Source organism: Specibacter sp. NPDC078709 (genome assembly GCF_040686795.1).
Classification (GTDB): Bacteria; Actinomycetota; Actinomycetes; order Actinomycetales; family Micrococcaceae; genus Specibacter.
On sequence record NZ_JBFBLU010000004.1, the window covers coordinates 286,477 to 394,150 of the forward strand.

90 protein-coding genes, 7 tRNA genes, 2 pseudogenes and 1 riboswitch (1 of these 100 cut by a window edge) are annotated in these 107,674 nt (G+C 61.5%); of the genes and pseudogenes, 39 read left to right on the forward strand and 60 right to left on the reverse strand.

Annotated features, from left to right (window positions below):
* The 3 genes from AB0P14_RS09990 to hisI all read right to left on the reverse strand — a co-directional run.
* Window positions 1-242, reverse strand: partial view of a Trp biosynthesis-associated membrane protein gene (locus tag AB0P14_RS09990; RefSeq protein WP_363841179.1) — the 5' portion only. It extends 385 nt beyond the left edge of the window; only the first 242 of its 627 coding nucleotides appear in the window; its start codon is at window positions 240-242; the stop codon falls past the left edge of the window.
* Window positions 239-1,852 carry an anthranilate synthase component I gene (locus tag AB0P14_RS09995; protein WP_363841182.1) on the reverse strand — a complete coding sequence of 538 codons (1,614 nt, stop codon included), beginning with the start codon at window positions 1,850-1,852 and terminating at the stop codon, window positions 239-241. The genes AB0P14_RS09990 and AB0P14_RS09995 overlap by 4 nt, the downstream gene beginning before the upstream one ends.
* 136 nt (window positions 1,853-1,988) lie before the next feature.
* Window positions 1,989-2,360, reverse strand: coding sequence for a phosphoribosyl-AMP cyclohydrolase (gene hisI / locus AB0P14_RS10000; protein ID WP_363841437.1), 372 nt, complete (start codon window positions 2,358-2,360; stop codon window positions 1,989-1,991).
* Between the two features lie 300 nt (window positions 2,361-2,660).
* Between hisI and AB0P14_RS10005 the strand changes: the two genes are divergently transcribed.
* Complete coding sequence (locus AB0P14_RS10005; RefSeq protein WP_363841440.1) at window positions 2,661-3,305, forward strand: TIGR03085 family metal-binding protein; 645 nt, start codon at window positions 2,661-2,663, stop codon at window positions 3,303-3,305.
* A 125-nt stretch (window positions 3,306-3,430) separates the two neighbouring features.
* Here the strand turns inward: AB0P14_RS10005 and AB0P14_RS10010 are convergent, their stop codons facing one another.
* The 21 genes from AB0P14_RS10010 to AB0P14_RS10110 all read right to left on the reverse strand — a co-directional run bounded on the left by AB0P14_RS10010 (window position 3,431) and on the right by AB0P14_RS10110 (window position 18,334).
* Window positions 3,431-5,212, reverse strand: a complete 1,782-nt coding sequence (locus AB0P14_RS10010) for an ABC transporter ATP-binding protein (protein ID WP_363841185.1) — start codon at window positions 5,210-5,212, stop codon at window positions 3,431-3,433.
* A 172-nt stretch (window positions 5,213-5,384) separates the two neighbouring features.
* A complete protein-coding gene (gene hisF, locus AB0P14_RS10015; RefSeq protein ID WP_363841188.1) occupies window positions 5,385-6,155 on the reverse strand; it encodes an imidazole glycerol phosphate synthase subunit HisF in 771 nt (256 codons plus the stop codon).
* A 48-nt stretch (window positions 6,156-6,203) separates the two neighbouring features.
* Window positions 6,204-7,049 carry an ATP phosphoribosyltransferase gene (gene hisG / locus AB0P14_RS10020; protein WP_363841191.1) on the reverse strand — a complete coding sequence of 282 codons (846 nt, stop codon included), beginning with the start codon at window positions 7,047-7,049 and terminating at the stop codon, window positions 6,204-6,206.
* 98 nt (window positions 7,050-7,147) lie between these two features.
* Entirely contained in the window at window positions 7,148-7,411 is a 264-nt protein-coding gene (locus AB0P14_RS10025) for a phosphoribosyl-ATP diphosphatase (protein WP_315915692.1), read from the reverse strand.
* A gap of 392 nt (window positions 7,412-7,803) precedes the next feature.
* On the reverse strand, window positions 7,804-8,292 hold the full coding sequence (ribH, locus tag AB0P14_RS10030; RefSeq protein WP_363841194.1) for a 6,7-dimethyl-8-ribityllumazine synthase: 489 nt from the start codon (window positions 8,290-8,292) through the stop codon (window positions 7,804-7,806).
* A complete protein-coding gene (locus AB0P14_RS10035; RefSeq protein ID WP_363841197.1) occupies window positions 8,289-9,056 on the reverse strand; it encodes a GTP cyclohydrolase II in 768 nt (255 codons plus the stop codon). The genes ribH and AB0P14_RS10035 overlap by 4 nt, the downstream gene beginning before the upstream one ends.
* Window positions 9,049-9,747, reverse strand: coding sequence for a 3,4-dihydroxy-2-butanone-4-phosphate synthase (gene ribB / locus AB0P14_RS10040; RefSeq protein ID WP_363841199.1), 699 nt, complete (start codon window positions 9,745-9,747; stop codon window positions 9,049-9,051). The genes AB0P14_RS10035 and ribB overlap by 8 nt, the downstream gene beginning before the upstream one ends.
* The gene (locus tag AB0P14_RS10045; protein WP_363841202.1) at window positions 9,744-10,412 is read right to left on the reverse strand and encodes a riboflavin synthase; all 669 of its coding nucleotides are present in this window, start codon (window positions 10,410-10,412) and stop codon (window positions 9,744-9,746) included. The genes ribB and AB0P14_RS10045 overlap by 4 nt, the downstream gene beginning before the upstream one ends.
* A 1-nt stretch (window position 10,413) precedes the next feature.
* Window positions 10,414-11,559: a bifunctional diaminohydroxyphosphoribosylaminopyrimidine deaminase/5-amino-6-(5-phosphoribosylamino)uracil reductase RibD gene (ribD, locus tag AB0P14_RS10050; RefSeq protein ID WP_363841205.1), complete on the reverse strand. Its 1,146-nt coding sequence runs from the start codon at window positions 11,557-11,559 to the stop codon at window positions 10,414-10,416.
* On the reverse strand, window positions 11,556-12,320 hold the full coding sequence (pnuC, locus tag AB0P14_RS10055; RefSeq protein WP_363841208.1) for a nicotinamide riboside transporter PnuC: 765 nt from the start codon (window positions 12,318-12,320) through the stop codon (window positions 11,556-11,558). Before pnuC ends, ribD begins: the two co-directional genes overlap by 4 nt.
* Before the next feature lie 127 nt (window positions 12,321-12,447).
* Window positions 12,448-12,593, reverse strand: a riboswitch (FMN riboswitch).
* Between the two features lie 138 nt (window positions 12,594-12,731).
* Window positions 12,732-13,406, reverse strand: a complete 675-nt coding sequence (gene rpe, locus AB0P14_RS10060; protein ID WP_363841211.1) for a ribulose-phosphate 3-epimerase — start codon at window positions 13,404-13,406, stop codon at window positions 12,732-12,734.
* Window positions 13,407-13,477: 71 nt separating this feature from the next.
* Window positions 13,478-15,040: a transcription antitermination factor NusB gene (locus AB0P14_RS10065; RefSeq protein ID WP_363841214.1), complete on the reverse strand. Its 1,563-nt coding sequence runs from the start codon at window positions 15,038-15,040 to the stop codon at window positions 13,478-13,480.
* Complete coding sequence (locus tag AB0P14_RS10070; RefSeq protein ID WP_363841217.1) at window positions 15,037-15,957, reverse strand: methionyl-tRNA formyltransferase; 921 nt, start codon at window positions 15,955-15,957, stop codon at window positions 15,037-15,039. Before AB0P14_RS10070 ends, AB0P14_RS10065 begins: the two co-directional genes overlap by 4 nt.
* On the reverse strand, window positions 15,954-16,565 hold the full coding sequence (gene def / locus AB0P14_RS10075) for a peptide deformylase (RefSeq protein WP_363841220.1): 612 nt from the start codon (window positions 16,563-16,565) through the stop codon (window positions 15,954-15,956). The genes AB0P14_RS10070 and def overlap by 4 nt, the downstream gene beginning before the upstream one ends.
* Before the next feature lie 78 nt (window positions 16,566-16,643).
* A complete protein-coding gene (locus AB0P14_RS10080) occupies window positions 16,644-17,486 on the reverse strand; it encodes a cytochrome (RefSeq protein ID WP_363841222.1) in 843 nt (280 codons plus the stop codon).
* A 142-nt stretch (window positions 17,487-17,628) separates the two neighbouring features.
* Window positions 17,629-17,704, reverse strand: a tRNA-Gly gene (locus tag AB0P14_RS10085).
* Window positions 17,705-17,751: 47 nt separating this feature from the next.
* Window positions 17,752-17,823, reverse strand: a tRNA-Val gene (locus AB0P14_RS10090).
* Between the two features lie 98 nt (window positions 17,824-17,921).
* A tRNA-Gly gene (locus AB0P14_RS10095) sits at window positions 17,922-17,994 on the reverse strand.
* Between the two features lie 47 nt (window positions 17,995-18,041).
* Window positions 18,042-18,113: transfer RNA gene (locus tag AB0P14_RS10100), tRNA-Val, on the reverse strand.
* 49 nt (window positions 18,114-18,162) lie between these two features.
* Window positions 18,163-18,236 (reverse strand) — tRNA-Cys (locus AB0P14_RS10105).
* Window positions 18,237-18,261: 25 nt separating this feature from the next.
* Window positions 18,262-18,334 (reverse strand) — tRNA-Gly (locus tag AB0P14_RS10110).
* 414 nt (window positions 18,335-18,748) lie between these two features.
* On the opposite strand from AB0P14_RS10110, the gene AB0P14_RS10115 reads away from it, so the two are divergent.
* The 3 genes from AB0P14_RS10115 (at window position 18,749) to AB0P14_RS10125 (ending at window position 19,820) form a co-directional block, all read left to right on the forward strand.
* Window positions 18,749-18,820: transfer RNA gene (locus AB0P14_RS10115), tRNA-Val, on the forward strand.
* A 370-nt stretch (window positions 18,821-19,190) separates the two neighbouring features.
* Window positions 19,191-19,484 (forward strand): hypothetical protein, encoded by a 294-nt coding sequence (locus tag AB0P14_RS10120; protein WP_363841225.1) that lies wholly within the window; start codon window positions 19,191-19,193, stop codon window positions 19,482-19,484.
* Window positions 19,485-19,634: 150 nt separating this feature from the next.
* Window positions 19,635-19,820, forward strand: coding sequence for an antitoxin (locus AB0P14_RS10125; RefSeq protein ID WP_363841228.1), 186 nt, complete (start codon window positions 19,635-19,637; stop codon window positions 19,818-19,820).
* Window positions 19,821-19,957: 137 nt separating this feature from the next.
* Here AB0P14_RS10125 and zapE read toward each other — a convergent pair whose 3' ends face one another.
* The gene (gene zapE / locus AB0P14_RS10130) at window positions 19,958-21,028 is read right to left on the reverse strand and encodes a cell division protein ZapE (protein WP_363841231.1); all 1,071 of its coding nucleotides are present in this window, start codon (window positions 21,026-21,028) and stop codon (window positions 19,958-19,960) included.
* Window positions 21,029-21,232: 204 nt separating this feature from the next.
* On the opposite strand from zapE, the gene AB0P14_RS10135 reads away from it, so the two are divergent.
* The 3 genes from AB0P14_RS10135 (at window position 21,233) to ybaK (ending at window position 23,279) form a co-directional block, all read left to right on the forward strand.
* Window positions 21,233-22,156, forward strand: coding sequence for a sulfurtransferase (locus AB0P14_RS10135; RefSeq protein WP_363841234.1), 924 nt, complete (start codon window positions 21,233-21,235; stop codon window positions 22,154-22,156).
* A gap of 46 nt (window positions 22,157-22,202) precedes the next feature.
* Window positions 22,203-22,661: a SufE family protein gene (locus tag AB0P14_RS10140; protein ID WP_363841237.1), complete on the forward strand. Its 459-nt coding sequence runs from the start codon at window positions 22,203-22,205 to the stop codon at window positions 22,659-22,661.
* 93 nt (window positions 22,662-22,754) lie between these two features.
* On the forward strand, window positions 22,755-23,279 hold the full coding sequence (gene ybaK, locus AB0P14_RS10145) for a Cys-tRNA(Pro) deacylase (RefSeq protein WP_363841240.1): 525 nt from the start codon (window positions 22,755-22,757) through the stop codon (window positions 23,277-23,279).
* On the opposite strand, the gene AB0P14_RS10150 is transcribed toward ybaK, so the two are convergent.
* Complete coding sequence (locus AB0P14_RS10150) at window positions 23,276-24,493, reverse strand: alpha/beta fold hydrolase (protein WP_363841243.1); 1,218 nt, start codon at window positions 24,491-24,493, stop codon at window positions 23,276-23,278. The genes ybaK and AB0P14_RS10150 overlap by 4 nt on opposite strands.
* Before the next feature lie 121 nt (window positions 24,494-24,614).
* Between AB0P14_RS10150 and AB0P14_RS10155 the strand changes: the two genes are divergently transcribed.
* The 9 genes from AB0P14_RS10155 (at window position 24,615) to AB0P14_RS10195 (ending at window position 34,939) form a co-directional block, all read left to right on the forward strand.
* Window positions 24,615-25,106 carry a hypothetical protein gene (locus AB0P14_RS10155; RefSeq protein WP_363841246.1) on the forward strand — a complete coding sequence of 164 codons (492 nt, stop codon included), beginning with the start codon at window positions 24,615-24,617 and terminating at the stop codon, window positions 25,104-25,106.
* A gap of 14 nt (window positions 25,107-25,120) precedes the next feature.
* Entirely contained in the window at window positions 25,121-25,567 is a 447-nt protein-coding gene (gene msrB / locus AB0P14_RS10160) for a peptide-methionine (R)-S-oxide reductase MsrB (RefSeq protein WP_363841443.1), read from the forward strand.
* A 190-nt stretch (window positions 25,568-25,757) separates the two neighbouring features.
* Entirely contained in the window at window positions 25,758-27,143 is a 1,386-nt protein-coding gene (locus AB0P14_RS10165; protein ID WP_363841249.1) for a DUF6421 family protein, read from the forward strand.
* Between the two features lie 18 nt (window positions 27,144-27,161).
* Window positions 27,162-27,911, forward strand: a complete 750-nt coding sequence (locus AB0P14_RS10170; RefSeq protein ID WP_363841252.1) for an SDR family oxidoreductase — start codon at window positions 27,162-27,164, stop codon at window positions 27,909-27,911.
* The gene (locus AB0P14_RS10175; RefSeq protein ID WP_363841255.1) at window positions 27,895-28,983 is read left to right on the forward strand and encodes a low specificity L-threonine aldolase; all 1,089 of its coding nucleotides are present in this window, start codon (window positions 27,895-27,897) and stop codon (window positions 28,981-28,983) included. The genes AB0P14_RS10170 and AB0P14_RS10175 overlap by 17 nt, the downstream gene beginning before the upstream one ends.
* A 219-nt stretch (window positions 28,984-29,202) precedes the next feature.
* Window positions 29,203-29,781, forward strand: a complete 579-nt coding sequence (locus AB0P14_RS10180; RefSeq protein ID WP_363841257.1) for a DUF3000 domain-containing protein — start codon at window positions 29,203-29,205, stop codon at window positions 29,779-29,781.
* An 80-nt stretch (window positions 29,782-29,861) separates the two neighbouring features.
* Window positions 29,862-31,298: an HRDC domain-containing protein gene (locus AB0P14_RS10185; protein ID WP_363841260.1), complete on the forward strand. Its 1,437-nt coding sequence runs from the start codon at window positions 29,862-29,864 to the stop codon at window positions 31,296-31,298.
* A gap of 234 nt (window positions 31,299-31,532) precedes the next feature.
* Complete coding sequence (locus AB0P14_RS10190) at window positions 31,533-32,798, forward strand: acetyl-CoA C-acyltransferase (protein ID WP_363841263.1); 1,266 nt, start codon at window positions 31,533-31,535, stop codon at window positions 32,796-32,798.
* The gene (locus tag AB0P14_RS10195) at window positions 32,795-34,939 is read left to right on the forward strand and encodes a 3-hydroxyacyl-CoA dehydrogenase NAD-binding domain-containing protein (protein ID WP_363841266.1); all 2,145 of its coding nucleotides are present in this window, start codon (window positions 32,795-32,797) and stop codon (window positions 34,937-34,939) included. Before AB0P14_RS10190 ends, AB0P14_RS10195 begins: the two co-directional genes overlap by 4 nt.
* Window positions 34,940-35,241: 302 nt before the next feature.
* Here AB0P14_RS10195 and AB0P14_RS10200 read toward each other — a convergent pair.
* Together AB0P14_RS10200 and AB0P14_RS10205 are read right to left on the reverse strand one after the other, a co-directional pair.
* Window positions 35,242-36,565 (reverse strand): annotated as a pseudogene (locus AB0P14_RS10200) (ISL3-like element ISPfr2 family transposase).
* Between the two features lie 629 nt (window positions 36,566-37,194).
* The gene (locus tag AB0P14_RS10205) at window positions 37,195-37,506 is read right to left on the reverse strand and encodes an antibiotic biosynthesis monooxygenase (protein WP_003941073.1); all 312 of its coding nucleotides are present in this window, start codon (window positions 37,504-37,506) and stop codon (window positions 37,195-37,197) included.
* A gap of 108 nt (window positions 37,507-37,614) precedes the next feature.
* On the opposite strand from AB0P14_RS10205, the gene AB0P14_RS10210 reads away from it, so the two are divergent.
* Complete coding sequence (locus AB0P14_RS10210) at window positions 37,615-38,556, forward strand: helix-turn-helix domain-containing protein (protein WP_363841269.1); 942 nt, start codon at window positions 37,615-37,617, stop codon at window positions 38,554-38,556.
* 647 nt (window positions 38,557-39,203) lie between these two features.
* Here the strand turns inward: AB0P14_RS10210 and AB0P14_RS10215 are convergent.
* Window positions 39,204-40,151, reverse strand: a complete 948-nt coding sequence (locus AB0P14_RS10215; protein WP_363841272.1) for a hypothetical protein — start codon at window positions 40,149-40,151, stop codon at window positions 39,204-39,206.
* Window positions 40,152-40,358: 207 nt separating this feature from the next.
* Between AB0P14_RS10215 and AB0P14_RS10220 the strand changes: the two genes are divergently transcribed.
* The gene (locus tag AB0P14_RS10220; protein WP_363841275.1) at window positions 40,359-42,044 is read left to right on the forward strand and encodes a serine hydrolase domain-containing protein; all 1,686 of its coding nucleotides are present in this window, start codon (window positions 40,359-40,361) and stop codon (window positions 42,042-42,044) included.
* Between the two features lie 284 nt (window positions 42,045-42,328).
* Here AB0P14_RS10220 and AB0P14_RS10225 read toward each other — a convergent pair whose 3' ends face one another.
* Window positions 42,329-44,068 (reverse strand): FAD-binding protein, encoded by a 1,740-nt coding sequence (locus tag AB0P14_RS10225; protein ID WP_363841278.1) that lies wholly within the window; start codon window positions 44,066-44,068, stop codon window positions 42,329-42,331.
* A 77-nt stretch (window positions 44,069-44,145) separates the two neighbouring features.
* Here AB0P14_RS10225 and AB0P14_RS10230 point away from each other — a divergent pair, with 77 nt between their 5' ends.
* Window positions 44,146-45,108 (forward strand): LysR family transcriptional regulator, encoded by a 963-nt coding sequence (locus AB0P14_RS10230; protein WP_363841281.1) that lies wholly within the window; start codon window positions 44,146-44,148, stop codon window positions 45,106-45,108.
* A 12-nt stretch (window positions 45,109-45,120) separates the two neighbouring features.
* Window positions 45,121-46,350, forward strand: a complete 1,230-nt coding sequence (locus AB0P14_RS10235; protein ID WP_363841284.1) for a heparan-alpha-glucosaminide N-acetyltransferase domain-containing protein — start codon at window positions 45,121-45,123, stop codon at window positions 46,348-46,350.
* A 238-nt stretch (window positions 46,351-46,588) separates the two neighbouring features.
* On the opposite strand, the gene AB0P14_RS10240 is transcribed toward AB0P14_RS10235, so the two are convergent.
* The 4 genes from AB0P14_RS10240 to AB0P14_RS10255 all read right to left on the reverse strand — a co-directional run bounded on the left by AB0P14_RS10240 (window position 46,589) and on the right by AB0P14_RS10255 (window position 49,998).
* Window positions 46,589-47,158, reverse strand: coding sequence for a dihydrofolate reductase family protein (locus tag AB0P14_RS10240; RefSeq protein ID WP_363841287.1), 570 nt, complete (start codon window positions 47,156-47,158; stop codon window positions 46,589-46,591).
* A 511-nt stretch (window positions 47,159-47,669) separates the two neighbouring features.
* A complete protein-coding gene (locus AB0P14_RS10245) occupies window positions 47,670-48,578 on the reverse strand; it encodes an MSMEG_6728 family protein (protein ID WP_363841290.1) in 909 nt (302 codons plus the stop codon).
* A 157-nt stretch (window positions 48,579-48,735) separates the two neighbouring features.
* A complete protein-coding gene (locus AB0P14_RS10250; protein WP_363841292.1) occupies window positions 48,736-48,957 on the reverse strand; it encodes a hypothetical protein in 222 nt (73 codons plus the stop codon).
* 780 nt (window positions 48,958-49,737) lie between these two features.
* The gene (locus AB0P14_RS10255) at window positions 49,738-49,998 is read right to left on the reverse strand and encodes a hypothetical protein (protein WP_363841295.1); all 261 of its coding nucleotides are present in this window, start codon (window positions 49,996-49,998) and stop codon (window positions 49,738-49,740) included.
* 198 nt (window positions 49,999-50,196) lie between these two features.
* On the opposite strand from AB0P14_RS10255, the gene AB0P14_RS10260 reads away from it, so the two are divergent.
* Together AB0P14_RS10260 and AB0P14_RS10265 are read left to right on the forward strand one after the other, a co-directional pair.
* Window positions 50,197-50,694 carry a GNAT family protein gene (locus tag AB0P14_RS10260; RefSeq protein WP_363841298.1) on the forward strand — a complete coding sequence of 166 codons (498 nt, stop codon included), beginning with the start codon at window positions 50,197-50,199 and terminating at the stop codon, window positions 50,692-50,694.
* 77 nt (window positions 50,695-50,771) lie between these two features.
* Complete coding sequence (locus AB0P14_RS10265; protein ID WP_363841301.1) at window positions 50,772-51,224, forward strand: Rieske (2Fe-2S) protein; 453 nt, start codon at window positions 50,772-50,774, stop codon at window positions 51,222-51,224.
* Between the two features lie 155 nt (window positions 51,225-51,379).
* On the opposite strand, the gene AB0P14_RS10270 is transcribed toward AB0P14_RS10265, so the two are convergent.
* The 8 genes from AB0P14_RS10270 to AB0P14_RS10305 all read right to left on the reverse strand — a co-directional run bounded on the left by AB0P14_RS10270 (window position 51,380) and on the right by AB0P14_RS10305 (window position 65,268).
* Window positions 51,380-52,378, reverse strand: coding sequence for an aldo/keto reductase (locus tag AB0P14_RS10270; protein ID WP_363841304.1), 999 nt, complete (start codon window positions 52,376-52,378; stop codon window positions 51,380-51,382).
* 478 nt (window positions 52,379-52,856) lie between these two features.
* Window positions 52,857-53,546, reverse strand: coding sequence for a hypothetical protein (locus tag AB0P14_RS10275; protein WP_363841307.1), 690 nt, complete (start codon window positions 53,544-53,546; stop codon window positions 52,857-52,859).
* Complete coding sequence (locus AB0P14_RS10280; RefSeq protein ID WP_363841310.1) at window positions 53,543-54,133, reverse strand: DUF402 domain-containing protein; 591 nt, start codon at window positions 54,131-54,133, stop codon at window positions 53,543-53,545. Before AB0P14_RS10280 ends, AB0P14_RS10275 begins: the two co-directional genes overlap by 4 nt.
* Window positions 54,130-56,121 carry a 1-deoxy-D-xylulose-5-phosphate synthase gene (dxs, locus tag AB0P14_RS10285; RefSeq protein WP_363841313.1) on the reverse strand — a complete coding sequence of 664 codons (1,992 nt, stop codon included), beginning with the start codon at window positions 56,119-56,121 and terminating at the stop codon, window positions 54,130-54,132. Before dxs ends, AB0P14_RS10280 begins: the two co-directional genes overlap by 4 nt.
* Window positions 56,122-56,331: 210 nt before the next feature.
* Entirely contained in the window at window positions 56,332-59,160 is a 2,829-nt protein-coding gene (locus AB0P14_RS10290; protein ID WP_363841316.1) for an aconitate hydratase, read from the reverse strand.
* Window positions 59,161-59,228: 68 nt separating this feature from the next.
* Window positions 59,229-61,811, reverse strand: a complete 2,583-nt coding sequence (locus tag AB0P14_RS10295; protein ID WP_363841319.1) for an HAD-IC family P-type ATPase — start codon at window positions 61,809-61,811, stop codon at window positions 59,229-59,231.
* A gap of 47 nt (window positions 61,812-61,858) precedes the next feature.
* Entirely contained in the window at window positions 61,859-63,292 is a 1,434-nt protein-coding gene (locus AB0P14_RS10300) for a TRAM domain-containing protein (RefSeq protein WP_363841321.1), read from the reverse strand.
* A 5-nt stretch (window positions 63,293-63,297) separates the two neighbouring features.
* A complete protein-coding gene (locus AB0P14_RS10305; protein WP_363841324.1) occupies window positions 63,298-65,268 on the reverse strand; it encodes an APC family permease in 1,971 nt (656 codons plus the stop codon).
* 244 nt (window positions 65,269-65,512) lie between these two features.
* Between AB0P14_RS10305 and AB0P14_RS10310 the strand changes: the two genes are divergently transcribed.
* Together AB0P14_RS10310 and AB0P14_RS10315 are read left to right on the forward strand one after the other, a co-directional pair.
* Window positions 65,513-66,184, forward strand: a complete 672-nt coding sequence (locus tag AB0P14_RS10310; protein WP_363841326.1) for a TrkA family potassium uptake protein — start codon at window positions 65,513-65,515, stop codon at window positions 66,182-66,184.
* 1 nt (window position 66,185) lies between these two features.
* Entirely contained in the window at window positions 66,186-66,842 is a 657-nt protein-coding gene (locus AB0P14_RS10315; RefSeq protein WP_363841329.1) for a TrkA family potassium uptake protein, read from the forward strand.
* A 3-nt stretch (window positions 66,843-66,845) separates the two neighbouring features.
* Here the strand turns inward: AB0P14_RS10315 and AB0P14_RS10320 are convergent, their stop codons facing one another.
* The 4 genes from AB0P14_RS10320 to dut form a co-directional block, all read right to left on the reverse strand.
* Window positions 66,846-67,577: a DUF3159 domain-containing protein gene (locus tag AB0P14_RS10320; protein ID WP_363841331.1), complete on the reverse strand. Its 732-nt coding sequence runs from the start codon at window positions 67,575-67,577 to the stop codon at window positions 66,846-66,848.
* Window positions 67,578-67,862 (reverse strand): hypothetical protein, encoded by a 285-nt coding sequence (locus AB0P14_RS10325; RefSeq protein WP_363841334.1) that lies wholly within the window; start codon window positions 67,860-67,862, stop codon window positions 67,578-67,580.
* Window positions 67,863-67,948: 86 nt separating this feature from the next.
* Window positions 67,949-68,620 carry a DUF3710 domain-containing protein gene (locus tag AB0P14_RS10330; protein ID WP_363841446.1) on the reverse strand — a complete coding sequence of 224 codons (672 nt, stop codon included), beginning with the start codon at window positions 68,618-68,620 and terminating at the stop codon, window positions 67,949-67,951.
* A gap of 172 nt (window positions 68,621-68,792) precedes the next feature.
* On the reverse strand, window positions 68,793-69,311 hold the full coding sequence (gene dut, locus AB0P14_RS10335) for a dUTP diphosphatase (protein WP_363841337.1): 519 nt from the start codon (window positions 69,309-69,311) through the stop codon (window positions 68,793-68,795).
* Between the two features lie 121 nt (window positions 69,312-69,432).
* Between dut and AB0P14_RS10340 the strand changes: the two genes are divergently transcribed.
* Window positions 69,433-69,918, forward strand: a complete 486-nt coding sequence (locus tag AB0P14_RS10340; RefSeq protein ID WP_363841340.1) for a DUF3093 domain-containing protein — start codon at window positions 69,433-69,435, stop codon at window positions 69,916-69,918.
* Window positions 69,919-69,937: 19 nt separating this feature from the next.
* Here AB0P14_RS10340 and AB0P14_RS10345 read toward each other — a convergent pair whose 3' ends face one another.
* On the reverse strand, window positions 69,938-70,207 hold the full coding sequence (locus AB0P14_RS10345) for a DUF4193 family protein (RefSeq protein WP_363841343.1): 270 nt from the start codon (window positions 70,205-70,207) through the stop codon (window positions 69,938-69,940).
* Between the two features lie 327 nt (window positions 70,208-70,534).
* On the opposite strand from AB0P14_RS10345, the gene sepH reads away from it, so the two are divergent.
* Window positions 70,535-71,926 carry a septation protein SepH gene (gene sepH / locus AB0P14_RS10350; protein ID WP_363841346.1) on the forward strand — a complete coding sequence of 464 codons (1,392 nt, stop codon included), beginning with the start codon at window positions 70,535-70,537 and terminating at the stop codon, window positions 71,924-71,926.
* A 99-nt stretch (window positions 71,927-72,025) separates the two neighbouring features.
* On the opposite strand, the gene AB0P14_RS10355 is transcribed toward sepH, so the two are convergent.
* The 3 genes from AB0P14_RS10355 to AB0P14_RS10365 all read right to left on the reverse strand — a co-directional run bounded on the left by AB0P14_RS10355 (window position 72,026) and on the right by AB0P14_RS10365 (window position 76,748).
* Complete coding sequence (locus AB0P14_RS10355) at window positions 72,026-73,225, reverse strand: nucleotide pyrophosphatase/phosphodiesterase family protein (protein ID WP_363841449.1); 1,200 nt, start codon at window positions 73,223-73,225, stop codon at window positions 72,026-72,028.
* Window positions 73,226-73,301: 76 nt separating this feature from the next.
* Window positions 73,302-73,991 (reverse strand): DUF5998 family protein, encoded by a 690-nt coding sequence (locus AB0P14_RS10360; protein WP_363841349.1) that lies wholly within the window; start codon window positions 73,989-73,991, stop codon window positions 73,302-73,304.
* Window positions 73,992-74,072: 81 nt separating this feature from the next.
* Window positions 74,073-76,748, reverse strand: coding sequence for a GNAT family N-acetyltransferase (locus AB0P14_RS10365; protein ID WP_363841351.1), 2,676 nt, complete (start codon window positions 76,746-76,748; stop codon window positions 74,073-74,075).
* Between the two features lie 81 nt (window positions 76,749-76,829).
* On the opposite strand from AB0P14_RS10365, the gene AB0P14_RS10370 reads away from it, so the two are divergent.
* The 3 genes from AB0P14_RS10370 (at window position 76,830) to AB0P14_RS10380 (ending at window position 81,062) form a co-directional block, all read left to right on the forward strand.
* Window positions 76,830-79,496, forward strand: a complete 2,667-nt coding sequence (locus tag AB0P14_RS10370; RefSeq protein WP_363841353.1) for a DNA topoisomerase (ATP-hydrolyzing) — start codon at window positions 76,830-76,832, stop codon at window positions 79,494-79,496.
* A gap of 101 nt (window positions 79,497-79,597) precedes the next feature.
* Entirely contained in the window at window positions 79,598-80,116 is a 519-nt protein-coding gene (locus AB0P14_RS10375) for a DinB family protein (protein ID WP_363841355.1), read from the forward strand.
* A gap of 133 nt (window positions 80,117-80,249) precedes the next feature.
* Entirely contained in the window at window positions 80,250-81,062 is an 813-nt protein-coding gene (locus tag AB0P14_RS10380; RefSeq protein WP_363841357.1) for a hypothetical protein, read from the forward strand.
* Here AB0P14_RS10380 and AB0P14_RS10385 read toward each other — a convergent pair.
* The 4 genes from AB0P14_RS10385 to AB0P14_RS10400 all read right to left on the reverse strand — a co-directional run bounded on the left by AB0P14_RS10385 (window position 81,059) and on the right by AB0P14_RS10400 (window position 88,230).
* Window positions 81,059-82,075: a GNAT family N-acetyltransferase gene (locus AB0P14_RS10385; RefSeq protein WP_363841359.1), complete on the reverse strand. Its 1,017-nt coding sequence runs from the start codon at window positions 82,073-82,075 to the stop codon at window positions 81,059-81,061. The two genes, AB0P14_RS10380 and AB0P14_RS10385, sit on opposite strands and share 4 nt — an antisense overlap.
* Window positions 82,076-82,084: 9 nt before the next feature.
* Window positions 82,085-85,462, reverse strand: coding sequence for a thiol reductant ABC exporter subunit CydC (cydC, locus tag AB0P14_RS10390; protein WP_363841361.1), 3,378 nt, complete (start codon window positions 85,460-85,462; stop codon window positions 82,085-82,087).
* Between the two features lies 1 nt (window position 85,463).
* Window positions 85,464-86,552 carry a cytochrome d ubiquinol oxidase subunit II gene (cydB, locus tag AB0P14_RS10395; protein WP_363841363.1) on the reverse strand — a complete coding sequence of 363 codons (1,089 nt, stop codon included), beginning with the start codon at window positions 86,550-86,552 and terminating at the stop codon, window positions 85,464-85,466.
* 85 nt (window positions 86,553-86,637) lie between these two features.
* Complete coding sequence (locus AB0P14_RS10400; protein ID WP_363841366.1) at window positions 86,638-88,230, reverse strand: cytochrome ubiquinol oxidase subunit I; 1,593 nt, start codon at window positions 88,228-88,230, stop codon at window positions 86,638-86,640.
* 188 nt (window positions 88,231-88,418) lie between these two features.
* Between AB0P14_RS10400 and AB0P14_RS10405 the strand changes: the two genes are divergently transcribed.
* Window positions 88,419-88,793 carry a BlaI/MecI/CopY family transcriptional regulator gene (locus tag AB0P14_RS10405; RefSeq protein WP_363841369.1) on the forward strand — a complete coding sequence of 125 codons (375 nt, stop codon included), beginning with the start codon at window positions 88,419-88,421 and terminating at the stop codon, window positions 88,791-88,793.
* Window positions 88,794-88,846: 53 nt separating this feature from the next.
* Window positions 88,847-89,797 (forward strand): M56 family metallopeptidase, encoded by a 951-nt coding sequence (locus AB0P14_RS10410; RefSeq protein ID WP_363841372.1) that lies wholly within the window; start codon window positions 88,847-88,849, stop codon window positions 89,795-89,797.
* Here the strand turns inward: AB0P14_RS10410 and AB0P14_RS10415 are convergent.
* Window positions 89,794-91,914, reverse strand: a complete 2,121-nt coding sequence (locus AB0P14_RS10415; RefSeq protein WP_363841375.1) for a DNA topoisomerase IV subunit B — start codon at window positions 91,912-91,914, stop codon at window positions 89,794-89,796. The genes AB0P14_RS10410 and AB0P14_RS10415 overlap by 4 nt on opposite strands.
* A 189-nt stretch (window positions 91,915-92,103) precedes the next feature.
* Here AB0P14_RS10415 and AB0P14_RS10420 point away from each other — a divergent pair, with 189 nt between their 5' ends.
* Window positions 92,104-92,328, forward strand: a complete 225-nt coding sequence (locus AB0P14_RS10420; RefSeq protein WP_363841378.1) for a hypothetical protein — start codon at window positions 92,104-92,106, stop codon at window positions 92,326-92,328.
* Between the two features lie 484 nt (window positions 92,329-92,812).
* Here AB0P14_RS10420 and AB0P14_RS10425 read toward each other — a convergent pair whose 3' ends face one another.
* The 4 genes from AB0P14_RS10425 to AB0P14_RS10440 all read right to left on the reverse strand — a co-directional run bounded on the left by AB0P14_RS10425 (window position 92,813) and on the right by AB0P14_RS10440 (window position 98,242).
* Window positions 92,813-94,081 (reverse strand): RNA polymerase sigma factor, encoded by a 1,269-nt coding sequence (locus tag AB0P14_RS10425; protein WP_363841381.1) that lies wholly within the window; start codon window positions 94,079-94,081, stop codon window positions 92,813-92,815.
* 302 nt (window positions 94,082-94,383) lie between these two features.
* Complete coding sequence (locus AB0P14_RS10430; RefSeq protein WP_363841384.1) at window positions 94,384-95,727, reverse strand: DUF4192 domain-containing protein; 1,344 nt, start codon at window positions 95,725-95,727, stop codon at window positions 94,384-94,386.
* Window positions 95,728-95,907: 180 nt separating this feature from the next.
* The gene (locus AB0P14_RS10435) at window positions 95,908-97,266 is read right to left on the reverse strand and encodes an MFS transporter (RefSeq protein ID WP_363841387.1); all 1,359 of its coding nucleotides are present in this window, start codon (window positions 97,264-97,266) and stop codon (window positions 95,908-95,910) included.
* 4 nt (window positions 97,267-97,270) lie between these two features.
* Complete coding sequence (locus tag AB0P14_RS10440) at window positions 97,271-98,242, reverse strand: PAC2 family protein (protein WP_363841390.1); 972 nt, start codon at window positions 98,240-98,242, stop codon at window positions 97,271-97,273.
* Between the two features lie 303 nt (window positions 98,243-98,545).
* Between AB0P14_RS10440 and AB0P14_RS10445 the strand changes: the two genes are divergently transcribed.
* From AB0P14_RS10445 to AB0P14_RS10465, 5 genes are all read left to right on the forward strand, one after another.
* On the forward strand, window positions 98,546-100,069 hold the full coding sequence (locus AB0P14_RS10445; RefSeq protein ID WP_363841393.1) for a leucyl aminopeptidase: 1,524 nt from the start codon (window positions 98,546-98,548) through the stop codon (window positions 100,067-100,069).
* 251 nt (window positions 100,070-100,320) lie between these two features.
* On the forward strand, window positions 100,321-101,703 hold the full coding sequence (lpdA, locus tag AB0P14_RS10450) for a dihydrolipoyl dehydrogenase (RefSeq protein ID WP_363841396.1): 1,383 nt from the start codon (window positions 100,321-100,323) through the stop codon (window positions 101,701-101,703).
* Between the two features lie 138 nt (window positions 101,704-101,841).
* Window positions 101,842-103,575, forward strand: a complete 1,734-nt coding sequence (sucB, locus tag AB0P14_RS10455; RefSeq protein ID WP_363841399.1) for a 2-oxoglutarate dehydrogenase, E2 component, dihydrolipoamide succinyltransferase — start codon at window positions 101,842-101,844, stop codon at window positions 103,573-103,575.
* A gap of 183 nt (window positions 103,576-103,758) precedes the next feature.
* Window positions 103,759-104,085: a hypothetical protein gene (locus tag AB0P14_RS10460; RefSeq protein ID WP_363841402.1), complete on the forward strand. Its 327-nt coding sequence runs from the start codon at window positions 103,759-103,761 to the stop codon at window positions 104,083-104,085.
* A 159-nt stretch (window positions 104,086-104,244) separates the two neighbouring features.
* Window positions 104,245-104,673 (forward strand): OsmC family peroxiredoxin, encoded by a 429-nt coding sequence (locus AB0P14_RS10465; protein ID WP_363841405.1) that lies wholly within the window; start codon window positions 104,245-104,247, stop codon window positions 104,671-104,673.
* Window positions 104,674-104,835: 162 nt separating this feature from the next.
* Here the strand turns inward: AB0P14_RS10465 and AB0P14_RS10470 are convergent, their stop codons facing one another.
* The gene (locus AB0P14_RS10470) at window positions 104,836-106,731 is read right to left on the reverse strand and encodes a serine/threonine-protein kinase (RefSeq protein ID WP_363841408.1); all 1,896 of its coding nucleotides are present in this window, start codon (window positions 106,729-106,731) and stop codon (window positions 104,836-104,838) included.
* Between the two features lie 60 nt (window positions 106,732-106,791).
* Here AB0P14_RS10470 and lipB point away from each other — a divergent pair, with 60 nt between their 5' ends.
* Complete coding sequence (gene lipB, locus AB0P14_RS10475) at window positions 106,792-107,559, forward strand: lipoyl(octanoyl) transferase LipB (protein ID WP_363841411.1); 768 nt, start codon at window positions 106,792-106,794, stop codon at window positions 107,557-107,559.
* Window positions 107,556-107,674: pseudogene (locus tag AB0P14_RS10480) on the forward strand (lipoyl synthase); the annotation flags it as partial. The gene lipB and the pseudogene AB0P14_RS10480, both read left to right, overlap by 4 nt.

Below are 107,674 nucleotides of genomic sequence, written 5' to 3' on the forward strand. Positions count from 1 at the left end.
GCCAGTGCCACCAGAGCCAGCGCGGAGACAGCCACAGCCGCCTTGTTACCAGGAATGTCCAGATCTGTTGTGGCTACTTCGCCCGGGGCGATGGCCACATGGATCCAGGTTTGAGTGGTAGTGCCAAAGACGGCCAATGCCGCCACAATCATCAACAACACCAGCGTTGATTTACGCTTCCAGGCAGGCACCGTGACAGCGGTGGTGTGTGCCGTACCGGGCACGGGAAGTGAAGAACTCATAGTGTTTCCCCTGCTGCGTTTGCTGAGTTTGCTGATTTGGCTGAGTTTGCTGAATTGGTCTGCTGATCGCCGGGACGTTCGGCGAGGTCGCGTAAGGACGCTGCGGCATAGACGGCCCGCAGTGGCGCTGCTGCTTTATTGACTGTTTCCATGGCTTCGGTTTCATTCACGGAGTCCGCCACGATGCCACCGCCGGCTTGGACATACGCTTTGCCGCCGCGCAGCAAGGCGGAGCGGATAGCGATGGCCATGTCCATATCGCCAGCGAAGTCCAGGTAGCCGACAACACCACCGTAAACGCCGCGACGGATGGGTTCCAGTTCATCCAACAGGCTCAAAGCCCTCGGCTTCGGGGCACCGGACAGGGTGCCAGCCGGGAAGGTTGCGGCGAGAACATCGTAGGCGATCTTGTCCGGGCTCAAGGTGCCCACCACGGTGGAGACCAGATGCATGATGTGACTGAAACGCTCGATTTCCATGAACTGGGTGACATCCACGGTTCCAGGAACACAGACTTTGGAGAGGTCGTTGCGGGACAGATCCACCAGCATCAGGTGTTCGGAGCGTTCCTTTTCATCGGCCAGCAGATCCTTGGCCAACCACTTATCTTCTTCAGTGGTGGCACCGCGGGGCCGAGAACCGGCGATCGGGTGGGTGATGACTTCAGCACCCAAAACGCTGACGAGTGCTTCGGGGGAAGAACCCACGATGGAGTACGGTTCGCCGTTGGCATCTTCGAAGCTGAACAGGTACATGTACGGGCTGGGGTTGGTGTTGCGCAAAACCCGGTACACATCGAGGGCGCTGGCTTCGCAAACCATTTCAAAGCGGCGTGAGACCACTACTTGGAACACCTCGCCATCCACGATGGCTTCCTTGGCAAGGTCCAGAGCCTTCAGGTATTCGTTGCGATCCCATTGCTCTTCAACACTGTCGGCGAAGCTGGCGGCAGGCACCTCAACCACCGACATGGGCTGGGCAACAGGCTGACGTAGCTGGTCCACCATGGCATGGACCCGGGCTACAGCATCATGCCATGCACCGTCCACGTTTTCATCAGTGCCGTTGGCGTTGATGGCGTTAGCGATCAACAACACGGTGCCCTCATTGTTGTCGTGGACGGCCATGTCGGCAATCAAGTTCAGCGCAAGCTCCGGCAGCTTCAGATCATCCGGCGGCGGCGTGGGCAGCTTCTCCCAGTGCCGCACCGATTCCCAACCCACAAAGCCAACCAAGCCAGAAGTAAACGGCGGCAAGCCATCAAAACGCTCCGTGGCCAAAAGCTTCAGCGTCGCTTCCATGGCTGCCACAGGGTTCCCACTCAAGGGCACGCCTACGGGAGGGGTCCCCTGCCAGAACGCACCGCCGTCGTGCGTGGTCAACGTTGCGCTGGAGCGCACACCAATGAAGGAATAGCGGGACCAGACACCACCCACGGCTGCGGATTCCATCAAGAAGGTGCCGGGGGCCTCGGCGGCCAGTGCGCGGTAGAGGCCGATGGGCGTTTGCGCGTCGGCCAGGACCTTCAAATGGACGGGGATGACTCGGCGGGTGCGGGCCAGTTCACGAAATTCCGTCAGGGAGGGGCTGATGACACCTAGATCTTGCATGAAATGTTTGGCTTTCTTGACTCAGGCGGACGGCTGCAGCAATTTCTTGCTGGCGGTATGGACTAGGTGCGGTGGCTGATAGCTGACACCTGCCGGTTGTGGGCAGGAAGCGCTCAGCCACGGCTGCCGCTAGATACTAGCTGCGGTGACCGACGACGGCTTCGAGTTCACGGCCTTCAAAGCAGGTACGGGTGCCGGTATGGCAGGCTGCGCCGACTTGGTCGACGGTGATCAGGAGGGCGTCGCCGTCGCAGTCCAGGGCCACCGACTTCACGTATTGGAAGTGGCCGGAGGTATCGCCCTTGCGCCAATATTCTTGACGCGAGCGGGAGTAAAAGGTGACCCGGCCTGAGCTTAGGGTCCGGCGCAGGGCCTCGTTATCCATCCAGCCAAGCATCAACACTTCTTGGCTGTCGAATTGCTGAATGATGGCGGCAACCAGGCCAGCCCCATCATGCTTGAGTAAAGCGGCGACTGCTGCCGACAATTCTGCACCCTGCGCAGGCATGGGTGCGGCGGACGTGGACTGGGTATCTGGGCTTTGCTGCATCACAGCTAATTCTAGTGCCACAAACTCTTGACACGGGCCATTGACAGAGTCCGCGACGGCTCGGGCCAGAGCCCATGGCTAGATCGCGGCGACTACGGGTGGCCAGGAGTGACAACGGGCGGCTATCTGTGGGCTAGGGGTGAACCGGCAAACAATCCCGCTGGACCCGGTGGAGTTCACGGGAGTTCTTGGGGTACTTGCGCCTTGTCCTTGTGTCTTGGTGCCATCCGAGGCGAATACATGCTAATTTCACAAGTGATGCGATTTGTAGAACCATCCCGTGAAGTCCTTGCCGAGACCCTGCTGGCCGCCGGTCCGGGAGCACCCACGCTCTGTGAAGGATGGCTGACCCAGGACCTGGCCGCCCACCTTTACCTGCGCGAACATAATCCGCGCGTAGGCCTGGGCCTGATACTGAAGCCGTGGCGGAAGGCTTCAGAGAAGGCCGTTGCAGAGTTGGCTGCCGCGTCCGCCACTCCCGAGACCTTTGCTGCGCTCGTGGAGAAGTTCCGGGCAGGTCCGCCAAAGTTGTCACCCTTTGCCCTGAAATCGGTAGACCAGGCCGCGAACCTCACCGAATTCTTCATCCACACCGAAGATGTCCGCCGCGCCTCTGACCGCTGGGCACCACGGACCCTTGACGCCGCCTACTCCGGAGCACTCTGGGCAGAACTGCTCAAACGCGCAGCCATCATGTACCGCGGGGTGGACTTGGGAATTGTCTTGGTGAACCCGGAAGGCCCACGCCACGTGGCCAAACGCGCACCGGTTTCAGTGGCGATCATTGGCGACCCTGGCGAATTGCTCATGCATGCCAACGGCCGCACCGGCCAGGCCCTGGTCACCTTTGAGGGCCAGCCAGACGCCGTCGCACTGCTGCGCACGGCCGACGTCGGGCTCTAAGCTCCGAGCCCACCACTGACGCACGCTATCGCAGCAATGGCTGGTTTTAAGCCGTCGCTATCGCAGCAAAGGTGACTTTTTCGCGATCGCTATCGCACTGACTAATGTTCGCCGTTTACTGTCGCTCATTCATCGGTACTTCCGGCTTGGACCGCGTGGAGATGAGAGTAGCGTCCGCTGCGTGCGATGAGTTCCTCATGGGTGCCGATCTCAACAATCTGGCCATGTTCTAGGACGACGATGCGATCGGCTTGCCTGATGGTGGACAAGCGATGGGCCACGACCAGCGTGGTCCGTCCCTTCATCAACCGGCCCAGTGCTACCTTGACGAGTTGTTCCGATTCCGGGTCTAGCGCGCTGGTGGCCTCATCTAGGAGCAAGATGCGCGGGTCACGCACGAGCGCCCGCGCGATGGCCAGACGTTGGCGTTGCCCACCCGACAAACGAGCACCACGTTCTCCGACGATCGTGTGCCAGCCTTCTGGCTGCGACTGGACGAAATCCAGCACATTGGCGTCTTGCAGTGCCAAACGGATACGTTCGTCGTCGAGATGCGGGAGGCCGTAAGCAATATTCTCGCGGATGGTGCCCTCGAACAGCACAGAATCCTGCGGGACCACCGAAACGAAGCGACGCACTGTTCGCAGGTCCAGAAGCTGCATATCAACACCATCTAGCAAGATCCGCCCGCTGGTGGGGCGCACAAATCCCAACACCAAATTCAGCAGTGTCGACTTGCCGGAACCGGATGAGCCTACGAACGCGACTGTTTCCCCCGCGCGAATATCCAGATCAAGTTTGTGAACCGCGTCGACCTCGGAGTCCGTATAGCGCTGACTCACCCCATCTAATCGCATGTTCCCAACGACCTTTTCAACGGCCTGTTTGCCCTCGTTCTGCTCAATATCCGGGTCTTGAAGGACCTCGGCGATGGAGCGCACTGACTCCAGCCCGCGCGCACCGACCGGAATCAGCATGAGGAGTTGAGTCAATCCCTGTGTCAGCAAGGCGAAGTAGCTCGAGAGCATCACCACCTCACCCGCAGTGATCGGAAGAAATCCGGTGAGCGAGAATACCGCGGCCAGCATCAGGCAACCCACCCCGAGCAATTGCATGGTTACCCAGGAGATCGAGGCTACGTGCCCGTTGAGCATGTCAAGGTGCAGGCCGGCACGTCGCACACCGGCGGCACTGCTGGAAACACGGGTCACCGCCGTCTTTTCGAGACCGTGGGCCCTTGTCACGGGGATCAGTGAAGCCATCTCGCCAACTCGCGCCGCGAAGCCCTCGATCTCCATGCGGAAATTCTCATTGCGTGAACGTGATCGATTGCGCATGCCAAAGCGGATACCGATGGCGATAGGTACCGTGAGTGCGTAGACAGGTAGGAATTGGGGCACGGCAATGGCCGTCATCGTGATGGCGCCGCCCATGACCATGACCGCCGACAGTAGCGGGTGGGTCACCTGCTGGAGCATCAACTCAACATTTTCGACATCGCGCACCACCTTGGTCTGCACAATCGACGAGTTCACCCGGGTGTGATAACCGATCGACAAACTCTGCAGCCGGGCAGCCAAATCGTTTCGAAGCACAGAACCGGTGTCGCGCACCACCGTCATGAAATTCCGAGTGTAAATAATGTGGTTGGGGTAATTCTGGATCAGCAGTACCGCAGCCAGAAGACTCCACCACAGCACCGATTCAACCGGTCCGCCAACCGTGACAATGTCAATAATCGCCGCCGTGATGACCGGCAAAAACCACAACGGGATTTCCTTCAGCGCAAAGGCAAACACAGCAACGCCCATCCGCTTTGGTCGACGCAGCAGGAGCCGGAGGACAGATCGAATCGGACGGGCTCCGTCAACGACAGAGATCGGCTGGGAAAGCGCTTTCATTGGCATAGGGATAACTGTAGCAAGAGCCTGCCACGTTGCCGCTGTGCACGCACTTTAGGCACGAAACTATGGAGACATAGCCGTCACCCATCCGCAGAAAACTCACCAAAGCACTAAGGGGCTCACGTCGTTTACGACATGAGCCCCTTAGTAGCTGGCGGTGTTAGAGAACTGCGTACTAGCGGACCTCGTACCCGGCGTCGCGGATGGCCTTCTTGACGTCGGCGATAGCGCTGTCGGGTCCGAAGTGGAACACTGAGGCAGCCAGCACGGCGTTGGCACCGGCCGCAACGGCCGGCGGGAAGTGCTCGGGCTTGCCTGCACCACCGGAAGCGATGATGGGGATGTGCACGGCGGCGCGGACCAAACGGATCAGCTCCAAATCGAAGCCGTCCTTGGTGCCATCGGCGTCGATCGAGTTCAGCAGGATCTCCCCCACACCCCGATCGGCAGCCTCCTTGGCCCACTCAATCGCATCCATGCCGGTGCCCTTGCGCCCACCATGGGTGGTCACTTCAAAGCCCGACGGCGTAATCCCACCCTGGGTGCGGCGCGCGTCAACGCTCAGCACCAGAACCTGTGAACCGAAGCGGTGAGTGATCTCATCAATAACGGCCGGACGGGCAATGGCTGCCGTGTTGATGGAGGCCTTGTCCGCACCGTAGCGCAGGAGCTTATCGACGTCGGACACCTCGCGGACACCGCCACCCACCGTCAAGGGGATGAAGATCTGCTCGGCGGCGCGAGAGACCACATCAAAGGTGGTCTCCCTATTGCCGGAGGAGGCGGTGACGTCAAGGAACGTCAGCTCATCTGCCCCAGCGCGGTCGTACCGCTGTGCGAGCTCAACGGGATCTCCGGCGTCGCGCAGGTTCTGGAACTTAACGCCCTTGACCACGCGGCCGGCGTCGACGTCCAGGCAAGGAATGACTCGGATGGCAACACTCATGGCATGTACCTTCTTTGAATGAAGTTGTGGGACGGCTCTGGGATTGGGTTAGATCCGGCAGGCGTGGATGTTGCTGACCAGGATGGCGCGGGCGCCAAGGTCGTAGAGTTCGTCCATGATGCGGTTGGTGTCCTTGGCCAGAACCATGGAGCGCACGGCCACCCAGTCGGTGTCGCGCAAGGGCGATACGGTGGGTGATTCCAGGCCGGGAGTCAGTGCCGTGGCGCGGTCTAGGACCGTCTTGGGGGCATCGTAGTCAAGGAGCACATACTGGCGCGCAACCAGAACGCTGTGCAGGCGACGGATCAAAACTTCTAGGCCGGGAGGCGGGGTTACGCCGCGGCGGCCAATGAGCAGCGCCTCGGAGTTCAGGATGGGCTCGCCAAAGATTTCCATGCCAGCGGCCCGGAGGGTGCTGCCGGTTTCTACGACATCAGCAATGGCATCAGCCACGCCCAAGCGAACCGAGGATTCCACGGCGCCATCGAGGCGGACCACCGAGGCGTTGATGCCTAGTTCTGCCAGGTATTCACGCAGCAAGCCATCGTAACTGGTGGCCAGGCGCTTGCCCTCAAGTTCGGCGGCGCTGGAGAAGTGGCCCACGGGACCGGCAAAGCGGAAGGTGGAGCGGGCGAACCCTAAGGGCAGCAGTTCCTCGGCATCAACCTGTGCGTCCATGAGCAGGTCGCGGCCGGTGATGCCAACATCCAGGGTGCCTGCGCCAACGTAAACGGCAATATCGCGGGGACGGAGGAAGAAGAATTCAACATTGTTCTCGGGGTCAACCATGACCAGTTCGCGGGAATCGCGGCGCTGACGGTAGCCAGCCTCCGCCAACATCGCTGAAGCAGCTTCGGACAGGGCACCCTTGTTGGGGACGGCAACACGCAGCATGGAGATCAATTCTTTCAGGTAGGTAAAAGCGAAAAGGTTGTTGGCACTGATTTCAAGTGCTTCATTCAGGGGTCAGTTCAAGCAGCCACGGGATGTGGCTAGAGATGCTTGTAAACGTCCTGAAGGGTCAACCCTTTAGCGATCATCATGACCTGCAGGTGGTAGAACAGCTGGGAAATCTCCTCGGCGCAGGCTTCTTCCGATTCATACTCGGCAGCCATCCACACCTCGGCGGCTTCCTCAACCACTTTCTTGCCGATACCGTGGACGCCGGAATCAAGTTCGGCGACGGTACGGGAGCCAGCGGGCCGGGCTGCGGCTTTCGCACTGAGCTCATCAAAAAGAGATTCGAAGGTCTTCACGCAGTCCACCTTACTGGGTTTGGCTCATGATCGCGGATTCTGAGACGCCCAGCGTCCAGCATGCGGACAACCTGAAGGCGGTTGCGTCCGTCAACGAGCGGCTGCGGGCGCCTCTTTCATCGCTTATGCGCAAAACTCCCGCTAGGTCCAGCGCATAAACGCTTCGGCGAAGAACCCAGACCCAGTCCAGCGCATAATGGCACGGAGCTGGCCAGCCATGGCAGCCACTCTCACTCATGCGCCGAACTTTTGGCAGGTTCGGCGCATAAACGTTTCTGCGGATTGCCGCACTGAAGCTGCGTACCGTTATGTGACAACGGTGCGTAGCTCCAAGAGTGGCGCACCGTTCGAACGTAACCGGACGCAGCTTCAAAGTGCGCGCGAGTACCTAGTTAAACTCCCAAACCGGCCAGCGTCAGCGCGGTGGCCAGGGCAGCCGTGACGGCTTCGTGGCCCTTGTCCTCCACTGAACCCGGCAACCCTGCACGGGCAAGACCCTGTTCCTCGGTATCGCAGGTCAATACGCCGAAGCCCACCGGCACGCCCGTGCGAACACTGACGTCGGTGAGGCCCATGGTCGCGGCCTGGCACACGTAGTCGAAGTGCGGCGTGCCACCACGGATCACCACGCCCAAGGCCACCACCGCGTCAAACTTCGGCGCCAGCCGCGCCGCCGCAACGGGCAGTTCGAAGGCACCGGGAACCCGCACCACCACAGGGTTGTCAATGCCGGCGTCGGCTGCACCACGCAGGGCACCTGCCAACAAGCCGTCCATGATTTCCGTGTGCCAGCTGGCGGCAACGATGGCTAGCTGCAGCCCCGCCGCCCGTGATTTTTCTGCCGGGTCAAATCCAATAACAGGTGCTCCATGGCCGCTCATACTGTGTGTCCTTCCGTTGTATCACTGACGTTGTGGGTAGCTGCTGTGCCATTCTGCTCGAAGGCGTCATCGAGCGTTAGTGCGTGGTGCATGCGGTCGCGCTTGGTCACCAAGTAGCGGAGGTTTTCGCTGCGGGCGGGGATTATTGCCGGCACCATGGCCACTACCTCGATGCCCCGGCTGGCAAGATCAGCTTCCTTCAGCGGGTTGTTGCTCAGCAGCGCAATGCGGGTGAGCCCTAGCGCCGTCAAGATGCCCGCCGCAGCTGAGTAGTCGCGTGCGTCAACGGGCAGACCCAGCTGTTCGTTGGCTTCCACCGTATCGGCGCCGGATTCTTGCAGACTGTACGCGCGGATCTTGTTTGCGAGCCCGATCCCCCGCCCCTCATGTCCGCGCAGGTACACCAGGGTGCCGCCGCGCCGATGAATTTCTTCTAAAGCGTGGTCCAGCTGTTCTCCGCAATCGCAGCGATAGGAACCAAAGACGTCGCCCGTGAGACATTCCGAGTGCAGCCGCACCAGAGGTACGACGGCGTCTGCCGGACCCGTGTTGTTTGCCTCACCTGACACTGGCTCACCTGAAGCTGGCTCACCTGGCGTCAGGCCACCGACCGAGGCCTCACCTGAATTTAATTCGCACGGGGCACTGAGACTCAGGTGCTCGGCACCCGTGCCCGCATCAATCCAAGCCTGAACGGAGAACGTGCCAAAGCGGGTGGGCAGGGCCACCACTGGCCCACCGGTGACGATGCATTCCTCAGACATGATCGCCCTCGGATGTGTTGAGAGCGGCACTGTTGAGAGCTGCGGTGTTCAGCGCGCCCGCCCCGAGGGCCCCGGCGTCCTGCTCGGCCAAATAGGCCACGAGGTCTGCAATGGAAATCAGCACCAGAGAGTGGTCATATGCAAATTCTCGCAACCCTTCCAAACGAACCATTTCGCCAAGGTCATCCACCACTTCGGCGATAACGCCCACGGGCTCGCACCCTGCTAGTTTGCACAGTTCCACAGCAGCTTCGGTATGCCCGGGACGTTGACGCACTCCCCCAGCTACGGAGCGCAGCGGGAAAATATGCCCAGGACGTGTGATGGATGCGGCCGTTGACGACGGGTCAGCCAAGACGCGCGCAGTCAGTGACCTGTCGGTGGCACTGATACCAGTCGACATGCCCAACGCTGCATCGCAGCTGACGGTGTAAGCAGTGCCTTTGGCGTCCTGATTGACCGCCACCATGGGCGGCAGCGCTAGGCGATCGGCATGGCTGTCGTCCATGGGAATGCAGATGACTCCGGAGGTGTAGCGAATGGTCCAGCCCATGAGGGCCGGGGTGCTGTGCTGGGCGGCGAAAATAATGTCGCCTTCGTTCTCGCGGTCCTCGTCATCAACCACCACCACTGCTTCACCGCGGGCCATCGCAGCAATGGCTAGCGGGATCGGATCCAAGATGGTGCTCATGACGAGCCGTCTGTCACGGTTGGCGCCTGGGTCGGCGTCGGCGCCGGAGAAACGCTCTGGAATTCCAGTAACCGAGCCGTGTACTTGGCCAGCACGTCAACTTCCAGGTTGACAGCGCCACCAGGCACTTTCTCGCCCAAACCGGTATTAGCCAAGGTGACCGGAATCAGCCCCACTTCAAACCACTGTTCGGACTCGGCGGCCGGGCTCACAGCCGTCACAGTCAAAGAAACTCCATCAATAGCAATGGAGCCCTTTTCGGCGACATAACGGGAAAGCTCGGTCGGAATTGAGAAACGCAGACGCTCCCAGTTGCCGAGGTTTTCGCGCTCCAGCAATGCACCGGTGCCATCCACATGGCCCTGGACCACATGGCCGTCCAGCCGTCCGCCAGCAGGCACGCAGCGTTCGAGGTTGACCACATCCCCGCTAACAAGGGAACCGGTTGTGGTGCGTGTGAGCGTTTCGCCCATGACATCCATCTCGATGGTGTCCCCCACCAGCCGGGTGGCGGTCAGGCACACTCCATTGACGGCGAGGGAGCCGCCCAGTTCCAGACCGTCCAGCTGCGCGCCGGCTTCGAGAACCAGTACGGCGCTGCCGGATTCAGGAGCGCCCTGCAAGGCGAGGACTGTGCCTCGGCCAGCAATAATTCCAGTAAACATCTCAGCTTCCTTGCTCGCTGGCGGGCACCTTGGCCGGCATCAGCGTCAATTTCAAGTCCGGACCCAGGAGTTCCACGGGGCCGGTTGTGGTGGCATCCCATTCCCAGCGCTGCGCCTGCTCCAGCGTGCCGACACCCAGATCGGTGAGGGCAGGAATGCCTGAACCCAGGAGGGTTGGTGCCAGATAAACGACCAGTTCATCCACCAGCCCTTGGGCAAGGAACGCGGCGTTGATGAGCGCGCCTCCCTCAATCATGAGGTGGCCCACCCCGCGTCCGTGGAGTTCACGCACGACGGCGGCCGGATCGTGAGTGTGCAGGGCCAGAAAGTCATCATCACCCAGGCGGTCCGGGCTGCTTGGGGTGCCAGAGGCGCCCCTCACCGCGGCGTCGGCCGGGATTTCACGCATACCCATGACCACTCGCAGCGGCTGTTGTGCCGCGTCCGAACCATCAGCTGCGCGTGCCGTGAGGCGCGGGTTATCTGCCATGACGGTTCCGGTGCCCACCACAATGGCGTCAACCCGGGCCCGCAATTCGTGCGAGTCCTGGCGTGATGCCTGCGAGGTGATCCACTGGCTCGTGCCATCAACGGCGGCGATCCGGCCGTCAACTGTCTGGGCCAACCGAGCCGTAATGAACGGTCGGTTTTCGCGGACAGCCACGAACCAGCGGCGATTGAGGTCTTCCGCTTCGGCGGCCATGAGGCCCATGCGCACGTTGATGCCTTCGTTACGGAGGATCTGCGCCCCTCCGGCGGCCGGTATGTGTGGGTCCGCAACGGCGTAAACAACGTTGCCAATCCCGGCATCCAAAATGGCTTGAGTGCAGGGGCCCGTGCGGCCCACATGGCTGCACGGCTCAAGGGTCACAATGAGTGTGGCAGCAGAGAGGTCGCGCTTGACTCCGGTGCCCAACAAACGGTTAATGACATCCGCTTCGGCGTGGGGCGATCCAGCACCCTTGTGATAGCCAATGGCCAGGAATGTTCCGTCGGAGTCAATGATGACAGCACCCACCAACGGGTTTGAGCTGCGCACACCCTGACGGGCTGCAGAGAGAGCAGTTTCCATGCCCAACGTCTCGGCTGAGGTGAAGTACTCGGGCTCGTTCTTGAAGGAATCATCGTCGATGGTGTCAAAGATCATTTTTTGGCCTCTCTGTTGCTCACAGTGTTGCTCGCTGTGTTGCTCACGGTTATGTCAGGGAACGTTGCGTCAACTGACACCTGCCGGGCTTGGGCATCTGCGTTGCGCCGCACCCCCCACCATACGAAGAAACCGGCCAAAGTAAATGCACCATAGAAGACATACATGAAGGCCGAGGCGTAATATCCGGCGCTGAACAGCAGCGGCACACCCACCAAGTCCACCGCGACCCAAATCAGCCAGAACTCGACCCAGCCTTTGGCCATGCCGTAGGTAGCGAGGAGGGAGCCCATGAAGATCCAGGCGTCGGCCCAGACCGGTTCGTAGGATCCCAGCGCAGTGAAGATAGGTGTGAGAATGGCAGTTCCGCCCACCATGGCAGCCACCAAGAGCCACCGTACCCGGGCCCCAGCCCAGCGGGGCTCAACGGCTTCGCCTACGTGAGTGCCGGCGTCTTTCTTCTGGTGGCGGGTCTGATTCCAGCGCTGCCAGCCGTAAATGGAGACGGCGATGAACATGATTTGGCGTCCGGCCTGGCCCAGCAGGTTCACGTGGTCGGGCGATCCGAAGACCGAGCCCATGAAGACGGTGAAGAGCAGCAGGTTGCCGATGATGCCCACCGGCCAGGCCCAGATTTTACGGCGCATACCGCCGAGGGCGCTGGCGAGCCCAAAAAGATTGCCTATGACTTCGCGCCAGAGGAGGAATCCGCCGTCGGCGAATTCTAGTTTGGCGTCAAAGAGCCATCGCAGAAAGTCCATCGTTACCTTGCCCTTTCGAGACCGCGATGGCTCCGGGGGTAACGTACAGAAAAGGCGCAGGGTGCAGGAATAGTGGCGGATTTTTGGCTTACTTCCACCACACCCCTGACCTGACGGTCAAGACTGTATCGTGCTTCTCCCATCCAGACTTTAACTGTCGGTTCCGGAATTTCACCAGATCAACCGTGCGCTGCGTGGCTGTTTCCAGCTGGCTGCGCGCGGGTCGCGGACTATAACCGCCGGTTCGGAATTACACCGACCCCGGAGCACGTGATACTGCATTTGCGCACCCGCGGTTGCGGGCGACTTTTTTCTTATTATGACACCTTTTATGGTGCCAAGCTTCATGTTGTTACAAGTTGGGACGATCCGGGTTTATTCCGGCACGCCCGAACATGTTTTAGCAGAGGGTTAGCCGAAGGCCAGTTGGCCCTTGGCGCGCAGGGATTCAATGGCTTCGGCAGGTGATGCCTTGCCGTAGACGGCGGAGCCGGCCACGAATACGTTGGCGCCGGCTTCGGCCGCACGGGTGATGGTTTCCTCGGTGATGCCGCCGTCAACCTGGATGGCGACGTTGACGCCACTGCCCTCAATGGCCGCACGGGCGCGCCGAATCTTGGGCAGCGTCACGTCCAAAAATGCCTGTCCACCAAAGCCCGGCTCCACCGTCATGATCAGCAACATGTCCAGCTCTTCGAGCATGTCCAGATAAGGTTCGACGGCGGTTGCCGGGCGCAGCGCCATGCCCGCCTTCGCGCCCCTGGCACGCAGTTCCCGAGCCAGTTTGATGGGGGCGTCGGAGGCTTCCACGTGGAAGGTCACCGAGGCTAGACCCGCGTCTGCATAAAGCGGCGCCCAGCGGTCCACGTCGGCGATCATCAGGTGCGCGTCCAAGGGAATGGGGCTGACCTGCTGAATGCGTTCCACAACGGGCAACCCGATGGTCAGGTTAGGCACAAAACGGTTATCCATGACGTCCACGTGGACGGCGTCGGCGTTGGAAATCCGGGCAAGTTCGGCTTGCAGATTCACAAAGTCGGCGGAGAGGATGCTGGGGTTGATGCAGCAGGCAAGGGGTGCGCTCACGAAAGTTACCTCATCTATTGTGCGGGGATTGTTGGGCTGGCGGTTCAGTTCTTAGGCCGAGTTCTTGCGGATCAATTCTTGCGGATCAGAGCCAAGAACATGGCATCGCTCTGGTGGATATGCGGCCACAGCTGGGCCATCATCCGGTGTCCGGGAACGGAGGCTGTGGTGTTGCCGGCGCCCACGGAACCGCTGATGCTGGCCGCATCAAGGGCGGCACCGGCATCGATCAGCTCCAGTTCAGGACGCTTGCGCATGGCGTCTTCAACCACGGCGATGGTTTCGGCAATATGCGGCGAACAGGTCACATAGGCCACCACTCCCCCGGGTTTGACGGCGTCAAGTGCCGAGGTGAGCAGCTCACGCTGCAGCGGGCCCAGCTCGGTGACGTCGGAGAGCTTGCGGCGCCAGCGTGATTCGGGACGGCGGCGCAAGGCACCCAGACCTGTGCAGGGCGCATCGACCAGGATGCGATCGAACGCGCCGGGGTGCTCCTTACCAATGTCGCGGCCGTCTCCGGTCCGTACCGTCCAGGCGTCCTGCGGAACAGGGGCCAATGCCTGCGAAACAAGTTTGGCGCGGTGAGGAGCCGGCTCGTTAGCCAGCAACCAAGCATTCTTTTGTGCGGCCAAGGCAGCCAGCAGGGCTGCTTTACCACCCGGTCCGGCGCACAGATCAAGCCAGCGCTCCTCGCCGTCGTTCTTCTCAGCGGAGATCTCTACGCCAGCCAAGGCACGGGCCACCAGCTGCGAGCCGGCGTCCTGAACGCGGACGGAGCCGTCGCGGACACTGTCAAGGCGACCCAAATCGCCACCGGATGAGAGCGCGGAATCGGCCACGAGCTCGCCCGGGGTGAAGCCAGCTTCGAAGGCTTCAGAGAGATCGCCCAAACCGGGCAGGGCCACAAGGTTGACCACGGGGGCGGCGTTGTCGGCTTCCAGCAGGGCTGTGATTTCGGAGACGTCGCGACCGTGAGCCACCAGCGCCTGGCGCATCGCACGGACGATCCACTCGGGGTGAGCGTGCTCAATGGAGGCGATCTTGACGTCGTCGCTCAGGCCCTCGGTGAGCTGTTCAATCCATTCCGGGAGTTCCTTGGCTGCAACCTTACGCAGCACGGCATTGACCAGACCGGACGGCCCGGCCCCAATCACGGCACGGGCCAGACCAACGGTCTGATCCAGGGCGGCGTGGGTGGGCACGCGCATGGCCATGAGCTGGTGGGCGCCAATGCGCAGCGCGTCCAGAATGGCGGGGTCCAGTTCGCTGAGAGGACGGTCAACGCAGGTGGCCAAAATGGCGTCGTAGGTGCCTTGGGCACGTAGCGCGCCGTAGGTCAGCTCGGTGGCGAAACCGGCGTCGCGGCGATCCAATCCGTGCTTGCGGATACGGGCCGGCAACACCAGGTTGGCGTACGCGTCATCGGCCGAGACAGCGCGGAGCACCTCGAAGGCCACCAACCGCGCGGGGTCGGCCACGCGGGTGCGCTGGCCCGGCGCGGTCTCGGTCCGGTTGCGGCCGGTGCTACGGTTGCGTTCGCGCCCGGAATCATCACGACGCCGGACGCCGCCGCCTTGGCTGTTGCCCTGGTGGCTGCTCTGGTGGCTGGAACGCCCGCCTTGCTCGCTGGTCATTCAAACACCACATCTTCCTTGTTGCCTAGGCCGCGGGCCCAGTCTGTTGCCTTCATAAGTTTTTTACCTGCAGGTTGCACGTCCACGAGCTCCACGGCGTGCGATCCGGTGCCCACCACAACGATTTTCCCACTGATGAGTAGTTGCCCGGGTACCAAATCTGTTACGTCCGGACGCATCAGCACAGGTCCCAGTTTGAAACGCTGTCCAGCCAACATGGTCCACGCGCCGGGTTCGCTGGTGACTCCCCGGATACGGCGGTTGATGGCCAGTGCTGGTTCGCCCCAGGCCACGTGGCCGTCTTCAAGTGTGAGCTTGGGAGCCAGCGAGATCTCGCCTTGCTGGGGAATCCCGGTCAGGGCTCCGGCGCCGATGCCGTCAATGGTCTGTGCCAACAGGATTGCTCCACTGTGTGAGAGCCGTTCAAGTAGGGCGGCGCTGGTGTCGGTGGGCCGAATCGTCTCTGTCATGGTGCCGTAGACCGGGCCGGTGTCGAGTCCCTTTTCGAGCAGGAACGTCGAGGCGCCGGTGATCTCGTCGCCGTTAATGACGGCGTGCTGCACGGGTGCCGCACCGCGCCAGGCTGGCAACAGTGAGAAGTGCAGGTTGATCCAGCCGTGCGTGGGCAGGGTCAGTGCGGAGGCTGGGATCAGGGCACCGTAGGCAACAATGGCGGCCACCTCGGGGGCCGCGGCGGCGATGGCCGCGGCAGCTTCGGCGTCGATCTTGTCTGCCTTGATGACGGGCAGGCCCAGCTCTTGGGCGCGGGCAGCAACGGGCGACGGCGTCATGACCCTTTTGCGGCCCAGCGGCGCGTCGGGACGAGTCAGCACGGCGACGATCTCATGGCCTGCCTCGCGCAGGACTTCCAGGGACGGTAACGCTACGGCGGGGGTTCCGGCAAAGAGGACCCTCATTGGGCGGCTCCTGCGCCGGTGCCAGCACCAGCACTAGCGCCCGCGCCTGCACCGAATGAGCCACCAAAGGCGGAGCCCACAGTCTTGGCGCGCTTGGCTACGGTTTCATTTGTAACATCGTGATAGTTCGCCGTGCGAATGGCCCGGAGCGCGTCCTTGCGGTCCTCACCTTCGAGTCGATCAACATACAGCTTGCCGTTGAGGTGATCTGTTTCGTGCTGGAAGCACTTGGCCAAGGTGCCTGTGGCTTCCATGTCCAGTGGCTTGTCGTGCTGATCAACCCCGGTGATACGCACCCAGCGCTGGCGAGACACGGTGTAGCCAAGTCCGGGCACGGAGAGGCATCCCTCTGGCTCGCCGGGGGCCATATCGTCGCTGGCCACCAACACCGGGTTGATGATGTGCCCTTCGGCACCGTCCACGGAGTAAGTAAAGATGCGCTTGTTGACACCGATCTGGGGTGCGGCCAGCCCGGCTCCACGGACATCGTGCATGGTTTCGGTCATGTCGGAAATCAACTTGGCCAGCTCGGGGCCAAAGTCGCTCACTTCCTCGGCAACGGTTCGCAGGATAGGGTCGCCAATGATGCGAATGCTCAGGATGGCCATGGGAGGGCACCTCACTTTGGAATTGATGCAGGCCGAATCAGGCCTGTGGAACTGCTTTGGGACAAGTCTAGTTGGCGGTTACTGCCCGGGAGGCGCAATATCGAGCAATGGAGTACCCGCTTCTGCCGCTTCCAATGAGGTTTGCCACACTCGCCGCAATGAGGCGAACTTGAACCAGTGCGCTTTCAGGACCTGAGGGTTGGCCTGCAAGGTGCGAACTTCCGTTTCGCCAATGGCTACGCCCAGCAGGATGGGATCTTGACCGTATTTCCAGGCCTCCCAGGTGCCGGCTGCCTCGTCAATGATCGACTCTTCGGCCTTCATCCCGGCCACGAGCTGCATGACCACCTTCGCATCCAGGCTCTTGACCTGACCGTTGCGGTCGGTGCCCTTGGTCTTGTAATCGATGATGCACAAACGTCCACCAATGGTCGCCACTAGGTCCAAGGTTCCGGCATAGCCCAGAGTCTCATTCCACACGGTGATTTCCGGGCGCAGCGGCTGGACGTTATATTCGCTCCACCAGTTGTCAAAGCGGAGCGCAAAGTTCTCTTCGCCGTGTTCGGCCAGCGATTCCTTGGCTTCGGCCAGCTGGTGTGGCATATCCAAGGCGCGCAAAGCCACCTGTTCGCAGTAGTTATGAACCCTGTCTCCACGGGCCGCAGCGGCATCGCGAAACTGTTCGGCGGCGTTGGAGCTGTCGCGTACTACAGTGCGCAACTGACCGGGATTACCCACGGCTGAACTTAGATCGGGGTGTTTCACCACGGCCGTGGCCGCCATGTATCCGATCCATCCATCCAAAGACGTGGATTGTTGCCCAATCACTGTGGTGATGGAGGGGACCTTGGGCGGGTCTTGCAGGGAACGGGCGTACATGCGCCCTAATTCTGTGCTGTGGGCCAAAGCTGGAGCTGTCATGCTTCTACTATTCCACTTCCGTCCGACACTGTGCCGCAGGTGATCCGCAGCCTGTGGACAAGTCAGGACCGGCAGCTATGGCCGGCGCTTCGTTGGACAATAAAAAAACTGCCGAACCCCTGGGGATTCGGCAGTCTTTAGATGGAGCGGTTGACGAGATTCGAACTCGCGACATCCACCTTGGCAAGGTGGTGCTCTACCAGCTGAGCTACAACCGCATTACTACTTCTCAGATTGCTCTGAAGGAATGAACTACATTCATCCGTGGGCGATACTGGGATCGAACCAGTGACCTCTTCCGTGTCAGGGAAGCGCGCTACCGCTGCGCCAATCGCCCAATGATTTCATGTGAATGAAAGCCGTGGTCTTGCATGGAGTTGCCCTGCATGGAACTGCCGGAACCCAAAGATTCCGGCAGTCTCACAACATTTTCCGAGCGGTTGACGAGATTCGAACTCGCGACATCCACCTTGGCAAGGTGGTGCTCTACCAGCTGAGCTACAACCGCATTACTACTTCTCAGATTGCTCTGAAGGAATGAACTACATTCATCCGTGGGCGATACTGGGATCGAACCAGTGACCTCTTCCGTGTCAGGGAAGCGCGCTACCGCTGCGCCAATCGCCCAAATGCATCTCGCTGAACTATACAGCAAAATACTTTTGGATCAGCCAAATGGAGGTGGGAACGGGATTCGAACCCGTGTGCACGGATTTGCAGTCCGTTGCCTCGCCTCTCGGCCACCCCACCATGCGAACTGAAATGGTGTCATGCGAGCGGTTGACGAGATTCGAACTCGCGACATCCACCTTGGCAAGGTGGTGCTCTACCAGCTGAGCTACAACCGCATAAGCGACATTTTCTTCTCTCGGCGTTTCCGCTTCGGTAGTCCGTGTTGCTGCGGTGAAAACATTACATGAGCAGAATCCGAAACACCAAATCGAACATCCTCGCGAACCCTCGAGAGCAGACCCAACCGCCATGCTTCGTTGAGTTGGTGCGGATCTGAGGTTTCCCATTCGAATTACAAAGGTGTCATTTAGACCCACTTTGGGCCCATTTGGGGGCGCCGCGGAGAAAATTTATCGTGAGGCCATCGTCACATCTTGTTCCATCAGGCAAGCGCTGAGAGGCCCCGCCTGGCTCGGCTCACGTTCCTGTCATGTTCCTGCAGGAGCGATTATGAGTAGGGGAAAGTTTGGGCTATTGTTTTCAACGCACCAAGGATCACGCATAGCCCTTCAGGGATGTGCACGTGAATTGGGCGATTGGCGCAGTGGTAGCGCGTTCCGTTCACACCGGAGAGGTCGCTGGTTCGAACCCAGTATCGCCCACATAAAAGAAAGCCCTTCTGCTCAGCACACACGCTGAGGAGAAGGGCTTTTTCGTGCCAGAAATGGGGGATCCCCGGGTTAGCGGGTTAGCGGCCAAAATGTGTGTACAGCCCGGGCGCGTCAGTGGGTTCTGCTTCGAAACAGCAGATGATGCGCTGAACCTGGTCGAAACTGCAGATAACGCGACAAATTCGCGGTTTTCATCGCATTATCTGCGTTTTCAAATCCAGCCCGTAACCACATAGCGGCCGTCCCGTCCAGCGCAGCCACCATTGCCTGACCGGTGGCCTAGCCCGTCGAGACCCCCGAGCACTAACTCCAAACCTAGAGCTCCGAATCTTTGTCAGTGCCTGCCGGTAGCGTGCCCTGCATGGTGAGTGAAGACATGGTGAGTGTAGAAGTGACGATGAGCAGCGGTGGCCCGATTTCTTTTGTCAGGGGCGGCAGGATGTGGCATGTGGGCGTGCAGCCCGTGCGCTGGTTCGAACGGGTGGATTGGTGGCACACTGCCCGGCGCTTACCTCGCCTCATGGACGTGGAAGTGTGGCAGGTGCAGGCAAGGATCGGCCACAACCCAAAGACTCCCCTGGTCACCTTTGAACTAGTGCTTGGTCAAGACCGGGCCACGTGGAGCGTCCGCTCAATGGCTACGATCGCCGCGTAGTGATGAATACACAGGGATGACACATAGGCGTGAAATCAGCCCTTCAGCCTTCGGCACAATTGAAAGAAATGTCGTTGACAACGTGAGGACAGCCACTAGGCTAGAAAAAGTTGGGGCGCCAATAGCCCCAGGAACGAAGGGAGGTGCCTTTTGTCTATTTTTGACGATATCAAGGGCAAGGCCGAAGGACTGATCAACGGTAACGAAGATGCTATCAAGGGTGGCATCGAGAAGGCCGGGGACTTTGTTGACGGGAAGACCGGCGACAAGTTCAAGGATCAGGTGGACGGAGTCCAGAAAGCAGCGTCAGACTTTGTAGATGGCGCAGGCAAGTAGCCTGACCCCTTCGCCCTGTTGAATGGCGTCAAAGAAGGCCCCGGTACTGTCGAGAGACGGCACCGGGGCCTTTCGCATTCCCCGAACTAAGACGAAACTAAGATAAAACTAAGACAAGAAGCTAAAGCAAACCGTCGTCAGCCAACGGGCTGACGGTCTCCAATTTCTTGTGCCTCACGGGCCAAAGCTGTCAGGCGCGAGACGGCACGGAAGTACTTCTTCTGGTATCCACCGGTCATCATTTCAGGGGTGAACAACTGATCCAGTGGGACACCGCTGGCCAGGATCGGCACGTCCTTGTCGTATAGTCGGTCAGCCAGCACCACAAAGCGCAAAGCCACCGATTGTTCGGTGATGGTGTGCACATTGCGCCACACCACGGCGTCGATATCGGAGAGCATCTGCCGGTAGCGGGACGGGTGGACGCCAGCCAAGTGGTCAACCAGAACACTAAAGTCGTCAACAGCAACGGTGCGCCCAGGAAAGTCCTGACGCATGCGCGAGTCTAGATCGCTATTGGCTACCGGTTCGGGGGGTGTGGGCAGGCCACGGTGGCGGAAGTCCTCACCATCAATATGCAGGATCTCAAACTGGTCGGCCAACACCTGGATCTCTCGCTTGAAATCGACGGCGGCAAAGCGCCCATCGCCCAAGGATCCGGGCAGTGTGTTAGAGGTGGCCGCGAGCCGCACTCCGGCGTCGGCCAATTCGCGCATGAGGCGCGACATCAGCACTGTATCGCCCGGATCATCGAGTTCAAACTCGTCAATGCACACCAACTTGTACGTGCTCAATGCCTCGACCGTCTTGCGGAATGACAACGCTCCCACCAAGTTGGTGTACTCCACAAAGGTGCCGATGGCTTTGGGGCCCTCAACCTCATGCCACAGCGATGACAACAGGTGGGTCTTGCCCACGCCGAAGCCGCCATCAAGATAAATCCCGGCACGTCCGCCGGCACCATTGGACTTGGCCTTAGCTTTGCCTCCGAAGAATTTCCGCAGACCACCCGCAGCCGGCTTCTTCGCCGTATCGTTGGCAAAACCCTTCAGCAGAGTCACTGCCTCCGCTTGCGAGGGTTGGGAGGGATCCGGGCGGTAGCTATCGAAAGAAACCTCACCAAAGCGCGGTGATGGGACAAAACCCGCTAGCAGTTCATCCACCGAAACCGCCGGGCGGCGCGTGGAAAGTTGCTCAACCTGTACCAAGAAAGATTTCCGATCATCAAGAAATTTGCGCAGACCACAGCATGGGGTCCACAACTCACGTTTCTAAGAATACCCACGCCATATTGCGTAGCGTTAACGAAAGGAAGCTTTAGGGCTCCCCCATGGTTACGCTCAATGAGAGGTTCAGCTGCTGCCCCGACCATGCGGCACCAGCTATGAACCACCTAGTTTAGAAGGGGCATCATGCCAGTAGCAGTAGAAACAAATGAGAAGTTCGCATCGTACGCCCACCCGGAGCGCCTGGTTTCCACCGAGTGGCTGGCCGCCGCGCTGGCCGACGGCGCCGCAACGGACGGGCGCATTGTGGTGGTTGAATCCGATGAGGACGTATTGCTGTACGAGACCGGCCACATCCCGGGTTCTGTCAAGATTGACTGGCACACAGACCTGAACGACGACGTCACCCGCGACTACATTGACGGCGCGGCTTTTGCACTGCTCGCCCAGGCCAAGGGCATCTCCCGCGATTCCACAGTCATTGTGTACGGCGACAAGTCCAACTGGTGGGCCGCCTACGCGCTCTGGGTCTTCACCCTGTTCGGTCACGAAGACGTTCGCCTGCTTGACGGCGGCCGTGACAAGTGGATTGCCGAAGGCCGCGAGCTGACCACCGACGCCACCGAGGTAACACCCTCCCCCGAGTACCCGGTCGTGGAGCGCAACGACGCCCCCATCCGCGCCTACAAGGAAGATGTCCTGGCGCACTTGGGCAAGCCGCTCATCGATGTCCGTTCCACCGAGGAATACACTGGCGAACGCACCCACATGCCCGCCTACCCCCAGGAAGGCACGCTGCGTGGCGGTCACATCCCCACCGCCGCATCCATCCCGTGGGCCCGCGCCGCTGCCGAAGACGGAACGTACCGCTCACGTGAAGAACTCGAGGCGCTGTACCTCGGCGAAGCCGGTTTGGTTCCGGGCGACGACGTGGTTGCTTACTGCCGCATCGGCGAGCGTTCCAGCCACACCTGGTTCGCCCTGAAATACTTGCTGGGCTTCGAGACCGTCCGCAACTACGACGGTTCCTGGACCGAGTGGGGCAACGCCGTTCGCGTCCCCATCGCCGTGGGCACCGAGCGCGGCGAACTCCCCGTCTCGGCAAACTAACCACCACGTTTTACACCCAACAGAAAAGAAACGTACGCTTTAGTCGATGACTACTTCACAAGCACTGCCAGCTGCATTGGCCGAGATCGTCAAGGATTTTCAGGAACTGGGAGAACGGGACCGGCTGACGCTATTACTGGACTTCTCCAAGTCGCTGCCGCCTTTGCCGGACCGGCTCAAGGATCACCCCGAGCTCTTGGAGCAGGTGGTGGAATGCCAGTCACCACTGTTTTTGACGGTGGAATCGGAAAAGACGGACGACGGCGAGGTGGTGCGTCTGTTCTTCCAGGCACCTCCCGAGGCACCCACCACGCGCGGCTTTGCTTCCGTATTGTTTGAGGGTTTGGACGGGTTGACCGCAGCAGAAATCCTCGCCGTACCGGATGACATGCCCGAACAGTTGGGTCTGACCCGCGCTATTTCGCCTCTTCGCATGCGCGGCATGTCCGCCATGCTGGGTCGCGTCAAGCGCAAGATCAACGGTGGGCTGCGACCGGCCGCCTAGGCTGGCCGGCATTCGCTCGCTGTAGCAAAGCCCCGGTTCTCTGACCTCGACTACGTCGGGGAGCCGGGGCTTTGTGCTGCCATAATTGATGCCATGGCCAAGAAGAACACTGCCTCGAAAAATGGTGCAGCAGGTACCGGCACTCCGGCAACCGTCGCACTCACCCAATCCGGGATCAGTTTTACCGCACACCCCTACGACCACGATCCTGCCAACACCAACTACGGCATGGAAGCGGCAACGGTTTTGGGGATCGAGCCAGCCCGGGTGTTCAAAACCCTGATGACGGATGTGGCCGGAACTCTGGCAGTTGCTATTGTGCCCGTGGATGGAACCCTAGATCTGAAGGCCATGGCTCAGACTTTGGGCCATAAGAAGGCCACTATGGCGGATCCCGCCACTGCCCAACGCCGCACCGGCTATGTATTGGGTGGCATCTCGCCCATTGGCCAGCGCCAACACTCCCCCACCATACTGGACGAATCGGCGCTGAACCACGAGACCATCCTGGTCTCCGGTGGCCGCCGCGGCTTCGATATCGAGCTGGCCCCGAGGGATCTGATCACCATTACCAAGGCCACAACAGCAAAAATCGGCAGCCCAACTCGGCAAGCCTAGTGCCGTGGCAGGCTGTGTCGCCCCAATCGGGGCGATAACCAGGTTTCCACCACGTTCTCCCACCGCTCCCGGTCCACATTCCATTCTTTAGTGTGCCGGGCCTTGGAGAACGGCTCGAACGTCACCATTTCGGGGTTCCGCCTGGCCAATTCTGCGGTGGGTTCATAGGGGACAAAGTCGTCGTCGATGCTGTGCAGAATCAACGACGGCGTCCGCAACTCCACTGCTCGCGTCACCCAGTCCATGCTCTTGAGGTTTACCGGTGCAGCCAACCCAGTGATACGCCGCCCCAGTGGATGAGTCAGCATAACCTCGGCGTACTGGCCGATGAAGTTCGGGATGCGGTTCAGCTGCGCTTGGTGAGCCAGCACATTCACCCAATTGATGACCGGGGCGTCCAGCACCATGGCTAGGACGTGTTTCCGGTTCCGGGCCAGATCAGCTGTTTGCAAACTGATGGCCCCGCCCATGGAATAGCCAAAAAGCACTACGTCCTTGGCGCCGTGGGCGATGGCATAGTCGATGGCCACTTCTACATCGGCCCATTCGGTGACCCCCAGCCCATAGCGGCCGTCGGGCGCGGCGGGGGCATCGCCGTCGTTCCTGTAGGAAATCAGCAAGGCGTTCATGCCGAGGCGGTGCGCGGTGGGAACAGCACGCAGACCTTCGTTGCGGGTGGCGCCACGCCCGTGCACCATGATGGCCCAGGTAGCTCCGGCGGAGGGCGCGGGCAGCAGCCACGCTGGGGCCGGGCCGTCGGGCAGATTCAGCGTCACATCCTCGAACGCCAAGCCCATCTCATCCGGGTGAGCATGCAAATTACCGGACCACCAGCCTGCCGTTGCCGTGCGCAAATCACCGCCGTGGACGGATAGAACCTCGCGGGTGACGCTGCCTTCGCGCGGCACATAGGAGAGGATGCGGCCAATGACGGCGTGGGCGCGGCTGTTGTTGAAGTACAGCCCGTAACTGCCCTCGATGATGGTGTCCGGGGTGGCTTCGAGCACGATTTGCAGCTCTGGACCGTCGGAGATCACGGCCAGTACGGCGACGTCGTCCATCCGTTGTTTCTCCGGCGTGACGATGCGCCGGGCGAAGTAGACGGCCAGAGCGGAGGTTGCCGTCACCACCGCTACCGCTCCGGTGCCTGCCGCGGCGGCCCCGAGGGCACCCCACTTGAGCCATGGACTGGACTGCTGCGAAGAGGAAGCCATGCCACCATTGTGCCCACTGCCCGGCGGCCCGTCGAGCGGCACACCGGGAGGTTCGTAACTTTCTTCGCACAACTTGGGCCGTGGTCATTGTTTATGGTGCATGGGCGCCTAAGCTGGTGCCATGAGCGAGCAGATCATCATTTTGACCGAAGAAGCCCTGACGTCCACTGACGTGGCTAACATCACTAACCTCTACGGGCCAGGGGATGACGTGGAGTTGGTGCTGCTGGTGCCGGCGGACACGCATCGTAATCTCTTCGTGGACGTCGTTGACCAGTTGACCATGCTTGATGTGCCCGGCGCCCTGCGCGAATTCCGTGAAAAACCGGATGCCGCCACAGTGAAGGCCGAGGCTACGGAAATTCTCGCCGCCTCCCTGGCGGTGCTGTCAGCAGGGGACGCCAAGGCTTCCGGCACGGTTGCCGAGGGCGACGCCGTTGCCTCCTTGGTCGCCAAGGTCACCGAGTCCGGTGCCCGGCAGGCGGTGGTGGTCACCCGCCCCCACGCCGTTGCAGACACCTTCCGCCAGGACTGGGCGCACCAGGCGCAACGCAAGTTGGGGCTGCCGGTTTTGCATTTGTATTCCGATTCGGGATTTATTGGCGACTCCTGAACGTTGGCATGAGTATGAACAGCTTTGAGAATTCCACCAACCCCGCCACCCCTGCGCCCACTGCCCCTGCCGTTGTGAAGAGCGATGCCCAGTGGCGTGAAGAACTCTCCCCCGCCGAGTATCAGGTGCTGCGCCAAGCAGGCACCGAACGTCCTTTCACTGGTGAATACTGGGACTCCATGCAGGAGGGGGTGTACGAGTGTCGTGCTTGTGGGGCCGAACTCTTCACCTCGAAGGAGAAGTTCTCTTCACATTGCGGCTGGCCGTCCTTCTTCGCCCCGCTGGCAGAAGGCTCCGTGAGGTACCTGCATGACAACACCTTGGGGATGGAACGCATTGAAGTGCGCTGCACCGCCTGCGATTCGCATCTGGGTCACCTCTTTAAGGGTGAAGGCTATGACACCCCCACCGATGAGCGCTTCTGCATTAACTCCATCTCAATGACCCTGCGCGAAGGCTGAGAAGCAGGCCCGCGGGGAGGTTGACTCGAAGGCTCACGGGAACTGTCGCCACAAGGTCCCTTAAAGCCATCGAGACCAAGAGTCTCTTATGCTTAGGCACTTTTTACATTAGCTTTGCTATTCCATTGCTAGGCTCGGAATTAATCTAGCCGGGACTCCTCCGGCATCCGAGTAGCCAGGGGAAACTGCCATGAGCATCACGATCGAAACCAGCGGCGGCATCAGCACTTTCGACTACGCCGCCTTGGCCCAGGGCCCTGCATGGCTTGCCCTGAAACAGGCCGCCACCGCATTGCAGGACTTGCAGGCCAAGGACGGCTCCGTCCCCGAGGCTGGAGATCATGCCGCCGCCACGAAACTGATCGCGACCATCACAGCTTCGATGGAGACCTTGGCCCCGCATTTCCCCCACGACGCCCGCTACCTTGAGCTGGCCGTGGCTGACTTCAACAAGTGGGTGACAGCTGGCCTGGGCGTACCGGACTTCCTGGATTCGCTGCTGGCTTTCAACCCTCAAGAACACCGTGTTGACGGACTGGGGCACTTGGTGGTGTTCCCCATGTACACCCAAAACGGTTCAACGTCACGCTTCGTTGAGGCCGTTCTGGTGGAAACGCTCTGGCCTGAATTCATTGGCGAGCTGGAAGCCGGGAACTACTCCAACAAGCTCTTCGTGCCGCTGCGTTTCCTCGACTTCACCCCCGGCTACAACAGCAACTCCGCCGTACTGTTCCCGGAAAGCGTCTCCGTGCGGGAAACTCCCACTTTCACGTGGGGGGCCATTTTCCAGGACCGCGAAGCCGCCCGCTTCCGTCGCGTGGTCCGGGAGGCAGCTGCGGTGACCAGGCTGGAATTGCCGGCAGACGCGCTCGAACTCCTGGAGAACCAGTCCCTGACACAGGAAACGTTCATCATGTGGGACCTCATCCATGACCGAACCCACATGCGCGGGGACCTGCCGTTTGACCCATTCATGATCAAACAGCGCATGCCGTACTTCCTGTATTCGCTGGAGGAACTGCGCTGTGATCTCACGGCGTACCGCGAATCGGTGGCTGTGGAGGCTGATGAGAGTGCCTCTCCCGAGGCGCGCAAGCACGCGAAACTGGTCCAGTACGCCGTCATTTTTGACCGTATTTTCCGCTTCGCCATCACCGGCACGCGCGTTCGCAACTACGACGGTCTCGGTGGACAGTTGCTGTTCGCGTGGCTGCACCAGCACCATGTGCTGCACTGGACCGACACCAAGCTGACCATTGATTGGGCCGAAGTACCGGCCGTGGTCATTGCGCTGGGACACGAGATTGAGGAGCTGTATTGGCGCTCGATCGACCGTCCCAAGTTGGCGCATTGGCTGGCCGCCTATGAGCTGGTCTCGGCCACGGTGACCCCGAACCCTGCGTCCACCTGGGCGAAGGGCCCTGACGCCCTGCCGCTGAGCGCCCCGCTGCGCGAGATCACAGATCGGGTCATGGATGACGAATTCCCGCTCTCCATGTTCTACGAAGCGCTGAACAAGAAGATGCGTACCGTCATCGAATCCACCGCGGGCATCACCGGCACCAGCGCCGCGTAGGTGGGTAGTGTTGGAGGCATGACTAGTCCTTTGGTAGTAATCGCCGGCGGCAGCAGTGCCGCCGGCGTTGCCGTGGCCCAAGCCCTGCTTGGCGCTGGTATGCGTGTGTTGACAGTAGGGTCCGACGCCGGACGGATCCAGGCGGCGGCTAGCCTCACCGCCGGTGCCGTCCCCCTGGCGTGTAATCTTGGTGATCCCGAGGACGTGGCCGATCTGGCCGAGGATATCCACGAAGGGTTCGGGCCCGTGGATGGCCTGATCCATTTGGTGGGCGGCTGGCGCGGAGGTGCGGGGATCACGTCTCAGAGCGATGCCGATTGGGATTTCCTCCACACAACAGTGCTGACCACGCTGCGCACCACGAGCCGTGCGTTTTACGACGACCTCGCGGCTTCGCCCGTGGGCCGGCTGGCCATCGTTTCCTCCACCACTGTCACGGCTCCGGGCGCTGGGGACGCCAACTATGCCTCGATCAAGGCGGCCGCGGAAACGTGGGTGCGGTCCGTGGCGGCTGGCTTCGCGGCCGTTTCCCCCGCAGATAGCGAAGCCGGGACAGCGGACGGCGACGGAGCTTCCGAAGGTGGGGCGGCCGGCGTCGTACTTGTGGTGAAGGCGCTACTCGATGATGGCATGCGCGCCCGCTCCCCCGAACGCCGTTTCCCCGGATTCACTGACGTGGCCGTTTTGGGGCAGGCTGTGGCGGAGCTGTTCAGCACGCCCGCGGCCGAGCTCAACGGCGCACGCATTATTCTTGACAGCAACTCATAACCTGAAAGGCATCGTGAACATCGACGCACAACTCCATGACCCCTCTGTGAGCAGTTTCGCCTCAGATAACTACTCCGGCATCCACCCGGAGGTACTCGCCGCCCTGGCCGCAGCCAATGGCGGACACCAGACGGCGTACGGCGAGGACGTGTACACGGCCCGGCTGCGCGAGGAGATGAGCACGCTTTTCGGCAAAGAGGTGGACGTTTTCCCCGTGTTCAACGGCACGGGCGCCAATGTGGTGGGGCTGCAATCGTTACTGCCGCGTTGGGGTGCTGTGGTGTGCGCGGCCACGGCCCACATCCACAACGATGAAAATGGGGCGCCGGAGCGTGTGGGCGGCATGAAGCTGCTGCCCGTTGCTACTGCTGACGGCAAACTCACCCCGGAACTGATCGACAAGGAAGCGTGGGGTTTCGGCGACGAGCACCGTGCGCAGCCGCTGGCCGTTTCCATCACGCAGACCACCGAACTGGGCACCTGCTACACGCCGGAGGAAGTGCGCGCCATCTGCGATCATGCCCATTCCTTGGGTATGAAAGTGCACATGGATGGCGCCCGGTTGGCCAATGCGGCCGCTTACTTGGGTGTTCCTGTACGCGAATTCACCTCCGATGCTGGCGTGGATGTCCTCTCGTTTGGTGGGACCAAGAACGGCATCATGTTTGGCGAGGTTGTTGTGGCGCTGAACCCGAGCGCCGCCGACGGCCTCATTTACCTGCGCAAGATGAACATGCAGTTGGCGTCTAAGATGCGCTTCATCTCGGCTCAGGTGCTGGCGCTGCTGCGCGATGATCTCTGGCTGCGTTCGGCTTCTCATGCCAACGCCATGGCGGCTAAGCTGCGCGCCGCCGTGGAGGATCTGCCCGGCGTGCAGTGCACCCAGGCCACCCAATCGAACGGTATTTTCGCGATTCTGCCCGAGGGTGTGGCTGACCGGCTGCGCCAGAACTTCAAGTTCTACGACTGGGATGCCGCGGCACGGGAAGTTCGCTGGATGTGCTCCTTCGACACCACCGAAGCAGATATCGATGCCTTCGCAGCGGCGGTGCGCAGGGAGCTTCAGGCCTAGCTGCACTCCTGCGTACCGCTTGACGGCGCTCCGGTTTTTGGGGCGCCTTGAGGCAATTTGGGGCGCCTTTGGGGCAATTTTGGGTGCGTGTTTTTTGGGCGCCGGACCGGGCTAGCGATGTCCGATCCGGCGCCTGCGCTGCATCCCATCAGGGGCGGCTCCGTACCTGATTCGGCGCGCCTGTCGCGCTTTGTCCCGCTCACGTCATAACCTGCACATGTGAGCCACGATCTCCAACTGCCTGCCGACTTCCAAGAAGCCTTGGTTGGTTTGCGTGCTGCCCCGCATCGCAGCGAGCTCACGCTAGCTGAAGTACCCGCTCCCTCCCGGCTGGCGCCCTACGGAGTTGCTCTCGGAGCAGAGGTTTTGCTGGAAGGCGAAGAACTCGCCACCGGCCGCTTCATCCTCCTGCATGACCCCAACGGCTCCGATCTTTGGGGCGGGACGTTCAGGATCGTCACTTACATTCGGGCGCAACTCGAAGCCGATATTGGCAACGACTCCCTCCTGGGCAATGTTGCTTGGGCGTGGCTGGTTGAGTCTCTGGATGAGCATGGCGCACGGCACAGCAACGCTGGTGGCACCGCCACACGGATCCTCTCGGAATCGTATGGCTCGCTGGCATCTCGGCCCGACGCCATCGATATTGAGTTGCGTGCCTCGTGGACTCCCGAGGGCCGCGATATGAGGTCTCATCTGGATGCTTGGGTGGACATTGTCTGTACCTTTGCAGGTTTGCCGCCCGTGCCCGACGGCGTGACCTTACTCCCACAGCGGCGGCCTCGACCCAACGGCTGAGCTGTTCACTGTTCGTCAGCCCGGACCCCAGAAGGCAATTTAAGGGCCTTTCCTTCGCCATTCGGTAGACTAAGAGCATCATGACCAATGCAGAAACAAGCACACACAGCCGCGCCAGGGCCAAAATGTCGACAACACATCAAGGCCGCAGTACTACAACCGTAGGGCGCGAGGGTACTTCTGCCTCCGGTTCGGCGGGCCGTGCCAGCACCGATCTGGCCCCCGCACCGCTGACTTCAGTGCTGATCGATGGCGTCCAGATGGAACTGGGCGAACTGCCCGAGCTAGTCGATCTAGACATGCCCCGTGACGGGATTCCCGCCGTCGTTGATTCTGATCCGGCGCTGAGGCGCTGCGCCGCAGCACTCGCCGGAGGGCATGGCCCGGCGGCCGTTGACACCGAACGCGCCTCAGGTTTCCGCTACGGCCAACGCGCCATGCTGGTACAGATCCGCCGCGAAGGTGCCGGTACATGGTTGATTGACCCCGAAGCTTTTGATGATCTGAAGATCATTGATGAGGCGCTGCGCGGCGTCGAATGGATTCTCCATGCTGCCAGCCAAGACCTGCCCTGCCTCGCAGGCGTGGGCATGTGGCCGGAAAAACTTTTTGACACAGAGCTCGCTGCCCGTCTTGCTGGGCTGCCACGTGTGGGACTGGGTGCGGTGGTGGAAACGCTGTTGGGCTTCCATTTGGCCAAGGAACACTCCGCCGCCGACTGGTCCACCCGCCCCTTGCCTGAGCCCTGGCTGCGCTACGCCGCACTGGACGTTGAAGTTCTCGTGGATCTTGAAGAGGAACTCCTTGCTTTGTTGGAGCAGGACGGCAAGCTTGACTATGCAGCCCAGGAATTCCAGCACCTCATTGACGCTGGCGTTCCCGCACCCCGGGTTGATCCGTGGCGCCGCACTTCCGGATCCCACACCATCCGTAACCGCGTCCAACTGGGTGCTGTTCGGGAGCTGTGGCAGACCCGTGAGAAGCTCGCCGAGCACCGCGATATTGCACCGAGCCGCTTGATCCCGGATTCGGCCATCATCGCCGCCGCGAAAGGCATGCCCTCCACGGTACCTGCCCTGTTGGCGCTGGCCGGTTTCCACGGCCGCTCAGCCAAACGTGACGCCCCCAAATGGTTGCACGCAATCCAGAGCGCCAAGAACAGTAGCGATCTGCCGCCCCTGCAGGTCTCCACCAACACTCCCCCGCCGCCGCGAGTCTGGGCCGAGCGTGATCCAGTGGCAGCCGCACGTTTCGCCACGGCCCGCACCAAGATGGCCGAACTCGCCGAGGAATTAAGCATCCCGTCAGAGAACATTCTGACCCCGGATCATCTGCGCCGCGTGTGCTGGCGTCCGCCGTCGAAAATCACGGTGGAGGCCATTTCGGCAGCGCTTGCAGAGTTGGGCGCCCGCGCTTGGCAGATCGAGAAGACCGCACCTCTCTTAGTGGATGCCATGCTCAACCCCGAGCCGCTAGCGCCGAGGGAACCCAAAGAAGCTAAGAACGATCACGCCTAGCGTCAGTTAGCTCACGCGCTCTTCCTTGCACCCGAGCGGTGAGTAGGGAGCAATGTTTTTTATCTAAACATTGCTCACTACTCACCGCTCGAGCTGGTTAAGGGCTGCACTCCGGCCCGATCCACCTCGTTTTGACCTCTAAGTTACCCGCTAGTAACATGAGTTGCGACACACCTTCCCCCGGCTAAGCTGGGCTGGAGAGAACATCCAATGTTTGCAACCAAGGAGTTAGACGTGAGCCAAAATCGGCAGATCAGGGACGTGGTCTTTGTTGACGGCGTCCGCACCCCCTTTGGCCGCGCCGGGGAGAAGGGCATCTATGCCAACACCCGCGCCGATGACCTGGTGGTGAAGTGCATTCGCGAGCTCATGCGCCGCAACCCTTCCCTGCCCGCCGAGCGCATTGACGACGTTGCCATTGCCGCCACCACACAGACCGGCGATCAGGGTCTGACCATTGGGCGCACCGCGGCACTGCTGGCCGGACTGCCGCAGTCGGTGCCCGGATTTGCCATCGACAGGATGTGCGCTGGCGCCATGACCGCGGTGACGACGACGGCGTCGGGCATTGGCTTTGGCGCTTATGACGTTGTCATTGCCGGCGGCGTGGAGCACATGGGCCACCACCCCATGGGCGCCGGAGCCGATCCGAACCCGCGCTTCCTGTCCGAACGCATTGTGGATCCGGCCGCCCTGAACATGGGCAACACGGCTGAGAACCTGCACGATCGCTTCCCGGCCATCACCAAAGACCGCACCGACGCCTACGCCGTGGCCAGCCAGAACAAGCTCGCCGCCGCCTACGCCAAGGATCAGATCCAGCCCGATCTGGTTCCCGTGGCAACCATGAAGCCCGGCGCCGGCTGGACCGTCAACACCGTGGATGAACCGCCCCGCCCCGGCACCACCCTTGAAGATCTTGCCGTGCTGCGCACTCCATTCCGCGCCCATGGCCGCGTCAGCGCCGGTAACGCGGCTGGATTGAACGACGGCGCGACGGCTTCACTTTTGGCTTCTGCCGAAGCTGCCGCCGAGCTGGGTTTGCCCGTCAAGATGCGCCTTGTCACCTACGCTTTCGCCGGCGTGGCCCCCGAGGTCATGGGCATTGGCCCCGTTCCGGCCACCGAAAAGGCACTGCGCCTGGCCGGGCTCACCATCGAGGACATCGGCCTGTTCGAAATCAATGAAGCCTTCGCCGTTCAGGTGCTGTCCTTCCTTGACCACTTTGGCATTGCCGACGACGATCCTCGCGTAAACCGCTATGGTGGCGCCATCGCCGTGGGCCACCCACTGGCCTCCTCCGGCGTGCGCCTCATGAACCAGTTGGCCCGCCAGTTCGAAGAGGACCACTCCGTGCAGTACGGCATCACCACCATGTGCATCGGCCTGGGCATGGGCGCCACCGTGATCTGGGAGAACCCGCACTTCACCGGCGCAAGCACTGACGGTTCAGCCACCGCAGGCATCACCTCCGCAACCACCGAAGGGAGCGCAGCATGAGCGCCCAGGACTTCACCAAACTCGCAGACATGTTCCCCGATGAGGTTGTGACGCACTCCTACGTGCAGGACATCGCCCTTCCCGGCGTGGACGGCGCACCGAGCGCTGGCACCTTTGCCCTGATCACGTTGGACAACGGCCTGGATCATCGCCGTCCCACCACGCTGGGCCCCAACACCCTTGTGGAATTGGGCACCACGCTGGAGGCACAGCGTGAGCGCGCCGCTCGGGGTGAAATTCTCGGCGTGGGCGTCACCGGTAAGCCGTTCTTCCTGGTGGCCGGCGCAGACCTCTCAGCCGTCAAGAGCCTGAAGGATCCCGACGCTGCACTCTGGATGGCACAGTTGGGCCACGACGTCTACTCCACGCTGAATGATCTGGGCGTTCCCAGCTTTGTGTTCATCAACGGCGTTGCCCTGGGTGGTGGCCTTGAGATCGCTCTCAACGCCAACTACCGCACCGTCTCCACAGGTGCTGGCGCCTTGGCTCTGCCCGAGGCATTCCTCGGCTTGGTCCCCGGCTGGGGTGGCGTGTACCTGCTCCCCCGCTTGATCGGCCCGGGCAACGCCGTACAGGTCATGATTGAAAACGCTCTCAGCAATAACCGCACGCTGAGCGGCCCGGCCGCGTACAAGCTCGGCATTGCCGACGCCCTGTTTGAGCCCGCTGATTTTGTGGAACAGTCGCTGAATTGGGCAGCCCGCGTGCTTGCTGGTGCCGAAAGCCCCAGCCGCCCCAACGCGGTGAGCGAACCGCTGAGCGAGGAAAACAGCGCGGCTTGGGATGCCGCCGTCGTGCGTGCCAAGAAGTTTGTGGAGGCCAAGACCTCCAACGCAGCCCCGGCCCCGGCGAAGGTGATCGAGTTGCTGGAGAAGGGCAAGCATTTCACGAAGGCGGAATCGTTTGCGGCTGAGGATGCGGCGCTGGCGGAGCTCATGGGCACGCCGCAGTTCCGCGATACGGTGTACGCGTTCTTGGATTTGGTGCAGAAGCGGGCCAAGCGTCCGGCTGGTGCTCCGGATCCGAAACTTGCCCGGCCTGTGACGAAGGTGGGCGTGGTGGGCGCCGGGCTGATGGCTGGGCAGTTTGCGCTGCTGTTTGCCCGTCAACTCAAGGTGCCGGTGGTGATGACCGACATCGACGCCGCCCGCGTGGACAAGGGCGTGGCGTACGTGCACGGCGAGGTGGAGAAGCTGCTGGCCAAGGGTCGGATCAGCCAGGATGCGGCGAACCGGACCAAGGCGCTGGTGACCGGTTCGGTGTCCAAGGACGTGTTTGCCGATGCCGACTTCGTGATCGAGGCAGTGTTCGAGGAACTGTCTGTGAAGAAGGCCGTGTTTGCTGAGGTGGAGGCGATCGTCTCCCCCGAGTGCATCTTGGCCACGAACACCTCATCGCTGTCGGTCACGGCCATGGCCGAGGACTTGAAACATCCGGAGCGCCTGGTGGGCTTCCACTTCTTCAACCCTGTGGCCGTCATGCCGTTGCTGGAGATTGTGCGCGCGCCCAAGACCGACGACGCCGTCCTGGCCACCGCGTTTGCCACCGCAAAGGCGTTGCGCAAGACCGCTGTGCTGGTCAAGGATGCGGCAGCGTTTGTGGTGAACCGTGTGCTGTTGCGCCTCATGGCCGAGGTCTCCAAGGCCTTCGATGAGGGCACCGACGCGCACACCGCCGATACCGCGTTGCGCCCCATGGGCATGCCGATGACGCCGTTCACGCTGCTGGCGATGGTGGGTATCCCGGTGGCGCAGCATGTCACGGAGTCGCTGCATACTGCGTTTGGCGATCGCTTCCACGTCTCGGCGAACCAGCAGGCACTGATCGACGCCGGCAAGAAGGGGCTGTGGGAGACTGCTGAGGACGGTTCCGTCTCCATCCCGGCCGACACCGTGGCGCTGCTTCGCTTTGGCAGCACGCCGTCCACGGGTGAGGAGCTGTTGCGCAAGACTCAGGACGCACTGGCCGAAGAGATCGGACTGATGCTGGCCGAGGGTGTGGTGGCAGGGCCCGAGGACATCGACCTGTGCATGATCCTTGGTGCCGGCTGGCCCATGCACTTGGGCGGTATCACCCCGTACCTGGATCGCGTGGGCGCCTCCGAGCGGGTCAACGGGAAGTTGTTCCACCCAGCTTCCTAGTCCTCCCGCGTACGACGGCGGGCCCGCACCTTTTCTGCGAAGGTGCGGGCCCGCCCGTCGTATTGGGTGTGTTGTTCGGCTAGTCCACTTTCGGGCCTAGCGGTTCTTGTTAGTGTGGATCAACCTGCTCCATCGCTTGAGCCTCAGACTCTCTTGGTCGTGGGTTCAATTCCCGCCCACGGAACAAAAATACCTCTGGCCTGCGGTTTCATTCCGCAGGTCAGAGTTGCCTAAGGCAAAAATCTGGCGGAAATCCCCTTTTGTTCTCTCGATTCGTCAAGATTCTCCATCGTTTTCGCGGCTCATCCCAATCGGGGGTGTAGGAGTTGGGGTCTGAAGCCGCCGGTCTCGAGCAGGCTTCGGGCGATGTAGTTGGTCAGGTTGCGGAACCCGAGTGCGGAGCCGCGCAGGTGTTCGAGCCGTCCGTTGAGCCTCGGTCGGCCCGTTGCTGGTGCCGGGTCGTTCGAAGTAGGCGAGCACGTCAGCGGCTCGCTTCTTCAGGGTCCGGCCCAGGGTGGTGAGCTCGGTGAGCACCTTGGGGACGCCGGCGCTGAGGTCGGTGATCAGCTTCTCCATGAGCTCGCGGCCACGTTGCCGGTCCTCGTGGCGATAGGCGGCGATCATGCGCTGGTAGACACCCCAGGTCGCCTCGACCTCGACGTGAGCGTCATCAACGAACAGCGCGCGTAGCCTGTCGCTCTGCTTGTCGGTGAGCAGGTCCGCGCCGGTGTGCAGCGTGCGCCGCGACTTGTAGAGCGGGTCGTCCCTGAACCCACGGTGCCCGTGGATCGCGAGTTGGACCCGGCGCCGGCACCTGTCGAGGGCGTCACCGGCCAGGCGCACGACGTGGAAGGGATCCATCACCGTGACCGCGTCCGGGATCTCCTCTGCAGCGGCGGTCTTGAACCCGGTGAAGCCGTCCATCGCGACCACCTCGACCGCGTCACGGAAGGCGTCGTCGCGGTCGGCGAGCCAGGTCTTGAACGCCGCCTTCGACCGGCCCTCGACCATGTCCAGCAGCCTTGCTGGGCCGGCGCCATCGCGGACCGGGGTGAGGTCGATGATCACGGTGACGTACTTGTCGCCACGCCTGGTGTGGCACCAGACGTGCTCATCGACGCCAATGACCTTCACGCCCTCAAACCGCGTGGGGTCGTTGATCAGCAGCCGCTTGCCTTCAGCCAGGACCGCGTTGTTGGCGGTGTCCCACGCGACCCCGAGTCCCTCGGCGACACGGGCGACGGTGAGGTGTGCGACCACGATCCCTTCCAGCGCCCACCGCAGCCCGGTGCGCGAGAGCTTCGCGCGTGGCTCCGCCGCGGCGCTGGTGTCTTGGCGCCACACGTGTCCGCAGTCGGCACAGCGGTAGCGGCGCACTACAACTTCCAGCACGGTCGGTCGCCAGCCCAGCGGCTCGTGGGCCAACCGCCGGATCACGGTGTCACGAGCAGCGCCTTCGCTGCCGCACCGTCGGCACCACTGATCTGGTTCCACCACGCGGCACGCGAGGACCGCACGATCCGGTTCAAGTCGTTGTCCGGTCACGCTCAGACCGAGGCCGTCGAGTCGAGCGAAGGCGGTCAGGTCAGGGCGGCCGAAGCCGGCCGGCGGGGTAGCGTCGGACACGTCGAGGTCTTTCGGATGGATGGCGTAGGAACCTCCATCGTCGGGAGACCTCGACGTCTATCTGCGGACCGACGCGCCCGGCCGACCTACACCGTCATCTGAGAAGACCCCTGAAACGTCTTCGACGACGGGACCGGCGAGGAGGAGGGCGCGGTGAGCTAAAGGAATGGAGCTTACCCGGCTTCGACGCCGCCGCAAGCTCCGGTGAAACGGTCGGTACTGGTCGGTCGTCGTCGGTCACCACCGGATGGCGGCGTCCCCCACGCTCGGCGTTTGCGCAGGTCAGCGGCTCGTTCGCCCAGTGGGCGCATCAAGCGATAGACGCAAAGCCGACGTGATTCGGTCGTCGGTTCGATTCCGACAGGCGGCTCCGGCGAACAGCCCCTGACCTGCGGAAACGCAGGGCAGGGGCTGTTCGGTTCTGGTGGTCGCGCGATGCGCTGGCCTCACGGCTCTGCCCGACACCGACGTCGCTCTCCTCTGCGACGGACCCCTCGCAGGCTGAGCGCTCGCGGCCGGCATCCTGTCCGTGTGCCGATAGGCCTCGCACCGCTCGGCAACGCAGCGTGGCGTTGCGTCGCGACCTGGCGACGGCTCGGCGGGGCGCGATGGTCTCGTGCGTTGGCGGACTACGGGAGCTTGGACGCGAGGACGTCGGCCGCCAGGATCTCGGGTGCTGCGCCGAGGAGGTGCTGGTTGGCCATCAGGGCTGCGACGATGGCGCCGTTGGCGTGGGCGTCGCGAGCGGCCTCGTCGGGGAATGCATCGAAGATCCAGAAGGTGTCGGCGTGGGTCCTGACCGCGAACCAGACAATCGTTCCTACTTCTTCGTTGGCGAGCGCGACAGCGCCGGCGAGCAGATCGGCGAGCGCGTCGTGCTGTCCATCGGCCGCGACGATCTTGGCGACGAAGGCATACGGAAGTGATGCGGGTGTTGACATGAGGGGTTCTCCTAGGTGTCGAGGTTTCTTGGTGAAGCGAGTTCAGTATATGACGAGCAAGGGCATGTGAGAAGTGGCGTATACGGCAGTATTGCTATTGTTTACGTCATGCGTATCGGACTGATCGCGATCGACGGCTGCTTCGGTTCGGCTATCGCGTCGATCATCGACATCGTGCGGGTGGCCGACGGAGCCCGCGGCGATGTCGACCCGCGGATCGACCCGATCGAACTCGCCATCCTCGGACCGAAACGGCGAGTGACCACGACGGCATCGATGACCCTGTCGGTGGACCACCCGCTGTCGGAGTCCGGAGAGTTCGACGTGGTCGTCGTCCCTGCGCTTGGAACCCTTACGGCCGCCGCTACCAACGACACCCTCCAGAGCCGAGATGCTCGTTCGGTCATCGCCTCGCTCGGGCGCCTCGACGAGGCGACCACCCGGATCGCCGCGGCGTGCACCGGCGTGTTCGCCGTCGCCGAGACCGGACGGATGCATCATCGGCGGGCGACGACCAGCTGGTTCCTGGGGCCGGAGTTCCTGAAGCGCTATCCGACCGTCGCCCTCGATCTCGACACCATGGTCGTGGTCGACGGGAACCTCGTCACCGCCGGCGCCGCCTTCGCCCACATCGACCTCGCGCTCTCACTCGTGCGATCGATCAGCCCCGACCTGGCCCAACATGTCGCCAAGCTCCTCATCATCGACGAGCGTCCGTCGCAGGCGGCCTTCGTCGCCTACGAACATCTCCGGCACGAGGACCCGATCGTCGTCGAGTTCGAACGCTTCGTGCGCGCCCGCCTGGACGAACCGTTCAACGTCGCCTTCGTCGCGCAGTCGCTCGGCACCAGCCGGCGCACCCTCGAACGACGAGTCCGTGCGGCGCTCAACCTCACTCCGCTCGGCTTCGTCCAACGGCTTCGCATCGAACGAGCTCGGCACCTCTCAGCAACCACGGACCTCACCTCCGCCGAGATCGCGCTACGGGTCGGCTACGCGAACGCCGAGACTCTGCGCTCCCTCCTGCGCAGGGAGCGACGCCGTTCCTGACCTATCGCCATGCCTTAGAACCACCTCTCAGCACGTCGCGTCGACGCTCCTGCGTCGCCCCTGGACGCCCCACTCGACACGCCCGCAGCACAGACCATGCGACGTGCCCCGGCTTCCCGGACGGTCGGGGTTGGGTGGCTATGATGTCGCTGCGTTCTCGTCGAGAGGATCAGCAGACCCGATCAGGGTCGATTGGGATGAGACGCGAAGGCGGTCAGGTCAGGGCGGCCGAAGCCGGCCGGCGGGGTAGCGTCGGTCACGTCGAGGTCTTTCGGATGGATGGCGTAGGAACCTCCATCGTCGGGAGACCTCGACGTCTATCTGCGGACCGACGCGCCCGGCCGACCTACACCCTCATCTGGGAAGAGCCGTTTTCGCTCCCCTTTTTTCTGCTGGCCGAACTCCCCTATTTAACGCCACAGCTCAGAAATTGACGGTCGCTTCCCAGGTAGTGGCGTAGTTTCCTGGGTTCCGAGCGTCCGATCGTCTACATGGGGAGCCACCGTGGGATGGTCAGTGAGAACCGATCAAAGCTACTCACAAAGGACACAAACCACGGTGACTCAAGACCAGTCTGCCTTGCTCGAACTCTTGACTCAACTGAATTACGATCACTCATAACACGGCGGCTGCGAGGAGGCCGCCGCTCAGCGTGTGGTGGGCTTCCCGTCCGCGGCCCAGGCGACACCCAAGGCGAACAAGGTTGACACGCCGTACTGCTCCATCGCCGCCGCAATGCGACGCCGCCCCGTTCGCGGGTTGATCCCGAGTCGCCGAGATGCCGCGTCGAGAGTGAGGCCCTGCTTCATCAGCGCAAGCAGCGGCGCCCACGGCTGCTGCAGCCCACCGATCGGCTCGCCGCGACGCCAGAGCTCGCGGAACAGGCTTCGGCCAAGCTCGGCCAGGGCCGCGCTCCGGACTCCGACCACACTGGACGGCCATCCCTCGCCCCATTCGATCGGCAATGCGAGCACCTCGCCGTCGATCCAGAACCAGCTTGGAAGATCGTCGAGCAGGCGGAACTCCACCCCGACGGCCTCGTAGCGCTCGGCAATCGCCACGAGCCGGGCGTCCCCTGCCATCGAACGTGGGAGCAGCGCCCGCACCGACCGCTTGCCGGCGAACATCTCCGCAAAACGGCCGGCGCGAGCGGGATCGGTCTGCAGATAGCGTCCGAGATCGGGCAGCACCGACCAGGCGGTGTCGCTCCCCTCCCGCGCGATGTCGTACCAGAGGTCTTCTGCCGCCCGCGGCCCATGCCGCACGAAAACGGGTACGAGATCACCGGATGCCTCGCCCGCAGCCCAGTGACGCAGCAGGGCTGGCAGGTCTGCGACGAGCGCCTCGATTCGCGAGGCGGCCTCGTCCGCCGCCTGCCGCATCTCACGCACTTCGCGTTTGACGACGTCGGCCGTCCACATCGCCGGCATCGCATACGCGATCGTGCCATCACGAACCGAGATCGCACCTGCCCGCGCAAGACGCTCGACGGCGTCGGCAACCTCACCCTCGTCCGTGTGCACTGTGGTGGCGAGCTCCGCCACCGTCACAGGGCGGCTGCTGTAGATCAGTTCGAGCAGTTTGCTATCTTCCATGTCCACCTCCGGAGCGCCCGTAGACACCATTATGGCGCAGGTGACCGGTTCCGGACGTCCTCAAGGGGTCAAGTCCGGAAGCGGCAGTTGTTTTGTCCGCTTCCGTCCATGCACACTTGTCTCTAGGGGGGACCGGGATCCATGGCTTCACATGCGCGTCTGGGAAGCCATGGGTCCGCTCAGAGGTAGTCAACCGGAGGCAGCGGCATGAACAGCATGAGCAGCACAAACAAGGGCGTCGGACGCATTGTCGCCTTCTCTACGGTGGCAGCACTCGCTCTGGCAATGACGGCGTGCACCGCGGGTACAGCGGGTACGGCCGGGAAAAAGCCGTCCTCGAGCGGGCCCGCCGTCACACTCGGCCAATTCCCCGACCAGGACGTCATCGAGCTCTACACGGATCGTGACACGGCAGTGGCCGCAGCCGTCCATGCGCTTCCCAAGTACATCAAAAACGCGCTCAAGCAGACTGGAGTACCCGGAGCGGGCGTCGCCGTCGTCTCGAACGGGAAGGTCGTGTTCGAAAAGGGATACGGTGTGCGGGACCTGACCACGAAGAAGCCCGTCGACGTCAACACGGTGTTTCAGATCGCGTCGTTGTCCAAGCCCCTCTCGTCGAGCATTGTGGCCAAAGCAATCACCGAAGACACCGACCTGTCCTGGGAAGATCCGGTGGTCAAATACCTCCCCGACTTCGCGCTGAAAGATCCGTATGTGACCGAGCATGGAAAGATCGCCGACTTCTTCTCGCACCGCACCGGCATTCCAACCGGTGCCGGCGATGACCTCGAGGACATCGGCTTCGATGTCGATTACATCATGTCCCACATGAACCAGATTCCCCTAGCGTCGTTCCGCGACACGTACCAATACTCCAACTTCGGACTGACGGTGGGCGGCGAGGCGGTCGCGGCGTCGCGCGGGCAAACCTGGGCGCAGACCGCGCACGATCTGCTGTACGAGCCGCTCGGCATGACTTCCACGACCACCGTCCACGACCAATACCTTGCCTCAGATGATCGCGCAGCCATGCACGCGCGCACCGGAGATGGAAAGTACGAGCAGCTGTTCGACCGTGACGCCGATGCCGAGGCGCCTGCCGGAGGCGTCGCATCCACAGCCGGCGACATTGCGAAGTGGATGAACATGGTGCTGGCCAACGGCGAGGTCGACGGCGCTGAATTCATCGACCCGCTCGTACTCGCAAAGACCTATTCCGCGCACTCGATCACCGGCGGCGACGCCCAGAACCTGACAGCGCGCACCTCGCACTACGGCTTCGGCACGAACGTCGGCGCCACCGTGGCAGGCCGCGTCAACATCAGCCACTCCGGCGCCTTCGGATGGGGTTCCGCCACCAACGCCACGATGATCCCCGATCTGAACCTCGGCATCGTCGTGCTCACGAACGGAGCGCCGTCGGGAGTTCCGGAGGCGATCGCTTCAGAGTTCGTCGACCTCGTACAGTTCGGCGCGGAGACGCGCCCCTGGCTGGACCTGATGGCCGGCTTCTTTGAGAACTTCGACGACCCGGCGGGCGACCTCGTCGACCAGGAGCCGCCCGAAGATGCCGCGGCAGCGGGTCCGGCCGGCGACTACGTCGGCACCTACACGAGCCCCTACTTCGGCAACTTCGTGGTGACCGAGAAGAACGGCACCCTCACCGGCGCGCTCGGCCCCCAGGGCGGCTACACGTTCACGATCGATCCGTGGAACGGCGACACGCTGTCGTTCGTGCCGACCGGTGAGAATGCGCTCCCCGGTTCACTCTCCTCTGCGGTCTTCGTACGCGAGGGCGAGCAGATTACGGGGGTCACCCTGACGTACTTCAACAAGTTCCCGGGCGAGGGGCAGGAACCGAACGGGCTCGGCGTCTTCACCCGGGCCGACTGATACTCGATCCGCCGGTAGTTGCGTTGGATGCGCGACGGTTTAAGCGGAGAATGCCCTTCTCCTCGGGAAAATAGTACTTGTCTAAGGAACTATTTTCCCGAGGAGAAGGGCATCTCGTAGAGGCACCTTGTCTCTTGGCCGCCACAACGTGTCAGCCATTCTCGCTGAACCGAATCTCGTGTCGGCCGCGGGTCTGCGTCAGCCGGCGGAAACTGGTGTGTAGTCAATAGTTGGAGGGGTTGAGTACTGCTGTCCGCGGCAGGTGATCGATTCGACGTCGATACTCATTCCACGAGCTTACCTACCGTCGAAACTTCCTGAATGAGCCCGCGAATCTCGTCGGAGATTGCTGGGATTTCCTCACGAACGACCCCCGTAGAAGGGGACCAAACGAGGTTGACCGCAAGCTCCGGATCAATGGCCGGGTAGTCGCTGCGGTTGTGGCAACCACGAGATTCACGCCGTTCGAGGGCAGTCTCCAGGGTGGCCCGTGCGGCCAACGCAGAACCCATCAGATCAAAAGCATGAGCCAAATCCTGGTAGCCCGCAATATCAGGGTGGATCCCCACATGCTCCATTCGTTCCTCGATGTCCGCCAGCCTTGCCAGCCCCGCCTTCAGTCCGTCCTCGTCGCGGACCACGCCTGCGTGTTCGGTCATCATGTCGCGGATTGCCCGCTGCAGCGCACGCACATTCTCCTCCCCATCAGCAGCCAACAGCCCGTCGATTTCTCCGCGGGCCTGCGCCAGGGCCTCGGCGGATCGAGGCTGGTGATCCAAGGATGCTGAGTATGCAGCAGCTGCCTGACCAACGATCCGTCCGAAGACCATCAATTCGATCAGCGAGTTGCCGCCCAAACGGTTAGCGCCGTGCAGTCCGCTCGATGCCTCGCCGATTGCATACAATCCGGCCACATCGGTGCTGTGATCCTCAGGCTTCACCCATACCCCTCCCATCGAATAGTGGGCTGTTGGTGCGATCTCGATCGGTTCACGAGTTATGTCGAGCATCTGCACTTCCATCATTGTCTGATAGACCCTCGGCAGGCGCTCCATGATTGTCTGCCGAGGCAAGTGGGATACGTCCAACCACACGCCACCTTTCTCTGTTCCGCGCCCCTCCTTGATTTCCGTGTAAGCAGCCAACGCCACCCGATCGCGGCTGGAGAGTTCCTTGCGCACTGGGTCATAGCGTTCCATGAACCGTTCGCCCAGTGCGTTGCGCAGCACTCCGCCCTCGCCGCGAGCCGCTTCGGAAATCAGTGTTCCGGCCGCACCTTCTGGTTCGATGATCCCCGAGGGATGGAACTGCACCAGTTCAGGATCCCGCAATCGAGCTCCGGCGTCGACGGCCAGCCGGAATGAATCACCCGTGTTTTCGTCGCGGCGCGAGGAGGTGCGACGCCAGATCCTGTTGTGGCCGCCAGCGGCCAGGATTACCGCGTCAGCATGAATCACGTAGCGGATGCCCGAGTTAATATCGAATCCATAGGCACCGAAGACCTGGTTGTCCTTTACCAGCAATCGAGTGACATAGAAGGAATCCATGATGGGAATATCGAGTTGCTCGCTGCGTCGTACCAGCGTGCGCTGGATTTCCAAGCCCGTATAGTCGCCGGCAAACGCGGTCCGACGGAATTTATGGGCACCAAAGAACCGCTGAGAGATGCGACCATCGTCTTCCCTGGCGAAGCCCATGCCATAGCGCTCTAGATCCTCTATTCCACGTGCTGCACCGCGCGCCACGATTTCCACGGTTTTTGGGTTGGCCAGGTAGTAGCTTTCTTTGATGGTGTCGGCAGCGTGCTGCTGCCAGGAGTCTTCTTCATCCATGGTGCCGAGGGCTGCGTTGATGCCGCCCGCCGCCAGGGAAGTGTGCGCGTCATTGCGGGGGCGCTTACCCACCGCCAGCACGTCGACTCCCAATTCTGCAAGCTCGATCGCCGCACGTAACCCGGACCCACCCGTACCGATAATGAGGACTGAAGTGGAGATCTTCTTTTCTTTAACTGTGTCAGTTGCCATGGTTTCAACGCTAGAAACAGCCCGACGATTAGTCCAATGAATTATTCGAGTCATATCGATGCATATATGCTATCGACATGAACTTGGAACAGTTGCAAAGTTTTATCGAAGTTGCCAGGACCGGCCATTTCACGCGAGCTGCCGCCCAACTTCACCTGGCACAGCCCTCCCTGAGCCGCCAGATTTCCACTCTTGAACAGGACCTCGGATCCGAACTCTTTCATCGTGCCCGGGGCAACATCACACTCACCGCCGCCGGCGAAGCGCTCCTTCCATTGGCCCAGCGGATGCTCGCGGACGCCGAAACCGTAAGACAGGAGATGCAGGAGCTTGCCGGGTTGCACAAAGGGCGGGTCCGGCTGGGGGCTCCTCCATCTCTATGCATCAGCATGGTGCCCGAAGTCCTGGGATCCTTCCACCGAAACCACCCGGGTATCGAGCTTCATCTCAGCGAAGCCGGTTCCCGGGATCTCTTGACTCAACTTGCCGGCGGCACCCTCGATCTAGCGCTTGTAGTGACCTCCCAAGACGGTACAGCTATGACAAGCAGCCTCGAGAGCATTCCACTGCTGCGGGAGGACTTGGTGGTGATCACAGCCACCAACGATGCCTACTTTGCGGACAAGAACACGATCACGCTCGCCGAGTTGGCGGACGTTCCGCAAATCGTTTTTGACCAAAGCTACGACCTACGCAGGACCACCATGGATGCCTACCGGTCTCATGAACTGAACCCAAATGTGGTTCTCGAAGGCGCCGAAATGGACGCAGTGTTGCGACTTGTTGAACTCGGACTGGGAGCAGCCGTCGTACCAGCCATGGTCCGCTTAGACCGGCCGAGTCTCCGGTCCGTTCCATTGACCGCACCTAGTCTTACGCGCACCCTCAGCCTGGCTCATCGGAAAGACGTCAGTCTTACCCGCGCCGCGAAAGCCATGCAGGAACTCATCATGAGCACAGCAACAGAGTTTGCTTCACGCGGCGCCGGCATTAAGAGGCTGAATCAGCTGAAACGGCCCTCGATCACACCGGACAGATGAGAGGATCGCTACATGAGCAACCCCCGGCTACGTAATCGCCGGCTGGTCGAGAGCTTCAAGACGAACCTCATCCGGCTCGAACCGCCGCACCGGCTGCCCGGCATCGATCTGGCCCGCGGGTTCGCCATCTTCGGCATGTTCGCGGCGCACCTCGCCGTCATCGCGCCGTTGGAATGGGGCCGGGGTGAGACGTGGTCGGGCATAGTCTCTGGCCGTTCATCTATCCTCTTTGCCACCCTCGCCGGTGTCTCCTTGGCGCTCGTCACGGCTGCCGCGACTTCCCGGAAGAACAATGACGATGCACCAACCCGCCGGTGGGGAACACGGACGGAGCTCGCGCTTCGGGCAATACTCATCTGGGTCCTCGGCATAACCCTCGACGGACTCGAGGTTCCAATATTCGTCATCCTGCCCGCCTACGCCATCCTCTTCCTGATTGGCATACCGCTGCTGCGTCTGCCTGCGAGCACCCTGTTCATGCTCGCCATGTTGCTGGCCCTGACCATGCCCTTTGTCGTCATGACGATCGACTACAACGTGGCAAACATCTCCGACCAACAGGAAATCGAGGATGTCCTGCGGATGCTGGGCTGGAACTACCCATTTCTTCTGTGGACGGCCTTCATCGCCGCGGGGATGGGGGCCGGTCGAGTGCTAAGCGCAGGTCCCCATCGTGCCTGGATCCTCCTCGTTGTTGGAGCGGGGTTCGCATTTGTCGGCTACGGAATTATCGGCCCCATTGGCAATCGGGTGATTGCATCAGACAGCTTCGTCAACGAAGATGCCTGGTCGGATGCATGGATTCAGTCGGTGATGCAAGACGGACCCCATTCCTCCGGCGTCGGAGAGGCTCTCGGTTCGGGCGGCTTCGCACTTGCAGTGATCGGAGTGTGCACGCTGATCGGCGCGACTCCAATGCGTTGGCTGCTCTGGCCCATCCGCGCCGCCGGATCGATGCCCCTGACAGCTTATGTTTCGCACATCATCGTCTGGGCGGTGTGGATTTCGGTCGAGAGCGGGCACGACCCGAATCTCGACCCTTGGACCGACTTCCGAGAACTTGCCCCCTTCTGGCCTATGACCATCGGAGTGCTCATCGGTTGCTCATCGTGGGCAGCGCTGGTCGGCAAAGGACCGATGGAGGCGCTGCTCGGTGCACTGACGTCCGGCCGGCAACTCCGACGCACCAGAACACATCCGCCACGGCCGCCTGACTCGGGTCCGGGAACGTCTTCCAGGTAGGGGAACGTGGCTCGACACTCTGCGAAGCACACGAAAAGCGGTCCGGTCTTGGCACAGGTCCCGATCCTTTCATGTGTTGACACCTAGACCGAGCAGCGAGCTCAGCGTTCTTGCGGGATGCCGGAGCGTGACGTTGATCGAGTATCGAAGTGGTCTAATCTGGTTGCCCTCCCCTGAGTCGCAGCTGCGCTTTCACACCATCAGGAGGCAGCTGCCAACGATCAAAGACAGGACCACGTCATGCTGTTGCTGGCGTGGGCCGGTATCGCATGGCGACGGCTCCCGACCGGAACTCGTGGCGATCTACGAGCTCGAGTTGGATTCGTTCACGGAGCCCTGCGAGCAACGTCGGCCCGTGTCCGGCAAGGACTGGCTGTACGAGGAACTCATACTCGTCAATCAGTCCCAGGTCTGCCAATGCCAGCGGAAGCGTCACGCCACCCACCCACAGCCCCTCGCCGGGCTCTTGCTTGAGTCGCTGAACCTCTCGCGCCAAGTCGCCTCGCACCAGCTCGGCATTCCAATCGACACCGCCCAGCGTGCTCGAAACAACGTATTTCTTCGCCCGGTCGATGGTCTCGGCGAACGGGATCTGCCACTCATCCATCCAGCCAGGCCATGTACCCGTTGCCGGCTGCCGCCACGCCGACTCCATCGTCTCGTAGGTCACCCGGCCGAAGAGTAGGGCATCGGCGCGCTCCATCTCTGCGGTCCAGTAGCGCATCGACTCGTCGTCGGGCGCGAGTCCTGCCTCGTGATGGCAGCAACCGTCGAGCGTGACGTTGATCGAGTATCGAAGTGGTCTCATCTCGTTGCTCTCCCCTGATGCTCACCTGCGTTTTCTCCGGATCATCCTCAGACTACTGTCGGCGCCAAGCTGACGCCATGGTTATATCGCAGCTGAACTTCCGGCAAACTAGTGGGACTGCAACCACGTTAATGGTCGCAACTCACACTGCGCATCATCCCTCTCCTTGCTCACAGTTCACTTTTCGAGGGGTGCGCATCAGCTGTGGCTTCGATGAAGGTACGCGTGGTGAAACAGGTTCAAATGGGGATTTGCCCGTGTTTAGGCAGGCTCGCGGTGTTCTCGGCTTCCTAAAATGAGTCAGACTCCGCTGTCGGTCCAGTGCTTCTGACGCATTTCATCGGACGACGGCGGGCGCCCTCGCCAGCGTTGTGGTGAGGGCGCCCGGGCTGAAAACAACCGGCTAAGACCCCGATCGGGAAGGCAGGCTCAACAGTGGGGCATTGTGAACGAGTACGTCAGGTGCTGCCGTTCAGGTTGCCAGCGCTCTTCGTGGCCCACCGCCCTGTCGTTACTGGGCGGGGATCGGGAAGAATACCCGCGGATCCTGCAAGAGCGCAGGGTTGTCGAAGTCCGCGCGGTCAAGGATCTGCTCAACTTCGAAGTTGCGCCCAAAGCGGCCGTCATCGAGCGTGATCGGCCGGCCTTGGAGCTTGCCCAGCGCAAACCTGGCACCATCCTCAAAGGGGATCAGCACCGTGGTGTTGCCGGGCAGGGTCCTGAATGCCTCATCCTGTAGCTTGCGATTTCGAGTGGGCTTTTTCGTCTTCTGCACGGGTGCCTTGCGGGCACCCTTGGCCACAGCTTTACGCGACTTTTCGTCGACCTGGGTGACGTCGCCGCCGTCGTTCTTCTCGTTTTGAGGCTTGGCCTTGCCCCATGCCGGCATCCCGACTTTGTCGATCTTTTCCGGGTCAACGTCGCCTACCGGGGCGCGCAGAACCCACACGAAGTCCTCACGAGGATCCTCGGGAAGGATTTCTCTCCGGGGCTCGGGCCAGAGCAATTCCAAATCCGTGGGGGTGTCGGCAAAAACCGCATCATAGAAGCGCGGGTCCTTCTGAATCAGCCTGGAACGGTGACTTGCATGAAAATCAGGGTCACCCAGCCACGACGGCATGGAGATCTTGTCCGCATAGTCGGGGTGGGCGGCCTGCGGGGCGAACTCCTTGATGCTCTCCCGGGTGTTGTCCGGGTGGCCGCGGGCGATCCATTCGTCGGCGATGGCCAGGGCGTACATGGTGAGAGCCGGAACATGCCCCATCCACATGCGGACGGCGGGGTGCTCCTGCCGGCCGTATCCAGGAATCACCAGCGTACGGAGAATTTGCAGCGCTTCAACACGCTGTTTTCCTAGCCTTGTCGTGTCCAGAGCGGCGGCACTCTGCTGAAAGTCGGGGTATGGGAGGAAAGTCTGCATGCATTCAGTCTGACGGCCCGGGCGCCGTCTGCCAATTGCAAGGCCCCTTCAGCGGCGGAGATTTCCCCCACAGTCAAGCGCAGCAAACCCAAGCCCGGCCGCTCCAGCTGTGCGTCCCGGCCGCGGAAGGCAGCTATTCCGGCGAGTCCCCGCCCTCTCAGTGGCTGGGCATGCCGTAGTGGTTTGCGATCAGTTCCACTGTGCGTGCCTGGGCGCGGCGCACATGTCCCCCAACCACCAACATCAGCTCATCAGCTCTTATCTGCCGGTGGAGTTCCTCCAAACCCTCTGCGACTTGGGCGGCAGTTCCATGATTGGAAGTTGAGAAGCTGGATGCTGTAGCCCACTTCGTCGACGGCACGAAACGCGAACTCGTCAAAAACACCACTTTGCAGACGCAATGCGCGCAACAACTCTCGGCAGCACTTCCGCGCCAGCCCTGACCTGGCGCACGCTGTCACAACAGCTGTGTCCGCCGCCTTGGATAGCCACACCAGCCTGAGCCTTCAGGCTCCTGGCAGCAAGGAAAAAATGAAGGTGCTATTGGAGATGCTCAGCTCACCGATATACGAGGAACTGCAAAGTCAGGCCTCAACGAGTTGGCTACTGACTTCCTAGTACTTACGTGTTGGAAATGCGCCTCTTCGCGTTCCTGACCAGCTGGGCGCTGGGATTGGCCAGTACCGCCAAAACAGCACATTATTCACACTGCTCGAGCCAATTCAGCGATCCGCGTCCAAGGCAGATGCTGGCGAAGAACTCCCGGGCGTTTTCGAGGGTTAGCTTCAGCCCGGGCCGCATCCGCAGCGGTCTGAACCACCTTTAAATCTTCGCCTAGGGCCTCGGCCATCCATACGAAAGCTGCCGGGCAAAGCAGCCGGTTGTATGTGGTGCGCGCACTGGCGTTCGGGACCTTTCGAGTGAACGGTCCGCTTCCTTGACTGTTCTGGCCCTGAAACCAGGTCACCATATGCTCCTGCTGACTCGACCACCAGGCACGCTGAAGTTGTGGACAGTCACGCTCATAGGAGTCCGAGACTGGCAGGTGCGGTTCAAGTGACAGCAGCACGCGAGCAAACTCGTCTACATGGAAATCTTCTTCTGAGTGGTTAATGGTCATCCTCTTTACCTGCATCCACTTACCTGCATCGAGCAACGTTCACAGACCCGGTAGCGTAAAGCCTGTATCTGGGCTCCAGTCAACCTCGGATTCGTCGAGATTCACATTCCACGTAGCGTCGGGAACCACGCTGCGCACTGAAGTCAAAGCATCCAGCATGTACTCCAGAGAAGGGAACATGTCTTCAAAATCAGCGGGCAGCTTCGTGGACCCCTCAATTTCCGTTCGTGTCTCACCATCAGAGCTGTAGAAGTCCAAGGGCTCTAATTCGAAGGGATTGGCCGCATTCGCTTTTGCCATCACTTTTTGCATCGCCGATATCTCGTCGACGGTAAAAGGGTTCGACCGTGTAACAGATAGAAGCGCTCACCTAGGCGATTGACGACGAGGCTGACCGGGCAACACCCGCCGTCAATGACCACGAATGGTAAGTTACGCGGCTACCGTTGACAGGTGTTTAAACCTAGGAAACTTCAAGAAGATATCAGTATGCGGCTCATGCGCGTCAGCGATGCCGCAGAGCTTGCCGCTGCCTACTCACGCAACCGTGACCACCTTGCCTATTGGGATCCGGCACGCTCGGCGGAGTTCTACACCGAGGAATGGCAGGCCGCAGATATCGCCAGCCGCCTTGTCGCGCATGACGCTGGGGTAGATCATCTCTTTGGCCTGTTTGCTGGCGATGAAATCGTTGGCCGATTCAACTTGGCCGGTATTGTGCGTGGCCCCTTCCAGAGCAGCAGTCTGGGCTATTGGGTGGACAGTCGCTACACAGGCCGAGGGTTGGCATCATCCGCCGTCCAAGCGATCATCGACACTGCGCGTGAGGATCTGGGCCTACACCGCATCGAAGCGAGTACCCTCCTGGACAACATTGGCTCACAGCGAGTGCTGCTGAAAGCAGGATTCCAGCAGATTGGCATGGCCCCGCAGTATCTGAAGATTGCTGGCACATGGCAAGACCACAACCTCTACCAAATTCTCCTGCACGACTGAGACCCCAGCTGAGGCCATGCACTGTGGACCCGTTCCTCGTTTCGCTTTCTTTCAGCTTCAACTGAAAGAATGAAGACATGACTGTTGAGCCTTCCCTGACCCGCCGATCCACCCTACGCGTAACCACAGCCGCCACTGGCGCTGCCTGCGCACTCGCCTTGGTGGGCTGCTCGCCGTCGGCCAGTGACATCCGCAGCAAGGGCAAAACCCCGGCCGAAATTCCCACTGGCGGCACCGCCCACCAGGTCGGCAAGCTGAGCGAACTCCCCGTCGGAGGTACCGCTGCAGCCACGGCCGGGGACGTTGAAGTCATGCTGTTCCGCCCCGACGAAACCACCGTCATGGCCTACACGGACATCTGCACCCACGCTGGCTGCAAGGTGGCCCCACACGGCGAAGACTTCAAATGCCCCTGCCACAGCACCATCTTCAAGGGAAGCGATGGCACAGTGGTGTCCGGCCCCGCCAAGGAAGCCCTGCCCCGTTACGCCGCCGCCATCGACGGCGAATGGATCACCGTTTCCGTCTAAGACCCGGCAAAGCAACACGTTCGAAACAGGGACGCGAGAAGTTTGCTGCTGCGTACTGTTAACTGCCAATGGTGCGCCACTTTGAAAGAGGCGCACCATTGGCAGTTAAGGGGCCGCAGCAGTAGCGGCTTGAGCTCCCCAGCTCCGAGAAGAGGCTAGAACAAGGCCACCTTCGGCGTCCGCGGGAAGATCTGATCCAACTCGGCCAAGTCCTCGGCCGACGGCTTCCAGCTGGCGGCCGCAGCATTCTGGCGCACCTGCTCTGGCTTGGTGGCCCCGGCAATGACACTAGCTACGGCAGGCTGGGCTGCCAGCCACGAGAACGCCACCTGAACCTCAGTCAGCTCACGGGCCGCAGCGAACGCGCTAAAGGCCCCGAACTGGTCCTGGTCAGCCTCGCTCACTAGGTGCTGACGCGTGTGTGAGAGTCGGCTCCCGGCAGGTACGGCACCACCCTTGTACTTGCCCGTCAGCAGCCCATTGGCCAGCGGGAAGTACGGCATGACACCCAGCCCGTAGGCCTCGGCGGCAGGCGTCACCTCCAGCTCAGCGCGACGGTCCAGCAGATTGTAGTGATTCTGGCTGGCCACAAACCGTTCGGTGCCTAGCGCGCGTGCTGTGTGTTCGGCGTCGGCCATCTGCCAGCCAGCCAAATTTGAATGGCCAATGTAGCGGACCTTGCCGGATTGCACGAGGCCATCCAGCGCCGAAAGCGTCTCAGCCATGGGCGTGTGCGCATCGGGGGTGTGGTAGTAAAAGAGGTCCAGATAGTCGGTGTTGAGCCGCCGCAAGGAGGCCTCGACCGACTGCATAATGTACTTCCGCGAGCCGCGACGTCCCCAATCCACGCCGTTGGCGCCCTGGGCATCCATGCCAAACTTGGTGGCCACCACAACCTCGTCCCGGTGCGCACCGAGCGCCTTACCCAGGATCGTTTCGCTGAGCCCAGGCGTCATGCCATAGACATCGGCCACATCGAAGTGCGTGATGCCCGCATCCAAGGCTGCATGCACGACGGCGTCACTGCCCTCTTGCGTTTGTGTCACCGTGCCGCTGCGGCCCAGATTGTTGCAGCCAAGCCCCACGGCAGAAACCGTTAGTCCCGAGCGGCCCACCTGGCGGTATTCAATGTTGTTGTCATTGTTCTGCGTCATAGTTCAACCTTAGTCAATCTCAGACACTTCTCTCCCCCGGCAGGCACTCCCAGTAGGCTCCCCCACCGGACGCTAGCGCAGCAATGGTGCTGTTTTGCCGAACCCTCTCGCATTCAGTGCGATAGCGTTTAAAAAAGGTGGCTATCCATTTAGTGGACCCTGTTCTGCACGTCATAGTCTGGACAGGCATTTCGACGTTGCGTATGGACTTGAGAGCTTGGACGGCCGGAAACGCGTGGGTGCCCGCCCGGATCGGCACCACCATCGCAAAAGGGACGGCGCTTGCGGGAAAAGACGGCATTAGACGGCCGTCTTTTCCCGCAAGCGCCGTCCGATGTGGAGCTACCCCACTATTTAGGTGCCCACATGATGAGGCGGGCCACAGCTCATCACCCCGGGTCCACTAAATGGATAGCCAACTTAAAAAAACAGCCATTGCTGCCCTAGCGTCTGGGGTGGGGCGGCGTCTGGGGTGGGGCTAGAGGCTGAAGGCTGTGCCGCCGGTTGCGCTGTGCTTGGCACGGAGCGCTGAGGGATCATCGATGGGGCCGGTGGCGACGGTCAGCTTGGTGAAGTCCAGCTTTTCGTCCCGGATGCAGACCTTGATGTTGGCCACGGCGCGGGCTGCATCGGGGGCCACAATGTAGATATTCAGCTTGCCGAGACCGTGCGGGGCCGGCACGAACTCGTACTTTTCCAGGATGCCGCTGCCGCGCCAGGCCAGGTGTGCGGTGAGGCTGTCCTTGGCCCGGCTTGCCAGGTGCTTGTCGCGGTCGGAGACGCGTGAGCTCTTCAACGCGAACTGGGCAACGACCAACGACTGCTGGCTGCGCTCAAGCACAGCGAAGCCATCCTCGAGGCACTGAGCTGTGAACGCTGCCAGCATGGCCTCGGCTTCTTCGAGGGTGGCTACCGGGGCATCCTTGGAGGTGCTGATGTGGCCCACCGTGCCGTGGTTGACTACGAAGAACACGCCCTCATTCTCGCCAGCATCGCCCTCGCCGTCCGTCTCCCCGGCTCCCCCAGCGTCAACCCACGCTTCACGGAAAATCAGCTGACCGGCGTCGTCCGTCTTATACATGCGCACAATGTTCGGGTCCAGGCCCGCCAAGATGGTTTCTGTGTGCTGTTCTGAACTGTGCTGTTCGGTACTGTTGTGCTCGCTCATGCTGTTTGCAGCGTCCTTCCAAGGGTGAACCAGGCCGCGTCGCGGCCGTCGAATGGGGCGTGACCGGCGGCCACGGCTTCGCTGAGCGCCTGGCAGGCGGCCTCGATGCGGTCGCAGATCTCCTGCGGGTAAGAGAATTTCACGGCGTGTTGGGCAAACTCGTCCCGGTCGTCAACGAACAAGCCGCGGTCCTTGGTGCGGACAACGTCCAGATCCATGTCAATCATGTGGAACTCCACCACGTGCGGGCGGATGCGGTGCCACTGCAGGTCCAGGGCCAGATCGATGTACAGCTCCACCCCGTGTGGATGGGCTGCGTCAAAGAACGTTGCCACCCAATCGCCGGTGTGCGGGATCAAGAAGATGGCATCCGATTCGGTGTACAGGGCCGCACCGGGCCGCGAAATGAACTCATGCGTGCCCTGGAAGACCCAATGACCGTGCTGATCCGTGCCGAGGTGACGCCCGGGAACAACCCAGTGGGCACCGCCGTCGTACTTGCGATTGCGGGCCACCACCAGATCGCCGGGCTGCGGCAGATCCACCTCACCCTGCTGCTCAACCGCTGCCTCCTGCGCAGCTGTCACAGGATCGGCATCTGCCCTGTGCGCGGGGCGGGCTGGCCGGGTAGGGGCCGGGCGAAGGGAACCTTGGTGCCAAGGACCTGTTCGACGACGTCCTGGGCCACCCGCTGTGCCGTCAGCCCCACACGTTCGAGCACCTCTCCACGCGTACCGTGAGCGAGGAATTCCACGGGGAGGCCAACCTCATTCAACGCCGTATCGATGCCGGCAGCACGCAGTTCCTGACGGATCCGGGAGCCGACACCACCGGCACGCACACCGTCTTCGACGACGATGACGATGCGGTGCTGTGAGGCCAGCTGGACGATTGAACGCGGCACGGGCAGGACCCAGCGCGGATCCACCACTGTGGAGCTGATGCCTTGGGCACCGATGCGGTTGGCGACATCCAGCGAGAGTTCGCTCATGGCGCCGACGCTGACAATCAGCACATCGGTCTGCGGGTCCGCACCGGCACCAGGCATGTCGTGCGCAGAGCGGGCCAGGACGTCAACGCCGTCGTACAAACGCTCGAGAGCCACAATCTCCGGGCCCACCTGGCCCTTGGAGTAGCGCACAACGCTAGGCGCATCAGCGATGGCGACAGCTTCGCGGAGTTCCTCGCGCAGACGTTCGGCATCGCGCGGGGCGGCCAAGTGCAGGCCGGGGACGATCTGCAACATGGACAAATCCCACATGCCGTGGTGGCTGGGACCATCCGGGCCGGTCACGCCGGCCCGATCCAGGACGATGGTGACGCCGGCCTGGTGCAGGGCAACATCCATGAGCAGCTGATCGAAGGCACGGTTGAGGAACGTGGCGTAAATAGCCACGACCGGATGCAGGCCACCGAAGGCCATACCGGCCGCCATGGTCACTGCGTGCTGTTCGGCGATGCCTACGTCGATGACGCGTTCGGGGTACTTTGCGGCAAACCCAGCCAGACCCATGGGGAGCAACATGGCGCCGGTAATGGCCACAATGTCGTCGCGTTCCTGCGCGATCTTGGTGATTTCCTCACCAAAAACACTTGTCCAAGACTTGCCGCTGGCCGCTGTTACAGCACGACCCGTTTCGGGGTTGATGACTCCCACGGCGTGGAACTGATCGTCTTCGTCGGCGCGGGCAGGTGCGTAGCCGCGGCCCTTTTCCGTGAACGCGTGCACAATGACTGGTCCGCAGTAGTTTTTGGCCAGCTGCAGGGCAGCCTCCATGGCCTTTTCGTCGTGGCCGTCAACCGGACCGACATACTTCATGCCGAGGTCGTCAAAAAGTCCCTGGGGTGCCCACCAGTCTTTGACGCCCTTCTTCGCGGCGTGCAAACTCTTGTAGACGAAGCGACCGGCAGCGTTGCCGTCTTGGAGTCGCTTCTTGCCCCAGTACATGGAAGCTTCGTACTTCTTATGGGTGCGCACGTGGTCAATGGCAGGGCGCAGCGACGCCAGATAGTCTGCAACGCCACCCACTGTTGGGGCGTAGGACCGGCCGTTGTCGTTCACGACAATGACCACTTTGCGGTCTTTGTCGGCGGCGATGTTGTTGATGGCTTCCCAGGTCATGCCGCCGGTCAGGGCGCCGTCGCCAATGACGGCCACAACGTAGCGATCGTTCTCGCCACGGAGCTGATGAGCGCGGGCAATGCCGTCGGCCCAGGACAGAGACGAGGATGCGTGTGAGCTTTGCACGATGTCGTGCTCGGATTCTGCACGTTCCGGATATCCGGAGAGGCCACCCTGCTGGCGCAAAGTGGAGAAATTCTGGCGACCCGTCACCAATTTGTGCACATAGGACTGGTGCCCGGTATCGAAAACGATACTGTCCCGCGGAGAGTCAAAGATTCTGTGGATAGCCAGCGTCAGTTCAACAACGCCCAAGTTGGGGCCCAGATGGCCACCTGTCTGGGACACATTTGCGATGAGGAAGTCCCTGATTTCTTGGGCCAGCTCCTCCATTTGGCGTTCACTGAGCCGGCTCAGATCACGCGGGTGCGTGATGGATTCTAAAAGTCCCATGGGTACCTCCTGGTGCACGGTCAACGTCTAACAATATCGTGTCTACGGCAATAACCTAGTCCACGCCTAACAAAAAATGCCGCCGTTTCCGCTTTCGCTATGGTCAAACCATGGCGTAAAGCGGAAACGGCGGCATTTCTCACTAGCAACAAGCTATACAGTGATCAACCCCACTGGACTGAGCCCTGCAGAGCAAGTGGCAGGAACCAGTTAGGCCGCTGCGGAGATCTGGCGCAGTACGTACTGCAGGATGCCACCGTTACGGTAGTAGTCTGCTTCACCGGGGGTGTCGATGCGCAGAACGGCATCGAAGCTCACGGTGGTGCCGTCTTCTGCAACTGCTGTGACCTTGAGCGTCTTGGGCGTGGTGCCGTTGTTCAGCTCGGTGACGCCTTCGACGGAGAACGTCTCGGTGCCGGTGAGACCCAGTGATTCGGCATTGGCGCCGGCCGGGTACTGCAGGGGCAAGACGCCCATGCCGATGAGGTTGGAGCGGTGGATGCGCTCGTAGCTCTCGGCGACAACTGCCTTCACACCCAGCAATGCGGTGCCCTTGGCAGCCCAGTCGCGTGATGAGCCGGAGCCGTATTCCTTACCTGCCAAGATGACCAGCGGGGTGCCGGCAGCCTGGTAGTTGACGGAGGCATCGTAGACGTATGCCTGCGGGCCGCCAGCCTGGGTGAAGTCGCGGGTGAAGCCACCTTCAACGTTGTCCAGGATCTGGTTGCGGATACGGATGTTCGCGAACGTTCCGCGAATCATGACCTCGTGGTTTCCACGGCGTGAACCGTAGGAGTTGAAGTCCTTGCGCTCCACACCGTTAGCCAGCAAGTACTGGCCTGCCGGGGTTTCGGACTTGAAGGAACCGGCAGGGCTGATGTGGTCGGTGGTGACCGAATCGCCGAGCTTGAGCAAGACGCGTGCACCGGCAATGTCCTCAACCGGATCAGCTTCTGCCTTCATCCCATCGAAGTACGGGGGCTTACGAACGTAGGTGGACTTGGGATCCCACTCGAAGACGTTGCCTTCGGGAGTTTCCAGAGCCTTCCAGCGATCGTCGCCATCGAAGATGGTGGCGTAGGAGTTGGTGAACATCTCGCGGTCGATCGAGGCGTCCATAACTTCCTGGACCTCAACCGGGTTCGGCCAAATGTCTGCAAGGAAGACGTCGTTGCCGTCGGCATCCTGGCCCAGCGCATCGGTGTCGAAGTCGAAGTCCATGGAACCAGCCAGGGCGTAAGCGATGACCAGCGGCGGTGAGGCCAGGTAGTTCATCTTCACGTCCGGGTTGATGCGGCCTTCGAAGTTACGGTTACCGGAGAGCACTGCTGTCACGGACAGGTCGTTTTCAGCAATGGCTGCTGAAACTTCGCTGTCCAAGGGGCCGGAGTTACCGATGCAGGTAGCGCAGCCGTAACCAACCGTGTAGAAGCCCAGCTTTTCCAGGAACGGAACAAGCCCTGACTTCTCGTAGTAGTCGGTGACAACCTTGGAGCCCGGAGCCACGGAGGTCTTGACCCACGGCTTGGACAACAGACCCTTGTTGACGGCGTTGCGAGCCAAAACGGCTGCAGCGAGCATCACGGAAGGGTTGGAGGTGTTGGTGCACGAGGTGATCGAGGCAATCGAGACTGCACCGTGATCGAGCTCGAACTCAACGCCTGATTCGTTCTTGACGTGAATCGGAGCGCTCTGGCGGCCGTTGGCACCTGCTGCTGCAGAAACGAGCACGCGCTCGGTATCGTGCTGGTGCGTGTCCGGGTGAGTGAACGACGGGGCGTCTGAGGCCGGGAAGGATTCTTCCAGGGACTCATCCACCGTGTTGCCATCAGCGTTTGCATCAGCGGCAACGTAGTTGTTCAAGTCAGAGCGGAACTGTGCCTTGGAGTTGGTCAGTTCAATGCGGTCCTGCGGGCGCTTCGGGCCTGAGATGGAGGGAACCACCGTGGACAGGTCCAGCTCGAGGTACTCGGAGAACTGGATCTCGACCGTTGGATCGTGCCAGAGGCCCTGTTCCTTGGCGTAAGCCTCAACCAGTGCCAGCTGCTCTTCGGAACGGCCAGTCAAACGCAGGTAGTCAACGGTGACTTCATCGATCGGGAACATGGCAGCCGTTGAGCCGAACTCCGGGCTCATGTTACCGATGGTTGCGCGGTTAGCCAACGGCACGGCCGCAACGCCTTCGCCGTAGAACTCCACGAATTTACCAACGACGCCGTGCTTACGCAGCTGCTCGGTGATGGTCAAAACCACGTCGGTGGCGGTTGCCCCGGCCGGGATTTCACCGGTCAGCTTGAAGCCCACAACGCGCGGGATCAACATGGAGACGGGCTGGCCCAGCATGGCTGCTTCGGCTTCGATGCCGCCAACGCCCCAACCCAACACGCCCAGGCCGTTGACCATGGTGGTGTGTGAGTCGGTGCCGACCAGGGTGTCCGGGTAGGCGCGCAGAACGCCGTCGACCTCGCGGGTCATGACGGTGCGGGCCAAGTACTCGATGTTGACCTGGTGGACAATGCCCATGCCCGGGGGAACTACCTTGAAGTCTTCAAAGGCGGTCTGGCCCCAACGCAGGAACTGGTAACGCTCACCGTTGCGCTGGTATTCAATCTCCATGTTGCGCTCAACGGCATCTGAATTGCCGAAGACGTCAATCTGCACGGAGTGGTCAATGACCATTTCGGCAGGCGCCAACGGGTTGACCCTGGTGGGGTCTCCGCCGAGTTCCTTGACGGCTTCACGCATGGTGGCCAGGTCAACGATGCAGGGGACTCCTGTGAAGTCCTGCATGATGACGCGGGCCGGGGTGAACTGGATTTCGGTGTCGGGCTCCGCATTCGGATCCCAACTTGCCAACGCACGTACGTGGTCGGCTGTGATGTTCGCACCATCTTCGGTGCGCAAAAGGTTCTCAAGCAATACCTTGAGGCTGAACGGAAGGCTCTTGGCGCCTTCTACCGAGTTCAGTCGGAAAATCTCGTATTCGGTCCCGGCTACATTAAGTACGCCTTTGGAACCGAAGCTGTCCACATTAGTCATCGATGGACTCCTCTCGCCACTGCTTTTATCTTCGTCACGCACGGGACAGGATGCCAGTTAGGCACGCCTTACTCACGTTCGGAAACCGCTCCGCGCTTCTTGAGAAAGCGGTAGAGCAGTTCGATCGCGACGCATCCTGCTGCTGTTACCGCAATCGTAGCCGCTAACAGCCCACCGCTGGGGATATCAAGGGCAAAGAAGGTGCGGGCGAACGGCACTGCCATGACCAATACGAGCCCCACCACCATGGCAGTCACCAACAGTGCCCGCCACTTATCGAAGGGCCGAGCCAAGGCACCCAGCACCCACAATGCCACCAGCAACACCGTCATGGTGACAGCCGTCTGCGCCTCACGAATCAAGTGTTCCCCGCTCAAAGACGGGTTCGGGAAGGTCAACGCATATGAGTACACGGCCATGATGCAGGCGGCCACAATGGTTCCAGAGGGGATCGCGAACATCAGCGTTCGGCGTAAGAATCCTGGTTGGTAGCGGCGCGCATTGGGCAGCAGTGCTAGGAAAAAGGCCGGAATGCCAATGGTCATGGAGCTCACAATGGAGAGTTGCCGTGGCAGGAACGGATAGCGCCACATCAGGATGCCAATGACCACGGAAATGATGATGGCGTACGTGGTTTTGGTGAGGAACAAGTTTGCCACGCGCTCCACATTGGCGATAACGCGCCGCCCCTCGGCCACCACCGACGGCAGGTGGCTGAACTGGCCATCGAGCAGCACCAGCCGGGACACGGCCTTCGTCGCTGCGGCTCCGCTGCCCATCGCGATACCAATGTCTGCGTGTTTGAGCGCCAGTGCGTCATTGACGCCGTCGCCGGTCATCGCCACCACGTGGTCACGGCTCTGCAAGGCCTGCACAATGGACTTTTTCTGCTCCGGCGTGACCCGGCCAAGAACGTTTTCGCGCTCCAGCACGTCTGCCATGGCCTCGAGGTCATCTGGCAGGTCGCGCGCGTCATATCCGTCGCCGTCGAAGCTGAAACCGACATCGCGGGCCACGGCGGCCACGGTTCGAGGGTTGTCGCCGGAGATGATTTTCAGTTCCACTCCCTGCTGGCGGAAGTATTCCAACGTAGCGCCGGCATCCGGGCGGACCCGCTCACGGAACACCAGCAGGGCTACCGGGTTCAGGCCGGCCAAGCTGAATTCTGCCTCCGACGCCGGATCGCCCACCATCGCGGTCTGTGCCGCGGTCGCCGTTGCGGGCACCTCGCGGTGGGCGAGGATCACGGCTCGCAATCCCTTCCCTGACGCGTCGTAGGAGGCCGCCAACGCCTCGGGGTGGTTGCCCTCGGCGAGGACTACTTCTGGGGCGCCCAGCACCCAGTCGCCGGCCGCGGGCCCCGCCCCAAAAGTGACGGCACTGTATTTGCGGGCACTGCTGAAGTGCACCTCGGAATGCGGCAGCTGTTCCGGGGGCGAGGTGTAGGAGCTGACCAGGGCAGCAGCCGTGGCATTGGCATTGGGATGAGCGCCCTGCCAGGCAAGGACCAATTCCCATCCCGGAACGGGCGAAAACAGTGTGGTGTCCGCCAACTCCATGCGGCCTTCGGTCAGGGTTCCGGTCTTGTCCAAGCAGACCATGTCCACCCGGGCCAGTCCTTCAACGGCTGGCAGCTCTTGGACCAGAACCTGTTTGCGGGCCAAGGTCACTGCGGCCATGCCAAAGGAAATGCTGGTCAAGAGCACCAGCCCTTCCGGGATCATGGCGACAATGCTGGCCACGGCACTGACCACAGCGATGCGCCAGTCCCCCGTGGCAATGGCCGCCCGCCAGCCTCCATGTGCGCTCATCTGCCCGTTGATGACCAGCAGAATAATGGGGATCAACGCCCAGGCAATGTACAAGATGATGCGGTTGATGGAGTTGCGAATCTCGGAATTGACCAGCGAGAAACGCCGCGCCTCGGCGGTCAGCGCGGACGCGTACGACTCCGCCCCCACCGCATGAACCCGCGCACTGCCGTAGCCAGCGACCACGGCAGAACCCGAAAGTGCCGCATCCCCCAAGGACTTCGTGACCGGATCGGACTCCCCCGTCAGCAGTGACTCATCAATTTCCAGTGCCTCGGACGCCAAAATAGTGGCGTCGGCCGGCACCTGATCCCCCGTGCGCAACAACAGCACATCGTCATGAACCACCTCGGCCACGGCAAGCTCGGCCTCGGCCCCATCCCGCAACACCCGGGCCCGCGGAGCATGCAGCACCGCGAGCTTGTCCAAGGTGCGTTTGGCCCGGTATTCCTGCACCACGCCAATGGCCGCATTGGCCACCACAATGAACCCAAACAGCGCATCGCGTGGGTCACCCACCACCAACACCAGCACCAAGCAACTGCCCAGCACCGTGTTGAACAAGGTGAAAACGTTGGCCCGCACAATGGCCCAAATACTGCGGCTGCTCTCGTGAGCCACCACATTCGTCAGTTCCGCAACACGGCGTTCTTGCACCTGTGCGGCCGTGAGCCCACTTGCGGCCAGCCGTGTAGCGTCCACCGGCGCCAGGGCACCACGTGCCGCAGCCATGGCCGCCCGGCGATGCGCCTCCCGCCGCTCCGCGAGAAGGGTGCCCTTGGGCTTATTGCGAGTCAGATCGCGCCGAGGCGGCCGTACCTTGAGTGCCGTTTGGTTCAAGACAGTTCCTAGTCCGTTCCTAGTCCGTTTCTAGTCCGTTCTTAGTTCTAGCGGGGTGCCGTTGCGCTTGCAGCTGCGGGCACTAAAAGGGCCACCGTTTCCACATGGTGCGTGTGCGGGTACAGATCGAAGGCGCGCAGCTTCTCAATCTGCCAACCGGCGTTGGCGAAGTACTTCACATCGCGGGCGAACGCGGCCGGATCGCAAGAAACATAGGCGATCGCCTTAGGCGCGGTGGCTACCAAGGCCCGGACAACAGCCTTACCGGCGCCTGCGCGCGGCGGATCAAGCACGACGGCGTCAAAACGGCGCCGCTGTCCGGCCTCGGTGTGCGATGCTCGCGATTGGGTACCGAGGATCTTCTCCACCCGGCCCTGCAGGATCTCCACCTGTTCACTCGCGTGCAGGTTCTTGCGTGCATCGCGGCTGGTGCCCGGGGATCCTTCCACCGAAAGGACACTGCCGTCGGAGCCCACAGCATCAGCCAGCGGGGCAGTGAACAAGCCAGCGCCTGCGTAGAGGTCAGCCACGTCGGCGCCGTCGTTGAGGTAACCGCCCTGCAGCAAGTAACCCAGTGCTGCATCTGTCAAGACCTTGGGGGCTTTGCGGTGAATCTGCCAGAAGCCGTCACCGGTGACCCGGAACTCGTGATCGTCGGTGGTTTCCTTGACCCAGCCGCGGCCACTGACCACTTCAATGGCGCTGTTTTCCGGGTTCCAGCGGGCTACCGAGGGAGGTGTCGGCAGTGCTGCCAAGGAGCGGGCAATGCGCTTGACGGCACTGCCGGCCGCCTTATCGCTGAGTCCGTGAACCGGTGCCAGCAGCACCAGCACGCCGGAGCCGTTGGCGGGGGCGGCCACCTCAACGCGGTCAATGCCAGTAAAGTCCAGTTCCCACAGGCGCAGCTCATTGATGGCTGGAAGCGCCAGCGGCATTTCCGCGATGGGAAGAATGGTGTGCGAGCGGTGGGCGTGCATGCCCAATTTGCCGGACGGGGTGACTGCGAAACCAACGCGTGTGCGCCAGCCCAGGCCTGCCTGCTGATCAGCGGTGCCCTGGGCATCAACATCCTCAACGCCAACGCTGAACAAGGCGTCCACGGAGTCGCTGGAAAGGCCTCCTAAGCGTTCGAGCTGTTCACGCACCACTGCGGTCTTCAGCTCCAGCTGACCCTTACGGGAAATGTGACCGAACTCGGCGCCGCCGATCGGCGCACCGTGGCGGGCTCCGGCGCGCAAGGCGTCCGCTTCGGGCCAAAAGTGGGGCACACGTTCGGGCGAGGCTTCCACCACGTTGGTGACGTCTGCGCGCCAAAACTTGGCGTCGTCGTCGTGCTCGGTCAGGGAAATCTCCACGGTCTCGCCGGGGATGGCGTGGCGCACAAAAATGACGCGGCCCTCATGCCGGGCAACGCAATGGCCGCCGTGGGCCACGGGACCTACTGTGACGGTGAGGCGGGTGGTACTGGTGGGCTCGCTCATAAGCTCTATTCCTGATATTTCTTTGCGTCGGTGGAGGACTTCAGCTGCCACGGCACGCTGGCAACCACTACTCCTGGTTCAAAATGCAACCGCGTCTTAATCCGCAGGGCCGTCTGGTTGTGAACCAGCTGCTCCCACCATTTGCCCACCACGTATTCCGGGATGTACACCACGATCAAATCACGCGGGGAATCCTTGCGCATGGTCTTGATGTGGTTGATCAGCGGCGTCAACGTTTCCCGATAGGGACTCGCCAACACAGTCAACGGTACCGGGATGGACAGCCGCTCCCAATCCGCGATGGTCTGTTCGGTCTCGGCAGGATCCAAATCTACGGTGATGGCTTCCAGTGTGGAGGGCCTTGATGCGCGGGCAAAGGCGATGGCTCGCATGACAGGTTTGCGCACGTGCGAGACCAAGATCACCGCGTGAATCCGCGCCGGCAGCGCCTTGATCGCCGAATCCGTCTCTACGGCGAGCTCTTTGGCCACGTTGTCGTAGTGCGAACGGATGCTCCACATGATCACGAACAGTACGGCCATCGCCAAGAGCGCAATCCAGGCGCCCTGTTCAAATTTCGTCACCAAGACAATCAGCAGCACCGTCAGCGTCATGCAGAAGCCGATCGTGTTGATGACCCGGGAACGCTTCATGCGGAACCGGATGGATTTGTCTCTGACCTTGAGCAGCTCACGGCCCCAATGCCGCACCATGCCCAGCTGGCTGGCGGTGAAGGAGATGAATACGCCCACAATGTAGAGCTGGATGAGCCGGGTGACATCTGCGTTGAAAGCCACAATCAGCACGATGGCGCCCACCGCCAGCAACAGCACGCCGTTGCTGAAAGCGAGCCTGTCGCCACGGGTACGCAGCTGGCGCGGCAGGTAACCGTCCTTGGCCAGAATCGAGGCCAGCACCGGGAAACCGTTGAAGGCGGTGTTGGAGGCGAACACCAAGATGGCGCCCGTGGCCGCCACAATGATGAAGAACGGAATGGAACCGGCGCCAAAAATGGTGGAAGCGATCTGGCTGATGGAGGGATTCTGCACGTAACCAACGGGCGGGGCCACGCCATTGACCAGGAATTCCGTGTGCGGATCAGCCACAATGTGCACGCCAATGGCGTTGGCCAGGAACAAAATGCTGGCCATCATGCCCGCGGCAATCGCGCCCAACAGCAATAAGGTGGTGGCCGCATTTTTACTCTTGGGCTTGCGGAAGCTGGGCACCCCGTTGCTGATGGCTTCCACACCTGTCAGTGCGGCGGCGCCCGAGGAGAAGGCGCGCAGCAACAAGAACGCGCCCGCGAGCCCCACCAGGCCCTGGTTGAAGGCGGCCTCGGGCACAATCTCAAAATCGGCCGACGGCGCCCGGCCCAGCGTTCCCGTGGCGGCCTGGAAGATCCCGGCGGCGGTCATAGCGAAAATGCAGAACATGAAAATGTAGGTGGGGACGGCAAATACCGTGCCCGCTTCCCGCACGCCGCGCAGGTTCACAAGGGCCAGAATAATGACACCGACGACGGCGATCACGGCTTGGGCGTCGTGCCAACCGGGTATAGCTGTGGCTAGGTAATGTGCGGCCGAGGACATGGACACTGCCACCGTCAGGACGTAGTCCACCATGAGCGCCGAGGCCACTGTGAGACCTGCGCGTTTGCCCAAGTTCACCGTGGCAATCTCATAATCACCGCCACCGGAGGGGTACGCGTGCACGTTTTGACGGTAGGAAGCAACCACCGTCAAAAGCACCACCATGACAGCTAGTCCCACCCAGGGCGAGAGCGACACCGCCGCGACACCGGCCAGTGCCAGCGTGAGCAGAATTTCATCGGGCGCATACGCCACAGAAGACAGCGCGTCGGAGGCAAAAACGGGCAGCGCAATGCGCTTGGGCAGCAGCGTATGAGACAGCTTGTCGTTGCGGAACGGACGCCCCACAAGGACCCGCTTGAACGCGTTGAAGAAATTCAGCACGCGGGTAACGCTAGCACCAGAACAGCGCACCCGCCCGGCGCCCGCCCGTCAGCTTGCGTGCATGACACACTGGTGAGGCGGTGACAAGAGCGGGTCGAGGTGGTCCCGACTTGACCGCGGGGCCACGCGGGGCGTGAAATTGGTACCCGCAGGGCTTGGAAAACGCTGTTGAGAAACACTCGAAAGCTGTACACATTTGCGGCACCGGCCTTCCGGCCCGGGTCCGCCACGACAGGGAGCGTCAATGGCACATTTCGTGATCATGGGTTGCGGCCGGGTGGGCGCAACCTTGGCCCATGCTTTGGAGGATTCCGGCCATTCGGTGGCCATCATCGACCAGGACGAACGGGCTTTCCGCCGCTTGCGCACAGGCTTCAGAGGCCGGAAGATCACCGGGGTCGGCTTTGACCAGGACACCCTGAAGGAGGCGGACATTGAAAGCGCCTACGCCTTTGCCGCTGTCTCCAGCGGTGACAACTCCAATATCCTCGCCACCCGCGTAGCCCGGGAAACCTTCCATGTGGAACACGTTGTAGCCCGCATCTACGATCCCGGCCGGGCAGAGATCTACCAGCGTCTCGGCATCCCCACAGTGGCTGCTGTGCGCTGGAGCGCGGACCAGGTGTTGCGCCGAATTTTGCCTGAGACCGCCATCAAGGGTGATTTCCGTGAACCATCCGGGCGCTTGTTCTTGTGTGAACTGGCACCGCACCCGGACTGGATTGGTCGGCACATCGCAGAGATGGAACAAGCTGCCGATGTCCGTGTGGCTTATCTGACCCGCTTCGGTGAAGGCATCCTGCCAAGAGCAGATACCAGCTACCAACAAGGAGACACCGTCCACGCCATGGTGGCCAGCGCCCGTTCAGCCGATGTGACCCGTATTTTGGCAGCAGCCCCCGTGAAGGAGATTTAGCATGTTGGTGGTAATTGTCGGGGCCGGCAGCGTTGGTTGCTCCATTGCCAAAGAACTGCTCTCCAACGGTCACGAGGTGCTCTTGATCGATCCCAAGCCTGAGGTTATCGGAAAGAGCGGTTTGCGCGGTGCCCGCTGGCTGGTGGGTGACGCCTGTGAAATCAGCACCCTGCGCGAGGCCAAGCTGGAAGAAGCGGACGTAGTCGTTTCAGCCACGGGAGACGACAAGGTCAACCTGGTGGTCTCGCTGCTGGCGAAGTCCGAATTCGGCGTGGGTCGCACGGTAGGCCGGGTCAACAACCCCAAGAACGATTGGATGTTTGATGACTCTTGGGGAGTTGACGTTGCCGTGAATACTCCCCGACTCATGACAGCACTCGTGGAGGAAGCCGTGGAGATTGGCGACCTGGTGCGGTTGCTGACCCTGCAGGCGGGTGTGGCCTCACTCGTAGAATTCACAGTTCCTGGTGATTCCCACGTGATTGGCTCCACCGTGGGGGCAATTCTGTGGCCGCAGGATGCCACTCTCGTGGCGATTCTGCGCGACGAAGCACCCATCACACCGAGCCCGGACGATGTGGTTGAGGCAGGGGATGAACTGTTCTTCATCACCACCATCGCTGCAGAAAATGAGCTGCGGAGTCTGCTTCGGAGCTAGGGATCAGCTTTTGGGCTCCGCTGTGTCAGTTTCGGCCGTCACCTCGGCCACCGGGCGGCTGATGAGCCAGGCGATCCAGAGCCCAAAGGCGTACAGGGGTACACCCATGATCAGGCGCATGGCGCCGAGTGCGTCCACGGCTCCGGCGAAGTACAGCGGCAGCTGCACCGCCAGCCGGGCAGCCATGACACCCACCAAAATCCAGGTGGCAACACGGTAGGCGCGCAGCCGCTCTGGCATCTCCCGCCACCGCACGCCCTCATTGCGCGCGTAGCCAAACAGCAAACCCAGAATCGGCCAGCGCACGGCGATAGAGACCACCATGGCGGCAATGTAGGCAGCATTCGTATAGAAACCCACGGTGTAGAAGTTCTCGGCCTTGCCGGTCTTCATTGCTAAAAACGCTGAAAGTGCGACGCCGGCAATTCCAGCCAGCGCCTGCGTCAGGGGTGTGCGCTGGATGAGTCGGGCAACGAGGAAGACCGCGGCCATGGCCACCGAGCCCACCAGGGCAATGCTCAGGTCCCGGGTCAGGGTGAATGCGACCAGAAAAACCAGTCCTGGCAACACGCTTTCGGCAATACCCCTCATGCCACCGGCGGCAGCCAAAAGGTCAATGTGCCCGTTTTCCTTGCGGGCCAGCGGGTTCTTGGCAGCCATGTCCTGGGCCATCTCGGCAAAGCTGCCGGTGGGCTTTTGCTCTGGTATTTGTCCTTCGGGACTCTGCTGGCTCAACTAGCTCTCCTGGATTCCGATGATCTCGTAGCGAGGGTTGTACATGGTGGGCAGCCCCTCGTGCAAAGAGACCATTCCTTCAACACGCAGCCCGACTCCGGCACCGATTCCGGGCACTCGGCGCCGGCCCAGCCACACCAGTCGCAGCCGGTGGTTCTGAAGTTTCTGATCCGTCCGCAGCGGATCTACCCGAGAAGCATCACGGTCATTGAGCATGATGTCACTCAGGATGGCCGTGTAGGTGGGTGCCGCGGTGGCGGGCAGGATCGTAATCGCATCGATCACGCCTACGCACACTGCCCGGCCGCGCGGGGGCAACTCGACGATGGGAGTTGCCTCCGGCCAGTCACCTTGCTCAACAGGAGACAACGTTAGCCAATCGCTGTGATTTCCGGGCCGCGCTCCAGCGGGGAACCACCCTGGGCGGCACCCATGTCCGGGCCCGAAGCGCCTTGTGCAGCGGCCACAGCATCCTTGGGCAGTCGCAGCAGGAGCAGATCGCGGGGAGGCAGCGGCACTTCGCCGCGGACTACCACCACGCCACGGAACAAGTCTTCCAAGACCAAGGCAGCTTCGCTGTCGACGGCCGCGGACCCTCCGAGGACACCGCGGAGGAACCAGCGGGGACCGTCAACACCGATGAAACGGGCCACCCTGAAGCCCTTGGAGCCGTCGTCGCTCTGGGCTGGAACCTTTGCCAGCACTTCCTTGCCGAAGGTGCCGTCAAGGATCTCGATTTCTCCACCCTGTGAGCCAACGGAGAGACCGATCTGCTCGCGAATGTCGCGCCAAAGCGGCTCCGAGCGCGATGCGGCAAAGGCCTGCAGCTGCAAGCTGGAACCGTTCAGATCGAGGGTGACAGCAATGACGCGCTGGGTGTTTTCTTCAACTTCCAAGCGCAGGGACAGGCCCTCCCGCGGTGTCACCATCAACGCGCCGAGGTCCACATAACCATCGGTGCTCTCAATCTCGCTGACATCCAGTGGCCCGTGAACGGCCCGATCGTAAGCGGTATCCGCCGGATCCGGTGGCAGATTCAGCATGGCTGCGGCGCTCTCAACTGACTCTGTAGCTGCGTCAGTGGCATCTGCTGCGCCACGTGTGCTCGAGGCGGTTGCTGCGGACTCGTCTGAGCTGTTGTTCTTTTTCTTACCGAACCCAAAAGCCATGGGAATTAAGACTCCTTGTAAAAGTGTGGAAACGCAGGATCAACGATTAGTTGCTCGCCGGTGCATTGCTCGACGGGGAAAAGCCTCCGGTGGAACCAAATCCACCGGTGCCGCGCACAGAATCGGGCAGTTCGTCCACGGCGATGAACGCGGCGGTTTCCACACGCTGGATCACCATTTGTGCAATTCTATCGCCCCGGGACAGGGAGATGGAATGGTGCGCGTCGGTGTTCAACAAGGTTACGGAAATCTCGCCACGATACCCGGCATCGACCGTTCCGGGACTGTTGACAATGGTCAGGCCATGCTTGGTGGCCAGACCGGAACGCGGGTGGATCAACGCTACAAAACCAAAGGGCAGGGCAATGCTGACGCCTGTGGGCACCAGCGCACGCTCGCCCGGAGCCAGGACCAGGTCAATGCGGCTGCGCAGATCGGCTCCGGCATCACCGGGGTGGGCGTAGCTGGGAGGTTCGATCCCGGCGTCGAGCATGTGCAATTGCACCTGGACAACAGGAGTGTGGGGATCGAGGGCGGGGTTCGCGGGAAAAGTCTCATTGGTCACAACAGGACACTCTATCCCGAAGCGCTGGGCACTGCCTGCGTCCGCGCAGTGAGTGTCAAGATCAATCCCAAGGTGAATGAGCCAAGATGAATTACGCGAGGAAAGATGAAAAGCTGGTGCCATGTCATCCACATCCCCCCACAGCGCCACCTCCCCTTCCCCGGCTGCACCCACTTATACCGAGAAACTCTGGCCAAACTTATGGGGCTGGGTGATTGTGCTGGGACTTTCGGCTGCAGGAATCCTGATCTTCATTCCTATCAGCATCGAGGCCGGGTTCGTGGCCTTCGGTGTTTTGCTGGTGGTTCAGATCGTGGTCTTGGTCACTTCCACGCCGACGATTGCCGTCACCGAAGACACACTCCAAGTGGGGCGTGCGCAGATTGAGCGGAAATTTGTTGGCGACGTCAGCATCCATTTTGGCGACGACGCCACCGCTCAGCGCGGCATCAAACTCAACGGTTTGGCCTACCTGTGCATCCGCGGCTGGATCAAGCCCGTAGTGAAAATTGAAATCCTAGACCCGGAGGACCGGACCCCTTACTGGCTTACGTCCTCACGCAACCCCGAGCACTTGGCTGCGGCACTCCGGGGCAAGGGAGCCTAAGAAAACGGGCGTAGGAAAACTAGCCTTCGCAGTCTCGGCAGTACTTCATACCCTGCTTTTCTTTGGCCAGTTGAGAGCGGTGCCGCACCAAAAAACAGCCACTGCAGGTGAATTCGTCGGCCTGTTCGGCAATGATTTCCAAGGCCTGCTCTTCAGGGGCTAGCTCAGCACCGGGCAGTTCGTAGCTATCTGCCAGTTCACTCTCGGCGGGGTCGATCACGGCAACCGCAGCTACCGGTCCGCGGCTTGTGCGAGGAGCTCTGTGGTGCTGGCGAGTGCTGGTGTTCATAGGTGTTCTCTTTCCTGTTCCCCGCCGGATGCAGATCCGACTTAATACAGCCAACACCTTAAAGCCTGCTGGCGCTTCTGGTGGCCCTGCGGCACTGGAAGTTCGCAGCTGGCTTAAGTTTTTACCGCGGCTCAGGCGCCGGTGGGCGCCGAGCATGGAGCGGAAAGAGTAGAAGCGGACGGAAACGGACAAAAAACAGAGCAGAACGGCGCAGAATGAGTCACATTTTTCAGCCATCTCACGCCACGCCTAGAGCGGTAGTAGGAATTGGCAGGTATCGGTGGCAAAGTTTTGAAGTGAACTAATGAGACTTTTTTGGAGGACGGCATGGCTGATTTACGGCTAGTGGGTGTCCACGACGACGGCGAACATCTGCTGCTCAGTGGTCCCGACGGGGACAATTACCTGCTCCCCCTTGATGAGGCGCTACGCACAGCTGTGGGCAGGACCAGTCAACGCGCCCCCCGATTGAACCAGCCCGGTGCCCGTATGACGCCGCGCGAAATCCAATCCTTGATCCGTGCAGGCTCCAGCGCCACCGATGTTGCCGATCAATCCGGACTGTCTCTGGAGCAGGTGCGCCGTTACGAGGGCCCGGTCTTGGCCGAGCGCGAGTACATAGCCAGCCAAGCTCGCAAAGTTCATGTTGCCTCCTCGGCCCTGCCGTCTGCGAACACTAAGCCTCCCTTGGATGAGGAACCCACCACGTTGGAGGAGATGGTCCGCTTCCGTCTTTCCGCTTTCGGCATCGACAGGGCTTCCCTGCGCTGGGATGCCTGGCGTGACCATGCCGGCGCGTGGACTATCAGCGCAGATTTTGAACCTGGTACCGAATGGGCCGCTAGCAGTATCGGCGAACCGGCACCGGCCTTGTGGCGCTTCCATGCTGGGCGCAAGTCGTTGCAGAACGCGAACCGCTGGGCGCAGCAGCTCAGTGAACTCGAACCGCTCGATAGTCCTGTGCCCGAACGCCGCCTCAGTGCCGTAGCTGACAAGCCCTTCGACGTCGAAGCAGACGGCGCTGGCACTGTGCAAGCGTTGGACTTCGATCACGGTGGCTCTGGCGGCTACTCCCCCACTGAAACTGCCGTCACGCAATCAGCTGAGTCCGCAGACACCGATGAGTCCGCAGACGCGACAGCGCCCGACGCCGGGTACCCCGGTCATGGCCTTCTTGACATGCTGCGCTCTCGCCGAGGCGTCCGACTGGGCCTCGATGAAGACGGCGACGACGAACTCGCCGCCATGCTCGGCACGCACGTTCCGGGCGCTCATCCGCGAGACGAAAACGTCTATGGCCAGGACGCCGAGCGTAGCAACGCCAGCGACCCCGAACCCTCGTCAGCATCGGCTTCAGAATCAGGATCGAAGCCAGAATCGGCACGGGAGCGGCTCAGGAAGTTGCCGTTCCTCCAGCTAGCACCACGTCTAGCTGACGACGCCCTGGACAGCGTGGCCGAGGTCAGCACAGAAACCCGTGAAGTGGTCCTCTCCGGTGAACCGACTGGCCGCCTGCAGCAAGTCCAAAATGTGGAAACACCCGAGGAATCGCACGCTGCAGCAACGCAGTCCGCATCAGCGCAGCCAACAGACACCGAGCACCACGGACCCAGCGACAGTGAAGTAGCTGCCCGGCTGGAACGTAAGGCCTCAGCCAAACCCAAACGTTCCAGTGTGCCTAGCTGGGATGAGATCGTGTTCGGCACCAAGGGCGACTAGCCACCGCGACTCGGCACCAACTTCAACCAGCCTCTTCTCGGTGCGGCCCGCACAGTTTCTGTTCGGGCCGCACCGAAAGCAGGTTCAGTGCGCACAGTCTCAGCGGCGCTTGCCCTTGGCCTTCTTCGCCGACACAGGAATGCGTAGCAGCGGGACTTCCCGTTCGGCCTTGGTGATGGATCCATGCTGACCCACCACGTCCATGGCCTGTAGCCGGACGCGGCGCAGATCGTAAAAGGCCACAGATTCCCGGGCCAGGATCAGGATATCGCCAATACGGGCGCGCACGCTGTCGTTAACAGTCCCAAAGTACCCAGCAGCGATAGCTTGTTCCCGGGTCAGGACCCACGCTTTGCGTTGGAAGTGCTCCAGCCAAGCTGCCATAAGCTGGTCACGAGCCTCCGAGCTTGCTCCGGGTTCAAGGTAGAGATGAACCATGCGTGGCTCCCCCGCGGTGTGCCGGACTCCGGCCACCAGCTCAGGAATCACCGAGTAGTCGATGCGGTCAGCACGCGGAATATCCACCATGCCATGATCGGCCGTCATCAAAATCAGGGTGTCCGCAGGTGCCGTGGCCGCCAAACGCTTCATCCCGGCGTCGAGCTCTTCCAGCTGCCGTTCCCACTGGGGCGAATCCGCACCATAAGCGTGCCCCGCCTTGTCCAGCTCGCTCCAATAGAGGTACACCAACGCGCTGGGCGTTTCCGCCAGCGCTGCAACCGCCTGCTCCACCCGCGCGTGGGTGGAGGTGGCACCACTGAAACGGCTCCCGCGCAGGGCCGCGCGCGTCATGGCGGAGTCAGCGAATTTGGGCAAACTCACCGTGGTGGCAGGGATCTCGGCCGGTAACTTTTCAAAGACTGTGGGGACCGGCTGCCAACGCTGCGGATCGACGCCAGCGTCCCAGTTGCCCAACAAGTTGACCACTTTGTCCTGGCGCGGGTCCAAAACGTCGTACCCCACCATGCCGTGCTCACCCGGAACCGCGCCGGTGCCCAACGCTGACAAGGAGGTGGCCGTGGTGCTGGGAAAAGCGGCGTGCAGGGTGCGCGGGTGCTCGCCGCCAGAGTCAGCTGCCATCACCCCGCGCAGGAATGGTGCGTGCGAGGCGCGCTGCTTGAGCAGCGACTTTCCCAGCCCGTCCACCAACACGACACAAATCCTTTTGGCCGCTGGCAACTTCAAGACGTTGTTGTAGTCCTTGGCACCGAGCACGGCGGCGGCACTGCTGAGCACCTCAGCAATGCTGGCCTTGCCGTAAGCCGGCGCCCCCGGAAGAGGTGCTTGGCCGGTGAGCATTGCGTCACTGGTGGCGGTGGCGCCGAGGGTGGTCAGGGTCTCAGGGATGGACATGGTTTCGGGGGCGCCCACGGCGTTATCGGCGGTAATGTAAACGGCCCAATCGTGCGCCAAAAGCGGGGAACCGGCTGGCCCCGGCATCGGGGTGGCCTGGGGTGACGGTTCCGGTGTTGACGGCGCGCAGGGCACGGGCGAAGGCCTTCGCATCTGCCACGGCTTGCAAGCCCTCAGCCTCGGCACTGATGCGCAAGGCGATGTCTTCTTGGGCGATGGTGCCGGAGTAGCCGTGGTCGGCGTCGCAGTTGGGATCCCCGCACGACGCCGGACCCATCTCCACCCGCTGTCCACCAGACCACGCGATCGACAAGGTCAGCTCACGGGCAGGGTCGGAGGGCTTGTAGTCCTGGGGCTGGGCGTAAATGTAGCTCAACACCACGGAATTGATTTGGCTCACGGGCACCGATTCAGTGGACACCTGGGCCACCATCTGTTCCCCGGACTCATCGAGTTGGTGATCGTCAACATGGGTGATGACCAGCATTTCGCTGGTCAGCACCAAAACCGTGATGTGCCGGTGCACCTCGTTCCGGTCGAAGTGTGTTTCCAGGTGGACCAGGTGGGACAGCGGCTCCTGGCTGTCCAAGGCGTCATTGACTACGTCAGCAACCAGCCGGGGATAAAAACCAGACCGCTGGAGCGCGGCATCCAAATCGCGGCCCTTGAGATTCGCCGGCGCACCGGCTCCGAAGCTGTTCATGGTGTCCATTTTCGCACTTTGCCGCCAGCGAAAGCGAACTGGCGGCTCAAACGCTGCAAGGACAAACATCCGGGGTTCACGAATCGCGCTTTAGGACCTCATGGCTCTGCGGGCGCTATCCGTTCGTTGAGCGGGGTTTCCAATCCGCACATCCACAGCCAGCACCGTCACGGTGGTGGGCCCAACGAGGATCGGTTTGAATTCAATGAGCGCTACTTCGGGGTGTTCATCCTTGAGCATCGCTACACGGGCAACCAGATCTTCCAAGGCCGCCACATTTCCGGCCGGCAGCCCCTCGTAGCCGAACAGTTTCACGGCGGCACGGGGCGAACGGATCAACTCAGCGGTGTCCGCCGCCGACAATGGCGGCACCCTGTGTGACCAGTCATCCAGGAGATTGACAGCATCCCCGGAGAGGCCAAAGGAGACCACCGGGCCCAGCAGCGGATCCTCAATGGCTCGCAGGGTGCACGACTGGCCCACCTCGGCCATGCTCTGCACCTCCAGGTCCTTCTTCCCATAAGGTTCCAGATATTTGCGCATCTGGACAATGTTGCGACGGAGCGAGTCCGCGTTTTCAATGTTAATCCGCACCCCGCCCAGGTCCAGTCGATGCCGCAGGCTCGAATCCAGCGTTTTGATGGCCACCGGCCAGCCCAGCCGTTCCGCCTGGGCCACGGCCTCGTCGTCGCTGCCGAACGGCACCGATTCCAACACTTTGATGCCATAGTGACCCAAGAGCTCTCGGGAGTCCTCGCTGCTCAGCGTCACCAGTTCATCACCAGAAACACCTTCCAGCCACGTGTCCAAGAGGTCTTCCACAGCCTGTGAATTGACCCCAACGGGGGGCTCAAAGACCGACGATTCCAGTGTCAGCCACTGCGCGTGCCGGACAACAGCGGCCAACGCTGCAATGGCACCGCCGGGACTGGAGAAGGCCGGCAACGACCCCGCCATTTGCCGGTTGACGTGGATCGAGGGTTCGAAAATGCCGGTGAACACGGCAATGACAGGTTTACCTGACTCTTGTGAACACTCCTGCAACGTCTTCGCGATGGTATCGACGGTCAGCCCCACCACTGGCAGCAACGTCACAATGGCCGAGTCCGCACCGTCTTGCGCCAGCGCACTGAGCACCGTCCGTTTGAGCAACGGCAGGGCCCGCGACTGGCCCATGTTCAACACCAGAGACGTCTCCAGCACCGCCACGTTGAGCCCCTGTCCTTCAGCAGCGTCGGCCACCACGGCACCCAGAGCACCGGAGTTGGCCAAGATCGCCAGGCCGGGGCCCTTGGGCAGCGGCTGACCCACCACAATCTGCGCCACATCAGAGAGTTCCTCAATGGTGTTGACACGCACCACTCCGGACTGGCGAAGCATGGCGTCCAGAGCACCTGCCGGAGCCTGGGTCGTGCGGACCACATGCCCCGGTGGCAACCGCAGCCCCATCGAATCCGACTTCGCCACAATCACCGGTTTAGTACGGGCCAAGCGGCGGGAGATACGGGAGAACTTACGTGGGTTTCCAATGGATTCCAGGTACAGCGCGCAGGCCTGGGTGTGGGGATCATCTTCCCAAAACTGCATCATGTCATTGCCTGAAACGTCTGCCCTGTTTCCGGCCGAGAGCACCGTGGACATGCCAACACTGCGTCGGCTCATGGAGGCAAACAAGGAAACGCCCAGAGCAGCGGACTGGCTGAAGATGCCCAGCCCGCCCTGGGCAGGCAGGGCCGGGGCCATGGAGGCATTCAGTGACACAGCAGGGTCGGTGTTAGCGAGCCCCAACGACGCCGGACCCACCAGACGCATACCGTTGGCCCGGGCTTGGCGCACCAAGGCGCGTTGACGCACAAGGCCGTGTTCGCCGTCGTCGGCAAATCCTGCCGTGGCAATCACGAGGCCCTTCACGCCTGCTTGGCCACACTGGTCAACCACGCTGGGAACCTGGTCATAGGGCACGGCGATGATGGCCAGATCCACGGGTCCTGGGACCTCGAGAATGCTGGTGTAAGGCATCATTCCGGAAACCTCCAGGGCATCCTGATTGACCGCGTGGACGGCGCCGGTGAAGTTTCCTTCCACCACGTGTTCCAAGAGTTGCTGGCCAATGCTCCCCCACTCGCGGCTGGCACCGATGACGGCCACGGACTTCGGTGCCACCAGCCCGGCAACGCTGAGCGCCTCGGCACGGTGCTCACGGGATTCCATGACGGCCCGGGATTTTTCTGTGGGGTCAATAGCGAACTGTAAGGAGACCACGCCGTCGTCAAAGTGCCGGCGCACCTCATAACCGGCGTCGGAAAACACCTGCATCATCTTGCGGTTCTCCGGCAGGACCTCGGCCGAAAACTTATCGATCCCGTTCTCGCGTGCCGCTGCCGCCAAGTGTTCCAATAAGATGGATCCCAGACCGCGGCTCTGGTGGGCGTCAGAAACGTTGAAGGCTACCTCGGCTTCGGTAGGGTCATCCAAGCGGTCATAGCGACCAATGCCAATGATTCCCGTGCCGCGGGTGATGACGAATGCCACGCGGTCCCGGTAATCCAGTTCGGTAAAGCGGCGCAACTCTTTGGGCGTCAGCTTTGACTTGTAGGTGAAGAAGCGCATATAGATGGAGTTTTGCGATTGGGCCATGTGAAAGGCTTGGACGGCATCGGCGTCGTCCGCTCGCATAGGGCGTAAGTGGGCTGTGCCACCATCACGCAGGACAACATCGGCTTCCCAATAGGCCGGATATTCGGGCGCTAGCTCTGGCTTCACCATAGAATCACTGTACCGACATGATGCGTCTTTTGCCGTGCATGCCACCCGCAACACCCATGTAGAAAAGGAATCACCGCCATCATGGCCAAGCGCCAACCTCCTGCAGCAGATGACTTCGTTGAAAACATTGTTGATATTGATGTTTCCAATGAGATGGAAAGTTCCTTCCTGGAATACGCCTACTCTGTGATTTACTCCCGCGCGCTCCCCGATGCCCGCGACGGTCTCAAACCCGTGCAACGCCGAATTTTGTACATGATGAGCGAGATGGGCCTGCGCCCCGATCGGGGTCATGTCAAGAGTGCTCGCGTGGTGGGCGAGGTCATGGGCAAGCTGCACCCGCACGGAGACACGGCCATTTACGACACCATGGTGCGCATGGCTCAGGACTTTTCCTTGCGCCTGCCGCTCATTGACGGCCACGGCAACTTTGGCTCGCTCGACGACGGTCCCGCCGCCCCCCGCTACACCGAGGCCCGCCTCGCCGCACCCGCGTTGGCCCTCACTGGCAACCTGGATGAAAATGTTGTGGACTTTGTACCCAACTATGACAACACCATCGTGCAACCCTCCGTGTTGCCGGCCGCCTACCCGAACCTTCTGGTCAACGGTGCCAGCGGCATCGCGGTGGGCATGGCCACCAACATGGCCCCACATAACCTCGGTGAAGTGATTGCCGCTGCCCAACATCTGATCGCCAATCCTGATGCGACGCTCGAGGACGTCATGGCGTATGTGCCGGGCCCCGATCTACCTTCCGGCGGACGCATTGTGGGGTTGCAGGGCATCCGCGATGCCTACGCCACCGGCCGTGGCTCCTTCAAAACGCGAGCCAAGATCGCCGTCGAACAACTCACCGCGCGCAGGGTAGGACTCGTGGTCACCGAGCTGCCCTACCTGGTGGGTCCGGAAAAAGTGAAGGAAAAAGTCAAGGACGCCGTCAACAACAAGAAGTTGGTTGGCGTCGCAGACTTTATTGACCTCTCCGACCGCAATCACGGGCTGCGCCTGGTCATTGAGATCAAGAACGGTTTCAACCCCGCCGCCGTCATGGAACAGCTCTACCGGTACACGCCGCTGGAGGAGTCCTTCGGCATCAACAACGTCTGCCTCGTGGACGGCCAGCCACAGACACTGGGCCTGCTGCCGCTGCTGCAGGTCTTCGTCAACCACCGCATTGACGTGGTCCGCCGCCGCACAGCCTTCCGGCTCGGCAAAAAGCAGGACCGCTTGCACATTGTCGAGGGCATGCTCATTGCCATCGTGGACATTGACGAGGTCATCCAGATCATCCGCACCTCGGATGAGGTGGCTGCCGCCCGCGAACGGCTCATGGCCATCTACGACCTCTCCGAAATCCAGGCCAACTACATTCTGGACCTGCAGTTGCGCCGCCTGACCCGCTTCTCCATGGTGGAGCTGGAGACCGAACGTGATGAGCTGCGCCGTGAAATTGCGGCCCTCGAAGCCATCTTGGCCTCCCAAGAACTGCTGCACCAGCTCGTGTCCGATGAGCTTGGCGAGGTCGCAGCCACGCACGGCACCCCGCGCCGCACAGTCCTGCTGGAGTCAGAGGCCATGGCCCCGTCCGTGGCCAAGGCTCTGGCCGCTGGCCCCGGCGGGAAAGCCGGCAAGGCGGCGCCGTTGGCGCTGGAAATTGCCGATGACCCCTGCTGGGTGCTGCTCAGCGCGACAGGCCAAATTGCCAGGACCTCCTCCGCTGATCCGCTGGTGGAATCCGGCGGCCGCAGCAAGCACGACGTCTTCACCTCGGTGCTGAAAACCACTGCCCGGGCAGAGATTGGCGCGCTGACGTCCTTGGGCCGCATGTTGCGCTTGCAAGTGGTAGACATGCCCGTACTGCCACCTACAGCAGCCCTGCCCAACCTGGCCGGTGGCGTGCCCGCCAAGGACTTCATCACCCTGACCAAGGGCGAAACTCTCGTGGGCTTTGTACCGCTGAACACCACCTTTGCGGTAGGCACGGCCGCTGGCGTGGTCAAACGGGTCACTCCCGAATACCCCCTGAACCGCGACGACTGGGAGTACATCACGCTCAAACCCAAGGATGTTGTGGTGGGTGCCGGGGTAGCCACGGACGACGACGATCTAGTGTTCATCACACACGGTGCCCAGCTGCTTCGCTACAGTGCCGCCAACGTTCGTCCGCAGGGCCGCACGGCCGGCGGCATGGCGGGCATCAAGCTCGGGGCCGGCGATGTGGTGCTGTCCTTCGGCGTGGTCTCCCCCCATGATGCTGACGCCGTGGTGGTGACGGTGTCCGGTGGACAAGACGCGCTGCCTGGAACGCCGTCGGGCTCGGCAAAGGTTACCGCCTTCTCCGAATACCCCGCGAAGGGACGGGCCACCGGTGGCGTCCGGGCGCACAGATTCCTCAAGCGTGAAGACCGGCTGTTCTTGGCGTGGGCTGGCCACGGCCCTGCCAAGGCCTCCTCCAGCTCAGGTGTGGCCAGGGCTCTTCCCGTGGAGCACGGGCACCGCGATGGATCAGGTGTTGCCCTGACAGCCGGCATTGACTTGGTGGGTCCCAGCTTGTCCGGTTCCGCCGGTAGTGGCCCTGCGGCGGTCGGGCCTAGTGCTGTTAGCCCTGCAGGTGCTGGTTCAGCGCCGGATAAGCCTGCCGCTGTAACGCCGACCGGGGTCAAGACTCCTCCGCCGGCGCCCACTCGTGATCCCGCGCCCATCCACGACTCCACCCAGGAGGCGTTTGAGCTGCCGCTGGACTAATGAGTTCGCTGCTATTCCCCGTTGCGGCCCGGTGACGGATCTTCGCGTCATATGAACATCCTCGGGCCTGCACCAAGATGAGATCGGCCTAGACTGGCCCCATGGACATCATTGCCGATCACAAAGACTGGACCTGGGTACTCGAGCGGAGCTGTCCGGACTGTGGCTTTACGGCGTCGCGTGCCACTCCGGCGACTGCAGCCACCATGCTGCCGGCGGTGTTGCCCCGTTGGCAGTCGGCGCTGCGGCGAGCCAATGTGGAGGAACGCCCTGAACCCGGCGTCTGGTCGGTGCTGGAATACAGCGCTCATATCAGGGACGTTTTTGAGGTCTTTACGGCCCGGCTAGAACTCATGCTCAGCGAGGACAACCCCACGTTCCCCAATTGGGATCAGGACCAGGCTGCCCTAGACGGAAATTACTCGGCGCTGGATCCGGACGTCGTGGCACAGGACCTGGTCCAGAATGGGCTCGACGCCGCAGCCGCGTTCGGTGCCGTAGCCGAAGAGGACTGGGAGCGACGTGGCCTTCGCGGCAACGGTGCGGCCTTCACCGTTGTGACATTGACAGGCTATTTCCTGCACGATGTCATCCACCACCTCCACGACATCAACGCCTAAGTTTTTCGAAGACGGGGAGGCTGCGATGCATCTTGACAACACAGACAGTACTCCCCCGCCGCCGAACCTGACGGATCCTGCGTCTTTGCAACGGACCTACCGTTATCTTCGGATGGGAATAGGCGGAACCGTCTTGCTCATTTTTGTGTCCGTCGCCGTAGCCATGACGCAGGTGGGTGTACTGTCCTCCGTCAGTGCCTACTTTTACACGCCGGCCCGCACAGTGTTCGTCGGCGCCTTGATCGCGGCGTCGCTGGGGCTGCTGGCCATTTCAGGAACGGGGGTTGAGCGGGCGCTGCTGGATGTGGCAGGTCTGCTGGCTCCCTTGGTCGCCTTAGTGCCAACCCCCTTGGTCCCCGGATCTGTGCCCGGTATCACCATAGAGTGCGGCTCCGCCGACAGCTGTGTGCCGTCCGCCAACCATCTTGATGTGTTCAATGGAATCACCACCTACCTGCTGGTGAGCGTGGTGATTATCGTTGCCGCCTTCTTCATTTTCAAGGGACGCAACCTCGAGTTTTTGGCCGTCCGTAGTTCCTTGTTGGGGGCCAGCGGCCTCTTGCTCGTCGTGGCTCTGAGCTGGGCCTTCGCCCGGGACGTCTTCATACAGTACGCCCACGTCAGCGCTGCGATCTTGTTTTTTCTAGCGATCGGCTCGGTCGCCGTGGCTAAGGCCTTTGAACAGCACCACGGCGCCCGCCCGACCCGGCTGTACCAGCGCTTGTATTGGATCATTGCCATAGGCTTTCTGTTCGATGCCGCGGTGGCCGTAGCCGTGATCTACGGAGGCTGGCTCGAATCCTTCGCCGTGCCGCCGGTGCTCATCTGTGAGTTGCTGGCGCTGGCCTTGTTCCTGCTGTACTGGATACTTCAGTCATTCCCACGGTGGGACTCCAAGCACCCGCAACTGGTGTTCCCGGGTTCGCTAGCCGCCGGGAACGCTTAGGCGCTAATAGAGGGGGCGTCGTGGAGCACCTTGTCCCACACCATGGAGCGCCGCACCGGCAGATAGCCCATGCGTTCATACAGGCCCAATGCCCCGGAGGGGTTCTCGGTGTCGACGTCCAGGCCCGCACAGCCCAGCCCGGCGGCCGCAAATCGTCGCATGGCATCGGCCAGCATTGCCGGGGCGAGTCCGCGTCCGCGCCAGGCCCTGCGCACACCCAGCAGTTCGGTGTATCCCTCCCCGGCGCCGAACTCTACCGCGGCAGCTGGGTCCACGGTTGCCAACTGGTATGCGGCGACCTCACCGGTGGCATCATCCACAGCGGCCGTCGACAGATCCAGGCGCATAAGCTCATGCCGCATTTGCACTGCCCACCGTTCCGGTGACCGCGGCTCGGATCCCCAATGGTCGGCAAAAGCCTCGTTGTGGGCGCAGCGCACGGCATCGCTGAGTTCGGCAGTCAGGGCCACAATCGTGATCCCCGCCGGCATAGGCACCGCAGGAATCCGCTCCAGGCTTCGCTGCATCGCAGCGTAATACCGCACCACCGAATAGCCGGCCACGGACAAGAGAGCCCGCGCTCCAGCGTTGTTTTCCTCCACATGGAGGCGCACCTTCGCCACTCGGGCCCCGTCGGCGGCGAAACGTGCCGCAGCCTGCCTCTCCTGCCAGAGCAACACGGCCGCACCCACGCCACGACGACGCCACAGCGGATCCACCCCGCCCCAGATGTCGGACTTGTCCCCGTCCGGGCTCTTCGCCACCGCACCATAGACACGCAGCACGCCGTCGGCATCAACTCCTCCCAACGTATTGCTCACAGCGGGGTTCAGGGAATCGGTAACCACTGCCTCCAGTTCCGAACGCTGGGCATGCCAGGGGGCCTCCTCAAATGCCGCGATCCGCTTCACCAGCGCCAGCCACGAGTCAACGTCCTCGGGAACCAGCGGACGGAACTCCAGACCCGCAACGTGCGGGAAGGGATGAGCAGCGCCAAAAAGGGAAGGAGTCATCCCCCAAGCCTAAAGCCGGGCCCCCGCCGTTTCCAACGCAGCGTCCGACAGCCGAAGGTGAGTGTCCGCGCGCTCGGCCAGTTCGCCGTCGTGCGTCACCAAAACCACCGAGGCATCGGCAAGAGACTGCCGCAGATCCTCGATCAGCCCCACAGCTTCGTCCTGCCCCAGGTGGGCTGTTGGCTCATCCAGAAGTACGACGTCGGCCCCCGCCACCAGCGTGCGTGCCACCGACACTCGGGTCCGCTGTCCACCGGAGAGGTGGTGACCGCCGGGTCCCACCCGCGTATCCAGACCCAACGGCAGGCCGTCGAGCCACGAGCCCAGACCCACAGTGGTTAGGGCCTCGAGCAGCTCGGCTTCTGTGGGAGGGGTTTCGGCGGGGCGGGCCAGGGCCAGGTTGGAGCGCAGGGTGGAGTTGAACAGGTAGGCGTCCTGCGGGCACCACGCAATCCGGCCCAGCGTCGTCGTGGTGGCCTCTTCGCCATTGAGTTGGTAGCTGCCTGCCTCGGGCTTGAGGAAACCGAGGAGGACGGCCAGCAGTGTTGACTTTCCAGCCCCTGAAGGGCCACTGACGCTCCACCACTGCCCGCGCTGGGTGCCTCCGCTGATCCCGGTAAACACGGGATGGGAGACGCCGGGGTAGCGGGCTGAGATGTTGGAGACGGCGAGGCGGTCCACTGCCGGGCCAGCCGCTTCTGTGGTTGCCTGCTGCACCGTGGTGGGGGCGTCGAGCAGGGGCAAGGTCTTGTTCATCAGCGTGCCCAGGGCCGGCAGGGCGCTGACCGCGTCAATGTACTGTCCCAGAGGTTCAGCCAGGGCCAGCATGAGCAGTGCGACCACGGCGGCTGCGCGGGGATCCACCCCGGCCCCGATTGCTGTTGTGGCGGCCAGCAGTGCGGCCAGAGTGGTCAGCAGGCTCACGGCACCCTGGCCGAAGCCGTCAGCCCAGGCGAGCCGGCGCAGCGGCTTGGCCACGGCAGCGTCGGCTCTGGTGAACGTGGCGGCCTGAACCTTACCCACGCCGTTGGCAGCTAGCTGGTCTGCTGCGGCGAAGAGCGTGGTGGCGCGCTCCGCCAGCCAGATCCTGTGCACGGCGGCTGCGGCCGAGGCACGGCGTTGGGCGGCCAGCACCAGAAGGGGCAGCAAGACCAACGCCAGCAGGCCCAGCAGCACGACGATGCCGGTGGCTTCGGGCACCAGCAAGAATACGGTGAGCAGGACGGCACCGTAGGAGATCAGGGCGGCAGGAATGGGCACTACCACCCTGGGCACGGCGTCGCGTAGCTCATCCACGTCGGCTACCAGCGTGCCCAGCGCACCACCGGATCGGGTCAGCTTCCCCCAGTGCAGCACTGAGGAACCCAGAGAATCCCACAACTTCAGGCGCAATTCGGCAGCCCAGCGGAATACGGCGTCGTGCGTCAGCAGACGCTCGGAGTACCGCAGCACGGAGCGGCCAATACCGAAGGCCCGCACCCCAACAATCAAGGTCATCAGATACAGAATGGGCGGTTGCGCGGCAGCCCAGACAATGAGCCAGCCGGAAAACCCGGACAGCGCCGCAGCACTGAGTGTGGCCAGGGCTGAGACCAGCACCCCTGCGGCAAAGCGCGGCGAAAGCAGTGGCAGGGCCCGCAGGTGGCGCCACTTGAAGCCGGCGGCCGGCTCAGCTTCCCCGTGGACAGGTGCTGCCTGTGCAAGGACGGCCGGCTCAGCTGATGCGGCTGTCAGTGCCGGCATTGCCGTGGCAGGGGCGGCGGTTCCCCGTGCTTCTCCGGCAGGGGCAGGGGCACCGGCACTCAAAGCGTGCGCGAGCAGCGGGTCGTGGGTTGCCACAACCACGGCGACCCTCCCCTGCAACTGGCCGATTTCCGTCCTGACGGCCTGTGCCGAGACGGGATCCAGGTGGGCTGTGGGCTCATCCAACAGGGCAAGCTCCACCGCCGGGTCAACGGCAATGCGGGCCAAGACTCGGGCCACGGCCACCCGGCGCAGTTCGCCCGGGCTGCAGTCCACCACGGCACGTCCGGCCAGATGAGCTGCGTTGACGCGGCCCAAAACGGCGGCAACCAGCCCTGGCTCCACCTCAAGCTCTTCGGGACCGGCGGCATAGAGGGCCACCTCGGCAGCAACGCTCTCTTCTGTGAAGACGGGGTGCTGTGAGGCATAAACCACCGCGTCCGGTTTGCGGACCACCAGCTCCCCGAACGTTTCGGCGCCGAATTCCCCGGCAGGCAGAATGCCAGCAAGTGCGGCGAGAATGGTGGACTTTCCGGTGCCACTGGGGGTGGCCAGCACCAGTGCCGCGCCGGGAGCTAGCGCGGCAGTGAATCCGTCAACAGCCGGTTCACTTCGGCCCGGGTAGCGGACGCTGAAGTCACTGGCCACAACCACGGCACTGGCCGAGGTACCCCCAGCGGAAGGTGTGGTTGACTGCGAGGGGGCTCCGGCGTCGAGAATTTCATTGACACGACGCAGTGCCTCCACGCCGTCCTCGCTGCCGTGGTGGGCGGCACCCAGGTCACGCAGCGGGCGGAAGCACTCGGGGGCCAGCATGAGCGCTAGCAGCCCGGCTTCCAAGCCCATGCTCCCGTTGACCAAACGCACGCCGATGAAGACGGCCACGACGGCCACGGAGATGGTGCTGATCAGTTCCAGGGCCATGGAGGATATGAATGCGGTGCGCAGGGTTGCCATGGTGGTTTTGCGGTAGGCCTCACAGACGTCGGCCAAGGCCTTGCGCTGGGCGCTGGCGCGGCGCAGACCCACCAGGACGGGCAGTCCGCGGGCCAGTTCGAGCAAGTGGTTGGAGAGGCGGTCAAGTCCGCTGGCTGCTGCTTCCACCCGCTCCTGGGTGTGGAAGCCAATCAGGATCATGAACACCGGCACCAGCGGCACCGTGAGCACCACGATCAGGGCGCTGACCCAGTCGGAGATGAGGATTTGAAGACCGACCATCAGCGGCAATACGGCGCAGCTGACCAGGGCCGGCAGGTAGGTGGCGAAGTAGTTGTCCAGACCGTCCAGCCCGCGGCTGGCCAGCATGCCTTCGGCACCTACGGCACCTCCCTGGCCGCCATTGCGCGGGTCCAGACGGTGGGCGACGAGTTTGCTCCGCAGTTCCTCTTTTGCACCCAGTGCCGCACGCCGGGCCAGAATGGACTGTCCCCACACGGCCGCTGCGAGCAGGATGGCGCCCGCACTCCCCTGCACCAGCAGCTTGGTGCTGTCCAGGGCGCCACCGCCAGCCCACTGGCTCAGCGCATGGGCCAGAGCGCCAAGGGCCAACACCAATCCAACTGCCTTGGCGGCAGCTAGTCCGGCCAAACCGGCCAAGGCCACCCTGGTGGAACGGCTAGCGGGGAGTACGGGTCGCATGCTCATATTAGGACTTGCCGCCTGTTGTTGATTCTTCCAGTTCACCCTCGCGCACGGCACCGGCTGGAGCCAGTCCCACAGCGGGGGCAAAGTCGATCGGTTCGGGCAGGTGAGCTACGGAGATGCGCTTGCGGAAGATCCAGTAGGTCCAGGCCTGGTATGCCAGCACCAGCGGGATGCCCACGGCAGCCACAATGGACATCAAGCCCAGTGTGTAGCTTGATGAGGACGCGTTCTCCACGGTCAGGTTCCACAGCGGGTTCAGCGTGGAGGGCAGCACCACAGGGTAGACGGCGCTGAAAATGGCGGAGGCGCCGGCAAGCAGGAAGCCGCCCATGGCCAGGAAGCTGAAGCCTTCGCGACCTGCCCTGTTCGCGAACCAGGAAACTATTGCGGCAGCAACGGCCACGGCGATCAGCAACCAGCTGAACCATTTGCCGTTTTCCAACGCCACGGCAATGGCCCACACGGCCATGGGTGCCAGTCCCACAGGCATCCACCGGCCCACGAGGCGGCGGGCGCGGTGGCGGATATCGCCGTCGGTCTTCAGAGCCACGAAGGCTGCAGCCTGAATAATGGCAAAACCGACCACGGCGAGTCCACCAATCACGGCGTACCACGTGAACCAGGCGAAGGGTCCACCCACGCGGTCGCCGTTCTCATTCAGCGGCAAGCCGGTAGTGGTCAGGGCCAGCATGGCGCCGATGCCGAACGCAGCAACGAAGGAGCCGATGGCGATGGCCCAGTCCCAGACCCTGCGCCAGAGGTCGTTGTGAATCTTGCCGCGGTATTCAAAGGCTACGGCCCGGAAGATCAGGGCCAGCAGCACAAACACGAGCGGGATGTACAGGGCGGAGAACAAGGAGGCATACCAGAACGGGAACGCGGCAAAGGTGGCCGCGCCGGCCGTGATGAGCCAGACCTCGTTCCCGTCCCAGACCGGACCTACCGTGTTCAGCAGCACGCGGCGTTCCTTTTCACCCCGGGCGAAGGTCTTCATCAGCATGCCGACGCCTAGGTCGAAGCCTTCGAGGAAGAGGTAGCCGATCCACAGCACGGCAATCAATATGAACCACAGAGTGGGCAAAAAATCCATCATTAATCCTTCGGCTTCAGCAGCAGGTCAGGGGTGCAGGCAAGTCAGGGGTGTAGGCAAGTCAGGGGTGCAGATGCCGCGCGAATCAGTAAGCAAACGCAAGCACATCGTCATCAGCGTCCCCTCCCGGGTCAGTGCCGCCGTCGCCGTCGTCCTTCTTTTTCGTCTGGTCAAGCTCCGGCATGGCCGAGACCACTCCGCCACGGATGTACTTGGTCAGCAGCATGACCTCCACCACCAGCAGGACCGCGTAGACGCTGGTCAGCGCCACGAGGGAGAAGACCATCTCCCCGGCCGAGACCCCGGGAGAGACTCCGGCCGCCGTGAACAGGAAGACCTGGTCAACCCCTGACATGGAGGGGTTGGGGGCTACCACGAAGGGCTGGCGGCCCATCTCGGTGAAGATCCAGCCAGCGGCGTTGGCGCCGAACGGGGCCAGGATGCCGATCAGGGCCAGGCGCATGAGGCCCTTGGAGCGCGGCACGGTGCCCTTACGCGTGATCCACAGGGCAACGGCTGCGGCCGCGGCGGCGAGCCCGCCGAAGCCGATCATCATGCGGAAGCCCCAGTAAGTGACGGGCATGATCGGGACATAGTTGATTTCGGTGCCGGCGCGGTCGCCGTACATGGGGTCATCCGGAAGGTACTTGCCGTACTTCTCCTGGTACTCGGGAATGAGGGTGTTCACGCCCTTGATCTCGGTGTCGAAATCGTTGTGGGCCAGGAAGGAGAGCAGGCCGGGGACTTCCATGACGGCGACGACGTCGGAGCAGTCGCGGCTTCCCAGATCGCCGAGGGACAGGATGGAGAAGCCGGTGCCGTCATGGCAGGCAGCCTCGGCGGCGGCCATCTTCATGGGCTGCTGCTCAAACATGAGCTTCCCGGACAAGTCTCCGGACACGGCGGATCCGGCAAAGGCGATCATCGCCACCACGGCCCCGATCCGCAGCGACTTGATCCAGACGGAGTGGTCCTTCCTATCGCGCCCGGGAATGGTGGCGGACTCGCCCACCACGACACGGCCCTTGGCATCCACGGTGTCGATGCCGTCCTTGCGGCGGCGCCACAACTGGTACCAGGCGATGCCCAGCAGGAATCCGCCGGCCACAGCCAGCGCGCCGGTGATGGTGTGGAAGAACGCCACGAGGGCGGTGTTGTTGGTGAAGACCGCCCACGCGTCAACCATGACCGGGTGCCCGTCAAGCATTTCAACACCCACGGGATGCTGCATCCACGAGTTGGCAACGAGGATGAAGTAGGCCGAGAAAATGGAGCCGCACACCGCTATCCACAGGCATGCAAGGTGGATCTTGGCGGGGAGTTTCTTCCAGCCGAAGATCCACAGGCCCAGGAACGTGGACTCCACGAAGAACGCCAGGAGGGATTCCATGGCCAGCGGCGCGCCGAAGACATCGCCCACAAAGCGGCTATATTCACTCCACGCCATCCCAAATTGGAACTCCTGGACAATGCCCGTCGCCACGCCCATGATGAAGTTGATCAGGAACAGCTTGCCCCAGAACTTCGTCATGCGCAGGTACGCTACGTTGCCCGTTTTGTGCCATCGCGTCTGCAGTATGGCCACCAGCGTGCCCAGCCCGATAGTGAGCGGGACCATCAGGAAGTGGTACACCGTCACTATTCCGAACTGCCACCTGGCAATGTCCAGAGCTTCCACAATTTTCCCCTCATCGATCAAAAATATTCAGGCCTTGCAGCATTTTCTACGTTCCGTAGAACTCTAAGTTCTACCCCGCGTAGAACATTGTTGTCAAAAGCTGTATATTTAGTGTTGTGCGCTTGATTGGCGTACTCTCAATACTTTTGATGATTGTTTTGATGCTGGTAGTTAAGTAGAGGATTTTGATGGCAACGCTTGGAGATTTGGAAAGAGCCGTCATGGACCTGCTCTGGGAGCACCAAGAGGCCATTACGGCCAATATGCTGCGCGATTTGCTCTCACAACGCACCTCAGAAGACAACGTGGAATCGCGGCCGCTGGCCGTCACCACAGTGCTCACAGTGCTTTCCCGCTTGGAGAAAAAGGGCCTCGTGGAGCGCGAACGCGCCTCACGCCCGCACCGCTACCGCGCCGTCACTAGCCGCGAAGAGCACACTGCTGAACTCATGCTCGAGGTCTTGGGCTCAGCCCCCGACCGCGAAGCAGTTCTTGCCCGCTTCATCGGCACCGTCAGCGCCGGCGAAGCGCAGACACTGCGCAACCTCTTAGGACGTTCCTAACATCGGCGCCCTCCGGCTGCGTTACAGCGGCCGGACACGGTAGGTTGTAGATCATGTTTTGGACCTCTTGGCTCCTGGCCGCCTTGGCCGTGATCTTGGCATGGCCGGTGCCCGTGCTGCTGTCCCGCGCCGCGTGGCCGGCCCGGGCACCGTTTGCTGCGATGGTGCTGTGGCAATCGATAGCCCTCGCCGGTGGTCTTTCCATGATCGGGGCCATGCTCTGCTACGGTCTGGTGACGCTGGGCGAAAGTCTGGCCAGTGGCCTGCACGGACTACTCCGGATCTTTCTGGGCCAGGAATCCCTGGACACGTTGGGCGTATTGCACGCCTTCGCGCTCAGCGCTGCGGCCCTGCTCTCGGCGCATTTGGTATTCACCCTGTGGCTGACATACTTTCGCATTCAGCGCCAGCGCCGCCGCCACCGAGATCTTTTGCACCTGCTCAGCTCGCCGTCCGCCGACCGCCCGCACACCCTGGTCATCAATCATCAGGCTCCCGTTGCGTATTGCCTGCCGGGCGGTTCGCGCTCGGTCACGGTCCTCTCAGAGGGGCTCTTGGAGCTGTTGTCCCCCGATGAGCTGCGTGCGGTCCTGCTCCACGAACAAACCCATTTGGCTCAACGCCACCACCTGCTGCTGTGGGCTTTTGCCGCCTGGCGATCCGCCTTGCCGTGGTTGCCCACCTCAAAACTTGCCCAGCAGTCGGTCTCCTCATTGATAGAAATAATGGCCGACGACGTCGCCTTACGTTCCGTTGACAAGCCCACCTTGGTCACCGCCATCGCCTTGGTTGCCAGCGGCTCAGCCCAAGTCCCCGCGGATACTTTGATGGCGGACAACGCAGCCCTCATTGACACGCCCAGCACCACTTCGGCGCGGCTCAGCAGACTCCTGACACCCGCTACGGCATTGGCGGCCAGCCGTCAGATCCTGGTGATTGCCGCCGCACTGCTGCTGCTGGCCATCCCCACAGCGCTGCTGCTGGTCCCCGGCCTTCTGAACTAGGCGTCGATGCGGTCCTGATCCAGTTGTTCGCTGCCGGCCACAATGAATTCCTTGCGCGGGGCTACCTCGGATCCCATGAGTAATTCAAAGGTGTGTTCTGCACGATCCGCGTCGGCACTGGTGACCCGACGCAACATGCGGTGGCGGGGATCCATGGTGGTTTCGGCCAGCTGGTCTGCATCCATCTCGCCCAGACCTTTGTAGCGCTGAATGGGCTTCTTATAGCTCTTGCCAGCCTTCTCCAACTTTGCCAGCAGGGCATGCAGTTCTTGCTCGGAGTAGGTGTACACCATCTCGTTAGGCTTAGAGCCCGAATGGATGATCTCCACCCGGTGCAGTGGCGGGACAGCGGCAAAGACACGTCCGGCGTCGATCATGGGGCGCATGTAACGGAAGAACAACGTCAACAGCAAGGTACGAATATGGGCGCCGTCCACATCGGCATCCGTCATGAGAATGACCTTGCCATAGCGTGCCGACTCTAAGTCAAAACTACGTCCGGATCCAGCCCCCACCACCTGAATCAGGGCGGCACATTCGGCGTTGGCCAGCATGTCCCCCACGGAAGCCTTCTGCACATTGAGGATCTTCCCTCGAATCGGCAACAGGGCCTGAAAATCAGAAGATCGAGCCATCTTGGCAGTTCCGAGCGCACTGTCACCTTCGACGATGAACAGTTCGCTCTTCTGGACATCGGTGCTGCGGCAATCCGCCAGCTTATTAGGCAGGGAGGAAGTCTCCAGCGCGTTCTTACGGCGCTGCGTTTCCTTGTGGACACGGGCTGAAATGCGGGATTTCATCTCTGAAACCACTTTTTCCAACAACTGGGCGGCCTGCACCTTTTCCGCGCGGGCCGTTGATTCCAGCTTCTCCTTGAGTGTCTTTTCCACAACCCTGGCCACGATGGCTTTGACCGCAGGCGTGCCCAAGATTTCCTTGGTCTGTCCCTCAAACTGCGGCTCGGCCAGCCGAACGGTCAGAACGGCTGTCAAGCCCGACATGACGTCGTCCTTTTCGACCTTGTCATTGCCGGCCTTGAGCTTGCGGGCGTTGGACTCAATGACCTTGCGGAACGTTTTCAGGAGCGCCTGCTCAAAACCTTCTTGATGCCTGCCACCCTTGGGAGTAGCGATGATATTGACGAAACTGCGCATGGTGGTGTCGTAGCCAACACCCCAGCGCAGGGCGATGTCCACCTCGCAGTCACGTTCCACAGCCGTACTGACAAGCCGCCCTTCAGCGCTCAGTACGGGCACAGTTTCGGTGAAAGTGCCGTGTCCTTGGAGTCGCCAAATATCTGTCACCGACCCGCCCACGGAAAGGAAGTCCACAAACTCGGAGATACCGCCGTCGTGGTGGAAAATCTCCTCGTGTGTGGCAAACTCCCCCGGCGTCCCGGCGAGGCGGCGTTCGTCAACCACCTTGATCTTCAAACCTGGAACCAGGAAGGAAGTTTGCCGGGCACGGGCAACGAGCTCGTCATAGGAGAATTTGGCATCTGCCGTAAAGATTTGCCTGTCGGCCCAGTACCTGATCCGGGTGCCGGTCACACCGCGTTTGGTGCTGCCGACGACGTCAAGACTGGAGGCCTCAGTGAACGGCTCAAAGGCCACATCGGGGCTCAGGCTCCGGCCAGTATCTTTGAAGTGGCCGGGCTCGCCACGGCGGAAACTCATTTGATAGGTTTTGCCGCCACGATCCACTTGAGCGTCCATCCGAGACGACAAGGCGTTGACCACGCTGGCGCCCACACCATGGAGACCACCCGACGCCGCATAGGAAGTGCCGCCAAACTTGCCGCCAGCATGAAGCTTGGTCAAAACAACTTCCAAACCGGTCAGCCCGGTCTTTGGCTCCACATCCACAGGGATGCCGCGGCCGTCGTCGTGCACTTCAACGGAGGTGTCCTTGTGCAAGATAACGGTAATATTCTGGCCATATCCAGCCAGGGCCTCATCAACGGAGTTGTCGATGATTTCCCACAGACAGTGCATCAGGCCGCGGGAGTCGGTGGATCCGATGTACATGCCCGGGCGCTTACGTACAGCCTCCAGCCCTTCCAGAACAGAGAGATGGCGTGCACTGTAATCAGAACTCTGGCGTGCCACTGTGGACATACTCCTTCGAGGTTTGGTTGGCGTATCAATATCTAAGGTTAACGGCTGGTGCTGCGTTGTTGTTACAGGCTTGCCGCGCCAGCACTGATCCGGCAGGATACGCGGTTAGCGAAAGTACCCCGCGTCGATGGAAGCAACTCGCACTAATGGTGGTTGTATAAAGTACAGGAACTTATGAAGGAGGCCATCATGACCACCACGACCATCAGCAGCCCCGAGCTGACAACCCTCGACCGTTGCGACCGTTGCGGCGCACAAGCATATGTGCGGGTAGTTTTGGAATCCTCCGGCGGTGAACTGCTCTTCTGCGGCCACCACGCCCGGGCAGTGGAAGCCACGTTGAAGCCCTTGGCGGCAACCTGGCACGACGAGACCAGCCGCCTGCACGAAAAGGCACCCGTTTCAGTCGACTAACACCACTTTGAGTGGCAAGTGCGTTGACAGAGGGGCCCTGGATCACCAGGGCCCCTCTTTTGTACCCTTTTAGGGTTAGCGGCCAAGTTTGGGGTTAGCGTTGGGGTTAGCGGCCAAAATGTGTGTACAGCCCGAGCGTGTCAGTTGCTTCTTCCGATCACCATCTTCGAGTCGACATATCTGGCCCCGAAAATGCGATTAAGCGGGCCATATCTGGCGACTCGAGTGCGCGGGTTAGCGCCCCGTTTGTCTGCGAAGCGTTCGCTCACGACGACTGTCCATCTGACGACTGCCCAGCTGCTGTACTTCCAGCCCTTTGGGGGCTTGAAACGTACCTTATATTGGGACCCGCCGATCCCGGAAGCTGTGTTCCAGCAACAAACAGGCCCGCCCTCAAATAGCGAAATATCCCGTTTTTGAGACACTTTTTCGCGGCTTTAAGTGCGGGCCAGTTCGGTACTTCGGTTCTTCAGCGCACCGGATGTTAGTCCAGGTAGTCGCGCAACACCTGTGAACGTGACGGGTGACGCAGCTTAGACATCGTCTTTGATTCGATCTGACGGATACGCTCACGCGTAACACCGTAGACCTTGCCGATTTCGTCTAAAGTCTTCGGCTGGCCATCGGTCAGGCCGAAGCGCATGGCAACCACGCCTGCTTCACGCTCGGACAAGGTGTCCAGCACGGAGTGCAGCTGCTCCTGCAACAAGGTGAAGGACACTGCGTCGGCCGGAACAACAGCTTCGGAGTCTTCGATCAAGTCGCCGAACTCGGAGTCTCCGTCTTCACCCAACGGGGTGTGCAAGGAGATGGGCTCGCGGCCGTACTTCTGAACCTCAACAACCTTTTCCGGGGTCATGTCCAATTCCTTGGCCAATTCCTCGGGTGTGGGTTCGCGACCCAAGTCCTGGAGCATCTGGCGCTGCACGCGGGCCAGCTTGTTGATGACCTCCACCATGTGCACCGGGATACGAATGGTGCGGGCCTGGTCAGCCATGGCACGGGTGATGGCCTGACGGATCCACCAAGTGGCGTAGGTGGAGAACTTAAAGCCCTTGGTGTAGTCGAACTTCTCGACAGCACGGATCAGGCCCAGGTTTCCTTCTTGGATGAGGTCCAAGAACAGCATGCCGCGACCGGTGTAACGCTTGGCCAGTGAGACCACCAGGCGAAGGTTGGCTTCCAGCAGGTGATTCTTGGCGATCATGCCATCATGGACGATCCGGTCCATGTCGCGCTTGAGCTGCGGGGCCATCTCGTCAGCTCCGGCCTTCAACTTTTCAGTCGCAAACAGGCCAGCTTCAATGCGCAGGGCGAGGTCAACTTCCTGTTCAGCGTTGAGCAGCGCGACCTTGCCGATTTGCTTCAGGTAGTCCTTGACGGGGTCGGCGGTGGCGCCGGCTGACATGACCTGCTGAACAGGGGCATCGTCATCATCAGAGTCTGAATAGACGAATCCGGTGCCGGTAGCTACGGGGCGCTCAGACTTTGTCTCGTCTTGCTCGTCATCCTCAACCACTTCGTCAGTGGCAGAGTCATCTTCAACCTTGGCCTTGCCGCGTCGGGCAGGGGCGGCTGACTTCTTCGGGGCAGCGGCGGGGACAGCCTCGCCGGAAGCTTCGGCAGCGGCAGCCTTTTTGGCGGCAATGGTGGCAGCCCGCTTCTGTGCTGGCGTCAGGGGCACGGTTGCTGACGAGGACGGATCCTCAGTCTCGTTGGATGTGGAGACTTTGCTTTTAGCAGTAGCAGACACAGAAAACCTTTCTTACGGCGGTCTGTGGAGTTACCTTCGGGCAACACCACTATGACCCTGTCAAGTCCGTGTTGCTTCTCGCATCACTTTTACTTGGAGGGTCAGAGGGTATAACTCCCCAGACCACGGCATTGTTCCCGCCGCCCGAATGAACTTCCATTCGGCCTGAATCCAAAAAAGGTGAAAACTTAAACACGGACCCCACCGGGTCTTGCATCTAGTCTCTCACGATTTGCCCGCACCTTCTTGCCTACGCCACGCCCTAGAGACAGCGACAGCCTGCAATTAACATCACAGCCTGACTACGCGGCCTCATCAAGGCCGAACTCTTCACCCTTCTTATCTTCTTGCTTGCCTTCGTTCTTCTCTTCCCTGGTGACTTCTTCATTGTCGCGATTGTCGCGATGCCATGCGGTCACGGGATCCTTGGCGCATTCAGCAACGTGACCACCGGAGAGCAACTGGTCCAGGAGTGCGGCCAGACGATACCCGGGCTGGTATTCCATGCAAGCTAGGAAATACTGTCCGGCCCAACTGCCGCGCCCCTTGCACCATTGAATCCAGCCCAAGATGCACAGCACTGGTGCCTTGTCCGCTGTTTGGGTGGCCTGTGCAAGAAACTGCAGGAACGGTTCAGCCCCATCAAGTCTTTCCCAGTCCAGCAAGCAGGGTTCATCACCCTCTACCCTGGGGGCAGTGCCGCCCACCAGGATGTTGCCGAAGTCGTAGGCTGCTCCAGCCATGAGTTCCTCGGTAACCCACCCCATCTGGACTGGCCTTCCAGCGGCTTGGTTGCCACCGTACCAGTTGACTGGAACCACCAGCTCAGCCGTATCTGGTCCAGTGATGCCCAGTCCCTCCGCTCCGGCAAGGGCATACTCGGCGGAAGTTGCCAGGAGCACCATGACGGCATCCCGGACGCTTCGGTCCGCGAGGCTGGCCAGCAAGAAAGCGCACATGCAAGCGTCTGGTGGTTTGGGCCAGAGTTCAAGGCTGAACTGCCATGCCTGCAAGGTTGCGGTCAATTGCTCCGCACCACAGCCATTCATGGTTAGCGGCTCCTTGACCTTGTCACCGAGACCGGCAACCTTGGCTACGAATTCTGGATCGCGCACGGTAGTGAGTTGTGCCACTTGCTCCTTGGGGGCCTCCCCCACCATGCTGCCGCGGAAAATGAACTCGGCATTGACAAAACTTTCCTTGATGGCGGCGTTGCTCTTCCCGGGCCAGGGACAGCATGTGGCGTCAGTGCATTCAAGCGATCGCCAATGATCGGTGCCCACAAACCAAGCGTCCCGCACTGGGAGCCCCTGCGCCGCAAACTCCTGACACAGGTTCCTGTAGAGCTTGGCATGAGGAAATTTCTTGGGTTCGAGCCAGTCGCAGCGGCCAAAAATGGCGATGAGGCAGCCGTCCGATTCCGTGTCGCAGGCCAACTGCGTTGCCGCAATGGTGGCAAAGTGGACCGTCTCCCTGCTGGTGGCATCATCGGGGGGAAGGTCCAACCGCATGGTGGCCCGAAGCTTTTTACCCTTCATGGCGATGCATACAATACTGGTCTCTGGCCAGTACCCCACCATATGGGGAATGAATGCCAGGAGGTCCTCACCGGCACTAACTTTGATCTTCTCTGGTTCTGTATTCATGTCCCAAGAGTGCTGCCCTCTCGCCCCGGAATCTAGAGCAATTTCCGTAAAAGGCGATATCTGTGGATAACGGGGGCCTGCATCCGCATGAAGAGGGTCAAAAACTTTCCTAGAGCCGGGCGGTCGTAGTCAGGGCAGCTCAGGGCCCAAGGGCCAGCAGAGCGCAGTCACAGCTGAAATTTATTGCCTTCGCTTAAGCTTTTCAGCGCGCAGCTCATCCCGGTATTGCTGCTGACGCCGGCGTCTGTCCGAGAGGACATCGCGCAGCGGCAGAATCCCTTCACCCCGGGCGGCCATAGAGCCGCGAATAATACGCCGGGTCCTGATAACGGCGACAATCCCGATACCCAGAACCAGGAACTGGAAGCTGAACGCCACACGGAAGGCATCCAGTGAATACAGGCCCTCGGAAGAAAAGCCCGTTCCGTTCAGCAGGTCAAGCACCAGCCCAACCATGTACATGGTCACCAACGCGGCAAAGAATCCGCCCACGTTCACGATGCCGGTGGCTGTTCCTACCCGGTGGGAGGGGTTGAAGGTCCGCGCGAAATCAAAGCCGATCATCGAGGCAGGCCCGCCCAAGGCTAGGACTAAGACCAGCAGCGCCAACAACCAGAGCGGAGATGGCCCTGCCTGAACCAATACCGCTGCCCACGCCGCGACTATGGCAAAGGAAACGGCGAGCACCATGGTGGATCGTCGCAGCGGATGTTTGCCCACCCAGCTGCCAAGGAAAGGTCCACAGACGATTCCCACCACCACAAACATGCTCAACAAGAGACTCGCAGTAGAGCTATCTAAACCTTGACCGGAGACCAGAAAGGGGTAGCCCCACGTCAGCACAAAGACAGTTCCGGAGAATTGTGTGGCGAAGTGGCTCCACATGCCCAGCCGGGTTCCTGGTTGCCTCCACGCAGTAGCAAGGTCGGCGGCAGTTTCTTTCATGCCATGCCGCACCACGGGTGAGACTGAACCGGCGGGCGCATTTCGCAATAGCGCGGCGGACAAGACACAAGCCAGCACACCCAGCGCCGCAAGCCCCAAAAATCCTTGGCTCCAACCCTGATGGTGCAGCACCCACGCAAACGGGGCAATGCTGATGAGCTGGCCGATCTGGCCTAACTGCCCCGTCAACTGGGTCAGGACCGGAACCCTACGCGAAGGAAACCAGAGAGGGATGAGCCGGATCACGGCAATAAACGTCATGGCGTCGCCTGCGCCGACAAAAACGCGGCCCACCACACCGGCAGGGATGGAGGAAGCGGCCGCCAGTTGCAGCTGCCCCACGGCCATCAACCCGGCACCGGCGGCGATCATGAAGCGTGGACCGAATCGGTCTACGAGCATGCCCACAGGGATTTGCAGCGCCGCGTAAACAACAAGCTGGATGACGGTGAAAGCCGACAAAGCCGCCGCAGTGGCGCCAAAACGGTCGGTAGCTACCAGACCGGCAACACCAAAAGAGGTTCTCTGGGTGATAGCAATCAGATAGGCGAAGACACCGATACCCCAAACCAGCCATGCACGCTTACTATCCACCTGTTTAGCTTATGCCACCTTCAGGCTCGTTCTGGTTCTGGGCGCCGCTGTCACGGCTGGCCAGGTAAGCCTCAACGGCGGCACCGAGCTCATCGGCGTCGGGCAATTCATCGTTATCCCCTGCCAAGAGGGAGCGTCGAGCAACGCCGTCGGTGTGTTCGTCGTAGCGCTGCTCTAGGTTCGTCACGACCGAGGCCACCTCACTGGAGGCCGCCACCTGTTCAGTAATTTGACGTTCCACAGCCCGTCCGGCCTCACGCAGGCGTTCGCTGGGCAGCATCAGCGAGGCTGCTGCGCCCAGGTATTCCAGACCGGCGACGGCGGCGGGCGGGTACTCGGCGTCGGACAGGTAATGCGGGACGTGGATGGCGTAACCCACCACGTTGCGCCCTGCCGCAGCGAGCTTGACCTCAAGCACGTGACCAATCGCGGCCGGAATCTCCATGGTGGCCTTCCACGCCGAAATGCCCTCGATCAGATCCGGACGGTTGCCGTGTACCGTAGCCCCAATCGGGCGGGTGTGCGGCACCGGCATGGGCACCGAATGCACCCAAGCCACCAGATTCACATCGAAGCGTTCCACCAAACCCAAAACGGCATCACTGAACCGCTCCCACTGCAGATCGGGCTCGCTGCCGTTCAAGTACAAGAACGGTGTTCCCAGAGCATCGACCATGCGGTGCAACACTAGCGAGGGAGCCTGGTAGTCGCTGAGCCGGTCTTCGGTGAATGTCACCCGGGGCCGACGTGAACGGTAGTCAACAAGTTGGTCAATATCGAAAATGGCCACGGGCTCGTGGGCCAGATGATCATGCAATTCGCCGGCGATCTGAGTCACCACGTGGCCTGCGTCGGAGAATCCTGTGAAGGCCATGACCAGGTTGACGCCGCTGAGGTCTTCGGCGGCCAGCAACTCCTCATTCAGGGCGTAGAGGGACTCAGGGGCGTGAAACGGGGCGTACTCGAAATTTTTCATGGACTTCCTCAGCAGCTTATGACTCTAAACAGCACAACACCGCAGGCCCCCCGAAACATTCCGCGAACATCTTATGTGGCGCGTAATGCTGCGGACTCTTTGCAGTTCCGTGACGCTAGGACTTTACCTTGAGCGCCTCAACGGACCGAACCCTGCGGTAACGGATGGTGCGCAAGGTGAACCGAAAAAGCAGCCACTTCACTGGCGGTTGACACCAACCGGAAGGCAATCGATTTGCGTTGGGGCTACGATCGAAAGCAGCGACATAGTTCATCAACACCCCACAGTGAGGACAGTAATTCCGTGAGTGCAAAAGAAACCATCAGCTTCCGCGTCATCAACACCGACCTGGCGAAAGCCACCTCCGACGCTCTGGTGATAGCCGTGGCCAAGAGCGCCGACGGCCCCGTCATCCTCGACACGCCACTATCTCCGGCAACCCTCACCTCCTTGAAAGCCTCACTTTCCGCCCTCGGCGTGACAGGTGCAGCCGATCAAATTGTGCGCCTGCCTGGCCTTCCAGACACCGGCGCCAAGATCCTGGTCCTGGCCGGAGTAGGAACGGTCAAGGGCGCCACGGTCAGCGAAGAAGCCCTGCGCCGACTAGCTGGAGCCACTACCCGCCAGCTGGCCGGGACTAATCACGTTGTCTTCGCAGTACCTACGACGGCGGTCACTCACGTTGCCGCTTTGGCCGAGGGTGCCGCTCTGGGCGCCTACCAGTACGCCAGCATGCACACCAACACGGCAGCTAAGCAGGCCCCCGTGTCCAAGGTCACCATCTATTCAACACTGGCTAAAGATCCTGAACTGGCCGCAGCTTTGGAGCGGGCCTCTGTTGTAGCCAAGGCTGTCAACGCGACCCGCACTCTGGTCAATGAGCCGCCGAGTAAGTTGTTTCCGGCGACCTTTGCTGACGCGGCACGCGAACTGTCTAAGGGCTTGCCCGTCAAGGTCACCGTCTTCGATGAGAAGAAACTGCTCAAGGACGGCTGGGGCGGCATCATGGGTGTGGGCCAAGGCTCCTCTCGCCCTCCGCGCATGGTCAAGGTTGAGTACAAGTCCGAGCGTGCCGTAGCCAGCCTTGCCCTGGTGGGCAAGGGCATCACTTTCGATAGCGGTGGAATTTCGATCAAGCCCGGCGCCGGCATGGTCACCATGAAGTGTGACATGGCCGGGGCCGCCGCCGTACTCAACACGGTTTTGGCAGTCGCCGCGCTGGGGCTGCCGGTCAACGTCACCGGTTGGCTCTGTATTGCCGAAAACATGCCTTCCGGCACGGCAATCCGGCCCTCCGATGTCCTCACAATCCTTGGCGGCAAGACTGTGGAAGTGCTCAACACCGATGCCGAAGGTCGTTTGGTCATGGCCGATGGCCTCGTCGCCGCCTCCGCCGAATTCCCGGATGTGATCATCGATGTCGCTACCCTGACCGGCGCCCAAGTGGTGGCCCTGGGCCACCGCACCGCAGGTGTCATGGGCGATGAAGGCGTCAGCGCCGCACTGAAGGCTGCCGCTGATCGGGCCGGCGAACTGGTGTGGCCCATGCCGTTGCCGGAAGAACTGCGTCCTTCATTGGACTCGCCGGTGGCCGACATGGCGAACATTGGCGAACGGATGGGCGGCATGATGACCGCTGCCGTCTTCCTGCAGGAGTTCATCGGCAAGGGTAAGGATGGGGAAACCATCCCCTGGGCTCACCTCGACATCGCTGGCCCTGCCTTCAACGAAGGCGCACCGTACGGTTACACCCCCAAGCAGGGAACCGGAATGGCTGTCCGGACCTTGGTGAGCTACGTGGAAGACGTCGTGGCTCGCAGCGCCTAAGTTTTTTTCAGTCACCCCATCCTGCACCACCTCCACCGTCACAGCGGAAGTGAGTATGACCACATTCGCCATAGTGTGACAGCTGTGACGGTGCAGGGTGGGACAACTGACGTAAGGTAAATCCTGAAAGTATTTGTCTTTGACTTCGAAGAAGTCTGGGACGTTCCCAAAGAACTCTCAGACTTCTTTCAATAAATGATGAGATGACGCGACAAAGTGTGCGCGTCACCCGAACGCGAGGGAGCGTCTAAGTGGCCGAACAGGCAGCTGGGCAAGAATTCGATATTTTGGTTCTCGGCGGTGGCAGCGGCGGTTACGCAACTGCTCTGCGCGCAGTCCAATTGGGCATGACCGTTGGTCTTGTGGAGAAGGGCAAGTTGGGTGGCACCTGCCTGCACAACGGCTGTATCCCCACCAAGGCGCTGCTGCACGCAGCTGAGGTCGCTGATCACGCACGTGAAGGCGCCTCCATTGGTGTCAACAGCCAGCTCAACAGCATTGACCTGGTGGGCGTGAACAAGTACAAGGACGGCATCATTGCCGGCAAGTACAAGGGATTGCAGGGTCTCATCAAGGGCAAGGGCGTCACGGTCATCGAAGGTGAAGGCCGCCTGACCGCAGCTAACACCATCACCGTGAACGGCGTGAACTACACCGGCAAGAACATTGTTCTGGCCACTGGTTCATACTCCCGCAGCCTGCCCGGCTTGGAAATTGGTGGCAAGGTCATCACCTCAGACGAGGCACTGAGCATGACTGAACTGCCCAAGAGCGCAATCGTGCTCGGTGGCGGCGTCATCGGCGTCGAATTTGCTTCCGTTTGGAAGTCCTTCGGCGTAGAGGTCACCATCATCGAAGGCATGGCCTCACTGGTTCCCAACGAAGATGCCGCCATCATCAAGGTGCTTGAGCGCACCTTCCGTAAGCGTGGCATCAAGTTCAACACCGGTACCTTCTTCCAGGGCGTTGAGCAGAACAACGACGGCGTCAAGGCCACCTTGGTTGATGGCAAGACGTTCGAAGCTGATCTCATGCTCGTTGCTGTTGGCCGTGGCCCGTCCACCGCCGGCATGGGCTTTGAAGAAGCTGGCGTCACGATCGACCGCGGCTTCGTCATCACCAATGAGCGCCTCCACACCGGCGTTGGCAATATCTACGCAGTAGGCGACATTGTCCCCGGCGTTCAGTTGGCTCACCGCGGCTTCCAGCAGGGCATCTTTGTTGCTGAGGAAATTGCTGGCTTGAACCCGGTCATCGTCGAAGACATCAACATCCCCAAGGTCACCTTCTGTGACCCGGAGATTGCTTCCGTTGGTTTGAACGAGAAGCAGGCCAAGGAAAAGTTCGGCGACAGCAATGTCGAGACCACCGAGTACAACCTCGCTGGAAACGGCAAGAGCGCCATCCTGGGCACCGGCGGCATCATCAAGTTCGTCCGCGAAAAGGATGGCCCCGTGGTGGGTGTTCACATGATCGGCAGCCACATTGGCGAGCAGATTGGTGAAGCACAGCTCATCGTGAACTGGGAAGCCTACCCCGAGGACATCGCGGGTCTGATTCATGCACACCCCACGCAGAACGAAGCTTTGGGAGAAGCGGCAATGGCTTTGGCCGGACGCCCGCTCCACGGCTAGCAACAAAAAATGGTGCACCCGGCGTTCGCGCCGGGTGCACTAAGCTACAAATACGACCTATTTCTAAGAATTTCAGGGCCCTGCAGCATCGTGCAGGCCCAGACAAATGCAGCGCATTAGAAGGAGAACGGGGACGAAATGTCTGAATCCGTGAACTTGCCCGCCTTGGGTGAAAGCGTCACCGAAGGAACCGTCACACGATGGCTCAAGCAGGTTGGGGAACGCGTCGAAGTAGACGAGCCCTTGCTGGAAGTATCCACCGACAAGGTTGACACCGAGATCCCGTCGCCCTTCGCTGGCATTCTGGAAGAGATCCTCGTTCCCGAGGACGAGACCGCTGAAGTTGGCGCCACTTTGGCCCGCATCGGCACCGGCGAAGCAGGCAGCGCGCAAGCGCCTGCAGCTGCTGAGGCTCCGGCCGAGCCGGCTGCTGCACCCGCCGCTCCTGCCGCTCCTGCCGAAGCACCCGCAGCCGCACCGGCCGAATCAGCTGCTCCTGCTGGCGATGCCCACGAACTGGTTCTGCCGGCGCTGGGCGAGTCCGTCACCGAAGGTACCGTCACCCGCTGGCTCAAGGCCGTTGGTGACACCATCGAGGTCGACGAGCCGCTACTGGAGGTTTCCACCGACAAGGTTGACACCGAGATCCCCTCCCCCGTGGCTGGTGTCTTGCTGGAGATCCGCGTCCCTGAAGACGAGACCGCTGAAGTCGGTGGCGTGCTGGCACTGATCGGCGCCGCTGGCGCAGCCGCTCCGGCCGCTGCTCCGGCTCCGGCTCCTGTTGCCGAAGCTGCAGCTCCCGTTGCTGCTCCTGCCCCGGTCGCCACCCCCGCTCCGGCTGCACCCGCTGCCGCACCGGCCGCTCCGGCCCCCGTTGCTGCCCCTGCAGCTCCGGCCGCCGCACCTGCTGCTGCTCCGGCCGCTGCTGCGTCGGGATCAGAGTCCAACTACGTGACCCCCTTGGTTCGCAAGTTGGCCAAGCAGCACAACATTGACATCGCCACCGTCACCGGTTCCGGTGTTGGTGGACGCATCCGCAAGGAAGATGTTGTCGCCGCCGCAGAAGCCGCCAAGGCTGCTGCGGCCCCGGCCCCGAGCGCATCCGCCGCCCCCGCTGCCAAGGCTGCCGCCGCCGTCGTACCGTCTTCATTGCGCGGCACCACTGTCAAGGCACCTCGCATCCGCCAGGTCATCGCCCGCCGCATGCGCGAATCGCTGGAAGCTTCCACGCAGCTCACGCAGGTGCACGAGATCGACATGACGCGCATCGTCAAGCTGCGCGCCAAGTCGAAGGACAACTTCGCCGCCACGAACGGCACCAAGCTGACCTACCTGCCCTTCATTGCCAAGGCAGTCACCGAAGCGCTCAAGGTGCACCCCTCGGTCAACGGTGAGTACAACGAGGAAACTCAGCAGATCACCTACCACAACGCCGAGCACCTCGCGATTGCTGTGGACACCGACAAGGGCCTGCTGGTTCCTGTCATCTCCAACGCAGGCGATCTGAACCTTGCTGGCCTGGCCGGCAAGATCGCCGATGTTGCCGCACGCACCCGCAGCGGCAAGATCGGTCCGGATGAGCTCTCCGGTGGCACGTTCTCCATCACGAACATCGGTTCCGTTGGCGCCCTGTTCGACACCCCGATCATCAACCAGCCCAACGTTGCCATCCTGGGCACCGGCGCGATCGTCAAGCGCGCAGTGGTTGTTGCTGACGCAGACGGCGACGACAGCATCGCCATCCGTCACATGATGTACCTGTGCCTGACGTACGATCACCGCCTGGTGGACGGCGCGGACGCTGGCCGCTTCCTGCAGACCTTGAAGGCCCGCCTGGAAGAGGGCGCGTTTGAGGCTGACCTGGGCCTGTAACACGTCCCTTGCATGAATATTCGACGGCGGCCGTCGGCTTGGATTTTTCAAGTCGCCGGCCGCCGTTCTCATGTCAGACCGCCTTGCCCACTTGTTACGTGCGCCACATTAGGCACTCCTTGATAGACACTGTGTCAGTAAATTGTTTAAGCTGAAGCTATGGACTTCTTACACTTATTTCTCGTGTTTTTGCATATTCTGGGTGCCGCTGCGATCGTTGGCGGCTGGCTCGCCGCCTTCAAGACGCCGACCGTGACCCAGTGGCAGTGGATTGGTGCGCTGACCCAGCTCATCACAGGCCTGTTGCTCGTAGGCTTGGCTGAAATGGGCGATGGCGACGTCAACCACATCAAGATTGGCGTCAAGGTGGTCATCGCCTTGGTTATTGCCGTAGCTGCTTTCATTGGCCGCCGCAAGGTCAAGAACAACCAGGATGTCTCCAAGGGTCTGGCCCACGCAGTGGGTGGCATGGCGTTCATCAACATCGCTGTCGCTGTTTTCTGGGTCTAATCTTCACGCTTAAGTACGGCGCCTTTCGCCGTGAGCACAGTTTCTTCACTGTTCTCACTGTGAAAGGCGCCGTGCGGCATTTAAAGCAATAGGGTGGAGGTGGATGTTCAGATGAATCCATCTGAACCCGTGGATTTGAATACACCTCAAGGAGTTAACATGGCAGCAACTCGTAACGCCCATGCAGGCTGGGTCGGCGACCTTCCCACAGGCAAGGGTCAAGTCACCTTGGACAGTTCAGAACTGGGCACCTTTGACATCACATGGAGGGCTCGCACCGAAGCCTCCGAGGGCAAGACCAGCCCAGAAGAACTCATCGCCGCAGCACACTCATCGTGCTTCGCCATGGCTTTCTCGCACGAGCTGGCTGGCGCAGGCTTCGCCGCTGACTATGTCAACACCAGCGCCGCCGTCACGTTCGTCCCCGGCACCGGCATCACCGGCAGCCACCTGACGCTCGCAACGAAAATCCCGGGCATCACCCAGGAACAGTTCGACACCATTGCCAACGGCGCCAAGGCAGGCTGCCCCGTGTCAGCCGCACTGGCCGGCGTCGAGATCACCCTCGAGGCAACGCTGGAGGCATAAGCACCTCCCGGAACCACAGAACCTGAAGAGTAAAGGCATGGGCGGTAACTGCTATGGCGGTTGCCGCCCATACTTATGCCCGGCAAGTCTTCAGCGATGACGTCCTGCCGCATCTGAAGCCTGCCGCACCTTACCCGTGCTGTACTTTATTGCCACTAGGCGTCACCGTTCATTGACCACCTCGGCAGGCAAGGGTGCGGCCTCGAGAACTTGCTGGATCTGCCAGCGGGAATCCACTCTGATGAGGAGAATGGTCAGCTCTTGGCGTTGCTCCGAAGGATAATTATGCACCAACAAACCATCAGCATCCTGTTCTGCAAAGGAACTTGTGAGGATAGTTGCCTGCAGGGTTGCTGTGCCGTTCCCGTCCACATCACCGCCAGCTAATGGAGACGCACTCGCGCTCCTGTGGACCTGCTCTACCGCAAACTCCAATCCCGTAAATCCATGTCCGTTGGCCGACAAGGCAGTCACAATAGCCGTATCTGCCGCCAACGCCGGCGAACCCTTCCCATTGATGTGGTCCAGCAGGCCCTGATCTACGTGGGACAGCGCAAAAGATCTGGCCCAGGCCAACGACCGAAAGGCTACCTCCGGTTCTGGCGCGAGCAGTCCCTGCTGGATTTCAGAGGGAAGCGCCCCAGCCCAGGGCAGTGACGCTCCATTGCTTTCTAGGGCTGGAAGCTCTCGTGCGGGAGCCGCCGATGACACTCCCTGGTGAAGCACTTCCGCTCCGTCTGCGATTGGAGCAAGCCGCCCTCCGTTCATCACCACGACCCCCACTACGGCCGCTGCCAGTCCCAGCAGCGCTAACACCCACGTCACTGCCCGTCCCCACGCTCTTCCCCGCGCTCGGTCCCGGCTTTGTCCCCGCGCTCGGTCCCGTTCCCCGCCCCGGACACTGCCGGAGACGCGTGACGTTCCGGGCCCGCGTCTCGGTGCGGCCCTCCGACCAGCCGCGGTAGCTTGGGTGCCAGCTGGGATCCCCAACCGGGGTGGCGCCTCGGCGTTCCCCCATAGTGAATCGAGGCTCTTGATCTTCCTGCGACGAGAAAACCAGTGAGCACTCTTCATTGGCTCCCCATCGGCAAGACCGGCACCGCGTCGCCCCAGAACTCTAAGCCTCCTGCCATGCAGCGCCCGGCTAGGTGCTTTTCTTTTAACGTTCACAGCGCGCCGGGTGGGTAATTCAGGGAGCACACTGGGGTGCACGGCATGCGCTAACATCACAGATTCCGCTTTGGCACTTCGATACACCGCCTGGGCAAAAGCCGCGGCCGTGGGACGTTGCACGGGGTCTTCCTGCAACCCCGCTTCCAGGGCAGCCACCAGCTCGCCCGGAACAGTGGGAACCAGACTGGACAGTGGCGGACGATCCCTGGTTGGCGGAGGGGTCCGGCCGGTCAAAGCAAACCAGCCCACGGCGGAGAGCGCATACACGTCGGAGGCTTCATTCCGCTGCCCATCGGAGGGACAAAAATACCCGGGTGTCCCAGCTGGCTGCTCCGCCGCTTGACCCAACACCCGGCTAAAGCCAAAGTCCGCCAGGAAGGGCTTTCCGCTCGCGCTGAGCAAAACGTTACCGCTAGAAACATCGCCATGGATAGCTCCACGTCCATGCAAAAACGCCAATACCTGACCCATCGGCGTCAGGATGGTCACCACCTCCCCTACAGACAGCGGGCCGCGTGCCCGCACAATTTGGCTCAAGGAACCACCTGCCGCGAACTCCATGATCAAAACCAGTGAGCCGTTACTATCAGCCACGAGCCGGTGCATCGGAATGAGGTGTTCGTGTTTGAACTGTGCCAGTAGCCGCCATTCTTGCGTGATTTGGCTCTCATTGTGACGACCGGATTCGCTGGTGTGAGCTCCTCGTACGAGGGCCGCTTCAGTGGACAGGAACTTTGCCGCCACTGGGGCGGAACCATCATGCGCGGACATGAGCCACACCTGACCCTGCGATCCACCGCCCAAACAGCGCACGGGGTCATAACCAGATATGCGGGGAGGCCGTTCCGGAATCTGTGGCTTGACGGGTTTGGCGATGGAGTCCATACATAAGTAGTAGTCCTCTTTCGAATTTCCTGCTCGAAGTTATCCACAGGGCTGCGCGTCATGAAGAATTCTGATTTAGGCGAATTTGCATCGTCCTCTAAAGTGACCACTATGAGTGTTGAGTTCACCGAAATTGGATTAGCCCCAAATTTTATTGACTACGCCAGTGCCTGGGATCTGCAGCGTAGCGTCCATGACGGCGTCGTTGCAGGCAACGTGCCAAACACGGCGCTGCTCTTGGAACATGCGCCGGTGTACACAGCCGGGAAACGGACCGAGGAGCATGAACGTCCCTTCGACGGCACCCCTGTGATCAATGTTGATCGCGGTGGCAAGCTCACCTGGCACGGCCCAGGCCAGCTCGTGATGTACCCGATCGTTCGCTTGGCCGATGCCCACAGCATCCGCGCTTATGTCCACGCCCTCGAGGACATCATCATCGAGGTTTTAGCTCATTTCACGATCGATGGCGTACGCGTCGAGGGACGCGCTGGTATCTGGCTTCTAGCAGATAACAAAGGCCCCACACGGAAAATTGCTGCGATCGGCATCCGCGTCCATGACGGAGTCACGATGCATGGCATTGCCATCAATGCCAACAACAGCCTTGAACCGTACAACCAGATCATCGCCTGCGGAATTCAGGACGCCGGCACCACCACAATGGCGGCCGAGACTGGCGAGGACATCACGCCCCGGGACCTGCTTTCCCATGTGCAACTGGCCACTGAAAAATTCTTAGCACCACTTATCACCGAATTTGCGCCCCATGAGGCCACAACCGCCGATGCCGTTGACACGGCGCGGCCAGAAGGAGCATTGCCGTGACGTTGGCACCTGAGGGACGGAAGTTGTTGCGGATTGAGCAGCGTAATGCTGCGGTTCCGGTTGAGCGTAAGCCGGAGTGGATGAAGACGAAGGTCGAGATGGGCCCGGAGTTCAT

What these genes read in the sequence shown, in the direction of transcription:
- AB0P14_RS09995 (WP_363841182.1), bottom strand. Translation starts at nt 1,852, where the DNA reads ATGCAAGATCTAGGTGTCATCAGCCCCTCCCTGACGGAATTTCGTGAA.
- hisI (WP_363841437.1), bottom strand. Translation starts at nt 2,360, where the DNA reads ATGCCTGCGCAGGGTGCAGAATTGTCGGCAGCAGTCGCCGCTTTACTC.
- AB0P14_RS10005 (WP_363841440.1), top strand. Translation starts at nt 2,661, where the DNA reads ATGCGATTTGTAGAACCATCCCGTGAAGTCCTTGCCGAGACCCTGCTG.
- AB0P14_RS10010 (WP_363841185.1), bottom strand. Translation starts at nt 5,212, where the DNA reads ATGCCAATGAAAGCGCTTTCCCAGCCGATCTCTGTCGTTGACGGAGCC.
- hisF (WP_363841188.1), bottom strand. Translation starts at nt 6,155, where the DNA reads ATGAGTGTTGCCATCCGAGTCATTCCTTGCCTGGACGTCGACGCCGGC.
- hisG (WP_363841191.1), bottom strand. Translation starts at nt 7,049, where the DNA reads ATGCTGCGTGTTGCCGTCCCCAACAAGGGTGCCCTGTCCGAAGCTGCT.
- ribH (WP_363841194.1), bottom strand. Translation starts at nt 8,292, where the DNA reads ATGAGCGGCCATGGAGCACCTGTTATTGGATTTGACCCGGCAGAAAAA.
- AB0P14_RS10035 (WP_363841197.1), bottom strand. Translation starts at nt 9,056, where the DNA reads ATGTCTGAGGAATGCATCGTCACCGGTGGGCCAGTGGTGGCCCTGCCC.
- ribB (WP_363841199.1), bottom strand. Translation starts at nt 9,747, where the DNA reads ATGAGCACCATCTTGGATCCGATCCCGCTAGCCATTGCTGCGATGGCC.
- AB0P14_RS10045 (WP_363841202.1), bottom strand. Translation starts at nt 10,412, where the DNA reads ATGTTTACTGGAATTATTGCTGGCCGAGGCACAGTCCTCGCCTTGCAG.
- ribD (WP_363841205.1), bottom strand. Translation starts at nt 11,559, where the DNA reads ATGATCTTTGACACCATCGACGATGATTCCTTCAAGAACGAGCCCGAG.
- pnuC (WP_363841208.1), bottom strand. Translation starts at nt 12,320, where the DNA reads ATGGACTTTCTGCGATGGCTCTTTGACGCCAAACTAGAATTCGCCGAC.
- AB0P14_RS10065 (WP_363841214.1), bottom strand. Translation starts at nt 15,040, where the DNA reads ATGACCAGCGAGCAAGGCGGGCGTTCCAGCCACCAGAGCAGCCACCAG.
- AB0P14_RS10070 (WP_363841217.1), bottom strand. Translation starts at nt 15,957, where the DNA reads ATGAGGGTCCTCTTTGCCGGAACCCCCGCCGTAGCGTTACCGTCCCTG.
- def (WP_363841220.1), bottom strand. Translation starts at nt 16,565, where the DNA reads ATGGCCATCCTGAGCATTCGCATCATTGGCGACCCTATCCTGCGAACC.
- AB0P14_RS10080 (WP_363841222.1), bottom strand. Translation starts at nt 17,486, where the DNA reads ATGACAGCTCCAGCTTTGGCCCACAGCACAGAATTAGGGCGCATGTAC.
- AB0P14_RS10120 (WP_363841225.1), top strand. Translation starts at nt 19,191, where the DNA reads ATGGTGAGTGAAGACATGGTGAGTGTAGAAGTGACGATGAGCAGCGGT.
- AB0P14_RS10135 (WP_363841234.1), top strand. Translation starts at nt 21,233, where the DNA reads ATGCCAGTAGCAGTAGAAACAAATGAGAAGTTCGCATCGTACGCCCAC.
- AB0P14_RS10140 (WP_363841237.1), top strand. Translation starts at nt 22,203, where the DNA reads ATGACTACTTCACAAGCACTGCCAGCTGCATTGGCCGAGATCGTCAAG.
- ybaK (WP_363841240.1), top strand. Translation starts at nt 22,755, where the DNA reads ATGGCCAAGAAGAACACTGCCTCGAAAAATGGTGCAGCAGGTACCGGC.
- AB0P14_RS10150 (WP_363841243.1), bottom strand. Translation starts at nt 24,493, where the DNA reads ATGGCTTCCTCTTCGCAGCAGTCCAGTCCATGGCTCAAGTGGGGTGCC.
- AB0P14_RS10155 (WP_363841246.1), top strand. Translation starts at nt 24,615, where the DNA reads ATGAGCGAGCAGATCATCATTTTGACCGAAGAAGCCCTGACGTCCACT.
- msrB (WP_363841443.1), top strand. Translation starts at nt 25,121, where the DNA reads ATGAACAGCTTTGAGAATTCCACCAACCCCGCCACCCCTGCGCCCACT.
- AB0P14_RS10165 (WP_363841249.1), top strand. Translation starts at nt 25,758, where the DNA reads ATGAGCATCACGATCGAAACCAGCGGCGGCATCAGCACTTTCGACTAC.
- AB0P14_RS10170 (WP_363841252.1), top strand. Translation starts at nt 27,162, where the DNA reads ATGACTAGTCCTTTGGTAGTAATCGCCGGCGGCAGCAGTGCCGCCGGC.
- AB0P14_RS10185 (WP_363841260.1), top strand. Translation starts at nt 29,862, where the DNA reads ATGACCAATGCAGAAACAAGCACACACAGCCGCGCCAGGGCCAAAATG.
- AB0P14_RS10195 (WP_363841266.1), top strand. Translation starts at nt 32,795, where the DNA reads ATGAGCGCCCAGGACTTCACCAAACTCGCAGACATGTTCCCCGATGAG.
- AB0P14_RS10205 (WP_003941073.1), bottom strand. Translation starts at nt 37,506, where the DNA reads ATGTCAACACCCGCATCACTTCCGTATGCCTTCGTCGCCAAGATCGTC.
- AB0P14_RS10210 (WP_363841269.1), top strand. Translation starts at nt 37,615, where the DNA reads ATGCGTATCGGACTGATCGCGATCGACGGCTGCTTCGGTTCGGCTATC.
- AB0P14_RS10215 (WP_363841272.1), bottom strand. Translation starts at nt 40,151, where the DNA reads ATGGAAGATAGCAAACTGCTCGAACTGATCTACAGCAGCCGCCCTGTG.
- AB0P14_RS10220 (WP_363841275.1), top strand. Translation starts at nt 40,359, where the DNA reads ATGAACAGCATGAGCAGCACAAACAAGGGCGTCGGACGCATTGTCGCC.
- AB0P14_RS10225 (WP_363841278.1), bottom strand. Translation starts at nt 44,068, where the DNA reads ATGGCAACTGACACAGTTAAAGAAAAGAAGATCTCCACTTCAGTCCTC.
- AB0P14_RS10230 (WP_363841281.1), top strand. Translation starts at nt 44,146, where the DNA reads ATGAACTTGGAACAGTTGCAAAGTTTTATCGAAGTTGCCAGGACCGGC.
- AB0P14_RS10235 (WP_363841284.1), top strand. Translation starts at nt 45,121, where the DNA reads ATGAGCAACCCCCGGCTACGTAATCGCCGGCTGGTCGAGAGCTTCAAG.
- AB0P14_RS10240 (WP_363841287.1), bottom strand. Translation starts at nt 47,158, where the DNA reads ATGAGACCACTTCGATACTCGATCAACGTCACGCTCGACGGTTGCTGC.
- AB0P14_RS10245 (WP_363841290.1), bottom strand. Translation starts at nt 48,578, where the DNA reads ATGCAGACTTTCCTCCCATACCCCGACTTTCAGCAGAGTGCCGCCGCT.
- AB0P14_RS10255 (WP_363841295.1), bottom strand. Translation starts at nt 49,998, where the DNA reads ATGGCAAAAGCGAATGCGGCCAATCCCTTCGAATTAGAGCCCTTGGAC.
- AB0P14_RS10260 (WP_363841298.1), top strand. Translation starts at nt 50,197, where the DNA reads ATGCGCGTCAGCGATGCCGCAGAGCTTGCCGCTGCCTACTCACGCAAC.
- AB0P14_RS10265 (WP_363841301.1), top strand. Translation starts at nt 50,772, where the DNA reads ATGACTGTTGAGCCTTCCCTGACCCGCCGATCCACCCTACGCGTAACC.
- AB0P14_RS10270 (WP_363841304.1), bottom strand. Translation starts at nt 52,378, where the DNA reads ATGACGCAGAACAATGACAACAACATTGAATACCGCCAGGTGGGCCGC.
- AB0P14_RS10275 (WP_363841307.1), bottom strand. Translation starts at nt 53,546, where the DNA reads ATGAGCGAGCACAACAGTACCGAACAGCACAGTTCAGAACAGCACACA.
- dxs (WP_363841313.1), bottom strand. Translation starts at nt 56,121, where the DNA reads ATGGGACTTTTAGAATCCATCACGCACCCGCGTGATCTGAGCCGGCTC.
- AB0P14_RS10290 (WP_363841316.1), bottom strand. Translation starts at nt 59,160, where the DNA reads ATGACTAATGTGGACAGCTTCGGTTCCAAAGGCGTACTTAATGTAGCC.
- AB0P14_RS10300 (WP_363841321.1), bottom strand. Translation starts at nt 63,292, where the DNA reads ATGAGCGAGCCCACCAGTACCACCCGCCTCACCGTCACAGTAGGTCCC.
- AB0P14_RS10310 (WP_363841326.1), top strand. Translation starts at nt 65,513, where the DNA reads ATGGCACATTTCGTGATCATGGGTTGCGGCCGGGTGGGCGCAACCTTG.
- AB0P14_RS10315 (WP_363841329.1), top strand. Translation starts at nt 66,186, where the DNA reads ATGTTGGTGGTAATTGTCGGGGCCGGCAGCGTTGGTTGCTCCATTGCC.
- AB0P14_RS10330 (WP_363841446.1), bottom strand. Translation starts at nt 68,620, where the DNA reads ATGCTGAATCTGCCACCGGATCCGGCGGATACCGCTTACGATCGGGCC.
- AB0P14_RS10340 (WP_363841340.1), top strand. Translation starts at nt 69,433, where the DNA reads ATGTCATCCACATCCCCCCACAGCGCCACCTCCCCTTCCCCGGCTGCA.
- AB0P14_RS10345 (WP_363841343.1), bottom strand. Translation starts at nt 70,207, where the DNA reads ATGAACACCAGCACTCGCCAGCACCACAGAGCTCCTCGCACAAGCCGC.
- sepH (WP_363841346.1), top strand. Translation starts at nt 70,535, where the DNA reads ATGGCTGATTTACGGCTAGTGGGTGTCCACGACGACGGCGAACATCTG.
- AB0P14_RS10355 (WP_363841449.1), bottom strand. Translation starts at nt 73,225, where the DNA reads ATGCTCACCGGCCAAGCACCTCTTCCGGGGGCGCCGGCTTACGGCAAG.
- AB0P14_RS10360 (WP_363841349.1), bottom strand. Translation starts at nt 73,991, where the DNA reads ATGGACACCATGAACAGCTTCGGAGCCGGTGCGCCGGCGAATCTCAAG.
- AB0P14_RS10365 (WP_363841351.1), bottom strand. Translation starts at nt 76,748, where the DNA reads ATGGTGAAGCCAGAGCTAGCGCCCGAATATCCGGCCTATTGGGAAGCC.
- AB0P14_RS10370 (WP_363841353.1), top strand. Translation starts at nt 76,830, where the DNA reads ATGGCCAAGCGCCAACCTCCTGCAGCAGATGACTTCGTTGAAAACATT.
- AB0P14_RS10375 (WP_363841355.1), top strand. Translation starts at nt 79,598, where the DNA reads ATGGACATCATTGCCGATCACAAAGACTGGACCTGGGTACTCGAGCGG.
- AB0P14_RS10385 (WP_363841359.1), bottom strand. Translation starts at nt 82,075, where the DNA reads ATGACTCCTTCCCTTTTTGGCGCTGCTCATCCCTTCCCGCACGTTGCG.
- cydC (WP_363841361.1), bottom strand. Translation starts at nt 85,462, where the DNA reads ATGAGCATGCGACCCGTACTCCCCGCTAGCCGTTCCACCAGGGTGGCC.
- cydB (WP_363841363.1), bottom strand. Translation starts at nt 86,552, where the DNA reads ATGGATTTTTTGCCCACTCTGTGGTTCATATTGATTGCCGTGCTGTGG.
- AB0P14_RS10405 (WP_363841369.1), top strand. Translation starts at nt 88,419, where the DNA reads ATGGCAACGCTTGGAGATTTGGAAAGAGCCGTCATGGACCTGCTCTGG.
- AB0P14_RS10410 (WP_363841372.1), top strand. Translation starts at nt 88,847, where the DNA reads ATGTTTTGGACCTCTTGGCTCCTGGCCGCCTTGGCCGTGATCTTGGCA.
- AB0P14_RS10415 (WP_363841375.1), bottom strand. Translation starts at nt 91,914, where the DNA reads ATGTCCACAGTGGCACGCCAGAGTTCTGATTACAGTGCACGCCATCTC.
- AB0P14_RS10420 (WP_363841378.1), top strand. Translation starts at nt 92,104, where the DNA reads ATGACCACCACGACCATCAGCAGCCCCGAGCTGACAACCCTCGACCGT.
- AB0P14_RS10430 (WP_363841384.1), bottom strand. Translation starts at nt 95,727, where the DNA reads ATGAATACAGAACCAGAGAAGATCAAAGTTAGTGCCGGTGAGGACCTC.
- AB0P14_RS10440 (WP_363841390.1), bottom strand. Translation starts at nt 98,242, where the DNA reads ATGAAAAATTTCGAGTACGCCCCGTTTCACGCCCCTGAGTCCCTCTAC.
- sucB (WP_363841399.1), top strand. Translation starts at nt 101,842, where the DNA reads ATGTCTGAATCCGTGAACTTGCCCGCCTTGGGTGAAAGCGTCACCGAA.
- AB0P14_RS10465 (WP_363841405.1), top strand. Translation starts at nt 104,245, where the DNA reads ATGGCAGCAACTCGTAACGCCCATGCAGGCTGGGTCGGCGACCTTCCC.
- AB0P14_RS10470 (WP_363841408.1), bottom strand. Translation starts at nt 106,731, where the DNA reads ATGGACTCCATCGCCAAACCCGTCAAGCCACAGATTCCGGAACGGCCT.
- lipB (WP_363841411.1), top strand. Translation starts at nt 106,792, where the DNA reads ATGAAGAATTCTGATTTAGGCGAATTTGCATCGTCCTCTAAAGTGACC.